A 115,343-nucleotide genomic window follows, 5' to 3' on the forward strand; every position below is an offset into this window, starting at 1 on the left:
GGTACGACAGCCCGTGGCCGATCGGGAACAGCACCTGTGACGGGTCGTCGGCCCGCTGCACCGGCACCGGGAGACGGCCCCGCGGGTCCGCGTGGCCCGCGATCACACGTACCGCGGCCCGCAGTTCGACATCGGTCCACGAGTAGGCCGCGAGGGCGGCCGCGACCCCGTCGAGCCTGGCGATGTCGTACGGATTGCGGATGGCGAGCGCGACCACCGGCACGCCGGTCGCCACCAGCCGGGCCACGAGGGTGCGCTGGGAGCTGGTCGCGGAGACGTTGTACGTGCCGACGACGACCACGTCCTTGCCCTGTGCCGCGGCGACCGCCTCCGTGATCTTCGCGCTGCCGGGGGCGGTGCCGGTCGACAGGGCGGTGGCCGTGAAGCCCAGCTCGCCGAAGGCGTTGGCGAGTACGGTCGTCGGCGGGCCCGTCGTGCCGCTGGGGGACGCCGGATCGGCGCCGACGACCAGGACCTCGCGGTGGCTGCGGCGGCTGAGCGGCAGCAGCCCGTCCGGGTTGGTGAGCAGCGTGGTGGTCCGCTCGGCGATCCGGTCGGCGGCGGCGAGATGCGCCGGGGTGCCCACCGTGCGCCCCACCTCCCGCTGCGGGACGAACGGGTCGCGGAACAGGCCGAGCTTCTCCTTGAGCAGGAAGATCCGCAGGATCGATTCGTCGAGCCGGGCCTCCGTGATCTCGCCGCTCCTGACGGCGTCCAGCACACCGTTCCAGGCGACCGCCAGGTCCGGCGGGTTGAGCAGCTGGTCCACGCCCGCGAGCAATGCGAGCACCGGCACCCGGTGGTCGCCGTACTTCTCCCGTACGCCCTCCATGTTGAGCGCGTCCGTGACCACCACGCCGTCGTAGCCCAGCTCCTCGCGGAGGATGCCGGTGAGGATGGGCCGGGACAGCGTCGCCGGGTCGTTGCTGGCGTCCAGCGCCGGGAACTGGATGTGCGCCGTCATGATCGAGTCGATGCCGGCGGCGATGGCGGCCCTGAACGGCGGTGCGTCGATCTCCTCCCACTCCTGGCGGGTGTGGGTGATCACCGGGATGCCGGTGTGGCTGTCGACGGTGGTGTCGCCGTGTCCGGGGAAGTGCTTGGACGTCGCCGCGATGCCCGCGCTCTGGTAGCCCTTGACCTGCGCGGCGACCATCCGGGCGACCGCGGCCGGATCCGCGCCGAAGGACCGCACGCCGATGACCGGGTTGGCCGGGTCGACGTTCACGTCGGCGACGGGGGCGTAGTTCTGGACGATGCCCATCGCGGCGAGCTCGCTGCCCGCGATCTGAGCCGCCTTGCGGGCGGCCGACGCGGACCCGCCGGCGCCGAGGGCCATCGCACCCGGCATCAGGGTCGCCGGCTTGCCGACGCGGGCGACGATGCCGTGCTCCTGGTCGGTGGAGATCAGCAGCGGTACGGGGTTCCGCTGGGCGAGCGCGGCCCGCTGGATGCCGTTGGACAGACCGGCGATCTGCTGCGGGTCGCGGGTGTTGTGCGCCCATGCGAAGTAGATGATGCCGCCGACGTGGTACTCGGCGACGAGCTCGGCGGCGTTGCGCACGCCCATCTCTTCGAGGTTGAGGTCGATGTCGGCCTGGTCGGGGTCGGTGGCGGAGTGCCCGTAGACCCGCATCACGAAGAGCTGGCCGACCTTCTCCTCGATGCTCATCCTCGAGATGAGCCGCGTGAGCCGGTCCTTGGTGCCGCGGGAAACGGCCGCGGGCGCCGCGAGGGCGGGTAGCGCGGTGGTGGCGACGGCGCCCGCGGCGACGGCGGTCGCGGTGAGAAGAGTGCGTCTGGAGAGGTTCCGGTCGTGCACTGGTGCTCCTTCCGGCCTTGCTCTACATGCTCGACATGGGTGTGGCACAAGGGGAGTTGAAGGAAACTGCCAAGGTGACACGGATATCCGGAAACTAACTGCCAGGTCAAGGCCCCGCGCACAACCGTCACCGGACCGGCGGCCGACGGCCCGTGCCGGATCGGCCCGCCCGGGCGGGGGCGGTCAGCGTGCGGAGACCTCCGGCCACAGCTTCTGCAGCGTCCGCACCGTCTCGGTGATGGCGGGCCGACGCGCCGCCCCCGTGCGCCACAGGGCGTGCAGCCGCCGCGTCGGCACCGGGGCCAGTCGTACGGCCACCACCTGGGGCGGCAGCGTCCCGCGGCCCAACCGCGGCACCAGCGCGATGCCGAGTCCGGCCGCCACCAGAGCGACCTGGGTGTGGTTCTCCTCCGCCTGATGGGCGATCAGCGGCTCACAACCGGCCGCCCGCAGGGTCCGCAGCAGCCAGTCGTGGCAGACCGTGCCGGGCGGCTGCGTGATCCACCGCTCGTCCTTGAGGTCCTCGCGCCGCACGGTGTCGGCAGCGGCAAGGGCGTGGCCGACCGGGACCAGCACGTCGCACATGTCGTCGCCGATGACGGCCTGCTCGACCCCCGCCGGGGTCGGCAGCGGGGCGATGTCCCAGTCGTGCGCCACGGCCAGGTCGATCGCGCCGCGGGCGACGAGATCGACGGACAGATGGGGGTCCACCTCGTGGAGCCGGGCGTCCAGGTCGGGATGGCGGCGGGCGAGGTCGGCGAGGACGTACGGCATCAGTCCACGGGAGGCGCTGGCGAAGCAGGCGATGGAGAGCCGCCCGGCCGGCTCGCCGCGCCGCTCCTCGAGGCGCACCTCGGCCTCCTCGACAATGGACAGCAACTGCTGTGCGGTCGCCGCGAGTTGCCTGGCCTCGTCGGTCAACCGGACACCCCGGCCCTCGCGCTCGAGGAGCGTCGTGCGGGTCTCCCGCTCCAGTTTGGCGATCTGCTGGGAGACCGCGGACGGCGTGTAGCCGAGCGCGGCCGCCGCGGCGCCCACCGTGCCGTGGACGGAGACGGCGTGCAGTGCGCGCAGCCGGCCGAGGTCGAGCATGGTCTCTCCCCACTCACGCTTTCGTCGTCGGGAATCATCAGCAGTGCTTCATCCAACCATGAAGAAATCCGCGCTGGTGCTACATGGTTCCGTGGCGGGATGCTCCATGCCATGCGCCCCGCCCACATCGCCCTCGCCGCATTGGTCGCCGCCGTCTGGGGAGTCAACTTCGTCGTCATCGAGATCGGCCTGGACCACTTCCCACCGTTGCTCTTCTCCGCCCTGCGGTTCCTGGCCGCGGCTCTGCCCGCGGTCTTCTTCGTCGGCCGGCCGACGGTCGCCTGGAAGTGGATCGTCGCGGTCGGCCTGGTCCTGGGCGTCGCCAAGTTCGGTCTGCTGTTCACGGGCATGGACCTGGGCGCGCCCGCCGGTCTCTCGTCCCTGGTCCTGCAGGTCCAGGCGGTGTTCACGGCCGTGTTCGCCTTCGCCGCGCTCGGCGAACGGCCGGGAGGGGTACGGGTCGCCGGGATGGCCGTGGCCCTGGCGGGCATCGCGGTCGCCGCCGTCGACGAGGGCGCCTCCGGCCCGCTGTCCGGGTTCCTCCTGGTCGTCGCCGCGGCCGCCTGCTGGGGCGTCTCCAACGTCCTGACTCGTAAGGCCGCGCCGCCCGACGCGCTGAACTTCATGGTGTGGGTCAGCACCGTTCCCGTCCTGCCCCTGCTCGGCCTCTCCCTCCTCCTGGAGGGCGCCGACCGCGACCTCGCCGCGCTGCGCTCACTGGACTGGACGGGCGCCGGAGTCGTCCTTTACGTCGCATGGGTCACCACGATCTTCGGCTTCGGCGCCTGGGGCCTGCTGCTGCGCCGCCATCCGGCGTCCTCGGTGGCCCCGTTCTCCCTGCTCGTCCCCGTCTTCGGGATGTCCTCGGCGTACCTCTTCCTCGGTGAGCCGGTCGGCCCCCTGCGCTGGTGCGCGGCGGCTCTGCTGGTCGGCGGCGTCGCGCTGACGTCCCTGCCGGGCCGCCGCCAGGCGCGGCCCGCACCGGAGCCCCGAGAACCGCTGACAGTCGCTCGCACCTGACGTTCTAGGGTGATCCTTCCGATCGACCGACGGGGGGATCACTCATGTCCACGCCGCCTTACGGCGGAGTACCGCACGGCGCGGCTCGCCGACTGCGAAGGCGACGAACTGCTGATGCGCCTCGAGGACGCGGCCGACGCGGAGGCCATGTGCCTCAAGCCGCTGGGGAGCGGGTGAGCGCGTGACCGCCGCCGCGATGCCGTACGGATGGCAGGCGCCGACAGAGGTGGAGCACCGACTCCACGAGGCGAAGACGCGGAGTGACTGGGCGTCGTTCTTCGACGTGCTGTCCGGAACGTACCTCTACTACCCGGTCGGACGGGCGGACGCGGAGGCGGGCACGGGAACGCACTACTCCTACCGGAGTCCGGTGACAGGCACCTGGTGCTACGCCTTCTACACCGAGGGCGCCCTGCCACTGCCGCAGCCCGACCCGGTCTTCAACCGCACGTCGTTCCAGAGTGTCGTACGGACCTGGGGCAACGACCCCTGCTGGCTGGCGGTCAACCCCGGGACGCCCGGCGAGGCGTACTTCCCGGCGAATCCGCGGACCCTCCACCTGTGGAGGCAGCACGCGGAACGGGTCACCCCGCGGAAGAAGGGCCTGCTGCGCACCCTGCGCGTGGGCGGGCCGACCCAGGGCCCGGTGGCCAAAGGCCTGGCGTGCGGTGCTCAACTCGCCGTGCACAGAGGCGATCTGTGGAACGCGCCGGCCTCGCACCTCGAAGGGTTCCGGCAGATGCGCGAGACGCTGGACGAGTCATGGGGCATCCGCAGCGCCGACGACTGGCACCGGGTCCAGGAGGACCTGCTGCACGGCCGGTACGTGAGCTCCGAGTGGGAGTTCGTCCTCTCCGTACGCCGTGCGATGGCGCGCGAGTACAAAGGCCCGGTCGATCCCGTCCACTGGCGGGAGACGGCGGGGCACGTCATGCGCCGCGGCGCGGAGCCGGAGACGGTCTCCGAGGCGGACATCGACGGCGTCCGGCAGCTGATCGGGCGCATCACCCGCTACGAGGCGCGCTTCCGCGCCGACGGAGTCCTGTCCGAGGGCCGCTGTGTGAGGTCCGTCCTCTCCTGGGACCACGGCCGGGCGGCCCACATGGCGCGCTGGGGCCTGGCCGCCCGGTACTGCGATCCGGCGACGGCCGAAAGCGCTGTGGTCCGTGCCGGTGAGGCGAGCGCGACGGTGTACCGGTCCTGGGAGGACTTCGGAGCCGGTTATGCGCTCGGCCGGTGTCTCCACTTCGACGAGGAGGAGTTCGGCACCTGGTACACGGAGGTCGTCGACATCCACAGGACGCTCACCACCGATCCGGAAAGCCCCTGGCTCACCGTTCCCTGGCAGTAGCGGGGTCACGCGGGAAGCGGGCGCGCATCGCGTCGATGCAGAGGTCGCGGGAGGTCGGACCGCCGAAACGGAGCCGGTCGTACGGGGTGAACGCCGGCTCCAGGGCGTCGAGTTCGTCGATGGCGGCGTGCAGCCTCGCCGACCACCGGGGCGTCCCGGCGTCCGGGTCGTACGGTGCCGCGGTGATCTCGGCGGTCAGCCGCTCCTTGCGCTGTATCGACGCCGGGGTGACGGAGTGCAGGCACACGTACCGGCCGCTCAGATACGCCTCCCACTCCTGGCGCCCGGCGGCCGGGTCGGCCCAGTGCGCGACGAACCAGGCTTCGAGCTTCTCCGGACCTCCGGCCGCCTCCGTCGGTGCGAAGAGGTCCTTCGGGACCATCTGGGCGCCGTCGGAGCGCAGATAGCCGGGCAGCGGCAGCAGCCCGGCCAGCATCATCAGCCGTACGGCTCCGGGGTCGCGGCCGGAGGCCAGGCACAGGTCGTCCAGTACGGCGAACTGCGCGGTCACGTAGGCGTCGTCCGCGGGTGACATCGGATGGTCGCCGTTGACCGCGCGGAAACGGGCCGCGATCTCGCGCTCGTACATGGGAGTCGCTCCTTCGTGAGTCGGTCCCGTGCACGCTAGAGGCGGGACGGTTCGGCGCCCGCCGAACCGTCCCGGCCGCTCAAGCAGACCGCTCAGGCAGACCGCTCCAGCAGGCCGCTCGGAAACGGGCTGCTCGCAGAAGCGGGCCGCTCGGAGCCGGCCGCTCAGAGCAGCGAGAGCAGATGCTCCCTGCCCGCGGTGAGCAGACCCGGCAGCTCCGCGGCGGTCGGATACCACCGCTTCTCGTACTCCCAGCACACCCAACCGTCCGGGTCGGCGAGCGCGAGGCACTCCGCGAGCGGCAGGACGCCCTGCCCCAGTGGCAGCGGCGTCAGGTCCTCGCGTGAGGCCACATCCTTGACCTGCACGTATCCGAGGAAGGGGCTCAGCGCCGCATGGGCCGCCTCCGGCGCCTCGCCGCCCAGCCAGGTGTGCATCACGTCCCACAGGGCCCCGGCGTGCTTGTGGCCGACCAGGCCCAGCACCCGCGTGACGTCGGCGCCCCTGCGGTGCGAGTCGTGCGTCTCCAGCAGGATCCGCACACCGAGGTCGGCGGCGGTCTCCGCGGCGGCGGCGAGCCGGCGGGCGGCGATCGCGTCGGCCTGGGCAGCGTCCTGGTCGCCGCCGCCGGGGAACACCCGGACGAACGGCGCCCCGAGGTCCTTGGCCAGCCGGCTGAGACCCTCCATCTCCTTGATCACGGGCTTGTCATCACCCGCCGCGGCGATCCGCGCGTACCCGGCGACGGTGAGGATCTCGACGCCCGCGCGCTCGAACTCCCTGACCACCTCCGCCCGTTCGGTCGTGCCGATGCCGGGGTGCACCGGCTCCTCCGGATGGGCGCGCAGCTCCACGCCCTGGTATCCGCTGTCGGCGGCGAGCCTGGCCACCTCCGTCAGCGGCCTGCCCGGCACGCCGAGGGTCGAGAAGGCGAACTTCATCGATCCGTTCCTTCCTGAAGTGACAGCCGCCAGTCCTGTCCGACCAGATCCGCCCCGTACGAGCGGTGCGGCTTCTCGGCGACGAGCGTGAACCCGGCGCGCTGGTAGATCCGGCGGGCCGCGGTCAGTACGTCGTTGGTCCACAACACCATGTCCCGGTACCCGGCATCGCGCGCGAAATCCACGGCGGTGCGCACCAGCCGGTCGCCGAGGCCGTGCCCGCGCGCCTCGGGCTCGACGAGCAGCAGCCGCAGCCGGGCCGTGTCAGGCGCGTCGTCCCGTACGCACATCACCGAGCCGACCGGACGGCCGTCCGTCTCGGCGATCCACACACGCTCGAGGCGGGGGTCGTGCTCCTGCGCGAAGTCGGCGACTATCCGGGCCACCAGGCCCTCGAAGCCGGCGTCCCACCCGTACTCGGCGGCGTAGAGCGCGCCGTGCCGCTGGACGATCCACCCCAGGTCACCGGGGCCGGGATCCCGCAGGACCGGCTCGGCGGCGGAGCCGGGCCTCGCCTGCGACAGCAGCTCCCGTACGGTGCCGAGCGCCTCCGCGAGCCGGTCCCGGTCCCGCTCCGGCACGTCGGCGACCAGCGCGCCGACGGCTTGCCGGGACCGCTCGTCGAGCAGCGCGGCGGCCTTCCTGCCGCGGTCGGTGAGCGTGATCCGCTGACGTCGTGGGTCCCGCTCGGAGGGGGCGCGGGCGACGAGCCCGTCGCGCTCGAATTTCGCGAGCAGCCGGCTCAGGTACCCGGCATCGATCGACAGCTCGCCGCGCAGGTCGGCGGCGTCGGTCCGGGGGCTGTGCGCCAGCTCGTACAGGACCCGGGACTCGGTGAGCGTGTACGGCGTGTACAGGTGCTTGCCGTAGTCGAGCGCGCCGATGAGGTTGGTGTAGAAGCGGTTGAACGCGCGGATCTCTTGTATCGGCATGATCGGCTCCGGGGGCAGCGTTGACTCAGTCAACGCTATGCCCGCCCGACCTGCCCCGGCAAGGCCTCTGCCGGCTCCTCCGGGCCGCGGATCCGCATCTCGGGACGCCCGGTGACGATCAGCCATGCGGGAAGGATCGCCACACACAGCAGCGGCAGCAGGCGTGGGTCGGCGACGAGGACGGCGGCCATGAACAGGCTCAGCCAGCCCTGCCGGGTGACGGCGACCAGCACACCGAGGACGGCGGTCCCCGTCGCCAGTGCCATCGGCACCGCGTCGACGAGGGCGTGGGCGAGCATCCCGAGCGCCACGCCCACGAACACCGCGGGAAAGATCCGTCCGCCCTGGAAGCCGCACGAGGCGGCGACGACGAGCGCGGCCAGCTTCACGAGGGCGAGCAGCGCCAGGTTCGCCGCGCCGTGGTCCTCCGGGTGAGCAGTGAGTTCCCGCATCTCCTCCAGACCCTTGAAGAGGGTCAGCTGCCCGCCGAGCGCGCCCAGTGCGCCGAGCACCAGACCGCCGGCGGTCAGCATCAGGACGGGGTGCCCCAGCCGGTGGAAGAGGCGATGGACATGAGGGAAGACGTACACGGCGGCCATCGCGACGACGGCCGCCGCGGCGGCGACGGTCATGGCGGACACCGCGTCGATCAGCCGGGGCCCGGGGTAGGGGGCGACATGGACGCTCAGCATCGGTTCCGCGACCAGCACGGTGGTCAGCGCTCCGGCTCCGGCGGCGACCAGCGGTGCGAAGAGCCGGTCCCACAAGGGCCGCGCATCGGGCCCCGCCTGGATCTCGGAGAGGATGAGGGCGGCCGCGACCGGTGTGCCGAACAGCGCGCCGACGGTACCGGCGGCCGCGAGCGACACCCAGACGGCGGCGGGGGCGCGGGGCATGACCTTCAGGCCAAGCGCGCAGGCGAGCGCGACGTTGATCGACGTGATCGGGTTCTCCGGACCGAGGCTCACCCCGCCGGCCAGGGTCACGACGACGGCGAGCAGCAGACCGGGCAGGATCCGCACCGGCAGCGGCGGGTCGACCAGACCGCGTGTGGCCGGGTCCGGGCCGGTACGGCCGGGGAACTTCCAGACGAGCAGGCCCGTGGCCAGACCGGCCGCGGTGAGCACGGCTAGGGTCCAGCCCGCGGAGGTGCCCGAGAAGCCCCACCACCCCGGCACGGTGTCCCACAACCAGTGCTGGAGCTCTTCGGCGAGGCTGCTCACCCCGATCAGCACGAGGCTGGACGCGATCCCGATGACCAGCGCAGGCACGACGAGGGGAAGCAGGACGCGGGCCTGTGGCCGGGGAACAGCGGCCCCGGGATCACCGGCTGCGGGGCGTCCCGGCGATGCGTCGCGCGTCATCTTTCCTCCGCCGTGACGGTGGACGAGAGGGCCCGGCCCGGTCCGCGGTCCAACACCTCCCCGGCGTCACCGGGGGGCGGTGGCTCAGCGCGTGGACGTGGGGTCCCGATCCGACCCGCGTCCGTGATCGGACGTCAGCGCCCAGATGACGAACACGGCGATCGCGATGGACACCACCGCCCAGATCGGCTGGTACGGCAGCCACATGAACTGAAGGACGGCGACCAGCGCGGCCAGCCCCACACCGAGGCCCCGTGCCCAGGCGGCGCCTTGAAGGATGCCCCAGCCGGTGACCGCCACCACGATGCCGACGATCAGATGGATCCAGCCCCACGTGGTGAGGTTGAACTCGAAGACGTAGTCGCCGACGCGCGCGTACACGTCGTCCTCCGCGATCGCGGCGATCCCGGAGAGGATGTTGAGGACGCCTTCCACCAGCATCAGGACACCGGCGAACACCGTGCCGCCGGTGACCCAGGCGGACCCGCCGCCTCCACCGTGCGAGGCGGTCCGGGTGCTTCGCGTGCTACTGGACATGCTCGTTCTCCGTCCTTGGGGCAGGACCCTCAGCGTGGGGGCGGGCCTGCGGGGCGGCGAGCGGTGTGGGCCGTTCAGGTGACATGGGAGCGGGTCATGGCGCCGGCCCGGCGGGACCGCCTACGGCCCCGCACCAAGGCGGCCGGGCGCACCCCGACGCGGCCGGTCCGCCCCGACCCCTGGCGCCGGGGCCGTGCCCGCGTGCGCCGTCACGCCCGCGGCGGCGCCGTCGAGTCCCGGGCCATCAGCTCCGCCGCGATCGAGGCGATGCCCCCGGGTGGCGGTGCCTCGTTGCCCATCGCCAGCCGACCCGCGCGGGCCCCGGCCTCGAAGAGCGGGAGCCGGACGGTCGTGAGCGCGGGCACCGCGTCCACGGAGAAGGGCAGGTCGTCGAAGCCCGCGACCGAGATGTCGTGGGGGATCCGCAGGCCCTGGTCCCGCAGTGCCGCGCACGCGCCCAGCGCGACGGTGTCGTTCGCGGCGACGATCGCCGTCAGTTCCGGGTCCCTGCGCAGCAGTTCGAGGGTGGCGTCGTAGCCGGACCTTCGGTCGTACGGGCCGTGCACCGTGAGCCGTTCCTGCTCCGCCGTGTCTCCGCCCAGCCCGGCAGCGGCCATCGCCGCGCGGTGGCCCTCCAGCCGGTGGCGGGTCGTGGTGCGTTCCACGGGTCCGGCGACGTACCCGATGCGGCGGTGGCCGAGCGAGAGCAGGTGCTCGGTGAGCCGCCGTCCCCCGCCTCGGTTGTCGAAGGCGAGCGAGGCGACGACGGCGTCGCTGCCGGGCAGCGGCGGGCGGCCGCACAGCACGACCGTGGTCCCGGCGTCCGCGAGCCGGCTGAGTTTCGCGGTCATGGCGGCGATGTGGTCGGGGTCCTCCAGGGCGCCGCCCGTGAGGATCACGGCCGCGGCGCGCTGGCGCTGGAGCAGGGTGAGATAGGTCAGTTCACGTTCGGGCGAGCCGCCGGTGTTGCAGACGACGGCGAGCTTCTCGCCGCCTGCCCGGCCCGTACCCTCCTGCCCGCCGATCTCCGTCTGCGCCGCTCCGGCCATGATCCCGAAGAAGGGGTCGGCGATGTCGTTGACGAGGATGCCGACGAGGTCGGACGTGGCGGCGGCGAGCGAGCTCGCCGGGCCGTTGAGGACGTAGTCGAGCTCGTCCACCGCTCGCAGCACGCGTTCCCGCGTCGACGCGGCGACCGGGTAGTTGCCGTTCAGTACGCGGGAGACGGTCGCCGGGGACACCCGGGCGCGGGCCGCCACATCCGCCAGGGTGACTGTCATCGCTTTCCTCCGCGGGAGATGGAGCGGCCCCCTTGTCCAGGCCGCTGTCGGCAGGCTAGCTTCATATCGCGTAGAAAGCGCTTGCTACGCTCATATCGAGGGAACTCGGAAGAACCGAGATGAAAGATGGAGGCACTTCGTGACACGCAGGACAGTGCGGATCGCCATGAACGGCGTCACAGGGCGGATGGGCTACCGCCAGCACCTGGTGCGCTCCATCCTGGCGATCCGTGAACAGGGCGGTCTCGACCTCGGCGACGGCGAGGTGCTCTGGCCGGAGCCGGTGCTCGTCGGCCGGCGCGAGCACGCGCTGCGCGAGATCGCGGAACGGCACGGCATCACCGAGGTCTCGACCGACCTCGACGCCGTCCTCGCCGACGAGAGCATCGACATCTACTTCGACGCCCAGGTCACCTCCGCCCGCGTCGGGGCGCTGAAGAAGGCGATCGCGGCCGGTAAGCACCTCTACACCGAGAAGCCGACCGCCACCGACCTGGCCGGCGCGCTGGAACTCGCCCGCCTCGCGCAGGACAAGGGCATCAAGCACGGCGTCGTCCAGGACAAGATCTTCCTGCCGGGCCTGCTGAAGCTGAAGCGCCTCATCGACGGCGGCTTCTTCGGGCAGATCCTGTCCGTGCGGGGCGAGTTCGGCTACTGGGTCTTCGAGGGCGACTGGCAGGAGGCGCAGCGCCCCAGCTGGAACTACCGCAGCGAGGACGGCGGCGGCATCACCGTCGACATGTTCCCGCACTGGGAGTACGTGCTGCACGAGCTGTTCGGCCGCGTCACCTCCGTCAGCGCGCAGGTCGCCACCCACGTCCCGCAGCGCTGGGACGAGCAGGGCAAGCCCTACGCGGCGACCGCCGACGACGCCGCGTACGGCACCTTCCAGCTCGAGGGCGGCGCGATCGCCCAGATCAACTCCTCCTGGACGGTACGGGTCAACCGCGACGAGCTCGTCGAGTTCCAGGTCGACGGCACGCACGGCTCCGCGGTCGCCGGACTGCGCAACTGCCGTGCCCAGCACCGCTCGGCCACTCCCAAGCCGGTGTGGAACCCGGACCTGCCGGTCACCGAGTCGTTCCGCGACCAGTGGCAGGAGATCCCGGACAACACCGACTTCGACAACGGCTTCAAGGCCCAGTGGGAGCTGTTCCTGCGCCACGTGGTCCTCGACGAGCCCTACCACTGGGATCTGATGGCCGGCGCGCGCGGCGTGCAGCTCGCCGAGCTGGGCCTGCGCTCGTCGGCGGAGGGCCGGCGGCTCGAGGTGCCGGAGCTGTCGCTGTGACGATCCGACTCCCGCGGGCCGACGGCTCCTTGATCGCGTACGAGCCCCGCACCGAGCCTCTGAGCTTCACGGCCTCGGCCCAGCTCACCTCCCGTACGGTCTTCTCCGCCGCCCATGTCGTGGCCGACCCGTACGCCGACGTCAGCCCCGATTCTCCCGCCGCCGTCGACTGGGACGCCACGCTCGCCTTCCGCCGCCACCTGTGGTCGCACGGGCTCGGTGTGGCGGAGGCCATGGACACCGCGCAGCGCGGGATGGGCCTCGACTGGGCGGGCGCGGCCGAGCTGATCCGGCGCTCGGCCGCCGAGGCGAAGGCCGTCGGCGGCAGGATCGCCTGCGGCGTCGGCACCGACCAGCTGACCGGGCCGGCGTCGCTCGCGTCGGTACGGTCCGCCTACGAGGAACAGCTCGCCCTCGTCGAGTCCACCGGTGCGCAGGCGATCCTGATGGCCTCCCGGGCGCTGGCCGCCGCGGCGACGTCCGCCGAGGACTACCTGGACGTCTACGGACACCTGCTGCGCCAGGCGTCGGAGCCGGTGATCCTGCACTGGCTCGGCCCGATGTTCGCCCCGGCGCTGGACGGCTACTGGGGCTCGCCCGACCTGGACGCGGCCACGGAGACCTTCCTCGAGGTCATCGCGGCCCACCCCGACAAGGTCGACGGGATCAAGGTCTCGCTGCTGGACGCGCGGCGGGAGGTGGAACTGCGGCGGCGCCTGCCGCAGGGCGTGCGCTGCTACACCGGCGACGACTTCAACTACCCCGAACTGATCGCGGGCGAGGAGCCGACCGCGGGAGGACGCTTCAGCCACGCCCTGCTCGGCATCTTCGACCCGCTGGGTCCGCTGGCGGCAGAGGCCGTGCGGGTCCTGGACACGGGCGACAAGGAGGGTTTCCGTAAGCTCCTCGACCCGACCGTGGAACTCTCCCGGCACCTCTTCCAGGCCCCGACGCGCTTCTACAAGACGGGCGTCGTGTTCCTCGCGTGGCTGGCCGGCCACCAGTCCCACTTCACGATGATCGGCGGACTCCAGTCGGCGCGCTCGCTGCCGCATCTGGCCCGCGCGTACGAACTCGCCGACGGGCTGGGCCTGTTCCCGGACCCGGCGGTGGCCGAGACCCGCATGAAGTCCTTGCTCGACGTGTACGGAGTCCCCCGGTGAGCCCTGACCTGAGCCGCTTCAGCATCAACCAGATGACGGTCAAGCAGCTGCCCCTGCCCGAACTGGCGGAGGCATGCGTCCGGCTCGGCGTCCCGGCTGTTGGCCTGTGGCGCGAACCCGTCGCCGAGTACGGGCCGGACGCCACGGCCAAGCTCGTACGGGACGCGGGCCTGACCGTCACGTCCCTGTGCCGGGGCGGCTTCCTCACCGCGACCGACGAGGCCGACCGGGCCCGCGCGCTGGACGACAACCGCGCCGCGATCGACGAGGCCGCGACGCTGGGCACGGACACGCTGGTCATGGTCTCGGGCGGCCTCCCGCCGGGCAGCCGCGACCTCGTCGCGGCCCGGGAACGCATCGCGGACGCGCTGTCCGAGCTGGCCCCCTACGCCGGTGAACGCGGCGTCCGCCTCGCGATCGAGCCGCTCCACCCGATGTTCGCGTCCGACCGCTGCGTGGTCTCGACGCTTGACCAGGCACTGGACCTGGCGGAACGCTTCCCGGCCGACCAGGTGGGCGTGGTCGTGGACACCTACCACATCTGGTGGGACGACCGGGCCCCGGCGGCGGTCGCCCGCGCGGGAGCAGCGGGCCGCATCCACTCCTTCCAACTGGCGGACTGGACGACCCCGTTGCCCGCCGGTGTCCTCAACGGCCGCGGCCAACTCGGCGACGGCGCGATCGACATGCGCGAGTGGCGCGAGCGGGTCGAGACTGCCGGCTGGACGGGCTTCATCGAGGTGGAGCTGTTCAACGACGGGCTGTGGGCGCGGGACGGGGTGGAGGTTCTGGAGGAGACGGCGGGGAGGTTCGCGTCGGAGGCATTCTGAGCACCGGCCGCGGGGGCGCCGCGGCCGGCACACTGAATCCGGTCGGCCCGGTCGCCTGCTACGGGAGTTTGGGGAGCAAGGGCAGCCACTCCGAAATGCCCTGCTGAATCGGATCGTCTTCATGCAACAGATCCTGAATCACTGCCAACGGCGTCAGCATGTTCTTGATGCGTCGCAGGTGAAGCATCTGTGGGCCCGGAGTGCGCCGGTACTCCGCTGCCAATCGGAGGGCGTCTTCGCGCGTGAGGTCGAGATGCGTCTCCACGTATGCGCAGAGGTCGCCGATCCGTCGGGCTTCGTCCTCTTCGCTCTCCCCGAACTGTCGGATCATGTAGGCGCGCACAAGAGCCGATTCGGCCACCGCCTTCTTCGGATCCTCCGGGGTCGACGCGTACTTCCAGGCGATGGCAGTCAACGCCAGGTGTCCCCACCGGAGCCGGATCTCCTGGGAGTACGCATCGGACTGCATCCTGCCGACGCCCAGTTCGCGCAACTGTTCCCAGTCCTCCGCTCCCTCAACAGCATCATCATCGCCCTGGACACGCCGCTCCAGTTCGTCCAGCGAGCAGCCTGAGAAGGCACTCACGAGCACTCCTTGACAACTCTCGGTCGACCAATATCAGAAGACTTGAATTCCGGCCCGCTCAAAGGCTTCCTTTCCTACCTCAAGGCTTTCGAGTGACGGTTTGTAGTGACCGCTCTTGTTGTTGACTTCCATTCCGAAGTATGACCCGTTGCCGCCTGCGATTTCCGCTTCACCGGCTGCACGCACGGGGTCTCCATTGGTCAGAACGGGATGCTTGAGCTCAACGCCGCCGACGTGCTTCGGTATGATCACCAAGTCTCCATCCATGGTCACAGCCCACTTCACCGTGCCCGAATTGATGACCTCGTCGAAGCCGTCGTCGCCTACCCTGAGAGGTTTCACTCCCAGGCGCTCTGCATCTGCGAGCTCACCCGCCAACTCGTCCGGCATTTGATTTTCGAATTTGCAAGGGTTCAAGCCCAGAGGATCTGCCCAGGTGAGGGGGTTCTTGACGTAGGTGGAAAGGAACCGTGACGTCTCAGGATCGTAGTGGCGAATGGCACCGGCCACGTGAAGCGGTGGCCGAGGGACGCCGTGAGGGGTAGGCGGTCCGGCGTGGGCGTGGTGACGTGTTCCGTGGCACCGGGCGCGCCTGTGGCGCTCCGCGGGCCCGTCCGGAAAGAAGTCCTCCGACGCTGACATAGATACGCGGCTCGTCCTCCGTCTGAGACGTGAAGGCAACACCGACCACGCACACGACCAGCGGAGGACCGATGAAGACGAAGAGGCTCGTCATGGCAGGGGTCATGGCGATGGCTCTCGCGGGCGGCGCCGGGACGGCGCTCGCCCTGGGGGACGGCGCGGCGCAGCCCGTCAGGGCCGCGGCCGACGGCAGCGACAGCGTGACGCCCGCCGTGGCCACGACCGTGGCCACGGCCGAGACGGGGCCGCGCGTCGTACAGCCGTACCAGCCCGTGGCTATAGGGCAGGGCGCGAAGATGGGGCTGCTCCCGCAGGGCCGGCAGAACTACGTCGTGGCCTGGGAGGACTTCGAGGGTTCCGTCGAGCGGGCCAAGGCGTACGTCGGGGACAGCATCCGTCCGAACAGCCTCAGCGGCGGCCTGCAGACCGACGGGGACGACGCCCTGTTCACGGGCGCGTTCCGTACCGACTCGGTGCCCGCGCGCATCACCGTCCGCGTCGGTACCGGCCCCGAGCAGGCCGCGGGGATGCTGATGCTTCCCGGTGAGCCGGGCTGGGGCACGTACTACCTCGACGCGGCGGGCGCCGGTGCGCCCGAGGAGACCACCAAGGTGACCGCGTACGGCGCGGACGGCACGGTGCTCGCCACCCTGTCGTTCGAGCCCTTCCAGGCCGGCCGCTGACGACAGTCCCGCCCGTACGGCGGCCATGTCACGCTGTTGCGCCGGCAACGAGGGAGCGGCACAACAGCGTGGCGTGCGCCGCGCGCGGACGGCGAACACGAGGACTCGCTTGAAGACGAGCGCGGAGGCGGAGTTCCGGGCGTTCGTGGTCAGCCGCTGGCCACGCATGCTCCGTACCGCCCATCTGCTGACCGGACACCACCACGACGCGGAGGACCTGGTGCAGGCGGCCCTGGCCAAGGCGTATGTGAAGTGGGAACGCGTGCAAGGGGCCGACGACCCCGATTCGTACGTGTGGCGCATCATGATCAACGCCAATGTGGACCGGCTGCGGCGTACCCGGCTCCGCGAGTGGCTCACCACCCGCTTCCCGGAGACCGCCGCCCCGGACCGGACCGACGCCGTGACACAGCGGGGGGCCGTGATGGACGCGCTCGGCCAACTGCCGCCGAAGCAGCGGGCGGTGGTCGTACTGCGCTACCTGGAGGACCGCAGCGAGAGCGACGTGGCCCGACTGCTCGGCACCGGGATCGGTACGGTGCGCAGTCATACGGCACGCGCCCTGAAGAAGCTGCGCGAGCATCCGGGCATCGTCCCGGCGCACATGACGGGGGAGCGGCAGCCGTGAACGAGGACGACATGCGACTCGGCGACACGCTGCGCCGCGAGGCGGACGCCGTGCCCGTGGGCCCGGCGCCGGTGGACGAGGTGCTGCGCCGGGGAAGGGCGGCGCGGCGGCGCCGTACCGCAGCGGGCGCGGGCGCGGTCACTGTGCTCGCCGTCGTGCTCGCTCTCGTGCCCCTGGCCGGTCGGTCACCGCACCCGGCCCCGCCCCCGCCGGCGACGGCCCCGCCGGTCACCGCCACGCCCTCGAGCATCCGTACGGTCCAGCCGTACGAACCGGTGGCCATCGGCCACGGCATCGGGATGGCACTGCTGCCGGACGGCCGGCAGAACTACGTCGTGGGCCCGGGTGACCTCACCGCCGCGATCGACGACGCCCGCTCCTATCCCGGGGACAACATCCGCGACGACGGCATCAGCTCCGGGAAGGACATCGACACCGGACATGTCCTGTACCGGGGCGCGTTCCGCACCGACACGGTCCCTTCCAGGGTCGAGGTCCGCCTCGACTCGGGCGAGCGGTTCGCGGCGTCCATCCTCCGTCTCCACAGCGACCCGGGCTGGGGCACGTACTACGCCTTCGGCGACCCGGCCCGGGGCACGGAAGGGTGGACGGTCACCGCGTACGGGACGGACGGCGGCGTGCTGGTGGAGCAGCACTTCGGGAACGCGGCTGCTCCCTGAAGGCCATCGCACGCGGGACGAGCCGGCGTGGCCGGAACCGATCCCGGGAACATGGCGGGAATTACTCCACGCGATCGTGCAACCATCTTTGCGTCACCGGAGTCGTATGTGCCGTCAGGGTTTCGGGGGTAGCGCATCCGGGGGGACAGCGCTGGGCCTTGGCAGGGGGGAGCGTAAGGGGCCCGGTCATCGACCGGGCCCCCTCTTCGTGGCGGTCTTCCTGGCCGGCGAGGCGTGGTGACCACCGGTGGCAGCCGTGGGACGGGGAGCCGGTCGACCCGCTCGGCCGGAAGCGGGGTTGTCCACAGGCCGCCCGCGCTGTCGGAGCGCGGCGATAACGTCGGGGCATGTCCAATCCGGTCGTGTTCCAACCCGCTGTGCTCGAAGGCGTGCTCGAGCGGATCACGTACGCCAACGAGGAGAACGGCTACACGGTCGCCCGAGTCGACACCGGCCGCGGCGGCGACCTGCTCACCGTCGTCGGCTCGCTGATCGGCGCGCAGGTCGGCGAGTCGCTGCGGATGGAGGGGCGTTGGGGCTCCCACCCGCAGTACGGCAAGCAGTTCACCGTGGAGAACTACACCACCGTCCTGCCCGCCACGATCCAGGGCATACGGCGCTATCTCGGCTCCGGTCTGATCAAGGGCATCGGGCCGAAGATCGCCGAGCGGATCGTCGACCACTTCGGTACGGACACCCTCGATGTCATCGAGCAGGAGCCGAAGCGGCTCATCGAGGTGCCGGGCCTCGGGCCGAAGCGGACGAAAATGATCGGCGTGGCCTGGGAGGAGCAGAAGGCCATCAAGGAGGTCATGGTCTTCCTCCAAGGGGTGGGCGTCTCGACGTCCATCGCGGTGCGGATCTACAAGAAGTACGAGGACGCCTCCATCTCGGTCGTGCGGAACCAGCCGTACCGCCTGGCCGCCGATGTGTGGGGCATCGGCTTCCTGACCGCCGACAAGATCGCGCAGGCGGTGGGCATACCCCATGACAGTCCCGAGCGGGTCAAGGCCGGACTGCAGTACGCCCTGTCCCAGTCGACGGACCAGGGGCACTGCTTCCTGCCGGAGGAGCAGCTGATCGCCGACGCGGTGAAGCTGCTCCAGGTCGACACCGGGCTGGTCATCGAGTGCCTCGCGGAGCTCGCGGCCGACGAGGAGGGGGTCGTACGGGAGCGGGTGCCCGGACCGGAAGGGGGAGAGCCTGTGACGGCGGTGTACCTGGTGCCGTTCCACCGCGCCGAGCTGTCGCTCGCCGGGCAGGTGCGGCGGCTGCTGACCGCGCAGGACGACCGGATGCCCGCCTTCCAGGACGTCGCTTGGGACAAGGCGCTGGCCTGGCTCGCGGACCGCACGGGAGCGAAGCTGGCGCCCGAGCAGGAGGCGGCCGTCAGGCTGGCCCTGACCGCCAAGGTCGCCGTGCTGACGGGCGGCCCCGGCTGCGGCAAGTCGTTCACGGTCCGCTCCATCGTCGAACTGGCCCGCGCCAAGAAGGCCAAGGTGGTGCTCGCGGCTCCCACCGGCCGCGCGGCGAAACGGCTCGCCGAGCTCACCGGTGCCGAGGCGTCGACCGTGCACCGGCTGCTGGAGCTCAAGCCCGGAGGGGACGCGGCGTACGACAGGGACCGGCCGCTGGACGCGGACCTGGTCGTCGTCGACGAGGCGTCGATGCTCGACCTGCTGCTCGCCAACAAGCTGGTCAAGGCCGTGGCGCCGGGCGCGCACCTGCTGCTGGTGGGGGACGTGGACCAGCTGCCGAGCGTCGGCGCGGGGGAGGTGCTGCGCGACCTGCTGGCGGACGGCGGACCCGTGCCGAGCGTGCGCCTGACCCGGATCTTCCGGCAGGCGCAGCAGTCAGGGGTCATCACCAACGCCCACCGGATCAACACCGGCCTGCCGCCCATCACTTCGGGCCTCCCGGACTTCTTCCTGTTCGTGGAGGAGGAGACCGAGGACGCGGGCAGAGTGACCGTCGACGTGGCGGCCCGCCGGATCCCGGCGAAGTTCGGGCTCGACCCGCGCCGCGATGTGCAGGTCCTCGCGCCGATGCACCGCGGTCCGGCCGGCGCGGGGACGCTCAACGGGCTGCTTCAGCAGGCGATCACCCCGGCCCGGCCGGACCTCCCGGAGAAGCGGTTCGGCGGCCGGGTGTTCCGTGTCGGCGACAAGGTCACCCAGATCCGTAACAATTATGAGAAAGGGCGCAACGGCGTCTTCAACGGCACGGTCGGTGTCGTCACGGCGCTGCACCTGGACGACCAGCGGCTGACCGTGCTGACGGACGAGGACGAGGAGGTCCCGTACGACTTCGACGAGCTGGACGAGCTGGCGCACGCGTACGCGGTGACCATCCACCGCTCCCAGGGCAGTGAGTATCCGGCGGTGGTGATCCCGGTCACCACGGGGGCGTGGATGATGCTCCAGCGGAATCTGCTGTACACGGCCGTCACCCGGGCGAAGAGGCTGGTGGTCCTGGTCGGGTCCCGTAAGGCGATAGGCCAGGCCGTCCGGACAGTTTCGGCAGGCAGGCGCTGCACCGGCCTCGCCCACCGTCTCGCCGCGTGAGCCGGCCTCGCCGGGCCGGGCAGCGCGGGCCGGGTGGTTCGAGCGGCCAGGGGCGTGGGAAACACCACCCCACCCCCACCCCGGCTTCCAGAAGCAGGGCGAAGGGGGCAAGATGAGCAGGTTGGCGGCACTGAGTGCCGCCGATAGGCCCAATGGTCGACCCCGAGTGCACTCTCCTGAGCCAAATGGGGGATGGTAGAGACAGTCAGGGCACCTCGAAGAAGAGGCACTACGTCGGTGAGGGATGACGTGAGCGACAACTCTGTAGTACTGCGGTACGCGGACGGTGAATACACCTACCCGGTGGTCGACAGCACCGTCGGTGACAAGGGCTTCGACATCGGGAAGCTCCGAGCCCAGACCGGTCTGGTCACCCTGGACAGCGGATACGGCAACACCGCCGCCTATAAATCCGCGATCACCTACCTCGACGGCGAGCAGGGCATTCTGCGCTACCGCGGTTACCCGATCGAGCAGCTGGCCGAGCGCTCCACCTTCCTCGAGGTGGCGTCCCTGCTGATCAATGGTGAGCTTCCGACCGTCGACGAGCTCGCCACCTTCAAGGGCGAGATCACGCAGCACACGCTTCTGCACGAGGACGTCAAGCGCTTCTTCCAGGGCTTCCCGCGCGACGCCCACCCGATGGCCATGCTGTCGTCCGTGGTCAGCGCGCTGTCGACGTTCTACCAGGACAGCCACAACCCGTTCGACGAGAAGCAGCGCCACCTCTCGACGATCCGGCTGCTCGCGAAGCTGCCGACGATCGCGGCGTACGCGTACAAGAAGTCGATCGGCCACCCCTTCGTCTACCCGCGCAACGACCTCGGTTACGTGGAGAACTTCCTGCGCATGACCTTCTCGGTCCCGGCGCAGGAGTACGAGCTCGACCCGGTTGTCGTCGCGGCGCTCGACAAGCTGCTGATCCTCCACGCGGACCACGAGCAGAACTGCTCCACGTCCACCGTGCGTCTGGTCGGCTCCTCGCAGGCGAACATGTTCGCCTCGATCTCCGCCGGCATCAGCGCGCTGTGGGGTCCGCTGCACGGTGGCGCCAACCAGTCGGTGCTGGAGATGCTCGAGGGCATCCAGGCCAACGGCGGCGATGTCGACTCCTTCATCCGCAAGGTGAAGAACAAGGAGGACGGCGTCCGTCTGATGGGCTTCGGCCACCGGGTCTACAAGAGCTTCGACCCGCGCGCGAAGATCATCAAGGCCGCGGCGCACGATGTCCTCTCGGCGCTCGGCAAGTCCGACGAGCTGCTCGACATCGCGCTGAAGCTCGAGGAGCACGCGCTCTCCGACGACTACTTCGTCTCGCGCAACCTCTACCCGAACGTGGACTTCTACACGGGTCTGATCTACCGAGCCATGGGCTTCCCGACCGAGATGTTCACCGTGCTGTTCGCGCTCGGCCGGCTTCCCGGCTGGATCGCCCAGTGGCACGAGATGATCAAGGAGCCCGGTTCCCGCATCGGCCGTCCGCGCCAGATCTACACCGGCGAGGTCCTGCGCGACTTCGTCCCGGTCGAGGCTCGCTGAGGCACTTGTGCCCGGGCGGGGGGCCAAGGCCCACCGCCCGAACAGCGGAAAGCGCCCCGCTGCCGATCCCCCCACGGGTCGGCGGGCGGGGCGCTTCCCATATCCCCGACAGCGGATTCCCCCCACGGGATCCGGCCGGGCGTCTGCCCGCGCGCAAAGCTCGCACGCGGTATGCCGGGGTACGTACGGGAGGGCCGCTCAAAGCTCCCCGGTGCACGTGCCCCGGCCAACGCTTGCCTCTGGGACGTCCCCCAAGACGTCCCATGAACGTCCCCCAAGACGTTCTCGGCATCGACCACTTAGACTCGCGACGAGCCTGAATGGTTACCCCCAAATATCTGTGATCTAGGTCTCGTTGTGAAGGTCTTGTGACCTGTTTGTAGTCACGAGAAGGAGCGCAGCCGCAGGCTGTTGAACACCACAAAAACGGACGAAAAGGCCATGGTAAAGCCTGCGATCATGGGGTTGAGCAGGCCGGATGCCGCCAGTGGCAGTGCCGCCACGTTGTAGCCAAAGGCCCAGTAAAGATTGCCTTTGATCGTGGCCAGAGTCCGCCGTGCGAGACGGATCGCGTCAGCCGCGACACGCAGGTCACCCCTCACAAGGGTGAGATCTCCCGCCTCGATGGCCACATCCGTTCCGGTGCCCATCGCCAGACCCAGATCCGCCGTGGCCAGCGCGGCCGCGTCGTTCACGCCGTCGCCGACCATCGCGACGGCGCGGCCCTGTGCCTGAAGCCGTTCGACCAGGGACACCTTCTCCTCGGGCATGACCTCCGCGTACACCTCCTCCACGCCCACCTCGGCCGCCACCTTCTCGGCCACGGCCGTGGTGTCGCCCGTCAGCAGTACGGGGGTGAGGCCGAGGGCCCGCAGTTCTCGTACGGCCTCAGCGCTGGTGTCCTTGACCGCGTCGGCGACGGTGAGGGCGCCGAGGGCCTTTCCGTCCCGCGCGGCGAACACGGCCGTACGGCCGCTGTCGCCGGCCGCCGCGCGCAGGAGCTCCTCGGGCAGCTCGACCCCGGCCTCCTCCAGCAGCCGTGCCCGGCCGACCAGCACCTCATGGCCCTCGACGACACCGCGCACGCCGAGGCCCGGCACGTTCACGAACTCCTCGGCCGCGGGCAGCCGGCCCTGTACGCGTTCCGCCGCGCCCTCGGCGACGGCGCGCGCGACGGGATGCTCGGAGGCCTGCTCCAGCGCGCCCGCCAGTCGCAGCAGTTCCGTGGTGTCGGCGGTTTCCGCCGGGTGCACGCCCTGAAGGGTCATCCGGCCCGTCGTGACGGTCCCGGTCTTGTCCAGGACGACGGTGTCGACCCTGCGCGTGGACTCCAGCACCTCGGGCCCCTTGATGAGGATCCCCAGCTGCGCGCCCCGCCCCGTGCCGACCATCAGCGCCGTCGGGGTGGCGAGCCCCAGTGCGCACGGACAGGCGATGATCAGCACGGCCACGGCGGCGGTGAAGGCGGCGGTCGTGTCACGGGTCGCCCCGAGCCACCCGCCGAGTGTGGCGGCGGCGATCAGCAGGACGACGGGAACGAAGACCGCCGAGATCCGGTCGGCGAGCCGCTGCACCTGAGCCTTGCCGTTCTGGGCGTCCTCCACGAGCTTCGCCATCCGGGCGAGCCGGGTGTCCGCGCCGACGGAGGTGGCCTCGACGACGAGGCGGCCGGCGGTGTTGAGGGTCGCACCGGTGACCGGCTCGCCCGGCCACACGTCGACCGGTACCGACTCACCGCTGAGCATCGAGGCGTCGACGGCGGAGGCGCCCTCCACGACGACGCCGTCCGTGGCGATCTTCTCCCCGGGCCTCACGACGAACCGGTCACCGACGGCGAGCCGGTCGACCGGCACGCGTACCTCCGTGCCGTCCCGCAGGAGGGCGACGTCCTTGGCGCCCATGTCCATCAGCGCCCGCAGCGCGGCGCCTGCCTGCCGCTTGGAACGGGCCTCGAGGTAGCGGCCGAGCAGGATGAAGACGGTCACGCCGGCGGCGACCTCGAGATAGATCACCGAGGCGCCGTCCGTACGGCCGACCGTGAGGTCGAAGCCGTGGCGCATGCCTGGCATGCCCGCGGTGCCGAAGAACAGCGCCCACAGCGACCAGCCGAAGGCGGCCAGCGTGCCGGTGGACACCAGGGTGTCCATGGTGGCCGCGCCATGGCGCAGATTGCTCCATGCGGCCCGGTGGAAGGGCAGGGCACCCCAGACCACCACGGGCGCGGCGAGGGTCAGCGAGAGCCACTGCCAGTTGTCGAACTGAAGGGGGCCGATCATCGACATCAGTACGACCGGCGCGGCGAGCAGCGCGGAGACGACGAGCCGTCGCCGCAGGGTGTCCTGCTCGGTGGCGGGGCCGGTGCCGGGCTCCGGGCCGGCGGGGTGCGCCGGGTCCGGGGCGGGAGCGGGCGGCGGCGGCTCCTCGGCGGTGTAGCCGGTCTTCACCACGGTCGCGATCAGGTCCGCGACCTCCGTGCCCGCCGGGTACGAGACGCGCGCCTTCTCCGTCGCGTAGTTGACCGTGGCGGTGACGCCGTCCATGCGGTTCAGCTTCTTCTCGACGCGAGCCGCGCAGGACGCGCAGGTCATGCCGCCGATGGTGAGCTCTACCTCGGATGTTTCCACGCTCAGGACTCCACGCACTCGGCCGGGCCGTACCCCACCAGTATCCGGCCCGGCCGGAGATCGAGGGCGTGCGGCCCGGCCCTGACGGCGCCGGGGAGGCGGTGGGCGCTCAGGCCCGGCCCACCAACTCGTAGCCGGCCTCGTCGACCGCGGCGCGTACGGCGGCCTCGTCCAGCGGGGCCTTGGAGACCACGGTGACCTGCCCGGTGGCGGCGACGGCCGTCACGGAGCTGACGCCGGGGAGCTCGGAGATCTCGCTGCTGACGGCGCCTTCGCAGTGGCCGCAGGTCATGCCGGTCACTTGGTAGACGGTGGTGATGCCGTCGGCCTGCGCGTCCGCGGCGGAGTCGTGGCAGGACCCGGTGGACGAGCAGCAGGAGCCGGTCGCCGCGGTGTCCTCGATCTCGATGCCGGCCTTCGTCTCGGCGGTCATGGCGTTCTCCGTTTCGGTGGTTCGGCGCGCGCGGGTGCGTGCGTACGGACATGGTGCGCCAGTGGGTGCGGCGGATGTCGCATCCCCCGGCGCCATGACACCCACTATACCCCTAGGGGGTATCGATCCGGTAGCGCCGCGCGGAGTAGGGCGGAGCGGGTCGCGCGGAAGCGTGTGTCCTTGCCACGCGGGAGCGGCCCCGCACCGTCACCGGTGCGGGGCCGTGGTTCTCGTGACGAGGCGCCCCTCACTCCCTGCGGCCCCTGTTCCCGGGCCGGTTGGCCACCCAGCGGCGGACCGTGTCCGCGTACCAGTACGGCTTTCCGGCCTCCACGTGGTCGGGCGGCGGCAGCAGGCCGTGCTTGCGGTACGAGCGGACGGTGTCCGGCTGCACCTTGATGTGTGCGGCGATGTCCTTGTAGGACCAGAGCCTTCTGTCCGTCATGTGGGGCACCTCCCTGCGTGCGCAGCAGAGGCGGTCGGTATGCCGTCGGGGGAGCTGCCGCGCGGACGCTGGCGATCGCTGAGCCTGTGTCCGTTGAACGACGCGGAGTGGCGGAGGGGATACGGCTGTTGACGGTCTGTGACGTAAGGCGCGTGTAATGGAGACAACTGTGATGCGCGGACGACAACAGTGACAGATGCGATGCGGAGCGTCAGACGCCGCAGGAGCGGAGGAAACCGCGCGTGCGTTCGGCGATCGGAAACGGTTTGTCCGGCGGACAGGGATACATGTCCTGCTCGACGATGGCGAACAGGTCGACGCCCAGCGACTGCGCGGCGGCCAGTACCGGTTCGAGGGCGGGCACCCCGGCCGGCGGCTCGCACATCACCCCACGGTCCACCGCGGGCCCGAAAGGCACCTCCTCGGCGACGACTTGGGCCAGGACGGCCGGATCCACCTGCTTGAGATGGAGATAGCCGATCCGCTCCCCGTAGGTCTCGATGAGCTTGACGCTGTCGCCGCCGCAGTAGGCGTAGTGGCCGGTGTCCAGGCAGAGCGAGACACGGTCGGGGTCGGTGGCGTCGAGGAAACGCGTGACGTTCTCCTCGGTGTCGATATGGGTGTCCGCGTGCGGATGGACGACGATCCGCAGGCCGTAGCGCTCACGCACCTCATGGCCCAGCCGCTCGGTCTGGGCCGTCAGGTCGCGCCACTGCTCCGGGGTGAGCGTGCGGTCCTCGAGCACCCGGCCCGTCTTGTCGTCACGCCAGAAGGACGGGATCACCACCAGATGCGAAGCTCCCATCGCCTGCGTGAGCGCCGCGATGTCGGACACATGGGCCCATGTCTCGTCCCACACGGCCGGACCGCGATGAAGACCCGTGAAGACGGTCCCCGCCGAAACCTTGAGGCCGCGCCGCCGGGTCTCGTCCGCCAGGCGGGCCGGGTCGGTCGGCAGGTAACCGTAGGGGCCGAGCTCGATCCACTCGTAACCCGCGTCGGCCACCTCGTCCAGGAAGCGCTGCCAGGGGACCTGACGGGGGTCGTCGGGGAACCACACCCCCCAGGAGTCGGGGGCCGAGCCGACCCGGATGCGGTTCAGGGCGGGGACGGATGAGGTCATGCCGGTCAGCTTTCCGGCCGCCGGAGAAAGGTGTCAAGGCTTGGTCCGAATGTCAGGACAAAATGTTGACAGGGTTCGCGGGAGAGGGCTAGACCTTAGTCACGCCGGCGGTTCGAACCGAAGGGACGCGCATGCCTCAGCCGTATGACGTGATCACGATGGGCCGGATCGGGGTCGACCTCTACCCGCTGCGCGTCGGGGTCCCGTTGGCGCAGGTCGACACGTTCGGCAAGTTCCTCGGCGGTTCGGCGGCGAACGTCGCCGTCGCCGCGGCCAGGCTGGGCCGGCGGACCGCGCTGATCACCCGGACCGGGCAGGACGCCTTCGGCGAGTATCTGCACCAGGCGCTGCGGGAATTCGGCGTGGACGACCGCTGGGTCACACCCGTGGACGCGTACCCGACGCCGGTCACCTTCTGCGAGATCTTCCCGCCGGACCACTTCCCCCTCTACTTCTACCGACAGCCGAAGGCGCCCGATCTGGAGATCCGGACACGTGAGTTGGACCTGGAGCAGATCCGTGACGCCCGGGTCTTCTGGGTGACCGGTACGGGGCTGTGCGCGGAACCCAGCCGGTCGGCCACACTTGCGGCGCTGGCACACCGGGCCCGCTCGGGGACGACCGTGTTCGACCTCGACTGGCGGCCCATGTTCTGGCCCGACCCGGACGAGGCGCGGCCCCACTACGGGCAGGCTTTGGCCCACGCCACCGTCGCCGTCGGCAATCTCGAGGAGTGCGAGGTCGCCACCGGCGAGCACGAGCCGCTCGCCGCCGCACGCGCGCTCCTCGCCGCCGGCGTCGAACTCGCGGTCGTCAAGCAGGGGCCCGAAGGCGTGCTCGCCCTGCACCGCGACGGCACCCTGGCCGAGGTCCCGCCCGTGCCGGTCGACGTCGTCAACGGCCTCGGCGCCGGTGACGCGTTCGGCGGGGCGCTGTGCCACGGGCTGCTCGCCGGACAGGAGTTGGAGCAGACGATGCGGTACGCCAACGCGGCTGGGGCGATCGTCGCGTCCCGGCTCGCCTGCTCGACGGCGATGCCGTACCCGCGGGAGGTGGAGACCGTCCTCGCGGGCGGTGCGCCACCGCCGGACCCCAGCCCGCCCCCGGCCCCGCCGGGCACCGCCCCGTCCCCGCCCGAGCCGGGCCGGCCCTCACCCCGTCCGGCCCCGCCGAAGGCCACCCGGGGCGAGGCGAGCGGGGAGCCGTCGTGAGCCGCGTCGACATCGCCGAGCTCGTCGGCATCCGCACCCGCCACCCGGAAGCGGTCGCCGAAGCGGCCGTCCGCAGACGGCGGCGGCCAGCGCTCCTCGGCGACAGCGGACGGCTGATGATCATCGCCGCCGACCATCCCGCCCGCGGAGCGCTCGCCGTCGGCGACCGCCCCCTCGCCATGGCCAACCGCCTCGACCTGCTGGAGCGGCTCTGCCTCGCGCTGTCCCGGCCCGGCGTCGACGGTGTCCTCGCCACCGCCGACATCCTCGACGACCTGCTGCTCCTCGGCGCCCTCGACGACAAGGTCGTCATGGGCTCCATGAACCGCGGAGGCCTGGCCGGCGCCGCCTTCGAACTCGACGACAGATTCACCGGGCACCGTGCGCGCGACCTCGAACGGTTCGGCTTCGACGCGGGCAAACTGCTGCTCCGCATCGACTACGACGACCCGGCCTCCCTCGACACGATGGACGCCGCCGCCCGCGCCGTCGACGAGATGGCCGAGCGTCAGCTTCCCGTCTTCATAGAGCCGTTCATCTGTCACCGCACCGACGGCCGGCTCCGCAACGATCTCAGCGCCGAGGCCGTCACCCTGTCCATCGCCATCGCCTCCGGGCTGGCCGGCACCTCCGCGTACAGCTGGCTGAAGGTGCCCGTCACCGACGACCCCCACGACATGCGGACGGTGCTGGAGACCTCCACCCTGCCGGCGGTGCTGCTCGGCGGTGAGATAGGCGACGACCAGGACGGCGCCTACGAGAAATGGCGCGGTGCGCTGCAACTGCCCACGGTGCAGGGACTGGTGGTGGGCCGCTCACTGCTCTATCCGGTCGACGGCGACGTGGCGGGCGCGGTCGATACGGCCGTCGGACTGCTCTGAGGGGTACGCACAAGGCATGGACGACAACACCAAGCAGCAGGGTCTCCACGTCCCGGCCGGCAGCGCCGCGAGCGCGCCCTACGCCCTGAGTATCGGACCCGACCGGGCGGGCTGGGAGTACTCCGCCCTTCGGGTGCTCGAGCTTCCGCCGGGCGGGTCGCATCTGCTGACCGCCGGCGACAGCGAGTGGATCGTGCTGCCGCTCACCGGCGGTTGCACCGTGCACACGCAAGGCGGGATCTTTGAACTGCAGGGGCGGGAAAGTGTGTTCGGCGGAGTGAGCGACTTCGCCTACGTGCCGCGTGACGCCCATGCCCAGATCGCCTCCGGCGCGGGAGGCCGCTTCGCCCTGGCAGGAGCGAGGTGCGAGCGCCGACTCCCCGCTCGCTACGGCCCCGCGCCGGAGGTACCCGTCGAGGCCCGCGGCAGCGGCAGCCAGGCCCGCGAGGTCCACAACTTCGCCGCGGCCGACGCCTTCGAATGCGACCGCCTGATCGCCGTCGAAGTGCTCACGCCCGGTGGCAACTGGTCCTCCTACCCGCCGCACAAGCACGACGAGCACCGGCCGGGTGAGGAGAGCGAGCTCGAGGAGATCTACTACTTCGAGATCGACCGTGGCGGCCTCGGCTACCAGCGCGTCTCCCCGTCCCGTCCCGGCGGTGCCGACCTCCTCGCAGAGGTCCGCACCGGTGACGCCGTCCTCGTGCCCGACGGCTGGCACGGCCCGTCCATCGCGGAGCCGGGCCACACCATGTACTACCTCAATGTGATGGCGGGACCCGGCGACGACCGCCAGTGGCTGATCCGCTTCCACCCCGACCGCACGGAGGGCTACCGGTGACCACCCGACGGCTGACCACCGCCCAGGCTCTCGTCGCGTTCCTCGCCCGCCAGTACACCGAGCGCGACGGCCGCCGCCACCGGCTCATCGGCGCCACCTGGGGCATCTTCGGCCATGGGAACGTGGCGGGTGTGGGCCAGGCGCTGCTCGAGGCCCACAAGGACATGCCCTTTCTCCAGGGCCGCAACGAACAGTCCATGGTCCACGCGGCCGTCGGCCACGCCCGCCAGTCGCGCCGGCTCTCCGCGCAGGCCGTCACCACGTCCATCGGCCCCGGTGCCACCAACCTGGTCACCGGCGCGGCGCTGGCCACGATCAACCACCTTCCTGTCCTGCTGCTCCCCGGTGACACCTTCGCCACCCGGCCCGCCGACCCGGTCCTCCAGCAGCTCGAAGTGCCCTACGCCGGCGATGTGTCGGTCAACGACTGCCTGCGTCCCGTCTCCCGCTGGTTCGACCGGATCGTCCGCCCGGAGGCGCTGGTGCCCGCCGCGCTCCAGGCCGTGCGGGTCCTGACCGACCCGGCGCAGACCGGCGCGGTCACGCTCGCGCTTCCGCAGGACGTGCAGGCGGAGGCGTACGACTGGCCCGAGGAGTTCTTCGCCGAGCGGACGTGGCGGATCCGCCGGCCGCGCCCCGACGCCGAGGCACTGGCACAGGCGGCGGCCGCCGTGCGCTCCGCCCGCCGGCCGCTGCTCGTCGCGGGCGGCGGCGTGCACCACTCGGAGGCGGAGGAGGCGCTGCGGGCGTTCGCCGACGCGACCGGCATCCCGGTCGCCTCCACCCAGGCGGGCAAGGGGTCGCTGCCGTACGACCATCCGTGCGACATCGGCGGCATCGGTCACACCGGTACCGCCACCGCCGACGACCTGGCCCGTACCGCGGACCTGGTGATCGGCGTCGGCACGCGCTGGTCCGACTTCACCACCGCCTCTTCGACGCTCTTCCGGCATGAGACGGTCCGCTTCGTCAACCTCAACATCACCGCCTTCGACGCCCACAAGATGGCCGGCCTCTCGGTCGTCGCCGACGCCCGCGCCGGCCTCGAGGAACTCACCGCGGCGCTCGGGGACCACCGCGTCGAGGGCGACTACCGGGCGCGGTACACCTCGGCGAAGGCGGCCTGGGAGGAGCGGGTCACCGCGGCCTTCGCCGCCCCCGACCCCGACGCCGCCCCCACCCAGGCGCAGGTCCTCGGCGCGCTCGACGCCCTGGTGACCGGCGACGACATCCTCATCAACGCGGCCGGCTCCCTCCCCGGCGACCTGCACAAGCTGTGGCGCAGCCGGTCCGCCGACCAGTACCACGTCGAGTACGGCTACTCCTGCATGGGTTACGAGATCCCCGCCGCCATCGGCGTCGCCATGGCGGCCCCCGGCCGGCCCGTGTGGGCGCTCGTCGGCGACGGCACGTACCTCATGAACCCGACCGAGATCGTGACCGCCGTCCAGGAGGGCGTGCCGATCCGGATGGTCATCCTGCAGAACCACGGATACGCCTCCATCGGCGGCCTCTCCGAGTCGGTGGGCGCGGAGCGCTACGGCACCGCCTACCGTCACAGGGCCGCCGACAGGTCCTTCACCGGCCCGCCGCTGCCCGTCGATCTCGCCGCCAACGCCGAGTCCCTCGGGATGCGGGTGATCCGCGCCCGCAGCGTGCGTGACCTGCGTGAAGCTTTGGCCGAGGCCCGCGCGGCCGACGTCCCCACATGTGTCTACGTGGAGACCGGAACGGCAGACACTGTGTCGGGCCCGCCCGGCGCACAGGCGTGGTGGGATGTTCCTGTGGCCGAGACCGCGACCCGCCCGTCGGCGGTGAAGGCCCGTGAGGAGTACGACCGGCAGGCCGCCGCCCGACGCCGCCATCTCTGAAGGAGCTTTTCGTCATGACGAAGACCGTCAACCACTGGATCGGTGGCAAGACCGTCGAAGGTGCGTCGGGGAACTGGGGCCCGGTCACGGACCCGGCGACGGGGGCCGTCACCACCCGGGTCGCCCTCGCCTCCGCCGACGAGGTCGGCGCGGCCGTGGCCGCGGCCCGGGAGGCGTACACGACGTGGGGCACCTCGTCGCTGGCCCAGCGCACCGCGGTCCTCTTCCGCTACCGCGCCTTGCTCGACGCGCACCGCGACGACATCGCGGCCCTGATCACGGCCGAGCACGGCAAGGTGCACTCCGACGCGCTCGGCGAGGTGGCGCGCGGCCTCGAGATCGTGGAGCTGGCCTGCGGCATCACCACCCAGCTCAAGGGCGAGCTGTCGACCCAGGTCTCCAACCGGGTCGACGTGTCCTCGATCCGCCAGCCCCTCGGCGTCGTCGCCGGCATCACCCCCTTCAACTTCCCGGCGATGGTGCCGATGTGGATGTTCCCGCTGGCCATCGCCTGCGGAAACACCTTCGTCCTCAAGCCGAGCGAGAAGGACCCCTCGGCCGCCAACCTGCTCGCCGAGCTGGCGGCGGAGGCCGGTCTGCCCGACGGCGTGCTGAACGTCGTGCACGGCGACAAGGTGGCCGTCGACGCGCTTCTCGCACACCCGGACGTGGCCGCGGTCTCGTTCGTCGGCTCCACCCCGATCGCCCGCTACATCCACACCACCGCCTCCGCCAACGGCAAGCGCGTCCAAGCGCTGGGCGGTGCCAAGAACCACATGCTGGTCCTGCCGGACGCCGACCTCGACGCCGCCGCGGACGCCGCGGTGTCCGCGGCGTACGGCTCGGCGGGCGAGCGCTGCATGGCGATCTCCGCGGTCGTCGCCGTCGGCGCGATCGGTGACGAGCTGGTGGACAAGATCCGCGAGCGCGCCGAGAAGATCAAGATCGGTCCGGGCGACGACCCGACCTCCGAGATGGGCCCGCTGATCACCGCCGCCCACCGCGACAAGGTCGCCTCCTATGTCACGGGCGCGGCCGCCCAGGGCGCGGAGGTCGTCCTCGACGGCACCGGCTACACGGTCGACGGCTTCGAGGACGGCCACTGGATCGGGCTGTCCCTGCTCGACAAGGTCTCCACGGACTCCGACGCCTACCGCGACGAGATCTTCGGCCCCGTGCTGTGCGTGCTGCGGGCGGAGACGTACGAGGACGGCGTGGCGCTGATCAACGCCTCACCGTTCGGCAACGGCACCGCGATCTTCACCCGCGACGGCGGCGCGGCCCGCCGCTTCCAGCTGGAGATCGAGGCAGGCATGGTCGGCGTGAACGTGCCGATCCCGGTGCCGGTGGGCTACCACTCCTTCGGTGGCTGGAAGGACTCGCTCTTCGGCGACCACCACATCTACGGCAACGACGGCGTGCACTTCTACACCCGCGGCAAGGTCGTCACCACCCGCTGGCCCGACCCGGCGGACGCCCCGGCGGGCGTGGACCTGGGCTTCCCGCGCAACCACTGAGACGCGTGTGACGCGGCCCGTGCGGATCCCGCACGGGCCGCGTTTCAGTACCGGTCGTCCAAGGCGAGGACGACGGCCCGCAGTTCGCGCGCGGCGCGACGGGGGAGGGCGAGCACGGCCCCCTCGAGCATGTCGCGGGCGCGGAAGGGGTCTCCGCAGCAGAGCCACTCGGTGCAGCCGCTCTCGTCGTCCTGCCACAGTCGCCGGTCGGGCCGGCCGATGAAGGTCCGCCACAGTGCGAGGGACTCGCCGACGGCGCCGATCCACAGGTAGTTGCGGGTCTCCTCGATGCGCACGATCTCGTACAGCGTGCGCATCGAGACGCCGTGAACGGGTGGCATCCGGTTCTTCCGGCACAGCTCCCGCACCCGCTGCTCGGCACGAACGTGCCCGGGCCGCCTACGCGGCATGACCTCCGAAGTTGTTCATGGGCGCGAGCCTAGGCCGAAATCCGTTGGCCCGACAACGGGGTTTGTGCGCACGCTGTGCGCCATGACCGACGAACCCCGCTACCGCGTACGCGCCCGGTACACCGACGACACCGTCACCGTCTACCAGGCATACCACCCCGCCATCGGCGTGCCCGCCGCCCGCGACGGGCGGTTCCCGGCGGCGTGGAAGCGGGAGCGGATGACGTGGATCAAGCCGTCGTTCCTGTGGATGATGTACCGCTGCGGCTGGGCGACCAAGGCCGATCAGGAGACCGTGCTCGCCGTCGAGATCCGGCGGGACGGCTTCGAGTGGGCGCTGCGCAACGCCTGCCTGTCGCACTATCAGGCCGGTGTGCACGAGAGCCAGGCGGCTTGGAAGCGCGAGCTGCGGCGGGCGCCCGCGCGGGTGCAGTGGGACCCGGAGCGGGACCTCGGGCTGAACCCGCTGCCCCACCGGTCGTTGCAGCTGGGACTCGGCGGCGAGGCGGCAGGCCGTTATGCGGACGAGTGGACGGTGGGCATCACCGACGTGACCCCGCTCGCGCGCGAGGCGCATCGGCTCGTGCGCGAGGGGGACCGGGAAGGGGCGGCACGGCTGCTGCCCGAGGAGCGGCCGTATCCGGCGGACACGGGGCTCCTCGGGCATCTGGTGCCCTCTGCGGGCTAGAACAGGGAGTGGAGCAGCTTGTTCGGGGAACCGGTCATCGGGCTCTGGACCTTGCCCGTCGTCGCGTTGTTCACCAGGGCGTCCCGGACCTGTGCCGGGGTGGCCGTCGGGTGTGCCGAGAGGTAGAGAGCGGCCACGCCCGCGGTGTGCGGCGTCGCCATCGACGTGCCCGAAATGGTGCTGGTGGCGGAGTCGCTGTCCTTCCAGGCCGAGGTGATGTCCACGCCGGGCGCGAACAGGTCGAGGCAGGTTCCGTAGTTGGAGAACGAAGCCCTGCGGTCGGAGCTGTCCGTCGCGCCGACCGTGATCGCCTCGGGGACGCGGGCGGGCGAGTAGTTGCACGCGTTCGCCGGGATGCCCAGGATCGGCAGGCCGTTGCCCGCCGCGACGGAGTAGCTGACGCCGGAGGCGATCGACTTCTTCACCGCGTCGTCCAGCGACGCGCTCGCGCTGCCGCCGAGGCTCATGTTGGCCACGGCGGGCTTCTTGGCGTTGGCGGTCACCCAGTCGATGCCGGCGATGACGCCGGCCGTGGTGCCGGAACCCTGGCAGTCGAGGACGCGTACGGCGATGAGGTTGACGCTCTTGGCGACCCCGTAGTTCCTGCCGCCGACCGTGCCGGCGACGTGGGTGCCGTGTCCCTGACAGTCCTGGCCGTTCTGGCCGCCGCCCACCGTGTCCGTGCCGACGCTCGCGCGCCCGCCGAACTCGCTGTGGGAGGTGCGGATGCCGGTGTCGATGATGTAGGCGTTCACGTTCGACGCCGAGGTGTTGTAGGTGTACGTCTTCGACAACGGCAGATTGCGCTGGTCGATGCGGTCGATGCCCCAGGTGGCGTTCGACTGGGTGTCGTTCAGCCGGACCGTGGAGTTCTGCTCGACGTACGCGACCCGGGGATCGGCCGCGAGCGCCTTGGCCTTCGAGGCCGGCATCGCGGCGGAGAAGCCCGAGAGGACGTTGTTGTAGGTGTGCTTCGGTGCGACGCCGAAGTCGGCGGCGCGGGTCGTGCCGTCCTTGAGGACGACGATCCAGCTGTTGTCGACGGCAGTTGCAGTGGGAGCGAGACGAAGATCGCCGATGGGCGCGCTGTGCGCGGTGGGGGACACGGCGAACTGGAGACCGGTCGCGGCGGCGGCGGCTGATATCAGCGCCCCGACGCGACGGGCAGTTGCTCTCATCTCGTGCACCTGACCTTTCGTTGACCGGTTGTTACGGGCAAGTACGGGCGTGCATGGTGCCAGGACGTGCGGTTGCGAGAGCCAGGGTCCCGTGGTGTGACCTACGACACAAGGGTGCGACTGATCAGTAACTGGCCGGAAAAGTACCCCTTCTGAGAGGGGTTCAGTAAGTGCGGATCTTGTGTGGCCACCATCACGAGTCCGGAATGTCCGGTGTTCACGTCGTCTCCGTGCCGGTGCTCCCGAGCACCTTCCGTACCGCGGCCGGTGTACGCGGGCGGCAGCGCGTACTACTTCAGGAGGCACACCGGTTCCACCCGGCGGCAGCCGACGGCGGGACGCCGTGCGCTTAGGGTTTCCACCATGGAGATCCGACTTCCCCGGCCGCGGGGCCGATGGTTCGCGGGCGTCGCCGCCTTCGCCGTACTCGCCGGCGCCGGCACGTGGACCGCCGTCGCCGACGACGCCGCGCCCGCCGTGCACCGCGAGGACCGGGTGCACAGCATGCCCGGGGCGAAGATCGACACCTCGTACTTCACCAGCGGCGGCGACGAGCGGCGGCCCGCCGTCCTGCTCGGGCACGGCTTCGGCGGCAGCAAGGAGGACGTCCGCGCGCAGGCCGAGCAGCTGGCCCGCGACGGGTACGCCGTACTGACCTGGTCGGCCCGCGGCTTCGGCCGCTCGACCGGTCGGATCGGGCTCAACGACCCGGACCGCGAGGTCAAGGACGTCTCCCGGCTGATCGACTGGCTGGCGAAGCGGCCGGAGGTGACGCTGGACGCCGACGGCGACCCGCGCGTCGGCATGAGCGGTTCTTCGTACGGCGGCGCGATCTCCCTGCTCGGCGCGGCGTACGACCGCCGGGTCGACGCGATCGCACCTCAGATCACGTACTGGAACCTCGCGGACGCCCTGTTCCCCGACGGTGTCTTCAAGAAGCTGTGGGCCGGGATCTTCTTCTCGACCGGCTCCGCCGCCTCCCTGGACACGGCCCCCGGAAGCGGCCAGGTCCGGCCCGACACCCCCGAGGAGCCGCCCGCGGGCGAGGCCCCGGCGGGCGGGGACCAGGCGGCCGCCGCATCCGGCGAGGCCGCAGCGCCCGCCCCCGCGAACCCGGCCGGATGCGGACCCTTCGAGCCCGCCCTGTGCGCGATGTACGAGCGGGTCGCCGTGGCCGGCAAGCCCGACGCCGAGGCTCGCGAGCTCCTCGAGAGCCGCAGCCCTTCCGCGGTCGGCGACCGCATCAAAACGCCCGCGCTGATCGTGCAGGGCCGGTCCGACTCGCTGTTCCCGCTCTCGCACGCCGACGCCATGGCGAAGACGATCCGCGCCAACGGCGCACCCGTCGCCGTCGACTGGATCGCCGGGGGCCACGACGGCGGCGACCGGGAGACCGGCCGTGTGCAAGGCCGCATCGGCGACTGGTTCGACCGGTACCTGAAGCAGGACAGGAGCGTGGACACCGGTCCCGCCTTCCGCGTCAGCCGCACCGGCGGCGTCGACTCCACCGACGGCCAGGCACTGCTGCGCGGAGCGACCGGCCCCGCCTACCCCGGCCTGACCGACGGCACCCGGCAGTTCGCGCTCGCCGGACGCGAGCAACGGTTCTCCAACCCGGCGGGCGGCACCCCGCCCGCCATCTCCGCCGTCCCCGGCCTCAGCGGCGGCGCCGGCGCGCTGTCGTCCCTGGGCGTCGGCCTGTCCCTGGACTTCCCTGGTCAGTTCGCGAGCTTCGCGTCGAAGCCGCTCGACAGCTCCGTCCGGATCACCGGCTCGCCCACCGTCAGGGTGAAGGTGGCCTCGGACAGCGGTGACGCCGTCCTGTTCGGCAAGGTCTACGACGTCGGGCCGGACGGCAGGCAGCAGGTGCTGCCCTCCCAGCTCGTCGCCCCTGTACGGGTCGAGGACGCGAAGGCCGGGAAGGAGGTCGAGCTGACCCTGCCGGCCGTCGACCACGAGGTCGACGCCGGGCACCGGCTGCGTCTCGTGCTGTCGGCGACCGACCTCGGCTACGCGTCCCCGGCCGCCCCCGCCAGATACACCGTCTCCCTCGCCGGGCAGCTCTCTGTGCCCACCGCGCCCGCCGTGAAGACACAGGCGGCCGGCCTGCCGTGGTGGGTCTGGGCGATGCCCGCCGCGGGCGCGGTCGTGGCAGCGGCGCTGCTGCTCACCGCCCGTCGCCGCACCCTCGCCCCGCCCCCGGACGCGGAACGCGCCGACGTGCCACTGGAGATCACCGGACTCTCCAAGAAGTACTCCCGCTCCGCCGACCGCTACGCGGTGCGGGACCTGTCCTTCCGCGTCGAGAAGGGCCAGGTGCTCGGCCTCCTCGGCCCCAACGGCGCCGGCAAGACCACCACCCTGCGGATGCTCATGGGTCTGATCCGGCCCGACGCGGGCGAGATCAGGGTCTTCGGCCACGCGATCAGGCCGGGCGCGCCCGTCCTCTCCCGGGTCGGCGCGTTCGTCGAGGGCGCCGGATTCCTGCCGCACCTGTCGGGGCGCGACAACCTGGAGCTGTACTGGCAGGCCACCGGCCGTCCCGCGGCCGACGCGCACATCGAGGAGGCCCTGGAGATCGCCGGCCTCGGCGACGCGCTGGCCCGCGCGGTGCGCACCTACTCCCAGGGCATGCGCCAGCGGCTCGCCATCGCCCAGGCCATGCTCGGCATGCCGGACCTGCTCATCCTCGACGAGCCGACCAACGGGCTCGACCCGCCGCAGATCCGTGAGATGCGGGACGTGATGATCCGCTACGCCGAGGGCGGCCGGACCGTCATCGTCTCCAGCCATCTCCTCTCCGAGGTGGAGCAGTCCTGCACCCACCTGGTGGTCATGGACCGTGGTCGGCTCGTACAGGCCGGACCGGTGGCGGAGATCACCGGCGAGAGCGACACCCTGCTCGTCACCACCGACGGCGAGGTGCCGGAGCAGCTCGTCGAGAAGATCGCCGCTCTGCCCGGGATCGGTTCCGCGGTCCGCACCGGCGACGGACTGCTCGTACGGCTCGACGGAGCGACCGCCACCGAGATGATCACCGAACTGGTGCGCATGGACGTGCCCCTGACGGGCGTAGGCCCGCACCGCCGCCTGGAGGACGCGTTCCTCACCCTGATCGGAGGCTCCGCATGAGCGCGCCCGTGGAGACCGGCACGACGAGGCCCGTGCTCGTCGGGTCCGCGCCCGGCTACCGTGCCCGCCGCACGCTGCCGCTGAGGGTGGAGGCGATGCGGCAGCTGAAGCGCCGCCGGACGCTGGTGATGGCCGGGGTACTGGGCGCGCTGCCGCTCGTCCTGATCGCGGCCTTCGCGATCGGCGGCACCCCGGACGGCCGGGACAACGGCCGGATCACGCTGATGGACACCGCCACGGCGTCGGGCGCGAACTTCGCGGCCACCTGCCTGTTCGTGTCGGCCGGCTTCCTTCTCGTGGTGCCGGTGGCGTTGTTCCACGGCGACACGGTCGCGTCGGAGGCCAACTGGTCGTCCCTGCGCTATCTGCTGGCCGCACCGGTACCGCGCACCAGACTGCTGTGGTCCAAGCTGGCCGTGGCGCTGGGCTTCAGCGCGGCGGCGATGCTGCTGCTGCCGCTGGTGGGCCTGGTCTCCGGGACGATCGCCTACGGCTGGGGGCCGCTGGAGCTGCCCACCGGCGGATCGCTGGCGGCCGCCGACACCCTGGCCCGGATCGGCCTGGTCGTGGCGTTCGTGTTCGTCTCCCAACTGGTGACCGCCGGGCTGGCGTTCTGGCTCTCCACGAAGACCGATGCTCCGCTGGGCGCGGTCGGCGGAGCCGTGGGCCTGACGATCGTCGGCAACGTGCTCGACGCCGTCACCGCGCTGGGCGGCTGGCGCGAAGTCCTCCCCGCCCACTGGCAGTTCGCCTGGATCGACGCCCTCCAGCCGCAGCTGGAGTGGAGCGGCATGCTCAAGGGATCCGCGGTCTCCGTCACGTACGCGCTGGTCCTTTTCGCGCTCGCGTTCCGCAACTTCGCCCGTAAGGACATCGTCTCGTAGGGGCAATGCGGGGCGTAGCGGGCAAAGCGCCGGGCCCGTTGCCGCATTGAGACTCTTCCGCAACTCTGCCGACTGCTCCCGCCGGCCCTCTCGGACGTCACATTCACAAGTGCCGACGACACGAGGGGGAGTCCGGATGACATTCCGAACAGCGACGCGTACGAGGTTGGGCAAGGCGGTCGTGGCGGCCGCCCTGGCCGGCGGTGTGCTCCTCACCGCGGGCTGCGGCGGCTCGGAGAACTTGGCGACCGACTCCTCCGAGGGGTACGCGCCGGCGCCGGACGGCGCGCCCGCGCCAGTCGTACCGGACGGGGGCAAGGGCGGGCCGGACCGGGACACGTCGGGGGAGGAGAAGCGGGACATCGCGCCGCCCGCCGACTACCTCTCGACGTTCGCGCTCGACGTGGACACCGCCTCGTACGACTACACGCGCCGCCTGCTCAAGGAGGGCGGAGCGCCCGGCCGGCACCAGGTCCGGCCGGAGGAGTTCATCAACAGCTTCCGGCAGGACTATCCCAGGCCCAAGGGTGACGGGTTCACCGTGACGGTCGACGGAGCCCGGGCGGGCGACGGCGCCGGTGGCGGTGAAGGCGAGATCAAGCCGCAGACCCAGGACGCCGAAGGGTACGAGGACGGCGACTGGTCCCTGGTCCGTGTGGGGCTCGCAACCCGGCCCGTCGGCCGGGAGGCCGACCGGCCCCCCGCCGCGCTCACCTTCGTGATCGACATCTCCGGCTCCATGGCGGAGCCCGGCCGGCTCGACCTCGTGAAGAAGTCGCTCGGCACCCTCACCGACCAGCTGCGTGACGACGACTCCATCGCCGTCGTCACCTTCAGCGACGAGGCGGAGACCCGGCTGCCCATGACCCGCCTCGACGGCAACCGCGACCGCATCCGCTCCGTCGTCGACGAGCTGGAGCCGACCGACTCCACCAACGTCGAGGCGGGCGTCACGACCGGCTACGACGAGGCAGTGGAAGGCCGCAGGAAGGGCGCCACCAACCGTGTGGTGCTGCTGTCCGACGCCCTCGCCAACACCGGCGAGACGGAGGCGGAGGCGATCCTCGAGCGGATCGACGACGCCCGCCGCGAGCACGGCATCACCCTGTTCGGCGTCGGCGTCGGCAGCGACTACGGCGACGACCTGATGGAACGCCTCGCCGACAAGGGCGACGGGCACACCACGTACGTCTCCACCGACGAGGAGGCGCGCAAGGTCTTCGTCGACCAGCTGCCCCGTCACGTCGAACTGCGGGCGCGGGACGCCAAGGCCCAGGTCGCGTTCGACCCGCAGACCGTCCAGCAGTTCCGGCTCATCGGCTACGAGAACCGGGAGGTCGCGGACGACGACTTCCGCAACGACCGGGTGGACGGCGGCGAAGTGGGCCCCGGCCACACGGTCACCGCGCTCTACGCGGTACGCCTGCGGGACGGCGCGCGCGGCCACGTCGCCACCGCGACCGTGCGCTGGCTCGACCCCAGGACCCGGGCGCCGCACGAGGAGAGCGGCACCGTGGAGACCGACGCGATCGACGGGGCCCTGTGGGACGCACCGTCGAAGCGGCTCCAGATCACGGCGGTCGCCGCGTACTTCGCCGAGTCGCTGCGCGGAGGCTCCGTGCCGGGCGCGCCGGGCCTCGGCACGCTGGAGGACCGGGCACGGGCGCTCGCGAGGTCCACGGAGGACAGCGCCGTGGAGGAACTGGCCGACGCGATCGAGCGGGCGCGGCGGTCGGGGCGGTTCTGACCTCCGGCGAGATGCGAGGGCGAGGGCGGTCCGGCGGCCGACAGGGCGGGGCGGCCGGGGCCGTACCGCCCTCCTCGGCCGGGCAGCGACTCAGGGCAGCTGACCGGCCGTCGGGCGGGCTCCGCTCGCGGCCGGTCGGAGCGCGGTTCGCAAGCGGTTGGAGGATGGTTCGAGACCGGTGGGAAACCGGCCTCGAACCGCCGCACGCCGTCCGAAAACACGGCGCGCCGCCCTCCGCGTCAGGCCATCATGAACGGCATGGCCACCCTTCTCCTCGCCCTCGCCGTCGTGTCCACCGGTCTGTACGCCGGCTTCTTCGTGATCTTCCAGACGGGCATCATGCCCGCGCTCGCGACCCTGTCCGACGAACAGTTCGTGCCGGCCATGCGCCGCATCAACGAGAAGGTGCCACGCGGCACGTTCATGCTGGCCTTCCTCGGCAGCCTGGGATTCCCCCTCGCGGCGCTCTTCGTCCCCGTCGACGGCCGCACCGCCACCGACCGCTGGCTGGTCATCGCCGCACTCGTCTGCGCGTTCGTCGGCCACGTCATCACCAGCGCCGGGAACGTGCCGCTCAACAACGCCCTCGCGGCGGCCGAGAACTCGCCTCGGCCCGCACGGGAGGTCCGGGCCGCGTTCGAGGGCAAGTGGAACGCCCTGCACCTGGTGCGCACCCTGTTCGCCTTCGCTGCGTTCGTGCTCATGGTGTGCGCCGCGACCTCTTGAGACGCGGTGACGGCTGTGGTGTGAGTCGCCGCGCCCGTCAATAACTGCCGGGTGCCGCCTCGAGCCGCAGGAACGGGATCGATTCGCCCACCCGGCGGTAGTCGGCCTCGCTGCCGTCGACCTCGTACCCCATGAACCGGCACAGCCACCGGGCGGCGAGCGGATGGCGGGGCGCGTAGCGGGCCATGAGCCGGCCGCCCTCCTCCGGTGTGACGGGCTGCGCCGTCACCGGGTAGTAGCGGCGGCCGACCTGGATGGTGGCCTGGGGGGTGTGGAGGAGGTTGCGGTACCACTGGGCCCGGGGTCCGAAGCCCGACGCCACCGTCCACGATCCGCCCGTCCGGTCGGATTCCACCACCTCGATGACCGTCTTGCGGGTCAGCCCCGACGTACGACCGGTGTGGATCAGCAGCAGACGCTGCCCGAACAGGGGTCCGAGGCCGATCCGGTAGAGGTGGACCGGCAGCCTGGCGACGAAGCGTTCGGCACCGACGGGGAGCGGGGGACGCTGCGGCGCGGGGTGCGGAGAAGTCACGTACCTGCCTCTCTGTGCGGTGCGGTACGGAGGGGGCGGGGGCCGTGTCGGCGGCCTGGGGCCGAGAGTTCTCTGAGAGCGGCTTCGATTCGGTAACGGGGGCGGAGCAGGACGATTCGACTGTGCAACCTTTGCATAGTCTAAGAGTGGTGAGGGGTCGACGGGGGCGGCCGCGCCGCTCTTCCGCGCGCACGGCTGCCGCGTGGCCGTGTCGCCGACGGAGACCGTTTCCCGCCAGCCGATCACCCGCGGAGTCCGACTTTGGCCGAGCAGATCCCGTCGCGCTCCCGACTGCTGTCCGCCCTCCCGTTCGTGGTGATGGGCATAGTCGCCCTGGTCGACGTGACAGCCGGGTCGAGCGTGGGATTTCTCGCCCTCGTCTCGCTCGGTCCCGCCTTCGCCGGACTCGTGGGCGGTTGGCGGCGTACGGCACTGATCGGCGTCCTGTCGCTGGGCTTCTGCTTCGGCCTCGGGATCTACGACGGGGTGCTCGGCGAACGCCGCTGGTACTCCGCCATGGCCTCGGTCGCCGGAGTGACCGGAGCGGCGGTGGCTGCCGCGGTGATGCGGCAGCGGCGGGAGGCCGAGCTCGCCAGCATGCGTTCCATCGCGGAGGTCGCGCAGCGTGTCCTGCTGCGGCCCGTGCCGCGCACGGCGGGCCATCTGCGGGTGGCCGTCTCCTACACCTCCGCGGTCGCGGAAGCCCGTATCGGCGGCGACCTGTACGAGGTGGTCATCTCACCGGGCGGCGTGCGGGTCATCGTCGGCGACGTCCAGGGCAAGGGGCTCGAGGCGGTCGAGACGGCAGCGGTCGTCCTCGGCGCCTTCCGGGAGGCGGCGCACGAGGAAGAGGGCCTGGCAGGCGTCGGCGAGCGGCTCGAGCGGGCCCTCGAACGGGAGCTTCAGGGCGGGGAGAAGTTCGTCACCGCGGTGCTCGCGGAACTGGAGCCGGGCAAGGGCGTGACCCTGCTCAACTACGGGCATCCCGCGCCGATGGTCGTGCGCAGCGACGGAACGGTCTCCTTCGCGGAGCCACCCAGGCGGGCCCTGCCGCTCGGGCTCGGCCTCCATGGGGCGTCCGCCCCGGAGCCGTTCACCGCCGACTTCGCGCCGGGGGACCAGATGTTCCTCTACACCGACGGGGTCACCGAGACCCGCGACCGGAGCGGCCGGTTCTACCCGCTCGGCGAGCGTGGCCATCTGCTGAGGACCCAGGACCCGGAGGCGGCGCTTGCGGAACTCCGCGCGGACCTGGAGCAGTACGCACAGGCGCCGCCGCACGACGACGCGGCGATGCTGCTGATCCGCCACCGCCGGGAATGACGGCGGTCTGGCGGCACGGCGGGACGTCGGCATGTCGGCGCCCGGTTCCTTTCCGTCCGCCGCCGCGGGCCGAACGACGGGCTGGGCGACCCCCGGCCAGGACACTTGGCGTGAGGCCGCCGCACGGCACCGGGGCGCCGCGCGGTACAAAGAAGAAATGACCGAACCAGCGCACTCCTCGTACTCCTCGCGGGGGATGGACGACGTCGACGCCGTGACCCGTGCGGTGCTGACCGCGTCCCGGCTGCTCGTCGCCCTCTCGGCCCGCTCGCTCGCCGCGGTCGAGGACCGGGTGACGTTGCCCCAGTTCCGGCTGTTGGTCGTGCTGTCGCTGGAGGGGCCGGCCAAGCTGGTCGTACTCGCCGACCGGCTCGGTGTGAACCCGTCGACGGCGATGCGCATGATGGACCGGCTGATCGCGGCGGGCCTGGCCGACCGGCAGGTCAACCCGGACAACCGGCGTGAGACGGTGCTGCGGCTGACGACGGAGGGCCGGCGCATCGTAGAGGACGTCACGGCCCAGCGCCGTAAGGAGATCGCGGCCATCGTCGAACGGCTCGACCCGTCGCAGCGGGCCGCGCTGATCGGCGCCCTGGCCGCCTTCACGGAGGCCGGCGGCGAACCGGCTGTGCCCGAAGAGGACGGCGAGTTGTACCCGCTGGGCTGGTCGGACATGGGGCCGCGACCGGGCAGCTGACACCGCCGAAGGCCTGGCGGGGAGGACCCGGTCGACATCGCCGGCGTGCGGTGGTCGAGCTGCGTCACCGTGCCAGTGCCGCTCCCGGGCAGAGGCCGGCGAGCAGCCGGGTCCTCCACCACGAGAAGCATTGCACAGTGCAAGGGATTTTGCTTCCCCTTGGCCGAATCGGGTCCGCCGAACTGCGCGGAGGCGGTGCGGCGGGTCACTTCGGCGCGACCGCCGCCTCGACCTCCGAGAAGGTCGCGGCGTCGACGAGCCCGGTGTCCTCGAGGACCTCCATGTGGTCCAGCACCGTCTGGTTCGCCTGACGGGCGTGACGGCGGATCAGGTCGTTCTGTGTGGCGGCCCTGACCTCGGCGATCGTGGCGAAGATCTTGCCGTGCGAGGAACGCAGCAGGTTCGCGAAGATCCGGTCGAACTCGGCGCCCTGGGCGTTCTCCAACTGCGTCACGAAGCCCTGCTGCTCCTCGGTGGCCTCGTTGGGCAGCTCCACACCCAGGATCTTGGCGTCCTCCCGCACGAGCTGGTCGAGCTTGCTGTGACCGTCGAGCAGATGCAGCCCGGCCCGCTTCACGGCCTCACTGGAGGCGTGGGTCTGGGCCAGCCGCCCTGCGGGGATCTCCCAGAGTCCCGCCTGCCGTACCTTCACCAGGAATGTCCGGTCGACCTCGGTCACCTTCTGCGGCCCCTGCGCCTCCGCGGCCGTCGCCCCCGAGAAGCCGGCGCCGGCGTGACCGGTGCCGTGCTGGGCGGCCCCGCCCGTCGCCGTGGTCCCCGCGGTCGCCTCCCCGCTGCCTGTCTGCAGCGACACGACCACCAGCGCGGCCGCGGCGACGGCGGCGGTGACCATGGCGACGACCCGCACGGAAACCTTGGAGCGTGCTGCACGTCGGTTCGAATGCATTGATGCCTCCCGGCTCGGCATTGAGAAAGTGACAGATGGCATTCGGGAGCTGTTGTGGCGGCTGGCACGGCACGCGGAGATGAGTACGGACGCGTGAGCCGGGATGTTCAACGCGCGCCGTACGTACGGGCCGTACGGGGTGTGACGGGGGGCGAGGTCCGAGGCGTTCGGCGGGGCGAGGTGCGGAGCGTGCGGATGCTCTACTCCGAAATCTCCGCCCCCGTGTGCGCCCCCTGGTCGATCAGCCAGGCGACGACGTCCCGGGCTCCCCGCGCCTGTTGTTCTTCCTGTGCGCGGGCGATGTCGAGGGGCGTCATGCCGCCGTGGCCCACCTGGTCGAGGTGCGCGCCGCGCGCCAGCAGGTACTGGACGGTGGCCAGTTGCCCACCGTGGCAGGCGCCCCAGAAGGCGCGGGTGATTTCGTCGGGCGTCGGTGCGGCCGAGCCCGTGACGTATCCCTCGACACGGTCGAGCAGCCCGAGGGCGGCTGCCTCGTCGAGCGTCGTACGAGCCCCCAGCTCGACGAGCCGGTACGCGGCCTCCCACTGCCCGAACCCGCAGGCGTCGGCGAGCGGCGTACCGCCCCCGATGACGGCCCCGTCCGCTTCGATGTCGGCCCCGGCCGCGACGAGCGCGTCCAGCACGGCGATGTCGTTGCTGGACGCCGCCCAGTGCAGCGGCGTCTCCGCGTGCGCGCCGCTGAACCGCGCCCCGGGATCGGAGCCGGCGCCGGCCAGTGCCGCGACGGTCCGCGGCCCTTCCGGGAAGTGCCCGGGCCAGTCCGCGACGACATGCAGCAGACTCCGCCCACCCGGCCCACATCCTTCGCGCCCCTCGACGATCCGCGCCCGAGCAAGCCCCGGATGCTCCTCGAGCAGCCGCCCGAGCAGCACGAGTTCACCGCCCCGGACGGCACCGGTGACGGCGAGAGCGAGCGGGTCCTGCGAATCGAGGGTCAGCATGGGAACAGGGTCGCTGACGCGGGGGCGGGGCCGGGACGAAGTGATGCAGACGGCATCGGTCGGACGCTTCTGTACGTACAGCGTGCACAACTTCGACGGGTGTTCGTCAGGGGGCCTGTCACCAACGCCGCCACTTGTCCGTGAGTTGATGCCGCCCCAGGCCGTGTCGTGCTGTCAGGGCGACGACATCGATGCCCTGCTCGTTGAGGGCTTGGTCGATGTAGTCGCACAACTGCTCACGCTCGTCGGTCTCGTAAGCGCTGCCTCCGCGCTCCTCGTTGATGGCGTTCAGGGCCGACACGACTCGTTCGACGGCAGCGAAGACGCGCTCGTCCGGGGCCTCACGAAGTTCTTGAAGGTCGGCCTCAAACGCATCCATGACTCCATCGGTCGCAATGAGCAGGGCGTCGGGGAAGAGAGCTGCCATGCACGCGCACTCCGGATCCAGCGTGCCGGCGGCCAGCTCGCGTCGCTCTTCCTCGATGCCCTCGCGCCAGCTCGATGTAGGTCTCTCGGCCATGGCGAGACCGTACAGAAGACCGCTGACATCGCCCCGTGAAGATCGCCTGCTGTGAAGCGAGTCGTCAAAAGGCGCAGGTAGCTCGGAACAATGTCCTCCGCACTACCTCACCCGTGAGTGCGCTGTTGCACTCCTACCCGCCCCCACGCCCAGGCGTCGGGCCCCTCATCAGCGGGAAGGTGAGCGACTAGCAGGGGGAAGCTCTCACGGGGGAAACATTGGCAGCGCTCATATTTGGCCTGATCGCCTCACTGGCCGCAGTGCTCTCCATTCTCTTTGCCGCGCGACAAACCCGAGAGCTGGCTAGGCAGACCAACATAAACAACGGAATATCTGCCGCGTCTGCTGTTCACAATAGCCTGGACAGGCTTCACGGCGTCAGCGGTATGCTATTCGAAAATCCGCAGTATATACCCTACTTCTACGCGCGAAGTCCGCTGCCCCAAGCGGAAGCCGAGAGGCTTCGGGTTCTCGTGCTGGCAGAATTGTTCGCCGACTCCCTCGACTATGGACTTCTCATTAAGTCGCTAGCGCCTGAAACCGACAACTACGAATGTTGGGACGAGTATGTCGAGGGAATGCTGGAGAGTGCTCCCGCGATTCGGTTTGTTGTGAGCCAGCACCCCACATGGTGGCCTACACTTACCCGGAATTTTCCCAACATAACTCCCTGAAATCATTCGGACACTCAGCTTGGGGCTCGGGTGCGTATCAAGCGCTTTGGGCCCCTGACCAGGCCGAACGGCCGAAGCGTTCTCTGCCGTCAGCCGGAACACGGGGTCGTGCGGCCTGCCGCTTGGTGCTTATTCGGACTGCCCGTTCGTTGCCGTCCGGCGGCGTTGATGCCGGATGGTGATATCAGGCTGGCGGGTGTTCTTCCGGCACAGGGTCACGCACGAACTGGGTGCACCGCTCGTCACAGGCCCGCATGGCAAGAAAGTTGCGCCGAGCCTCGGTGAGGCTCAGTCGGCCGTTTGGCCCGCCTCGAACCCGATCCGCGTCGTGGTCGTCCTGCCCGTCGTCCTCCCAGAAGCACACGGAGCAGATTTCGTAGGTGCCGCGCTCGCCGAGTGTGACAAAGCCGCAGCAGGGACAGCGGTATGGGCCGTCCTCGGCCGGACCTTGAATGTTGACGAAAGGAGTGACCACGGCTGCATCTTGCCTCGCCGTGGCAGTCCACGGCGACCCTGTAGATGCGAACCTGCAGCGGCACAGTCGCTAAAGCCTGGCGCCACGCGTGGATACGTCCCCGCAGTGTCGTCGGGCGGACCATGCCATCGAGTCTGCCGACGGGCGTTCGCCCCATACGGGCTCCGAGTGTCCGTGGTTGACCGCTCGATCCGGCACGGATCTGGCCCGAGCGCGCCGAGGCGAGAGGGTCAGTCGTGTCGCGAAACTGGTACGTGGATGCCTGGACCAAGGTCGGTGGAAGCTGCCAACAACTGGGCTGCGGCTTGTAGATCGTGTTCCCATGCCGGGAGATCGTCCGGTCCGATCCATTCGCTGTACTCCGCTGCGAGGGAGAGGAACCGCGTCTCCTCCTGGGTGTGAGCCGCGACCGTCATCGAGAGCCGGTCGGCCACTTCCTTGGGACTCAGCCCGCCTTGCACGAGACCGAACGCGAGGCTTACGAGGAGACGTCGGCCGGCCGTCTCCTCGTCAGGAAGATGCACGTCGAGTTCCCGCAGGGCCTGGACGTACAGCTCGCGGACCTCATCCGCATCGCTCCGGCGTGGCAGGCCGGCCAGCTCACGCAGGGCGGGCGAATCGTGGCCATCGACGAGCGCGTGCGCAGCGAGCATCGGAAGATCCTCGGAGTGGAGTACCTCTGCCACGTACTGCCAAGCACTGTCCTGCAACCGGTCCATGACGGCCATCGTGGAGGGCGCGAGGTGTTCCGGCCGGCAGATTGCTGTTCTGGGGTGCTGCCTCCCAGGACGTCGCCTCGCCCTTCGGCGGGCATCTCGCCGGCGCAGGTCGCCGAACGGGCGGGCAACAGCGTGCCGGGTCAGCTCAAGGACCACCAGCGGCGGATCGAGGCCGGGAGGTCTTCCCGACCTCTCCCAAGATCGCTGAGCCGCCCACGAAACTTCGACACGTTTTCGACAGGGCCACCCGCAGGAACCCGGGGGCAGCCGGACAGCCTCGGACCGCCCTCGCGATCACCCGAGGGCGGTCCGGCGCTTACGTGTCCGCTACGCGCCACCCGCTAATGTGCCGCTGACCAGCGAAAAGGCCCTCCGGGTCGGAGGGCCTCAAGGTGGTGCACGATGTGCGCCCCCGGCAGGACTCGAACCTGCGGCCAAGCGCTTAGAAGGCGCCTGCTCTATCCACTGAGCTACGGGGGCCGGTGATGGCCTCGGTGGCCTGGAGCCCCCCTCGGGTGTTCCGTGACCTTGCCGGGCACAAGGATAGGGCTCCGATCGCCTTGACCCGGTTGCTTCACCTGCGTGGCACGATGTGGAGGTTCGGTGAAGCGAACCGATAATCGCAGGCAGGTGCGATTCGTGCATCGCTTTTGACGTCTCACGTCCCGGGTGTTGTGCAGTCGTTATGCCTGCGTCCCACTCGTCCCGTGTGTCCCATCTGTCTGATCGGCGCGCAGAGATCGTCATACGCTTCAAAAAGTCACCAAAATTGGGCATTCTTCGCATGTGGTGACCTTGGATGCACGGCCTCAGCTGATCGACGCACTTTCCGCCCTGCGCGACCGTGTCGCCGCCGTGCGTCTTCCACTTCCCCTCGCGGGCGCGCCCCGGGCCCGGCAGACGCGGGCCGAGCTGCTCGCCCAGCTCGACGACTATCTGGTGCCCCGTCTCAAAGATCCCGAAGCACCCTTGCTCGCCGTCATCGGCGGGTCCACCGGCGCCGGCAAGTCCACGCTCGTCAACTCCCTTGTGGGGCGACGGGTCAGCGAGGCGGGGGTGCTGCGGCCGACGACCCGCACGCCCGTGCTGGTGTGCCACCCCGACGACCACCACTGGTTCGCCGGGATGCGGGTGCTGCCGCAGCTCACCCGGGTCTGGATGCCTCCCCAGGAGGACGCCGAGGAGGAGCACCTGCTGCCCGCCAGGGCCGGCGGCCGCAACGGCGGCGGGTGGGCCGGCGGACGGCGGGCCGCGGAGGAGAAGGCGCTGCGGATCGAGACGGCCTCCCTGCTCCCGCGCGGCCTGGCACTGCTCGACGCTCCCGACATCGACTCGCTGGTCGTCGAGAACCGGCTGCTGGCCGGGGAGTTGCTCTGCGCAGCCGATGTGTGGGTGATGGTGACGACGGCCTCGCGCTACGCCGACGCCGTCCCGTGGCACCTGCTGCGTACGGCGAAGGAGTACAACGCCACCCTGGTGACCGTTCTCGACCGGGTGCCCCACCAGGTTGTCGAGGAGGTGTCGCGCCAGTACGCGGCGCTGCTGACGAAGGCGGGCCTCGGCGACGTGCCCCGGTTCACGATCCCGGAGCTGCCCGAGTCGGCCGGCGGCGCGAACGGGCTGCTGCCCAACACGGCCGTCGCCGGACTGTTCTCCTGGCTCGCCCACCGGGCGCAGGACCCGGCGGCGCGCCAGCAGGCCATCAGCCGTACGGCAGGGGGCGTGATCGATTCGCTCAACAGGCGGATGCCGGAGCTGGCGAGCGCGGTCGCGGCACAGTACGCGGCGGCCGTACGGCTGACGAGCGCGGTCGAAGAGGCGTACGAGGCGGAGCGCGACCGGGTGCGCAGGCAACTGCGGGCGGGCGCCGTACTGGCCGGCGACGCCCGCACACGCTGGCGCGGCTATCCCCGTGACAGCTCGGCCGCCGAACTGCTGGACTCCCTCGTCGCCAGCCTGGCCGCGCTGCTGCAGTGCGCCGTCGCCGCCGCCGACGAACAGGTCGAGAACGCCTGGCGGCGGGAGCCCGCGGCCGCCGGGGTCGCCCGCACCGGCCGGCGCGACCTGGAAGCGGGGGAGCGGATCGGGATGGCCGTGCGGCGCTGGCGCCGGGTCCTGGAGGAGCTCGCCGAGGAGGAGGTGCGGGGGATGGAGCGCAACGCCGCGCCCGACCCCGAGACGGTGGCCGCGCTGCTCGCGACCTCGCTGCTGGGCGGGCGGCGGGCGCGCGGCGCGGGTGAGCGGCTCGCCGAGCGGATCGGCGCACAGAGCGCGCTGCGCCTGCGCGACAAGGGCGGCGAGCTGGCGACGACGTACATCGACGACGTACTGAACAGCGAGCGGGAGCGGCGGCTGGCGCCCCTCGACGCGCTCGAGGTGAGCCCGGAGCCCCAGGCCGAGCTGATCGCCGCGCTGTCCCTACTGCAGAAGGAGAGGTGACCGCGGGTGACCGCCATCACCGACGACGAGAACGAGACCGGCGGCCGCTGGGACGACGGGCTGATCGCCCGCCGGGTCGGTCAGCGGCACGAGGACGGCACGGGTCACGACGACGGCGCGGGCCCCGGGGACATGAGCCATGGGGACGGTGGAGGGGAAGTGGGAGGAGAGGGCGAGGGGGACCACATCGGCGACGAGCAGCTGCCCGTCGGAGGCACGTACGGCGGCCCTCTGCGTGACCGGCTCAGCGCCCTGCGCGAGCTGCTCGGGCTGTCCCAGACCCGGCTGGACGGGAAGACCCTCGCGGAGGCCGGCCGGGTCCTCGACGAGGCCGCCGCGCGCCAGCGGCTCTCCTCGCGTCACACCGTCGTGGCCATCGCCGGCGCGACGGGAAGCGGCAAGTCCACGCTGTTCAACGCGCTCGCCGGGGTGCGCATCGCGGAGACGGGGCTGCGCAGGCCCACCACGTCCGCGCCCATCGCGTGCACCTGGTCGGAAGGGGCGGCGGGGCTCCTCGACCGGCTCGCCATCCCCGGGAGGCTGCGGCGTAAGCCCCTCGCGGGCGGTGACGGCGACGAGACGCTGCAAGGGCTGGTGCTGGTGGACCTGCCCGACCACGACTCGGCCGTCGTACGGCACCGGGAGCAGGTGGACCGGATCCTGGCGCTGGTCGACGCGGTGATCTGGGTCGTCGATCCGGAGAAGTACGCCGACGCGGCGCTGCACGAGCGCTATCTGCGGCCACTGGCCGGTCATGCCGAGATCACGTTCGTCGTGCTCAACCAGATCGACCGGTTGCCCGGCGAGGCCGCCGACCAGGTACTGGACGATCTGCGCCGGCTGCTCGACGAGGACGGCATGGCCGTGGGGGAGCACGGCGAACCTGGCGCGACCGTCCTCGCGCTCTCCGCCCTGACGGGGGAGGGGGTGGGCGAACTGCGGGAGATGGTCGGCGCCTTCGTGCAGGAGCGCAGCGCGGCGGCGCGCAGACTGTCGGCCGATGTCGACGCGGCGGCGGCGAAGCTGCGGCCGGTCTACGTCGCCGACGGCCGGACCGGCCTGGACGAGCGGGCCCGTGAGGACTTCTCGGCACGGCTCGCGGAAGCGATCGGCGCGACGGCGGCGGGCGAGGCGGCGGAGCGCGAATGGCGCAGGAACGCCGGACGCGCGTGCGGGACGCCATGGCTGCGGCTGTGGCGCTGGTACGAGCGCAAGCGCATGCCCGGGGCGGCGACCGTCGAGCCGCAGGTTCCCATGGAGGAGGAGCCGACCGCGCGGCAGCGGGTCGAGCAGGCGGTCCGCACGGTCGCAGACGAGGCCGCGCACGGGCTGCCCGCCCCATGGGGCCAGGCGGTGCGCGAAGCGGCCCTGCGGGGCGCGCAGGGGCTTCCCGAGGCGCTGGACGCACTGGCGGCGCGTGAGGCGGCGGAGTCCAAGGGACGGCCGCTGCGCCCTGCGTGGTGGCCGGCCGCGGTGCTCGCGCAGGCGTCGATGACGCTGCTGCAGATCTACGGCGGGCTGTGGCTGGTGGGCCAGATCGTGGGCGTACTGGAGCCGGGGCTCGTCCCGCCGGTGCTGGTGATGCTCGCCGGCATCGTGGGCGGGCCGCTGGTCGAGTGGGCGTGTGCGGCCGCGACGAAGGGCCCCGCGCGGCGTTACGGGCAGGATGCGCGGCGCCGCCTCCAGGAGGCGGCGGCCGGCTGCGGGCGTGCGAAGGTGCTCGATCCGGTGGCGGCCGAGCTGATGCGGTACCGGGAGGTGCGGGAGAAGTACGCGAGGGTGTCGGGATCGACGAGGCCCGCCTCGGCCGGGCCCGGCGCGGTGCAGGGACGGGTGCGTTCCCGGATCGGGTGACGGAGTTGTCCACAGCGGGGCGTCCGTCCACAGGCGTCGGCGGGATCCTTCCGTCCGGTCCAGCATGGAGACCGGTCCACAGCGACCGGGCAAATGCAACCGGACGGGGAGGTGACCGTCATGAACGACACCATGGTGACGGTGGTGGGGAATGTCGCCACGAATGTGGAGTACCGGGAAACGGCCACGGGCGGGATGGCGCGATTCCGTTTCGCCGTTCCGTCGCGGCGCTGGGATCGCCGGGGCGGTAACTGGACGGACGGGCCGACAAGCTTCTACACCGTCTTCGCCTGGCGCTCGCTCGCACAGAATCTGGCCGGTTCCGTTTCGGTGGGGGAACCGCTTCTCGTGCACGGCCGCCTGAAGGTCCGTGAGGAGGAGGCGGACGGCAGGCGGCGGACGTTCGTGGACATCGACGCGCTGGCGGTGGGGCACGACCTGACCCGCGGGACCTCGGCCTTCCGGCGGGTGGTGAAGAGCCGCGACCCTGACGAGAGGTCCGCGGCGGCCGCGGGGGTCGTGAGAACGGCGCCGCAGGGGGCAGGCGCGGGGGAGGCAGTGGCGCAGGGAGCACCCCTTGTCGCCTCCCTTTGACGGGAGTTGAGGCAAAACGGTTCGACCGCTCCGGGAGTGAGGGCGGGCGGAAAAGGGAGATCAGGGGGTGAACTCACCGACGGGGGTAACGATTTCGAGTCGGAATGGTTATCTGACGGCATGACCGGGCATCGCGCTGCGCGCCGTCCATAGGATTCCCGGGTACTCACGGGGCACTTGAGTCTGCTGGCGAGACACTCCCCCCACGCGTCGCACGCCTTGCACGCATCGCACGCGAAAAGGTCTCGCCCGGAGGGGAATTCTGCTGTGTTTGCTGTGTTCTCTACGTCTGCCGTACGCAGGCGGCGCGCCGCTCGCCGTCTGGCCGCCGCGGCGGTGGTGTCGGGCCTGATGGCCGCCGGCTCCATCGCCGGCGCCGGTGCGGCAGCCGCCGACGATGCCGCCCAGCATCAGGGCGGTGCGGTCGCCACGCTCGACGGGCTGCAGACGTACGACCAGGCGGTGCTGCACACCAACGGCAAGGACCAGGAGATCCTCGCGGGTCTCTTCGAGATGACGGTCGACGGCGGCGGCCAGCTGCAGACGTACTGCATCGACATCCACAACCCGACCCAGGACCAGGCCAAGTATCTGGAGACCCCCTGGAACCAGACGTCGCTGGGCGCCAACGAGAACGCCGGCAAGATCCGCTGGATCCTGCAGCACTCGTTCCCCCAGGTCAACGATCTGGCGGCACTGGCCAGGAGCGCCGGCCTCGACGGGCAGCTGACGGACAAGACCGCCGCCGCCGGCACCCAGGTCGCCATTTGGCGGTTCTCGGACGGCGCGGACGTCACGGCGGCCGACCCGCAGGCGGAGAAGCTCGCCGACTGGCTCCAGGAGTCCGCGGCGGACGTCGAGGAGCCCAAGGCCTCGCTGAGCCTCGAGCCGAACGCGGTCTCCGGCAAGCCCGGCAGCCGGCTCGGCCCGGTGACGGTGCGCACCGACGCCGGCCAGGTCGCCGTGGCGCCTCCTGCCGACGCGGCCTCCAGCGGCATCAAGATCACCGACGAGGCCGGTAAGCCGGTGACCTCCGCGGTCGACGGCAGCAAGCTGTACTTCGACGTCCCCGAGGACGCAGCGGACGGAACGGCCACGCTGGGCGTCCAGGCGAGCATGTCGGTGCCGGTCGGGCGGGCCTTCGCCAGCGCCACCAAGAGCCAGACGCAGATCCTGGCCGGATCCAGCCGATCCACCGTCTCGGCGCAGGCCGCGGCGACCTGGGCGAAGGCGGGGGCGATCCCCTCCCTGTCGGCGAAGAAGAACTGCGCCAAGGGCGGCGTGGACATCACGGCCGGCAACAAGGGTGACGCCCCGTTCACCTTCTCGCTGGCCGGCTTCGAGCACACGATCAAGGCCGGGGAGTCCCGGACGGTGACGGTGCCGGTGGCCGAGGACCAGGCCTACGACTTCACGATCACCGGGCCCGGCGGGTTCGAGAAGAACTTCAAGGGCGTCCTCGACTGCAAGACCGCGAGCGCCCCTGCCCAGCCCGGCACCGAGACCCCGTCGTCCCAGCCCAGCCCCGCGTCGGCGGGCGGCACCTCCGCGGGACTCGAGGGCGACCTCGCCGCGACGGGCGGCTCCAGCGCCACGCCGATGATCGCGGGCATCGCGATCGTGCTGGTGCTGGTCGGCGGCGGCGCGGTCTTCTTCCTCCGCAGGAAGAAGACGGCCGGCGGAGAGTGACCAGGTCGCCGCGCACCGTGGCGTGGTAGTGAGGTGATCGAGGGAGGGGCCCGGCACGGGGACGTGCCGGGCCCCTCCTGTCGCTTCACGCTCCGGCCGCACCACGTGCCCCATCTTGTCCGGTTCGCGGCGTCGGCCGTCCGGTTCGGCGGCGAGCGGGCGGGGCCGGGTCGCCGGACCGCCCCGGGCACACGCAGGCGTATGGACGCGGTTTCCGTCAGGGGGGCGCCGTACGGCAAGATGGGTGTATCTGCCCACCCACTTCCTGCCGGACGGTTTCTCTTGGCTGAGTACATCTACACGATGCGCAAGACGCGCAAGGCGCACGGCGACAAGGTCATCCTCGATGACGTGACGCTGAGCTTCCTGCCCGGTGCGAAGATCGGTGTGGTCGGCCCCAACGGCGCCGGTAAGTCCACGGTGCTGAAGATCATGGCCGGTCTGGAGCAGCCCTCCAACGGCGATGCCTTCCTCTCCCCCGGCTACAGCGTCGGCATCCTCATGCAGGAGCCGAAGCTGGACGAGTCGAAGACGGTCCTGGAGAACGTCCAGGACGGCGCCGCGGAAATCATGGGCAAGCTGAAGCGCTTCAACGAGGTCGCCGAGCTCATGGCGACCGACTACACGGACGCGCTCATGGAGGAGATGGGCAAGCTCCAGGAGGACCTGGACCACGCGAACGCGTGGGACCTGGACGCCCAGCTGGAGCAGGCCATGGACGCCCTGGGCTGCCCGCCCGGCGACTGGCCCGTCGTCAACCTCTCCGGTGGTGAGAAGCGCCGTGTCGCGCTGTGCAAGCTGCTGATCGAGGCCCCGGACCTGCTGCTCCTCGACGAGCCCACCAACCACCTCGACGCCGAGTCGGTGAACTGGCTCGAGCAGCACCTGTCGAAGTACGCGGGCGCCGTCGTCGCCGTCACTCACGACCGGTACTTCCTGAACAACGTCGCCGAGTGGATCCTCGAGCTCGACCGCGGCCGTGCGCTGCCCTACGAGGGCAACTACTCCACCTACCTCGACAAGAAGGCCGCCCGCCTCAAGGTCGAGGGCCGCAAGGACGAGAAGCGCGCCAAGCGGCTGAAGGAAGAGCTCGAGTGGGTCCGGTCCAACGCCAAGGGCCGGCAGAGCAAGTCCAAGGCCCGTCTCGCCCGCTACGAGGAGATGGCCGCCGAGGCGGACAAGATGCGGAAGCTGGACTTCGAGGAGATCCAGATCCCGCCGGGCCCGCGTCTGGGCTCCGTCGTCGTCGAGGTCGAGAACCTCTCGAAGTCCTTCGGCGACAAGGTCCTCGTCGACGACCTGTCCTTCACGCTGCCGCGCAACGGCATCGTCGGCATCATCGGTCCGAACGGCGCCGGCAAGACCACGCTGTTCAAGATGATCCAGGGCCTGGAGCAGCCGGACTCCGGCACGATCAAGATCGGTGACACGGTCAAGATCTCCTACGTCGACCAGACCCGCGCCAACATCGACCCCAAGAAGACCCTCTGGGCGGTCGTGTCGGACGAGCTGGACTACATCAATGTCGGCCAGGTCGAGATGCCGTCCCGCGCGTACGTCAGCGCCTTCGGCTTCAAGGGCCCGGACCAGCAGAAGCCGGCCGGTGTCCTCTCCGGTGGTGAGCGCAACCGCCTCAACCTGGCGCTGACGCTCAAGGAGGGCGGCAACCTGCTGCTCCTCGACGAGCCCACCAACGACCTCGACGTCGAGACGCTCTCGTCCCTCGAGAACGCTCTGCTCGAGTTCCCCGGCGCGGCCGTGGTCATCTCCCACGACCGCTGGTTCCTCGACCGGGTCGCCACGCACATCCTGGCGTACGAGGGCAACTCCAAGTGGTACTGGTTCGAGGGCAACTTCGAGTCGTACGAGAAGAACAAGGTCGACCGTCTCGGCCCGGACGCGGCACGCCCGCACCGCGCCACGTACAAGAAGCTCACCCGGGGCTGATGCGGCGCATGGCCCGTCACATCTACCGCTGCCCCCTGCGCTGGTCGGACATGGACGCCTTCGGGCACGTCAACAACGTGGTCTTCCTTCGGTATCTGGAAGAGGCGCGGATCGACTTCATGTTCCGGCTGGCGCCGGGGGACGGTTCGCCCTCCTTCTCCGGCGGCTCGGTGGTCGCACGGCACGAGATCGACTACGTGCGGCCGCTGGTCCACCGGCACGAGCCGGTGATCATCGAGTCGTGGGTGACGAAGATCAGCGCCGCCTCCCTGACCATCGCGTACGAGGTCAAGGAGGAGGACGATCCGTCGACGGTCTATGTGCGGGCCTCGACGGTCGTCGTGCCGTACAACCTCGAGTCGCAGCGGCCGCGTCGGATCAGCGCGGAGGAGAAGTCCTTCCTCGAGAAGTACCTCGACAAGGCCGCCCTCGCCGCATGAGTGTTCCCATGTCCGTGCCCGTGCAGAGTCTGCGCCTCGCCGACGTGAGGGAGGCGGAGGACCTCTCCGCCTTCCTCGGCCGGCTGATCCACTACGACCGCGCAGCCGCGGTCAGGCTCCAGGCCGGGCGCGGGGCGCTCGCGGTGTTCGGGCGTCCGCCGTCCTTCGAGGTGCTCGCCATCCGTACGGCGCGGCTCGCGGAGTCCGTCGAGCTGGACGTCACCGTCTCCGCGGGGGAGCTGCTGGAGTCGATGGAGGGCGCGGAGTTCGCCGTGCCCGCGGCCGTCACCGGTCCTCCGTGGGCGGGTGTGCTTCCGCCGCGCGGCGGCTGGCGGGAACTGCCGGGGCTGCCGGACGTGTCCGCGATGCGGGCGGCCGTGGCTGCGGCCGTGGCCGAGTTCCGCGGGCGGGACGAGGCGCTCCCGGCGGAGCGGCGCACCCGCGCGGAGCGCGACCGCATCGGCCGGGAGATCTGGTCCCGCACGGTCGGCGCGACGGCCCTTCCCCTGCGCGCCGTGCACGCCGCGCAGTCGCTCGGTTTCCTGCGGCCCGGCATGCCCGTGGCGCTGCTGTCCGCGGGGACGTGGCTGAGGCTGCGGACGCCCTTCGGGTCGATCGCCCTGCGCACCAACGGCGTGGGCGGTCTGACGGTCACCCCGGCGTAGCCCGCCGCGCGGAAGGTCCCCCTCCCCGAGGGGGCCGTGCCCGCGAACCGCTGCCGCTCCCGCGTCAGCGTTCCGCCGCGTCGTCCGGCCAGATCCCGATGTGGTCCTGTTCGAGCTCCAGCATCACGCGGTGCTCCATGCCCAGCGCCGCCATGTAGTCGGCCGGCAGCTGAAGGCGCCCCGCCCGGTCCAGCATCGCGTACTCGCGTGCCACCACCGACTCCTGCCCCTCCGCGTCGATCTCGGTGCGCCGCAGCACCTCGGACGACGTGCGGCCGTCGCGGATGGCGACCGTGCGGCGGACCTCGCCCGCGACGGCCTGGTCGTGCGTGACGATCACGATCGTCGTGCCCAGCTCCTCGTTGGCCCGGCGGAACGCCGCGAAGACCTGCTCACCGGTCGCCGAGTCCAGCTCGCCGGTCGGCTCGTCGGCGAGCAGCACCGCGGGCGAATTGGCGAGGGCGACGGCGATCGCGGTGCGCTGCTGCTGCCCGCCGGACATCTGGTGGGGGCGCCGGTCGCGGCAGTCGTCGACGCCGAGCATCGACAGCAGTTCCTGTACGCGCTCCGCCTTGCGCCTCTTGCCGCGGCCGCCGCGCAACTGCATCGGCAGGGCCACGTTCTGGGCCGCGGTGAGGTACGGCAGCAGGTTACGGGCGGTCTGCTGCCACACGAAGCCGACGACCTCGCGGCGGTAGCTCAGCCGCGCCTTGGCGTCCATGGAGAGCAGGTCGCACCCGGCGACCCGGGCCGCGCCGGCGGACGGCACGTCCAGCCCGGCCAGGATGTTCATCAGGGTCGACTTCCCGCTGCCGGACGCGCCGACCAGGGCCATCAACTCGCCCTCCTTTACCAGCAGGTCGAGTCCTTGCAGCGCCTGGACCTCCACCCCGTCCGAGGCGAAGATCCGCACCAGCCGGTCGCAGGTGATCAGCGCGTCGTGCCCGTAGGAGGCCCGGTCGCGGTGGGCAGCGGCGCGTTCCTCCAGCTGCTCCAGGGTGGTGTCGGTCATCGCGTGTCTCCTGCCCTGAGTTCGGTGATCGATCCGCGGCGTCCCGCCCACCACGCCTGGACGGCGGCCACCGCCCCGGCCAGCAGCACCACGGCGGCCGCGGGCAGCGCCAGCGACCACGGGTCGGCCCGCAGGGACGCGCTGTCCAGGGGCGCGGAGCCGGGCGCGGCCGCCAGCGCGAGGCGCACCAGGTCCACTCCGGGCGCGAGGAGCTTGATCGTGGCCCAGCCGACGAGGATGCCGCCGACAGCTGCCAACAGCGCCTGGGGGAGCGCCTCGAGGCCGAGCAGCTGCCGCCCCTGACGGGTGGTGAGCCCCATGGTGCGCAGCCGGGCCAGCAGCGCGGCGCGTTCCGGCGCGGCCTGCATGAGCGAGAGCAGCAGGGCCAGCACGGCGTAGCCGGCCCCGGCGGCGATGGCGGCCGCGTAGATCCGTTCGGCGCCGGCCTGGAGCGGTGAGTCGGTGAAGGTCGCCCGAGCCTCGTCGCGCAGCCGCACGGTGAGGTCGTCGTCCATGCCGTGGACGGCCGCGCGCAGTGCCTTGCCGTCGATGCCGGTGCCCGTTGCCAGCAGCGCGGTCGGCGCGCGGTGGGTGAGCCGTGAGCCGTCGACGACGAGGAACTCCGCGGACGACACGGCGGGGGTCCGGGACCGTACGGCGGTGACCTTGACGGTGAAGGTGCCGGCTGCCGAGTTGATCCGGTGTGTTCCCTTGCCGAGCTGCTTCGCGACGCCGGGGGAGGCGACGGCGTGCAGAACGGGCTCCCCGGAAGCGTCACCCGTGGCCGGTGAGGTCCTGAGCGCGTCCGCCGGGAAGGTGCCGAGATCGGCATGCCGGGCGAGCTTCGCGTACGCGCCGGGGTCGGCGCCGACGAGGGAGACGGCCAGCGGCTCCGACCGTTCGGCCTGGTTCCGGGCGGGCAGTGTCAGCGCGTGCTCGACCTGCACGGCCGCCACCCCCCGTACGCCGGGTACGTCCCGCACGGCCCGCTCCGCCCCCTTCGGGAGCGCCAGCACGTCGCCGGGGCCCGAGACGCGCGCGTCCGCACCCGTCGCCAGCAGCGCCGCCCGGTCCCGCGCGTCCGCGACGCCCGCCAGGACCGACCCGCCGAACGCGGCCGTCGTGAGCGCGACCAGCAGGACCAGCAGCGGCAGGGAGCCGGCGGCCGAGGAGCGACCGGTACGGGCGAGCGAGAGGAACCCGACCGCGCCGCGCAGCCGGCCGGCGGGCCGCGCCGCCCAGCGCAGCGGCAGCGGATAGAGCCGTACGAGGACGAGCGCGGCGATCAGGCCGACCAGCACGGGTGCGGCGCTGACGAGATGGTCGGCGCCGTCGGAGGTGCCGCGCCGCCGCAGTGCGACGACCGCGCCCACGGCCAGGACCAGCAGGGTGAGTTCGGCGACGGTACGGCGCCTGGACGGCCGGGCGAGCACCACGTCGTCGCGTTCCCCCGGCACACGGGGCCTGCGGTGCTGCGTCATCGCGCGCACCGGAAGCGCGGCGCAGGCCATGACGGCCACGGCGGCCGCCCCGATCACGGCGGGCAGCAGTCTCGCGTCGTCGACGACGAGGACCGCGAGGAGCGGACCGGCGGCCGCGGTGGGCAGGGCGACGACGGCGGTCTCGGCGAGCAGCCTGCCGCCGATGCCGCACAACGAACCGCCGCGGGAGCGCATCAGGGCCAGTTCGGCCCGGCGCCGGGCCGCGAACAGCCCGCCCGTCATCGCCACCACGACGGCGGCGACGGTGCCGATCCCGAAGGCGGCCACGGCGACGACCGGAGCGATGGCGTCCCGCATCGTGGTGTAGGAGGCGAGGATGCCGTCCATGTCCGTGGTGAGCAGGGCGTTCTCGTCGACGGCGCCTTTGATCTCGAGCAGCCCGGGGCCGCCTTCGAGGGACGCGATCCGGTCGGTGAGGGCGGGCACGTCCTGTGCGGTGAGGTGGCCGGTGAGCGGGGCGAAGCGCCAGTACGGCTGGGGCTCGCCGAGGGTTCCGAGCAGCGCCGGGGCGGCGTCCGGGGCGATCAGCAGGGAGGCGTTCCAGTAGGCCACCGGCGGGCTGGTCCCCGGCGCGACGAGGAGCCCAGGGGCGCGCAGCCGCGGGTCGGCGGACCAGTAACTCCCGTGCGGGTCGCGCGGGTCCACGATGCCGGTGATCCGTACGGACAGCGCTCCTTCCCCGGGGTCGCCCAGGTGCAGCACGGCGCCGGTCCTGATGTTCAGGGTCTTCGCGGTCTCTGCGGTGACCGCTGCCTCCAGCTCCTTGGTGGCGGACGTGACCCGTCCGTCCGTCTTCGGCAGCCAGCCCTCACGCACGGTGGAGTGCGTCTCGAGCCCGCTCTGCGCCACGACGGAGAACTCCGGCGACGCGCCCTCCGGGCGCGGCAGCCAACGATCCGTGCCCTCCAAGGGCTTGGCGGTCTCCACACCGTACGCGGACTGCGCGGTGTCCACGCGCAGCGGTTCCGGCAGCAGCCCGGCCATGGCCCGGTGGGCATCGCCGAGGCGCTCGGGGAGCAACGACTTCTCCCGGGCCGGTTCCGGCATTTCGAGCGGCGGCTGCGGCGTGCTCACCTCCAGCACGCTGCGGGACGGCTGGGCGTCGCTCAGGTCGTGCCGCAGGCCGTGGTTCTCGTACGAGTCGACGGCGCGCGGGAACGCGGCGGCGAGGAACGCGGTGAGCAGCACGAGCACACCGAACGCGGCGGCCGCCCCGGGCGCCGTGCGCAGCCGGGTCCTGACCCACGGGGCCACCATGCGCCGGGCGTGGCCCTCGCTCTTGCTGGAACGCGCATTCATGTCAGTTGTCCCCCCTGTGGCGCAGAGTCACCGCGGGGTCCGCGCGACGCAGGGCGATGACGGCGACGATCAGAAGCGGCAGCGCGGCGACACCCGCGAGCAGCAGACCCACCTGGCCCACGGGCAGTTCGATCAGCACATCCGGAACGGGCTTGGTGGCCTGCCCGGTCAGGACGATCAGCGGCACGACGGCCCGGGTCAGTACGGCACCCAGACCGATGCCCACCAGCAGCGCGATGCCGATCAGCAGGGTCTGCTCGGCCGCGACCAGCCGGGCGAGCTGGCGGCGCGGTGCGCCGAGCGCACGCAGTACGGCGAGTTCGGCGGATCGCTCCCGCAGCGAACCGGCCGCGCTGACGGCGAAACCCACCGCGGCGAGTGCCGCTGCGGCCAGCGCCACCGCCATCAACGCGGAGCGCGGCCCGGCGCCGAGCGGGTCGCCGAGCAGTTCGTCCGCGGCCTCGTCGCGTACGAGCACCTGGCCGGGGTCGGCGGCGGGGCGGTCGCGCAGAGCCTGCGCGACCTCGCCGGCCTTGCCCGGCTCGGTGCTCAGCCACCATTCGGTGGGCGTGAGCGACGAACCTCCCCGGGCGGCGATCTCGGTGTTGATCGTGGGCAGGTCCACCAACAGGGCTCCGCCGTCGGCGTCCTGCTGGTCGGTGGCAGCGCCTTCGCCGTCCGCCGCGACGGTCGTGGCGTTGGCGCCCGCTCCGGTCGTCGGCAGGGCACGCACCGTCCTGGCGATCTTCACCCGCAGCGACTCGCCCGACAGCATCACATCGATGACGTCCCCGCGCTTCGCTCCGGCCGCGCGCAGGAACTCGTCCGTGGCGACGGCGGCGACCTGCCGGGGCCGTGCCGGCCGCGTGGCGGTGACGAGGATGCTGAACTCCGAGCGGACGGGCCTGCCCCACGAGTCCACGGCCCTCGGGTCCGGCCCGATGCCGTAGCCGAGGTCCAGCGGACGGGAACCGGAGGCGGCGGGGCGGAGCGGCCTGGGCGTCCCGGGCTCGCCGGCCTGGATCTCGGTGTAACTGCCCTCCCAGCGAGGGCCCCGATCCGCCGTGACGGGGCGCGAGGTCCCGTCGGCGCCGGTGGTGCTCAGCCGGTCGACGCTCAGGCGGTGCGCCGTGGCGGGGCCGTCCGGGATCGTGCCGTCGAGCCGCAGCCCGGTCAGGGCCAGCGGGCCGGCCGGGGCGGTGCGTCCTCCGGAGGAGGACTCGTCCAGGTCGAGGGTCACCGGATGGACGCGGCCGTCGGCGGCCACCTTGCCGGCCGACATGCGGTAAGCCAGGCCGTAGCGGTCCTCGACGATGACGGTGACCTGCGGCGTGAGCCGGGTGGGCGACGCACCTGCGGGGGCCTTCTCTTCGGTGATCCGCAGGTCGAGGGTGAGCCGGCGGGCGTCGTCGGGCAGCAGCACGCCGGGGCGGGCCCGATTCGCGGCGGTGGCCGCTGCGAGCAACGAGCCGGGCGGCTCGTCCGCGAGATCGTCCCGCAGCAGAAGCTGCTCGTCGGCGCGGGCGGTGTCGATCGCGAGCACGGTCGCGGTCCGGTTGCCGGAGAGCCCCAGGGGAGCGCGGTGGGCGGGAGCGGCTTCGCGCACGCCGGGCAGGGACGCGTACAGGCCGATGTCGCCCGGCCGGCCCGCCCCGCTGTCCGTCACCCGCACCGACGCTCCGGCCCTGAAGTCGGCCTGGTCGCTCTGCGACCGGTCCCAGGAGGCGCTCTGCCCGATCGCCAGCATGCCCATCGCCACGGCGAGGACCAGCAGCAGCACCGGTCCGGCGCCGCGCAGCGGCCGGCGGCTGAACTGCCAGCCCGCGAGGGCGGCGGGCAGGCCCCGGCCGCCGGCGGCGCGGCGTTCGGCGAGCCGGGCCGCGGGCGGCAGCAGACGCAGCGTCAGGACAGTGCCGGCCAGCAGGGCCAGGGCGGGTGCGGCGACGAGGAGGGGGTCGATGCCCAGATCCCCCTCGCGGTCACCGCTGATCGCCCCGCCGCCGGAGGAACCGGTCTGCCGGTCCAACTGCCAGTAGGCGACCGCTGCGACGGCCAGCAGTCCCACGTCCGCACCGGCCCGAACCGGAGCGGGCAGAGCGCCGCCGCGGCCACGCCGCAGCCGCAGCGCGCCGGACGTCGCGGCCAGCGCGGGTGCCACGACGGCCGCCGCGCAGCACACCGCCACCCCCGCGGCCACCAGCCACACCTGCGCCGTGGGCGCCTCGCCGAGCCGCAGTCCGCTCCTGGCGAGCGTGGAGTGCTCGGCCAGCAGACGTGTCAACGGCCCTGACAGCAGAGGCGCGCAGAGCGCCGCCGGGAGGGCGAGCAGCAGGGCCTCGACGGCGGCGAGCGAGATGATGCGCCGACGTGACGCGCCGCGGGCGCGCAGCAGGTCGGTCTCGCCGGTCCGCTCCGTACTGAGCAGCCGGGCCACCAGCAGCAGCGCGAACGCGGCGAGCAGCACCAGCTGCACGGCGACGATCATCAGGGTGGAGCGGGCGACCAGCAGGGCCCGCTCGCTCTGGGCCAGCACGGTCGGCAGGGAGGTGTGCACCGTCGCACCGGACGCGAACGCCGGGTCCTCGGCCAGCGATCGGGGGCCGCTCGTCGCCGTGGCGCGCAACGCACTGATGCGGTCGGTGGTGACGGTGCGGAAGTCGGCGGTGGCCAGCCACGCCGCGTCTCCGGCGGCGACACGGTCGGAGGCGAGGACCGAGGGGTGGGCGAGAAGCGGACCGTACGTGGTGAAGACCAGGGACCGCACGCCACGGCCGCCGAGGCTGTCGAGCTGCCAGTACGGATCGTTGCCGTCCGCCGGCCGGTAGAGGCCGGTCAGCCGGACGACGATCGGCTTGTCGGAGAGCCGGTCGGTGAGGGTGAGGCGCGCGCCGGGCTTCAGGCCCAACTGCTTCGCCGCGACTTCCGGCAGCGCGACCGGCACGACCCCGGCGTCGGCGGGGTCCGGGCGGGTACCGGACACCATCGTGACCCGGCTCTCCTCGAGAGCGGCGAAGTGGGTGAGGTCGGGCTCGCCCTTGCGTGCCTCCGGGTCCTGGAGGGACCGCGGGAGTGCGTACGTCCCCGAGCGTTCGAGCCTGTGCACCGTCACGGGCAGTCCGCCGAAGGACCGCTCGGCCCCTCGGACGACGGCGTCCTTTGCCGCCTCGCGGCGCTCCGGCGGGATCTTGGCGGTGACGGTCAGCGCTGCGGCGGCCGCGTCGCGCCCGCCCAGGGTCTGCCGCAGCGCGGCGTCCCCGACGGAGCCGGAGAAGGCGGCGAGCGAGGCGAGCACACAGGTCGTGAGCACAACCGCCAGGAGTGCCGCGGCCAGCAGCAGCCGGTGCGCCCTGACGCGCAGTAGTACGAACCCCGTCACCCGTCCCCCCACCCCACAGCGGTACCTGTCGGCGCCCCCGACGCCCACCGTCCATGGATGCTTTCAGAGCACACAGGTACGTGGAAACCGCTTGCACCACGACCTTCATCTGATCGTGACCGTTATCCGGCGACGGAGTCCCGTATTCCGTTCGGGCGCCGCGGCGTAGGAGGGTCCGCGGGACGGCGCGATGGGCGGTGACCGGTCCGGCGAGGGGAGCGCCGGCGAGGCGGATCAGTCCGGGGTGTTCACCATCGAGGCGGCGGCGTACGTCAGGTAGTCCCACAGCTGCCGCTCGTGCTCCTCGGCGAGGCCCAGCTCGTCCAGCGCCGTGCGCATGTGCTTGAGCCAGGCGTCGTGAGCCGCCCTGTCGACCGTGAACGGCACATGGCGCATCCGCAGGCGGGGGTGGCCGCGGTTGTCGCTGTAGGTGCGCGGCCCGCCCCAGTACTGGATCAGGAAGAGTGTCAGCCGCTCCTCTGCCGGCCCGAGGTCCTCCTCCGGGTACATCGGCCGCAGCAGCGGGTCCTCGGCAACGCCCTCGTAGAAGCGGTGCACGAGGCGCCGGAAGGTCTCCTCGCCGCCGACCTGCTCGTAGAAGGTCTGCTCCTGAAGCGTTCCGCGCCGAATCTCATTCACGCCCCCCATGCTCTCAGACCGACCCGCCCAGGGCCGAGGCCCTGGGGATCCCCTGAGACTCCGCGCAGCGTCCGGCATGGAGGCTCGCCTGATGCACATCTACGCAGCAAAGTGAACATATGGGTCACAACGGGGATCGATTCGCCGAGGCCGCCGCCGAAGCGAGGCGGGCGTTGGTGCGCGACATCGTTGCCGATGGCGGGCTGGCCGATCCGGCCTGGCGGGCGGCGTTCGAAGAGGTGCCGCGGCATCTGTTCGTGCCGTACTACTTCACACCCCGGGCCGGAGCATCGGAACGCCTGTGGCGCGAGGACCCCGACCCCGGCCGGCGCGCCCGCTGGCTGCGCGGTGCCTACACGGACGAGCCGCTGGCCACCCGCCTGCGCGACGGGGAGCTGCTGTCGTCGAGCAGCCAGCCCTCCCTCATGGCCCTGATGCTGGACGCGCTCCAGGTCACCGACGGGAACCGGGTCCTCGAGATCGGGGCGGGCACCGGCTACAACGCCGCGCTGCTGGCGCACCGGCTCGGCGACGCCGCCGTGACGACGATGGACCTCGATCCGGAGGTCAGCGAGTCCGCCCGCGCCCACCTGTCGGCCGCCGGGTACCGCCCCACGGTCGTCACCGGCGACGGCGCCCGCGGCTGCCCGGAGCGCGCCCCGTTCGACCGCGTCATCGCCACCTGCACCCTGGCGGCGGTGCCCTACGCCTGGCCCGCCCAGTGCCGCGACGGCGCACGGATCGTGGCGCCGCTGTCCACCGGGATCATCACCCTGCGGGTCCGTCACGACGCCGGCGGCCGCACGGCGGAGGGCCGCTTCCTGCGCACATCGGCGTACTTCGTGCCGCTGCGCGGTACGGCCGTGCCCGAGGAGCCCGGGACCGGCCGACTGTCCGGGAGCGCGGTCGAGAACGACCTGTTCCGCTTCATGCTGAGCCTGACCGCGGGAAGCCTCGACCCGGAAGAGGCGCTCGCCCTGTGGTACGGGGAGCACCGCCCGGAGCGCAGCCGTTTCGGGGTCACCGTCGGCGCCGGCCGGCAGTGGGCCTGGCTGGACGATCCCGAGGGGCCCTACGTCTGGCCCCTCGGGCCGTCCGGCGACTGAACTCGCGGTCGCAACCGCTCTCGTGCCGCGGTTGAACGCTCGCGCCGGGCGCCACGTATTCATGGCTGTCGGCAGGATCGCCGTCCGGCGCGGTGAGGCTCCCCTCGCGGGTCGCTCAGCCGCGGCGGACGGTGATCGTCGTCCAGGCGCCGACGTGCACCCGGTCGCCGTCGTTCAGCGGGATGGGAACGTACGGCTGGATCGGGTCCTCCGCGCCGTTGAGCGTGGTGCCGTTGGTCGAGTTCTGGTCGACGACCGCCCAGGACCCGTCCGGCTGCTGCACCAGCACCGCGTGCTGGTGCGAGACACCCGGGTCCTCGGGAGGCACCGACAGGTCGATGTCCGGCGACTCGCCCGTCGACTGCCGACGGCGGCCGATGGTGATCTGGCCCCCGGTGAGCGGCAGGTGCTGCTCGGGGGAGAAGGCCGGCAGATTGAGACCGGTGGCCTCCGGGCCGCTGCGCCGCATCATCGCCATGAAGTACTCGCGGTCCGGGCCGACCACCGCCGTCCATCCCGCCGGGGCGGCCTGCTGCTGCGGAGGCTGCTGCTGCTGACCCGGGTGCATGCCCTGCATACCTGGGCCCTGCTGGTGCTGCGGCGGCATCGACTGCTGCGGGAACGGCGGCGGACCCTGATGGCCCTGATGTCCCTGCGGCCCTTGCGGCCCCTGGTGCCCGGGCGGAGGCGGGGGCGACTGGGTCCGGGAGGGCGGCGGCAGCATCCAGTCGTCGCCGCCACCGGTCTGCTGGTGCTGCGGCGGCGCGGGCGGACCGGGCTGCTGCTGGAACGCGGGCGGCGCCGGGGGACCGGGCTGCTGCTGGAACGCGGGCGGCGCCGGGGGACCGGGCTGCTGCTGGAACGGCGACGGCGGGGGCGGCGGACCGCCCTGCTGCTGGAAGGCCCCCGGCTGCTGCTGGTGCTGCGGCGGTTGCTGCTGCTGGTGACCGGGCGGCTCCTGCCCCAGCGGCTCGGCCGGCCGGTTCATCTGCGAGGGCCGCGAGCCCTGGTACTCGAACGGGTCACGCTGCTGCTGCGGAGGCGGCGGCGGGGGCCCGTGCTGCGCCGGCGGCCCGGGCGGACCCGGCTGCGACTGGAAACCGGGCGGGAGGTTCAGGCCACCCTGCTGCTGCTGCGGCGGCGGTGCCACGGGCGTGTACGACGTCGCCGTGTGCGTGAGGAAGTTGTACCGGCACTCCTCACAGAACGGGGCCATGGCCTCGCGGGGGGTGCGGCACTGGGGGCAGAGCTCGGCCTGGGCCGTGGCGTTCGGATCGGCCGGGCCGGGATAGCCGTAGCCGGGAGGCGGCGGTGGAGGCGGCGGTACGGCACCCGCGGGAGCACCGGGAGGAGCCATGCGGTGGCCGCAGACCTCGCACCAGTCGTCGGAACCCGACTGGTGTCCGTTCGGGCAGGTCGGCATGTCGGCGCGTCCCCCTCTCCTCATCCGGCCCGAGGGCCGTTCACTCGTGTTCGTACGTGCTTATTTCTTGACGCGAACCGTCTTCGTGGAGCGCGTTTCGAGTGTCATCTCATCCGCGTCCGCGACCTTCGCCTTCAGTCGCACAGTACCCGTCGCCGCATCGACGACGTCCACCACCTTCGAAAGCAGCTTCGCGGTGTCCTCGTTCCCGGAACGCGCCGCGAGCTGTACCGCGCGGCCCAGTTTCGCGGTCGCCCCGCCGAAATCACCCGCCTTGCGGGCCTCGAGTCCCTGCTGGATGACCTGCGCCAGTTCCGCCTGGCCCGTGTAGTGCGCCACCTGCGGATTGATCGACGTGGACGCTGCCATGTCGTCCGTCCAGACCGCCCGTACGAGCCCGTGCGACAGCACCTCGGGGGCGCCGCCGTCGGCCGCCGGGACGATCAGCGAGACCCGCGTCGCCAGCATCTCCTGGCCGATCGCGGCCTCCGGCACCTGCACGCATATGTGGTAGTCACGGGACTCGTCGCCCCATGATCCGGTCGGATAGTCGCCCGCACGGGGGCCGGCCTCCGTGCGCCGCCCGGTGAGGTCCTCCACGGTGGGCGCGACCTGCTTCACGAACTTGATCTCCACGCCGACGGGGGTCCAGAGCCGCAGCGCCACGTCCGCGACCTCCTTGCCCATCGCGTTCTCCATCATGCTGGTGAAGTCCGCGGCGAGGCCGCCGGGGTCGGCGACGATGTCGGCCGTGCCGAGGAGCGCCGACGCGATGCCGGTGACCTCCTTGACCTCCCAGTCCGTGCCGACCCCCCGGGCGTCACAGGTGAAGCGGCCCGCGCAGGCGTCCAGGGCGGCCCGCAGGTCCTCCGGCGACTCGTGCTCGTTGCGTCCGTCGGTGAGCAGGATGCCGTGCCGTATCGCCGCGTCGGAGGAGGACAGCAGGCGGTCGGCCAGCCGCAGCCACGTGCCGATCGCGGTGCCGCCGCCGGCCGTGAGGGTCCGCAGCGCCTCCTTCGCCTGTGCGCGGGTGGCCGGATCGGCGACGGCCAGCCGGCCGCCTCCCGGATAGACCTCGAGCGCCTTGTGCGTGCCGGCGACCACCGCGAAGGCGACGCCGTCCCGCAGCGTGTCGACGGCCGCGGCCGTCGCCTCCCGTGCGTTGCGCAGCTTCGTCGCCGGGTACTCCATCGAGCCGGAGCAGTCGACCATGATCACGACACCGGCGGCGGGCACCTGGCCCGGCACGGCGTCGGCGGAGGCCGACGCTCCGCGCAGCGGGGCGCCGCCGGTGGTGCCGCCCCCGGTCGAGGTGACCGTGACGATCGCGTTGACCTCTCGGCCGCCCTCGGGAAGGTATTCGTTCTGGTACACGTCCACCGAGAACTGCGGCACCTGGGACTTGGAGAAAACAGCCATCTGATCGGCTCCTTGTGGGCTCCGCACGGCGCTCCGCCCGGCTGCGGCGGATCGACAGCACGGGCGGCGGGTCGTTCGAAGGCGGCAGGGACAGCGGACGGTTGCGGGTCGAGGCGGCCGCCGGGCGGCGGAGGCCGGCGGGAGCGGCGGAGCGAAGGGGTCGTATCAGGCCATGTCCTGAGCCGATCCTGCCCCTTGACGTGGAACGGCGAACGGCAGGACCGCCACTGTTACGTTGTCGTGGCCGCCGCCGTCGAGGGCGTGACCGACGAGCATCTGGGCGCTGTGCAGCGGACGTTCCGCAGCGTCCACGGGGACGGCCCGGGCCATCTCCTCCGCGCCCTCCGCGTAGTTCCACAGGCCGTCGGTGCAGACCACGACCACGCCGGAACGGTCCGGCTTGAACGCGGCGGTGTGCGGCTCGAGTTCGTAGGCGTCGGCGCCGAGCCAGCCGGTGATCGCGTGGGCGCGCTCGTCCGCGTAGGCCTCCGCCTCGTTCATCAGGCCGGCCGCCACCATCTGCGCCGCCCAGGAGTCGTCCTCGGTGAGCCGGGCAGGCGGTCCCGAACGGTCGTCGGGGACCCAGTAGGCGCGGCTGTCACCGACCCAGCCGACGACCAGCAGGCCGCCGGCGGCCACGGCCCCGACGATCGTGCAGGCGGGCGCGTTCTGGTGGCGGTGCTCCTCACCGGGGGCCTGTTCGGGCTGCCCGGCCAGGGAGTTGACCGCCTCGGAGGCCGCCACGATCGCCTCGTGCATGGCCTGCTGCGGGTGCGTACCCCGGGGCAGGGCGGCCAGCAGCCGTTCGTTGGCGGCGCTCGCGGCGGCGGCCGACGCCTCGTCGGGGCGGGTCGCGGACGAGACACCGTCGCAGACGACCGCGACGACGGCCGGTGAGCCGTCCGGCAGGGCGGTGGCGGAGACGGCGAACGAGTCCTCGTTGCGGTGGTGCCGCAGACCCCGGTCGCTGACCGCGGCGACCGGACCGAGCTCCTGCTCCATGTGGTCGCGTTCGCGGGGCTGGGCGTGGCCGCAGTTCTCGCAGTAGCCGTCGGTGTCGACCCGGCCGGCCCGGCAGGCCACGCAGAGCTTGGCGCCGGACGGCGCGACGGCTGCCGGCGGTGCGGCCGGCGCCCGGGGGTCCGGTGCGGCACCCGGCGCGGGTGCGGCGAGCTCGAAGTCGCCGGAGGGCGGGTCGTCGAACCGCACACCGGAGGCGGGCTGCCCCGCTCCGGTGACCGGGTCCGCGGCGCCCGCGCCCGGCGCGGCCGTCCCGTGGCCGTGGACGGCCTGGCCGGCGGTCCCGGTGCCGGGACTCTCATGGCCGTGATCCCCGGCGTCCGCACCGAGTTCGGCGGGGGCGGGCGCGGGCGAGCCGGGCAAACCGGCGGCCGTGCCGTGCGCGGGCTGCGCCGGTACGGGGGCTCCCGGCGCGGCGGCACCTGGCGCGGTGGCACCCGGCACACCGGTGCCCCCTGCGGCGGCCGCCTCGGCGGCGGGGGCACCGGGCCTGCCCGTCGGCGGCAGTTCGCCGCCGTCGGAGTCGGTGCCCGGCACGTCCGCGGCGCGCTGTGTCGGCGTCGGGGTGCCCATCGTGTCGGTGCCGGTGGCCGCGGGCCATTCGACCGGCGTGCCGATGGCCACGGTGGGGCGGTCCTGCGGCACGGCGGGCACGGCCGACAGGTCGTAGCCGCACGCCCCGCAGAACCGGTCACCCGGCTCCAGAGGTTCGTCGCAGCCGGGGCAGGTCGATCCGGCAGTCGGCCGGTGCTTCTGCGCCATCAATCACACCCACGTCCGGGGGCGGTAGCGGTTCGCCCGCTCCACCAGCTCTATCCGCTCCTCGCCGCGCTGGGCGAGCCGGGCGAGCACCCGGTAGGAGCGTTCCAGCCCGAAGCGCAGACCGCGTTCGTCCAGCGTGCTGCCGAGCAGTGCACTCGGTGCGTGCGGAACGGACGGCCCGCTTCCGGGACTTCCGGAGAGTACCCAGTCCAGCGCCGTGCCGAGTACCTCTGTGGACAACCGCTCGCGCCGTACGGCGTCCAGACCGAAGCCCGCGAGGGCGGCGACCTGCGAGGCAGCCGCCGACAGGTCGTCCAGCAGCGGTTCGTGCACGGCGCGCCGACGGAGTCTCGCCCGTACGGCGGCAACCCGTGCGGCCGTGTAGTGGATCGATGCCTCCGGCACCGACTCCAGCGTCCGTACGGCCCCGATGCGGTCGCCGGCCGCGAGTTGGACCCTGGCCAGCCCGAACGCCGCGCTCACATGGCTCGGGTCGGTCGTCCACACGAGACGGTAGTACTCCGCCGCGTTGTCCAGCTGGCCGAGCACCTCCGCGCACAGGCCGAGGGCCAGCTTGGGCGCCGGTTCGCCGGGGAACGCGTCGTAGACCGCGTCGAAGGACAGTGCCGCGGCCTGGTGGTCGCCGGTCACCAGGGAGGTGACACCCCGGTACCAGACCACCCGCCAGTCGTCGGGCTGCTGCTGCTCCATGGTGGCGAGCGCCGTCGTCGCGGCCGTCAGGTCGCCCATCTCCAGACGGGCACGCAGTTCACGAAGGCGCGTCTCCGGCGAACCGGCCGCCGCTGTGTGCAGTGCGGCGATCAGCTCGGCGGGGGCGGAGGCCATCAGGCCGGCCAGGAAACCCGCGTTCGGGTCGTTCGGGTCGACGCGGGGTACCGGCAGCGCCAGCGACGCCGCCCTGGTGTCGAGCACGGCGAGATGCGGGGCGAGGTCCGGGCCCGGCGGTGCCTGGCCCGCCGGAGCAGCGCCCGGCAGCGGTCGGCCGGGCGCGCGGGGTGCCGGAACCGCCGCGTACGGGGCAGGGGCGGCGGCATATCCGGCGGGGCCCGCGGCGGACGGCAGTTGCGCGGGTGCCTCGGCCGCACCCGCCGGCGCTCGCCCGCCCCGTTTCACGTCGCGCGCGCCCAGCCTGGACACGTCGTCGGTCTGCTCCGCGAACAACTCCGTGTCCGTCACCCGCAGTTCCGGGCCGAACAGTGTCGACACGGCCGGGCGGGGGCGGCCCGTCTGCATCGCGACGACCTCCCGGAGCACCCCCGTCAGCTGCTCGGCCATCTCCTGCGCGGAGGCGAACCGCCGCCCCGGGTCCGGGTCGGTGGCCCGCACCAGCAGCCGGTAGAAGGACTCGTACGTCCGGAAGACCTCGATGTTCTCGGGGTCCGGCAGGCAGTCCACGAACACGTTCGTGTAGCCCTGGAAGTCGAAGGTCAGCACGGCCAGCGTCCGTGCCACGGTGTACAGGTCCGAGGCCACCGACGGGCCGACCTCCGCGACCTCCGGCGCCTGGTAGCCGACGGTGCCGTAGATGGCGGACTCGGCGTCGTCCATCCTGCGGACCGCGCCCATGTCGATCAGCTTGAGCTGGTCCTGCTGCTGGATGGCGTTGTCGACCTTGAAGTCGCAGTACAGGAGGTTTCTGCTGTGCAGATGCCCGAGCGCCTCCAGCGCCTCGATGCCGTAGGCGCACGCCTGCTCCACCGGCAGCGGGTCGCGCCGGCCGTCAGGGCCGCGCCGCTCGTTGGCGATCTCCTTGAGGGACTTGCCGCCGACGTACTCCATGACGATGTAGCCGTCGAGGGAGCCGGTGCGCTGGTCGAGGTGCTCGACGAAGTTGTAGATCCGGACGATGTTGGAGTGCTCGATCTCGGCGAGGAAGCGCCGCTCCGAGATCGCGGCCGCCATGGCGTCCTGGTCACCGGTGTCGAGCAGGCCCTTGAGCACCACCCACCGGTCCGACACGGCCCGGTCCACGGCCAGATACACCCAGCCGAGGCCGCCGTGCGCGAGACAGCCCACGACCTCGTACTGGCCGTGCACGATGTCGCCGCCGGTCAGCTTCGGCACGAACGAGTACGGGTGGCCGCACTTGGTGCAGAAGCCCTCGGTGCGTCCCGGCCGGTCGCCACGGGCCCGCCCCACGGGCGCTCCGCAGTCGGAGCGCGAGCAGAACCGCTTGCGCTCCGGCACCTCCGGATTCGCCATGACGGCGCCGCGCGGGTCGGGCCGCGGGACGTCCGGCACGGACACCAGCCCCGCGCCCAGCCGGTTGCGCGCGGACGAGGCCGCCGACGCGCCGGAACTGCGGACGGAGACCGACCGGGCCGAGGACTGACCGGACAGGGAGAGCGACAGCCGTCCCGAGACCGACCGGCGCGACGACGACGAGCGCGAGGAGGCACGGGAGGAACGGGAACTGCTGCGCGCCGACGAGGAGTCCCGGCCGCCGCCGCCGGCGATGCCGGTGGCCGGCGAGGACACCATGCCGGTGGGCGACACGACCGGCGCCAGCCCGCAGGTGCCGCAGTACAGCTCACCGCCGCCCATGTCCTCGTACGAACCCGCGCAACCGGGGCGCTGGCAGTTGTCGTTCCCGCTCATGAATCCCCCCTGCGGTCGGTGGGCCCCGACTCCGGTCCGTCCTGTCGCTGCGCCAGGGCCTCCGCCGCCGCGTGCTGGTAGCGCAGAACCGCCTGCTCCGCGGCGCGCAGATCGCACGGTGCGCTCCACAGCATGCGGCGCGCCGCGTCGTACCGCTCGATGAGCATCGGGTCCTCGGCCGAGCCCTGGCGTGCGACCTTCGCCTTGTACGCGTCGAGACGGCCGCGCAGCTCCGCCCGCACCGCGAGCGGAGCCGTGACGGCGGTCAACGACTCGCGGGCACGCATCAGTTCATCCTCCGCCTCGCGCTCCAGCGAATCGAGCAGCGGCGAGAGACGGTGCCACCGGGCGTGCCTGCGGTGCTCGGCGGCCGTGGCGAGGCGTTCCTGGAGCGCGGTCGGCGGGCCGCTGACGGCCGGCACCTCGGACGCGGCGATCTTCGCCAGCACCTCGCCGCGCGCCGCCCGGGCCTCGGTCAGCGTCCGGTCGGCGCGGGAGAGCACGTCGCGCAGCCGCATCAGCCGTTCCTCCGAGTCCTGACGGACCTGGAGCACCGCCTCGATCTCACGGCGCACGTCCTCGAGGGCGCGTGCCGCCCGGTCGTAGCGGTCCGTGTCGGGCCGGCCGCCACCGGGTGCCGCGCTGCCCGGCCCGGGCCGCCAGAAGGCGAGCGGGTCGGACACCACCTGGGCGCGCAGTGTGGAGAGCTCCTCGGTGATGGACTCCAGCTCGTCGCCGGAGGGGTGCTCCCCGGGCCGCACGCCGACGGAGTGCGCGAGCGAACGGGTGCGCCGCAGCTCCGCGGAGAGCAGATCGATGCGGGCGGGCAGCGCCGACCAGACCGCGTCGGCCGTCACCACCACGTTCAGTGACGCCGCGTAGAGGTCGTTCATCCTGGCGACGAGTTCCTCGAGGGTGAACTGTTCGGACAGCCTGGCCGGTCCGGTGATCCCGGGGGCGGTGTGGGCGGCCTGGCTCGCCACGGTGACGCTGCGGCCGCGCAGCCGCTCTGTCAGTTCCGCGAGGTCCTCGCGGCTGGACCAGCGTCTGCGGGAGCGGAGCTCACGGATGCCGTTCAGCGCGGCGGTGTAGGCGTCGAAGTAGGCCCAGAGCAGGGTGATCTGCTGCTCGGCGGTCGCCCAGCGGTCCTTGGTCACACCTGTCAGCTCAGCGCCTTCGAGCAGCCTGCGGCCCGCGTGGTCCTGCAACGCCAGCAGCGAGGTCTCCACCGCCTCGTGCTCGGCGCCGAGCCGTGCCAGGGCACGGTCCACCTCGTCCCGGTCCATCACCGGCCCGTGCGGTCGCCCCGCAGGGCCGGGGAAGGGTTCCGCGACGCCCATCGATCACCTCTCCGTTCTTGCCCGTTGCCTGTGGTGCGTGTCGTTCCTGCGGTGCGCTCGCGCCGGCCGTGCCCGCGCGCTCCCGGGGGTCTACCCGGCCCGGTACTTGGGCTGCGGCGGCCCGGTGATGCCCGGCAGGTCGGCCGCGAGCCACTTGTCGTACGCCTTTTTCCAGGGGCCCTTGCGGTACTCGACCAGGACCTGGTTCACCCGGCGCACCAGGTCGTCGTTGCCGAGCTTGGTGGCCACTCCGTAGTACTCGGTGGTGAAGGGAGCGTCGCCCTTGAGCTCCACGGCCGGATCCTGGGCCGCCTGGCCGGCCGCCAGGGCGTTGTCCGTGACGATCGCGTCGACCAGGCCCTGCTGGAGTCTGACCAGGCAGTCCAGCTGGTTGGGCACCGTGTAGAGGTCCTCGTCCGCGGGCTGCCCGTCGTGCTCGTCCTTGAACGTCGCGCCGAAGCTGTCGCGCTCCAGTGCCTCGTACGCCGTCGAGCCCTCCGCGGAGCAGACCCGCTTGCCCGTCAGCGACTTGTCGTACCCGGTGATCGACGAGCTCTTGGACGCCAGCACCTGCTGGCCCGCCTGGAAGTAGGCGGTGGAGAAGGCGACCTGCTTGATACGGCTGCAGCTGATGGTCATCGTGCGCACCACGATGTCCACGGTGCCGTTCTCCAGGGCGGCGATGCGCTGGTTGGTGGGTATGGCGCGGAAGATGACGGCGTCCGGGCTGCCGACGATGTCGTCGGCGATGGCACGGGCGAGGTCGATGTCGAAGCCCTCGAGTCCGCCACCGACCGGATTGCGGTAGCCCCAGCGGTAGCTGTTCTGGTCGACGCCGACGATCAGCTTGCCCCGCTCCTTGATCGCGGAGATCGTGGGGCCGTCGGCACCGGACGGGGTGAGCGAGGCCTCGGGGTCCTCGCAGGTGTCGTCCTTCATGGGCAGGGTGGACGCCACGCCCTGGCCGGTGCCGTGCGTCGAGACGTCACCGCCGTGGGACAGCGGCAGCAGGGTGACGGCGGCGGTCAGCGCGCAGGCGGCCGCCATCCCCGCGACGCCGCCCCAGCCGCGCAGAGTGCGCCGGCGTCCCGGGCGTGCTTCCGAGTCCGTCATCGCTCCCCCTCTCACCGGTACTCCGAAAGCCTGCGGTTGATGCCGAGCACGGCGCCCGCCGCGCCGAGGACGCCGAGCACGGCCGCCCCGAGGGGCAGACCTGACAGCGCTCCGCGGGCGTCCTTCGCCGCTGCCGTGAACTCGCGCTGCTCGTGGGCCAGCGCCTTCTCCAGCGCCGCGTCCACCTTGTCGAAGGACTCACCCGTGGAGCCCTTGGCGCCGATGACCTTGCGGACCACGCCGTCGTAGTCGCCGGCCCGGTCGGTCCTGGTGACGTCTTTGTGGCGCTCCTGCCACTCGGACACGGCCGTGACCGCGGCGTCGACCGGGCCGCGGCCCTCGCTGTCGTCGGCCAGCCGCTGGGCCAGGTGCAGCTGTTCGCCGAGCCGGTTCATGCCGGCGGTGTAGTCCGTCTCGTACTTGTCGCTCTTGCCGTCGTCGGTGAGCACGGCGCCCCGCGCCACCACTGTCAGGTTCTCGTTTGCGCGGGCCTTCAGGGAGTTGATCCGCGCGTCGCCCAGCACCTTGAGGGACTGCTGGCCGTGCCGGTCGGCGTCGGTCAGCTGGGTGCGCGCCACGGTGTGCCCCACCGCGAGCCACAGCAGCAGCACCGTGGACGCCGCTGTCGCGACAAGCAGGCCGTGGTTGAAGACCCGGTTCGTACGGCGGTAGTTGCGGCGCTGCGCCCACAGGAGGGCTCCGATCGCCACCGCACCGGCGGCCGTGGACAGCACGGGCCAGAACCGGGCGTCGTCGTCGTCCTGCTGGAGCCGCGCCGTCTCCGCGTCGTACAGCTTCTGGGCGGCCGGCAGCAGGTCCCGCGACATCTGCTCGTTGGCGAAGCGGAGATACGCGCCGCCCAGCGGCCGGCCCAGCCGGTTGTTGGCCCGGGCGGTCTCGATCAGGGCCGTGTAGCGCGGCAGCGCCTCGTTCAGCTCGGCTATCTGCTGCCCGGACTCGCTGGAACTTCCGGCGTTCGTCGCGGCCTTGACGAGCAGACGGGAGGCGAGCGCGATGTCCCTGTCGTAACGCTCGGCCACCTCACGCGGCTCCTCGGCGCCGGCCAGGAAGCCGCTGGACGCCGCCGTGTCCGCGTCGGCGAGCGAGCGGTAGATCGAGGCGGCGTCGGCGGTGAGCGGCTGACTGCGGGTCACCACGTCGTCCGCGGCGGTGGCGCGCGAGGAGACTTCCAGCACCGTGACCGCGCCGAACGCCACGACCAGCGCTGCCAGTACGGCGCCGATGATCTGGAGCCGCCCCGGCTCCGTCGTCGCCGCGGCGCGCAGTCGCCGGCGGCCCTCGGCCCAGGCACTGCGCCCCGCCGGCCCGTCGGGCACGTGCACGGGCGGGAGTACGGGCGCGTGGGCCGGAGCCGACTGAGGCGCTGTGCGCACATTCGGCGGGTGTGTCACGTGACCTCCCCCTTGGTCGCTGACGTCGGCCCGCTCCCCGGCGGGTCCTGGGACTACTCCCGGCCAGCAGTATGGCCGCAGGGGACCGCCTCACACCACAATTGACCCGATCTTGGTACCGGCGCGGACGCCGGACCCCCCGTCAGCGTGACCTCCCCCGTGATGTCCCCACCATGAATACGCTTCCCGGCCTTGATCGGTTCCCTCCCACCGCCGCCAGAAGGGCACATGAGGCACCGCCCGCGCGCCCCGGCTCACAAGGCGCCGCCCGCACCCCGCGAGGGTGCGAGCGGCGCCTTGTGAGCCGGGCGACGCGCTACGCGTAGTGGGCGCGCAGTGACGCCCGCGCCCCGGCGGAGGCCCCGATGTGGTCCAGCCCCAGGAGCGCCGCCCCCAGTACCGGCGCTGCCGTCACCACCTCGACGACGGCCTTCGGCGCCCTGGCCGCGAGCAGTTCGCGGATGCGCCCGTCGAGTTCGGGGTGACGGGCGGCGAGCACGCTGCCGCCGAGGAGCACCGGCACTTCCTCGTCGAGCAGCCCGAGGCGGTCCAGGGCGACCGCCGCCATCGCCACCACCTCCTCCGCCTGCCGGTGCACCAGCGACCTGGCCACCGGGTCGCCGGCGGCGCTCGTCGCGAAGAGCACCGGTGCCATTTCGTGCTTGCGCACGGCGGCGATGTCGCCCAGGTGCAGCGCCTCGATCAGGGCGTACACCGAGTCCAGCCCGAAGTGCGCGGGCAGGGTGGCGGCGAGCGCCGTCGGCTCGCCGCGGCCGTCCTCCGCTCGCGCCGCCCACCACAGCGCCTCCTCCGCGAGGCCCGCGCCGCCGCCCCAGTCGCCGGAGATCCTCCCGAGCGCGGGGAAGCGCGCGGTGCGGCCGTCGGGCAGCATGCCCACGCAGTTGATGCCCGCCCCGCAGACGACGGCCACACCCCGCGGCTCGTCCACCCCCGCCCGCAGGATCGCGAAGGTGTCGTTGCGGACCTGGGTGCTGCGCCCCCAGCCGCGCCCGTCCAGTGCCGCGGTCAACTCCCTTTCCTCGACCGGCAGATCGGCGTTGGCCAGGCAGGCCGACACATGCTCGACCTGCCCGGTGACGCCGCCCGTGGCCCTGGCCTCCTCGATCGTGGCGGCCAGAGTGTCGATCGCGGCCCTGACGCCGACGTTCGGCGGCTGGAAGCCGGGACCGCGACCGGAGGCGAGCACCGTGCCGTCGGCGCCGACGAAGGCCACGTCGGTCTTGCTGTTCCCCGCGTCGATGGCGAGGACGGTCCCGGCGGGTCCGGCAGTGGGTCTCCGCCCGGAGAGATCGGTCACGCCCACGCGAGGTGCTCCCGGTTGTGCGCGATCAGCTGCTCGGTGAGCTGCTGCGCGTACTCGTACTGGCCGACCAGCGGGTGCGACAGCAGCGCCTTGAAGACGCGGTCGCGCCCGCCGCGCAGCGCGGCCTCCAGCGCCAGGTCCTCGTACGCGGTCACGTTGGCGGTCAACCCCGCGTACAGCGGGTCGAGTCCACCGACCGCCAGTGGTGTCGCCCCTTGGGGGCCGACCGCTGCCTGCACCTCGATCACGGCGTCGTCCGGCAGGAAGGGGAGCGTGCCGTTGTTGTAGGTGTTCACCACCTGGTAGCGGGAACCGGCGCCGCTGAGCAGCGAGGCGGCGAGGTCGACGGCAGCCTCCGAGTAGAAGGCGCCGCCGCGCTTGGCGAGCAGCTCCGGCTTCTCGTCCAGCTGCGGGTCGCCGTACATCTCGAGGAGCCGCTTCTCCATCTGCGCGACCTCCGCGGCCCGCGACGGCTTCGTCCGCAGTTCCCGTACGACCTCGTCGTGGCCGTAGTAGTAGCGCAGGTAGTACGAGGGCACGACGCCGAGGCGGTCGATCAGTTCGCGCGGCATGCGCAGATCGGCCGCCACCGCGTCACCGTGCTCGGCGAGGAGCCGCGGCAGCACGTTCTCGCCCTCCGGTCCGCCGAGCCGGACGGCGGTCTCCCAGGTGAGGTGGTTGAGCCCGACGTGGTCCAGGTGGACGTCGGCGGGCGCGACGCCCAGCAGCCCGGCGAACTTCCGCTGGAAGCCGATGGCCACGTTGCACAGCCCGACGGCCTTGTGCCCGGCCTGCAACAGCGCCCGGGTGACGATGCCGACCGGGTTGGTGAAGTCGATGATCCACGCGTCGGGGTTGGTGCGGCGCACCCGCTCTGCGATGTCGAGGACGACGGGGACGGTCCGGAGCGCCTTGGCGAGGCCGCCCGCGCCGGTGGTCTCCTGGCCGACGCAGCCGCATTCCAGCGGCCAGGCCTCGTCCTGCTCGCGGGCGGCCTGGCCGCCCACCCGCAGCTGGAGCAGCACGGCGTCGGCGCCGTCGACGCCCGCGTCGACGTCGGCGGTGGTGACGATCTTTCCGGGGTGGTCCTGCTTGGCGAAGATCCGCCGGGCGAGACCGCCGACCAGTTCGAGGCGGTCGGCCGCGGGGTCGATCAGTACGAGTTCCTCGATCGGCAGGGTGTCGCGCATCCGCGCGAAACCGTCGATGAGTTCGGGGGTGTAGGTGGAACCGCCCCCCACTACAGCGAGCTTCATGAACGGGCCCTTCTCGGTCCGGACAGGGCCTAGCCCTTCACTCCGGTCAGTGTGACGCCTTCGATGAAGGCCTTTTGTGCGAAGAAGAAGACGACGATCACCGGCGCCATGATCATGACCGTGGCGGCCATGGTGAGGTTCCAGTCGGTCTGGTGGGCGCCTTTGAAGGACTCCAGGCCGTAGCTCAGGGTCCAGGCGGCCGGGTTCTCCGACGCGTAGATCTGCGGGCCGAAGTAGTCGTTCCAGCAGTAGAAGAAGTGGAAGAGGGCCACGGCCGCGATGGCCGGCTTCGCCATCGGCAGCACGATCCGCACCATCGTGCGGAACTCGCCGCAGCCGTCGATCCTGGCCGCCTCCGTGTACTCCTTCGGGATGGTCAGCAGGAACTGCCGCAGCAGGAAGATGGTGAACGCGTTGCCGAAGGCGAACGGGATGATCAGCGGCCACAGGGTGCCCGCGAGGTCCAGCTGTTTCGCCCAGAAGAGGTACATCGGTACGACGACGACCTGCGGCGGCAGCATCATCATCGCGATCACCAGCATCATCGTCAGATTGCGGCCCCGGAAGCGGAACTTGGCGAGCGCGTAGGCCACCGGGATGCTCGACGCGACGGCGAGCACCGTACCGAGGCCCGCGTACAGCAGGGTGTTGCGCCACCAGGTCAGGAAACCGGGGGTGTTCCAGACGGTGGCGAAGTTGCCCCACTCCCAGGTGTGCGGCCACAGGTCGCGGGTGAGGGCCTGGTCGTCGCTCATCACGGCGGTCAGGAACACGAAGACGAACGGGAGCAGGAAGAACAACGCGGCGGCGATCGCCAGTGAGTGGACGGCGATCCATTCCAGCGTCGCGCGGCGCCGCGCGGACCGCCGGGCGGCGGTGCCTTTCCGGCCGGGGGCGGCCGGCTCGTACGCGGCCCGGGCGGGGGTCGGGGTCATGGTCGTCATCGTTCAGTCCTCCGCCGACATGAAGCCGGAGCGCCGCCGCATCAGGATCGCCGTGAAGGCCATGGCCAGGGCGAACAGCACCAGGGCGACCACGCAGGCCGCGCCGGTGTCGAAGCGCTGGAAGCCGAGGTTGTAGATCGTCTGCGGGACGGTCAGCGTGGTCCTGTCCGGATAGCCGGGCTCGAACTGCTGCCCGGAGCCGCCGATCACCCCGCTCGCCACCTTCGCCGCCACCAGCGGCTCCGTGTAGTACTGCATGGTCGCGATCACTCCGGTGACCACGGCGAACAGCACGATGGGCGAGATGTTGGGGAAGGTGACGTAGCGGAACCGCTGCCAGGCGCGGGCGCCGTCCAGCTCCGCCGCCTCGTACTGCTCCTTGGGGACGTCGAGCAGCGCCGCCATGAAGATCACCATCAGGTCGCCGATGCCCCACAGGGCCAGGACCGTCAGCGACGGTTTCGACCAGGCGGGGTCGGTGAACCAGCCGGGCGCGGGCAGCCCCACGGACTCCAGGATGGTGTTGACGGGCCCCGTACCAGGATTGAGCAGGAAGACGAACGACATGGTCGCGGCGACCGGCGGAGCCAGGTACGGCAGGTAGAAGAGCGTCCTGAAGACCCCGGCCCCCGTCTTGATCTTCGTGATCAGCAGCCCGATGCCGATCCCGAACAGCACCCGCAGCGACACCATCACGGCGACCAGCCACAGGGTGTTGCGCAGGGCCCGCCAGAAGAAGGCGTAGTCGTTGAAGACGTACGACCAGTTCTTGAGGCCCACCCACACCGGTGGGGCGAACCCGTCGTACTCCATGAAGGAGAAGTAGACGGTCGAGACCAGCGGATAGGCGAAGAAGACCGCGAACCCGATCAGCCAGGGGGACAGGAAGCCCAGCGTGCGCAGCGCCGACCTGCGGCGCTTGGCCCGCAGCGCACGGCTCGCCGGCGGATGGAGGGTGGTGGCTGCCATCAGCGTGCCTGCTCGTTGTCCTTGTCGACCTGGGCGTCGGTCTTCTTCAGGCCGGCGTCGAGATCCTTCTCCCGGCCGGCCTCGTAGCGCACGCCGAGGTCCTGGGCGGTCAGCAGGAACGCGCCTCCGTTGACGGACGACGGGGCGTGGGAGCTCTTCGGGTGCTGCGCGATGTCCACGAAGGTGCGGTACAGCGGGTCGTTGTTCAGCTTCGGGGACTTCAGCGCCGCGACGGTGGAGGGCACGTTGTGGATGGCGTTGGCGAAGGAGACGACCGCGTCGGTGTCGGTGGAGAGGTACTTCACCAGCTCCCAGGCCGCGTTCTGCTTCTTGCTCACGCCCGCGATGCCGAGGATCGTGCCGGACAGGTAGCCCTTGCCGTAGTCGGCGGCCTGGTCGTCCGGGACGGGGAAGGGGGCCGCGCCGATCTCGAAGTCCAGGTCGGCGTCCTGGGCCATCTTGCCGCGCCACTCGCCGTCGAGCTGCATGGCGACCTGCCCGGTGTGGAAGGGGTGCTTGGGTCCCCATTCGTCGCCGAGGCCGGTGCGGAACTTCTCCAGCTTCTTGTAGCCGCCGAGCTTGTCGGCCAGGTTCTTCTGCCAAATGAACAGCGCCTTGGCGGCCGGGTCCTCGGCCAGGGCGGACTTGCCTTCCGCGTCGAAGTACCGGACGCCGAACTGTGACGCGTAGTGCTCGAACGTCGTCTCGTAGCCCTGGAAGTTCGGCATGAAGCCGAGCTGCTCGTAGCTGTCGCCCTTGCTCTTGGTGAGCTTCTCCGCGACCTTGTCGAACTCGGAGAGCGTCTTGGGCGGCGCGGTGATCCCGGCCTCCGCGAAGGCCTTCTTGTTGTAGTAGAGGCCGTACGCGTCACCCAGCAGCGGCACGGCGCACCGTTTGCCCTCGTGCTCGGTGTACTTGGCCATCTGCGGCAGGAAGGTCCGCGCCGGATCGATCTTCGACTTGTCGAGGAACGGCTTCAGGTCGGCGAGCGCGTTGGTGGAGCAGAACCGGCCGACGTTGTCGGTGGTGAAAGAGGAGACCACGTCGGGCGCGTTCGAACCGCCCGCCCGCAGGGCCTGGTTGAGCTTGTCGTCGGTGATGCCCTTGACGACCTTGACCTTGATGTTGGGGTGCTTCTTCTCGAACGAGTCGATGTTGGCCTCGATCGCCGCGACCTCGCTGGGCGCGGACCAGCCGTGCCAGAAGGTGAGGGTCGTCTTCGCGTTCGGGTCGTCCGTGGCCCCGCTCTCGGCGGATCCCGTGCAGGCCGTGGCGAGAAGCGATATCGCGGCGGTCGCGGCGAGCGCGGCGCCCTTGGTCCGGCGGTTTCTGGGCATGACGGTGCCTCCCTGTGACAAGGACGGGGGAAGGAAAGGGAACAGCGAAGGGGCGGGCCCCCGGGACGTCAGGAGACGAAATGCCGGGGGAGGGGTCAGCGCGAGGTGTCGAACACTTCGTCGCGGGTGGTGGCCAGCGCGCTCTCCAGCGCACCGCGCAGCACCGGATGCCGGCGTACGGCCCCGAGCACCAGACGCGGCCGGGACGCGGCCAGCTCGGTCAGTTCCGCCTGCACCCGCGTCCGCAGCGGCTCGCCGCCGGCGGCGATGACCTCGCCGGAGAGGACGACCAGCTCCGGGTCGAGTACGGCCACCATGGAGGCCAGACCGGTGGCCAGTCCGGTCGCGAAGGCGTCGAGCAGCTCTCCGTACGGTCCGCTGTCGTTCTCCGCGGCCCTCGCCACGAGGGCGGTCGCGACCTCGGCGTGCGGGCCGCTGCCGATGTCCTTCAGACCGAGCTCCCTGGCCAGCCGGGGCAGCGCCTGGGCGCCGGCGAGTTCCTGGAAGCCGCCGCTGTTCGCCTTGGTCACCTGGCGGACCAGTGGGGTGCCGGGCACGGGCAGGAAGCCGACCTCGCCGGCGCCGCCGGTGAAGCCGCGGTGCAGCCGGCCGCCGATGACGACGGCCGCGCCGAGTCCCTCCTCGTTCCACAGCAGGACGAAGTCGTCGTGACCATGGGCGGCGCCGAGGCGCTGCTCGGCCACGGCGGCGAGGTTGACGTCGTTCTCGTACTCGACGGGCATCGGCAGCGCGGCGGCGAGCTCGTCCAGCAGGGTGGGGGAGTGCCAGCCGGGCAGGTGGGACGCGTACCGCAGCCGGCCGGTGGACGGGTCGAAGGCACCTGGGGTGCCGATGACGAGACGGTGGACGTCCGTGCGGGTCAGCCCGGCTTCCTTGACGGCTCCCTCGAGCGCGTCGGTCACCTGTCGCACGACCCTGTCGGCGCGCCGTCCCGGGGTGGGGAGCTCGAACTCGCCGACGGTCGCGCCGGTGATGTCGGCGACGGCGGCGCGGATCCGCTCGGGGGTGACGTCGAGTCCGGCGGCGTGGGCCACGGAGCCGTTGATGGCGTACAGCTGGGCGCTGGGGCCCGGCCGTCCCTCTGTGGTGCCGGTGACGACCACGAGCCCCGCGGCCTCCAGCCTGGCGAGCAGCTGGGAGGCGGTGGGCTTCGACAGCCCGGTGAGCTTGCCGATCCGGGTCCGGGAGAGGGGGCCGTGCTCGAGCAGCAGATCGAGCGCGGCACGGTCGTTCATGGCTCGCAGTACGCGGGGGGTACCGGGCGTGGTTCCGGCCACGACGCTTGCACCTGCCTCTCGGCCCGGCCTCTCGACCTGGACTGTTAGGAAAGTTTCCTATTCTGTGGGACGAAAGTAGGCCGCCCGTCGGGCGACGTCAATGGCAAACGCCCCCTGGGCAACCAAAGCGTTACCGAAGGGGGCGTTGTACGGGGGCTTCTTGCCCGAGTGATTACCGAAGCCATCACCGCGGGACCGCCGGGGACCGCCGAGGATCACCGGCGGACCGTGCCGGCGGGCCGCCGTGATCCGACGGCCCGCGGCCTGGACTCCTACTTGGAGAGGTTCGCCGGCGGCGGTATCGGCGACGCCGCCATCGACTGCGGCGAGACCGAGGACGAGAACGCCGACGGGGCCGCCATACCCGCCGTCGGGTCCGGCACGGACTCCTCCGCCGGCTGCGGCAGACCGCCGACGATGCGGATGCCCGCCTCGTCGAAGGCGCGCTTGATCCGCCAGCGCACCTCGCGCTCGACGCCCAGTGCCTTGCCCGGCATCGTCTTCGCGGAGACCCGGAACGTCATCGAGTCGAGCAGCACCTCGGTGAGACCCAGCGTCTCGAGCGGCCCCCACAGCTGCTCGTTCCACGGCTCGGCCTTCGCCAGATCGTCCGCGACCTCGCCGATGACGGACTTGACGTGGTCCAGGTCCTCGGAGGAGCGGACGGTGACGTCGACGGCGGCCGTCGCCCAGCCCTGGCTCAGGTTGCCGATCCGCTTGATCTCACCGTTGCGCACGTACCAGATCTCGCCGTTGTCGCCGCGCAGCTTGGTGACCCGCAGCCCCACCTCGATCACCTCGCCCGACGCGACACCCGCGTCGATCGAGTCCCCGACCCCGTACTGGTCCTCCATGATCATGAAGACGCCGGAGAGGAAGTCGGTGACGAGATTGCGCGCGCCGAAGCCGATCGCGACACCGGCCACACCCGCGGAGGCGAGCAGCGGCGCCAGGTCGATCTGGAACGCGCCGAGGATCATCAGGCCGGCGGTGCCGAGGATCAAGAACGACGCGATCGAACGCAGGACCGAACCAATGGCCTCGGAGCGCTGACGGCGCCGCTCGGCGTTGACCAGCAGACCGCCCAGCGCCGTACCCTCCACGGCCTGAGCCGAGCGGTTCATCCGCGCGATCAGCTTCGTCAGAGCCCGGCGCACCAGCATCCGCAGCACCAGCGCGACGATCAGGATCAGCGTGATGCGCAATCCGGTGTTCAGCCAGGTGGACCAGTTCTCCTCGACCCAGCCGGCCGCGCTCTCGGCGCGCCTGGCCGCCTCGTCGAGCGTGACAGGACCGGGGGAGGGCTCAGCGGCCATCAGTGCGGACGACCAGAAGGCGGTCACAGGAGGAACCTCCAGCTTGCGGTGGGAGACCAATAACCCTAACGGGGCAACCGGCGTGATCCGGCGCCATTCACGGCCGAGAGACGAGGCTCACCGGACCGCCTGAAGGGGGTCCTCGCGAGGCTCCCAGGCGGCGTGGGGGACCCGACGTCGCCCTTGTGGCGGAAAACACCTCGAGCCCGTTACGCATACGTGGTGGCGCAGGAAGCGGCCATGAGGACAAACTGATGGCAGATCGTCCCGGCGCGAGCCACGCGCCGCCGGCGTACAAGGAGGCATCCACCGTGCCGCACGTCCTGGTCCTCAACGCGTCGTACGAGCCCCTCGGCGTCGTACCGCTCCGCCGCGCGCTCGTCCTCGTCCTGGAGAACAAGGCTCTCTGCCTCGAGGAGTCCGGCGCCTTCATGCATAGTGAGAGCCGCGTCATCGCCGCGCCCAGCGTCGTGCGTCTCAAACGGTTCGTGCGGGTCCCCTACCGGGGGCCCGTTCCTCTTACCCGCAAAGCCCTCTTCGCCCGCGACGGCGGGCGCTGTATGTACTGCGGTGGCGTCGCAACCAGCGTCGACCATGTCGTGCCGCGCAGTCGCGGGGGGCAGCACGCCTGGGACAACGTGGTCGCCGCGTGCCGCCGCTGCAACCACGTCAAGGCCGACCGCCACCTGCGGGAACTGGGCTGGCGCCTGCGCCACCAGCCGGCCCCGCCGAGCGGTCTCGCCTGGCGCATCATCGGAACCGGCCACCGCGATCCCCGCTGGCTGCCCTACCTCCAGCCGTACGGCGCGGACGACGCGATCACCCGCATCGACGGCATCTCGGCGTAGCGCGCCTCTTCCACCGGGCTCACGCCCGGTGGCCTCACCCGCCGGACGGGACGGCTCTGCCGGCCCCGCCGGCGTCGAGGCGCGGGCGCGGCGTCCTAGGGCATGTCCGATGGGTCAGGTGACCTGCCAGCCGGTCGGTCGTTCCGCTCGGTACGGGGCGGGGCGATCTATCTGATGACGAATGGACTCGGCTGGAACCTCACCTGCCGAAGAGCACAGGCCGAGGAGGACGGTGGCAGTGCCACCGCCAGGTCATCAACGGGATTCTGTTCAGGCAGAGGACCGGGCTTCCGTGGCGGGAGCTGCCGTCCCGCTTCGGGAAGTGGAAGACGGTGCAGACCGTCATCGCCGGTGGTCAGCGGACGGCACGTGGGAGAGGGTTTTGCGTGCCGCCCAGGCCGATGCCGACGCTGAGGGCCGGATCGACTGGAGCATGGTCAGCGTCGATTCCACGAGCTGTCGCGCTCATCAAGAAATCCGAGTGTCCTGGCCGGACGGTGGACGCCCACGCACCCGGCCCGACCATCTCGGGGGTGACAAAGCGTACTCGTCCCGCCGCAACCGGCTTCATCTGCGAAGGCGGCAGTGAGGGCGGCCGACCCACAGGCTTCGACAGAACGGTCTACCGGCGCCGCAATGAAGTCGAGCGGACCATCAACCGGCTCAAGACTTCCCGAGCCATCGCCACGCGCTATGACAAGAGGGCGTACGTCTTCCACGGGACGGTCACCGTCGAGGCGATCAGGCTATGGCTCGGACCGTGAACCGCAGACATCGGACACCCTTAGGCATTCTGACAGCCGTAGCGCGCCCTGTACCAGGCCACCTGCTCGGCACTCATCGAAGCGCGACGACGGCCGAGGGGTCGCCGCCGATACGGCACGCGGAGGTCCTGCGCTCGGCCTGACGGCTGCCTGGCATGCCTAGGGGTCCGGTGGGACGATGGCCTTGGATCTAGCCAAAGGGGACGAAATGACCGCGATCAAGGAAAGCGTCGATATCGCCCGGCGCCCCGAAGACGTCTTCGCGTACGTGACCGATCCCTCGCATCTGCACGAGTGGCAGGCGAGCGCCGTATCGGCCCACACGATGGGCGACGCCCCTCTGGCCGTGGGCTCGAAGATCCAAACGGTCCGGCGGGTCGGCCGTCGAGAGATCCCGATGACCATGGAGGTGACCGAGCTGGATCCTCCGAGGCGGTGGCACTTCCACGGTATCGACGGCCCCATCCGAGGGGATGTGACGGGCACGATCGAGCCGCTGGGCAACGGTGAGCGGTCGCGCATGACGTTCTCCGTCGACTTCGAGACGCACGGGATCGGCAAGGTGATTGCGCCGCTCGTACTCCGTCCGCAGCTGCGGAAGGAGTTGCCGAGGAATGAGGAGAAGCTGAAGGCGTTGCTTGAGGCGTGAGCCCTGCCGGGGTGCGGGGAGATTATGGGGGCCCGGAACCGGGGTTGCGGGGAGCGACGGGGAACCGGCCCCCGTGGGTTCTGCTGTGCCGACCCTCCCCCAGAGCTACGCCTGGGAGGTACCCCCAGCCCCAGCGGAACGATCGCCCACAGCGTCGCGGAGGTTGCCCCGCGAATCTCGCAGGAGCCGTTCGGCCGTTGGCGCGTCGGTGGTCGTCCCCGGCAGGACGTCGAGTCAACACCGCCCATGCTCCAGTCGATCCGGCCCTCCGTATCCGCGTCGGCATGGACGCCCCGCAGGAGCCTCTCCCAGGTGCCGTCCGCCGACCAGCGGCGATGCCTTTCGTAGACCGTTTTCCACTTCCCGAACCTTGGCGGCCGGTCTCGCCACGGGATGCCGGTGCGCTGGCGGAAGAGAATGCCGTTGATCACCCTGCGGTGACTCTTCCACCGCCCGCCCCGCCCGACGTTCCGCGGCAGGTGCGGCTTCAGCCGAGCCCACTCTGCGTTGGATGGATCACCCCGCCCCATGCGGATCGGAACGACGTGGGCAGTGGGCCCAGATTCGTCACATGACTCGTCGGACACTGCCTAGCGCGCGCCCTCCGCCACCGCATACGCCTCGACCGAGAACAGCGAGTAGCCGAACTCCGTCGCCCGCTCGTCGCCCCGCACCCGCACGAACCGCGTCCCCTGCGCGTCCATCCGGACCGACTCCCGGCCGCCCCTGCCGTCCGTGACCGTCGCGGCCGTGCGCCAGACCCTGCCGTCCGCGGAGACCTGAATGCGATACCTCGTCGCATACGCGTCCTGCCAGTGCAGCGTCACCTGTCCCACCCGGACCGGCCGGGCCAGCTCCACCTGCCACCACGCGCTCGGGCCGATCGGGGACGACCACCGGGTGCCGGGGTCTGTGTCGATCGCGGCGGCGGCCGGGAAGTCGGCGGTCTCGTCGCCGGACGAGGACGCCGTCGCGCCCGCCTCGCGTGTCAGGTCGCCGCCGCCGGTGGGCGGGAAGGCGCGCACGGTGAGCGTGCGCTCCTGTCCGGCGAACGACAGCGGCACCCGGTACTCGCCCGCAGGGGTGTCCTTGGGGACGGTCACCTCGACCGGCACCGTGGTGCGCACGCCGCGCGGCACGGTGGTCTGCTTCGGGACGGTCACCTTGATGCCCGCCGGCGCCTCCGCGGTGAGCGAGCCGCGCACCTCGCCGGGGCGCTGCGCGGTCAGCCGGACGTCGGCGCGCTGCGGCCTGCCGCCGATCTCGGCGCTGGTCGTCTCGCGCACGAGGTCGAGACCCGCCGCCGGTTCGTCCGCGAACCAGGGGACCAGGGAGCGTACGGTCGGGCTGTCGCCGCCGCCGGTCGTGACGCGTACGGCGTCCACCCGCAGCCCCGCCGCGTCGGCCTGGGTCCAGCCACCCGCGGACAGCGGGCCCAGCTGACGCCAGCCCTCGCCGGGGACGTGCACCTCGAGCCGGCCGGCGGACTCGGCGGAGCGCGGGGAGCCGTTCGCGGGCGCCGTCATCGCGGTCACGGCCGTGAGGGGCCGGGGCCGTGCCAGCCGCACGACGTCCTGGCCGGGTCGCCCGGCCGCGGCCTGGTCGGCTCCCGTCCAGGCGCGTGACTCCTTCACGGCCCGGTCCAGGAAGGGAGTGAGGACACCCTTGCCGACCGTGGCCCGGCTCGCGGCCACGTCCGTGCGCAGCGGCTCGAGCGCCAGCGAGGCGCGCCACGCGGCCTCACCGTCGCCGCGGCCCTGCGCCTGGAGCATGTCGACCGCCAGCTCGCCGGCCTTCCCGTACCGGGCCAACTGGTCGAGCCAGGGCCGGACCTCGGCCACGAGCCGGCCGTCGGCGGTGCCCGCGAGCCGTTCCGGCGCCCGGCGCATCACCGTGAAGGCCGCGCGCAGGGCGGCCGCGGCCCGGTCCCTGGCCCGGGTGTCCGCCGTGGTGCGGGAACGCCAGAACTCGTCCAGCAGCGGCCGCAGATAGGCCGACTCGTCGTCGGGGTCCAGGATCGAGGAAGCGTCGTTCCCCGCGAGCGCGCGCAGCGCCTCACGAGCACCGGCGTCGCCGCCGGCCAGGTCGTCGAGCGCGGCCTGCCAGGACTGCTCGGGCCGGTAACCCTTCGGGTTCCAGGCGTAGTCGGCGGCGGTGAACAGCGGGACGCGGGAGGCGGTGGCCTGTTCCATCGCGTTGGCGAGCAGTGCGGCGGACCCGGTCGCCACGGCCGGCTCACGGCCGGTGTAGGGGCCGAGGAACAGCCGGTCCTGCGCGTAGTCGTTGACCGGGTAGTTGTCCATGGTGACCAGGGGGTGGCCGAAGGCGTCCCGGGCGCCCGCCAGTTCGCGGCCGGTGATGGTGCGCGGCACCACGCCGACCCCGGTCCACGCCACCCGGACCGTGCCGTCCAGCTGCTCCGCGAGCGCCCGCCGGTAGTCGGTCGTGCCCTCCTGGTAGAACTCGGTGGGCATCACGGACAGCTCCGCCCCGGGGTGACGCTCCGTCAGGTGGCGTGCCACCTCGCCCGCGACCCGGGCGTGCGCCTTCGCCGCCGCGCCGGGCCCGGAGCCGAAGGTCTCCGCGTCCTTCGAGCAGTGCCATTCGCTGTAGCTGACGTCCTGGAACTGCAGCTGGAACGCCCGGAACCCCAGTGCCCACATCGCGTCGACCTTGCGGGTCAGGGCCTTCACGTCGGCCTCGTCGGCCAGGCACATGGACTGGGCGGGCGCGACGGCCCAGGCCAGGGTGACGTGGTTGCGCCGCGCCCGCTCCGCCAGTTCACGCAGCTCCGCACGCTGGGCGGCCGGATACGGGTCGCGCCAGCGGGTCTGCCGGAAGGGGTCGTCGCCGGGGGCGTAGAGATAGCGGTTCTGCTTCGTGCGCCCCATGAAGTCGAGCTGTTCCAGGCGCTGCTCACGGTCCCAGGGGCGTCCGTAGAAGCCTTCCGTCGTGCCGCGCACGGCGGTTCCCGGCCAGTCGCGTACGACGACTCCGGCGACCGTTCCCGCCTTGACCAGTTGGCGCAGGGTCTGCACGCCGTGGAAGAGGCCGTCCTCGCCGACGCCGTCGAGGGCGACCGTGTCACGGTCCGCGACGCGGCCGACGGCGAGCCGGTAGCCGCCGGACGGCAGATCGGTGCGCTCCGGCGCGCGCAGGGCGCGCAGCGCCGACAGGGCGTCGCCGCCCCCGAGGTGGACCACGGGCCCACGGCCGGGCAGCCGCGTGTGCAGGGTGCGGACGCCGGACTCGCGGAGCAACTCCTCGAGGAGTTCGACCGCGTACGGGTCGGCGGACGGGTCCGCGACGAGTGTCACCTCGTCGCCCAGCCGTACGGCCTCTCCCCGGGTGCGCAGGGACTGGGGGCGCGGCCACACGGAAGGGGGCGCGGCGGTGTCCTTGGGGTCCTGCGCGGCGCCGGCGGGGGAGCCGGGCTCCTGCGGTTGCGCGGTCGTGCCGTGCGCGGTTCCCGCGCCGCCGAGCAGACCACCGATGACCGCGACCGCGACGGCTGCCGCGGTACGTCTCCTGGCCCCGAGCCGCACGGCTGTCTCCCCTCGTCCGACCCCTGCCATTCCGGTCGGTTTCGAGCCCACCACCACCACCGTCGGAGTGTCAATGTGCGTGGCCGTTGTGCGCCTTTTGCCCGGCGTGGTGAATGATCGGGGCAAGTGACGAACGAGGAACGGGATGTGACACGGAACACGTTGACCGGACGGACACGTCTGCCGTTCCGCGCGTTGGGTAGGGCTGCTGTGACCCCTCACGTCCCATTGGAGTGATTACCGTGGCCGCATCCGCGCACCTGCTGCTCTCCGCCTTGTCCAAACAGGTCCCGGGGCAGGTTCCGGGACCGTCGAAACCGGCCCCGACCGCGTGCCCGCTCGCCCACGAGGCCCCGCTGACCGGCGAGCCGCCGCTCGCCTACGACGTCCCTCTCACGAGCGAGCCGCCGCTCGCTCACGCCGCCCCGCTCACCAGCGAGCCACCGCTCGCCGACATCGCGCCCCTGACGAGCGAGCCGACCGCCCACGGCACGGCGGGCGGTACGGAGTCGCCGGGGGTCTGAAGGAGTCCGCATGGGCCTTGCCCGGCTCGCCGAGCTGCACGGAGTCGCCACCACGTTCTCGCCCGCCAAGGGCGTCACCGTCGCAGTCCCGGACGCCACCGTCGTGGCCGTTCTCGCCGCGCTGGACATCGACGCGTCCACGCCGGAGGCGGTACGCGCCGCGCTGGACCGTGCCGAGCGGGCCGCGGCGAGCCGGCTGCTGCCCCGCACGGTGGTCGTATGGCAAGGCCCCGACGGCGAGAGGGCCGGCGTCCCACCGGTTCTGACCGCCCTCCCCGCCGGCACGACCCTCCGCGTTACCACGGAGCAGGGCCGCGAGCTCAACTGGACCACCCCACGGCGCACGGACGCGCGGAACGCGGCCGCGGCGACCGCGGACGGCACTCCGCAAGGCACCGGCCCGGCCCCCGCGCACGGCGCCAAAGGCCAGGACGGTGCCCGGGTCTGGCTGCAACTGCCGCCCGGTGTGCACCGGCTGCACGTCGTCGCGCCGGACGGCCGCGGCACCGACGCCGGTCTGGTCGTCGCTCCCGCGCGGGTACCCGGCCCGGACGGGCGCTCCCACGGCTTCCTCGTCCAGCTCTACTCCCTGCTCTCCGCGCGTTCCTGGGGCATGGGCGACCTCGGTGACCTTGCCGAGTTGGCCACTTGGTCGGGACGGTCGCTCGGCGCGTCCTTCGTCCAGGTGAATCCGTTGCACGCCGCCGTACCGGGCGCCCCCACCGACCCCTCCCCGTACCGCCCTTCCTCCCGTCGCTTCCCCGACCCGGTCCATCTGCGCATCGAGGACGTGCCCGAGTACGCGTACGCGGACCCGGCGGACCGGCGGCGGCTGGAGGAACTGCGCGACCGGGCGGCAAAGCTGCGTGAATCGGTGCTCGACAAAGGCGCGTTGATCGACCGGGACGCCGTCTGGGAGCTCAAGGCCCAGGCGCTGGAGATCATCCACCGCGTCCCCCTCGGCCCCGGACGCCGCGCCGCCTACCGCGACTTCGTCGCGGAAGCGGGCCAGGCGCTGGAGGACCACGCCACCTGGTGCGCGCTCGCCGAGGTGTACGGCTCCGAGTGGCACGACTGGCCCGCCGCGCTGCGCGACCCCCGCTCGCCGCAGACGGCGGAGGCCAGGGCAGGGTTGGCCGACCGGGTCGACTTCCACAGCCGGCTGGTCTGGCTGACCGACGAGCAGCTGGCCGCCGCGGGACGTGCGGCCCACGAGGCCGGCATGGAGGTGGGGATCGTCCACGACCTCGCGGTCGGTGTGCACCCGGGCGGCGCCGACGCCTGGGCGCAGCAGGACTCCTTCGCCGCCGGGATGTCGATCGGCGCCCCGCCGGACGCGTTCAACGCGCACGGCCAGGACTGGGGGCTGCCGCCGTGGCGGCCGGACGCGCTGGCCGCGTCCGGCTACGCCCCGTACCGCGGGCTGCTGCGTGGCATCCTGCGCAACGCGGGCGCGCTCCGCATCGACCATGTGATGGGCCTGTTCCGGCTGTGGTGGGTGCCGGTCGGCAGCCCGCCCACCGAAGGCGCGTACGTCCGTTACGACGCGGAGGCCATGCTCGCCGTCCTCGTGCTCGAGGCGCACCGTGCGGGCGCCGTCGTCATAGGAGAGGACCTCGGGACGGTCGAGCCCGGAGTGCGGGAGGCTCTCTCCCGCCGCGGCGTGCTCGGCACCTCCGTGCTCTGGTTCGAACGGGACTGGACCGGCGACGGACGCCCGCTGCCGCCCGTGAAGTGGCGCGAAGGCTGTGTCGCCACCGCCACCACCCACGACCTGCCGTCCACGGCGGCCCGTCTCACCGGCGGCCATGTGGAGCTGCGCCACCGGCTCGGTCTGCTGGCCCGCCCCTTGGAGGAGGAGCGCACGGAGGAGACGGCCGATGTCACCGAGTGGCTGGGCCTGCTCGGCGACCTCGGCCTGCTGCCGGAGGGCGTCGGCGACGAGGAGGGTGCGATCCGGGCCGTCTACCGCTATCTGCTGCGCACCCCGGCGCGGATGGTGGGGATCTGGCTCCCGGACGCCGTGGGCGACCGACGCCCGCAGAACCTGCCGGGGACCTGGGACCAGTACCCGAACTGGCGGCTGCCCGTCTCGGACGCCGAGGGGCGCCCCATGAGCCTGGAGGAGCTGGCCGCCTCACCCAGGCTGCACCGTCTGCTGGAGGTCTTCGCTGCCCGTACGGCACCCCCGGACGCGCGGCCGTCATAGCCGTTCGCTACGTTGGGCACCGTGGACAAGAAGAACGCCTTGCGCGCCGGCGCCGTAGCGGCCGGTACGACGCTGATGATGCTGCTCATGTCGTCCCCCGCGCTTGCGCTCACCCCGGACGACGGCGACGACCCGGGTCCGGGCCTGAGCGTGGCCGAGACCCTCGGCCTGTACGTGGTGGCGCCGCTCGTCCTTTTCGCGGTGATCGCCGGTCTGGTGATGGTGCTCGACAAGTCCAAGAAGCAGAGCTGACGCAGGACTGATCCGGCCCGAAGGCGCCCGGTGTGCGACGCACCCGGGCGCCTTCGCCGTGCCCGGGCATCGGCCCACCGTTCAGATCTGCTTCAAGGAACCATCGAAAACTTTCGATGGACCTGATGTTTCCTCGCGTGTGACGGTTGGCTCCACATGCCGGCGAGGCCCGCTGAGGGCGGAGGAGACACAGGATGAGCGTGACGCCAGAGGTTCGGACAGGAGCGGACACACAGGCCCCGAAGAGGCCCTCGGGCGAAGGCGCCCGTCGCGAGAGGGCGGCCCGGTGGGCACGCGGCGCCATGGGGCCCGGCCTGCTGCTCGCCGCGGTCGCGACCGTCGTCTGGTCGGGGAGCTTCGTCACGTCCCGCGCTCTGCACGACTCCGTGCCTCCGGTCCAGGCGGCGCTGTGGCGCTGGGTCGTCGCGATCGCCGCCGTCGCCCCGTTCGCACTGCGGCAGACCTGGCGGCAGCGGGCGCTCGTGCGCCGTCACCTCGGATTCCTGACCGTCGCCGCGCTCCTCGGCGTCACCGTCTACAACACCCTCGTCAACCAGGCCGGGCTCACCACCTCCGCGGCCAACATGGGCATGATCATGGCCGCCTCGCCCGTCCTGATGGCGCTGTACGAGCGGCTGTCGGGCGCCCGGCTCGGAGCCCGTCGCGTCCTCGGGACGGCCGTCGCCGTCTGCGGTGTCCTGCTGCTCGTCGGCGACGGGTCGCTGTCGCTCCGCTTCGCCCCGGGCGACCTGTGGATGTTCGCCGCGGCGCTCAGCTTCGCCTCGTACAGCGCCCTGCTGCGCCGCCGTCCGGACGCTCTCGCGGGACCGGTGCTGCTGTTCTCCACGTTCGTGCTCGGTGCGCTGATGCTGCTGCCGGCGCATCTGGTCAGCCTCACCGTGCAGGGCGGCTTCGAGCCGTCGGCCGGCACCGTCGGTCCGCTCGTCTACGTCGGCGTCTTCTCCTCGGCCCTCGCCTTCTTCGCCTGGAACAGGGCGATCGCACTCATCGGGGCGGCCAGGGCCGGCGTCGTCTACTACCTGCAACCGGTGTGTGTGGCGCTGCTCTCCTATGCGCTGCTGGGCGAGACGATGGGGAGCGCGCAGGTCGTGTGCATGGCGCTGATCCTCGGCGGGGTGGCCCTCGCCGCCGCCGGAAGGCCCGCCCGATAACGTGCGGTGCGTGATCGACTGGGACATCAAGAAGCTCCGGATCCTGCGTGCTCTCGGCGAGCACGGGACCGTGACGGCCACCGCCGAGGCTCTGTTGATGACCCCCTCGGCCGTGTCGCAGCAGCTGTCGAACCTGGCCAGGCAGGTCGGTGTGCCGCTGCTGGAGGCGCAAGGGCGGCGCGTGCGGCTCACCGACGCGGCGCATCTGGTGCTGCGGCACGCGGAGGCGGTGTTCGCGCAGCTGGAGCGGGCGGAGGCGGAGCTGGCCGACTACGTGCGGGGCGAGGTCGGGGTGGTGCGGGTCGGGGCGTTCTCGACGGCCGTGCCGGCCCTCGTCGTACCGGCGGTGCGGCGGCTTCGGACCGGCCACCCGGGCATCGACGTCCGGATCAGGGAGGCCGAGGCGTCGGAGGCGTACGAACTCCTCTCCGCGGGCCGGGTCGACCTGGCCCTGTCCCTCGCGGCGCACGCGCCCACGGCCCGCGACCCGCGGTTCGCCCTGGTGCCGCTGCTCGCCGACCCGATGGACGTGGCACTGCCGGCCGGTCATCCGCTGGCCCTGGCCGAGGATCTGCGGCTGGCGGACCTGTCCGGCGAGCCATGGATCTTCGGCGGCAGCGGCCCCTGGTCCGAGATCACGCTCGCGGCGTGCGAGGCGGCGGGCTTCGTGCCGGAACAGGCGCACTCCGCGGCCGGCTGGCCGGCGATCCTGGCGATGGTCGAGGCAGGGATGGGCGTGGCGCTGGTGCCCAGGATGGCGGCCGAACGGCGGGACGGCGTGCTGATGCGCCCCCTCGGGACGGACCGGCCACGCCGCCATGTGCTGGCGGCGGTCCGGCGCGGCTCCGAATCGGCACCGGGAGTGGCCCGGGTGCTGGACGCCCTGCGGGAGGTGGCGTCGGAGCGGACGGCGTGACGCCGGACCGCTCCCCGATCAGGCCTGATCCGCGGATCCGGCCTGATCCGAACGGAAGACCCTAGGCGGAACGCTGGGCCGGCACCTGCGTGCGGACGGGCCGCGCGTCCTCGGCGAGGAGCCCCCACCACCAGGAGACCGCGGGGATGTCCAGCGGCTCGGTACTGTCGTCGGTCGGAACGTCGGTGAACACCGACGGCATGTTCGCCGGGTCGTCCGGCGTGGTGTAGCGGACCGAGCTGATGCCCCAGTCCTGAGCGCCGCGTATGAAGCAGCGCAGGCTGTGCAGGTACTGCCGCAGCTGAGGGCTTCCCTGCTCGGCGAGCCGCTCACTCACGGTCGTGAACAGGCACATCACCCGGTCCCGCTGCGAGATCGCCGCGTCCAGGGCCTGAGCGGGGGTCAGGCCGCGTTCCTGCTCGAGCACACGCAGCGCGTTGAGGTAGTAGCCGGAACCCCTGCGCTCCTTGTGGTACGAGAAGATGTCGTTGTCCCAGGTGATGATGAACGACGCCATCTCGGCCACGGCCCGTACCGCGGTCCGGTCCCGTTCGTACGGCTGGAGTTCGTAGCCGTGGCCCATCTCCAGCATCGGGAGCACCACCGACGTCGCGCCGTCGTAGAGGCGCATCAGGGTGTAGTCGTTGAGATCCGGGACCGTGCCCGCGCGCCGGTGTGCGGCCTCCCACACGACGGAGAAGAAGTACTCACGCAGCGCGTCGACCCACCGGGCCGTCTGGCCGGCCGTGCCGAAGCGGTCCACGCGCATGCGCAGGTCCCGCAGGCCCGCCGCCAGTGGATCGTCCTGCATCATCGGGGCCTCTGGGTTCTGCGCAACACGTATCAGGCGGTGCAGGAGGCCGGCCAGGTCGCCCGGCCGGTGGCCGAGCTCCCCCTCCTCGCAGTGGCCGTCGTCGACGCCGAAGAGCCAGAGGATGAAGTCCGCGAGCAGCGACACGACCTCTTCGCGGCCCTCGGGGAGGATGCGGGCGGAGAACGTACCGATGTCCTGGGTGACGAGTTTGCCGCGCAGTTCCTCCGACCCGATGCGGAACGTCTCCGCCCAGGCCGCTGTCTGGACGTCGATGTCTGCGTGCTTCGGATGGATCGCTTGTCGGATCGGAGAGAAGAGCGGCGGAACGGTCAGCTCGGGCTCCACTGCGGCCTGCCTCTCGATGCGGGGAGTGCAGTGCGTCAACTTCGATGAAAAACGCGCAACTTGCACCCCTCAGTGATCAACTAAGACGCATCGTACTCAGCCAGAGTGGCCGATCCAACAGGACGATGTCCATACAAACCGGCCACTCGAGAACTATTGGTGGCCGGAACGGAACAGTTACTTCCGTGCTCCACGCGGCGCGGCTGCCGTCAGGACGCCTCCTGCGTCATGGCAAGGGTCTGGAGATAGCGCATCAGCGTCATCAGGACGTCCCGGCTGGAACTGCGCATGCGTGCGTCGCAGAGCACTATCGGCACGGCGTCCGGCAGGTCCAGCGCGGCACGCAGTTCATCGAGGGAGTGATCGGGCGCGTCCGGGAAGGAGTTGACGGCGACCACGAACGGCACGCCGCGTTCCTCGAGGCGTCCGATGACGTCGAAGCTGACCTCGAGCCGACGGGTGTCGACGAGCACGACGGCGCCGAGCGCGCCCTCGAACAGGCCGCGCCACAGGAACCAGAAGCGCTCCTGGCCCGGGGTGCCGAACAGATACAGCACCAGTTCCTCGTTGATGCTGATGCGGCCGAAGTCCATCGCGACGGTCGTGGAGGTCTTGCGCTCCACGCCCTGGGTGTCGTCGACGCCGACCCCGGCCTGCGTCATCGTCTCCTCGGTCGTCAGCGGCCTGATCTCGCTCACCGAGCCGACCAGGGTCGTCTTGCCGACGCCGAAACCACCCACGATGACCACCTTGACGGCGGCCGTGGCCGTCTCCGGCAGCACGTCCTCGCTCCGCGGCCCGAGGGCCTGCTCAGAGCTTTTGAAGTCCATCGATCACTGCCTCAATCAAAGCGCGGTCGGGGAGACGGGCGGCCCGGACGGGTGCGCGTGCCAGCACCTTGTCCTCGGCCAGAAGATCGCTGAGCAGCACGGTCACGACGCTCACCGGGAGGCTCAGATAGGCGGAGATCTCCGCCACCGAGAGCGGTGCGTGACAGAGCCGGATGATCGCTGCGTGCTCCGGCTGCATGCCGGGCTTGGGACCCGACCTGGCCACGATCAGGGTGACCAGGTCGAGCGCGGTGGGCGCGGACGAGCCGCTGCGGCCGCCCGTGATGACGTAGAGCCGCTCGGGACTGGCCTCTTCCCAGTCCCCGCCCGCGTCGCTCACGCGGTCTGTCCTTCATGCCGCGGCGGCGTGCTCAGGTGCTCTCCGATCCGCAGCACGAGGTCCCGCATCCGCTGTCCCATCAGTCCGGCGTCGACGCCTTCGTCGGCCAGTACCGCGAGATACGCGCCCGCGCCGGCCGCCATCAGATAGAAGAACCCGCCGTCCATCTCGATGACGACCAGACGCATCTGCCCGTCGCCGTGCGGTAGTTCGGACGCGACGGCGGCCGCCAGACTCTGCAGTCCCGCGCAGGCGGCCGCCAGCCGGTCGGCGGTGTCGGTGTCCGCGCCGTACTGGGCCATGCGCAGACCGTCGGCGGACAGGACGACGACGTTGCGCGTCTGCGGGACGCCCTCCGCCAGGTCCTTGAGCATCCAGTCCATGTTGGTCTGGTTGGACTGCCGCTGAATCATGGCTGCTTGTTCCCCTTGCTTGGCTGGGTGGTGTCACCGGACAGGCCGCTCTGGAACGCGGCCAGCCACATGCCGGGCTGCACCGCCGGTGCGGACTCCGTCTCCGAGGCGGCCGAGGGCGCATCGCCGGCGGGCCCCGTCGGGCCGGCGGACTCGCGGGGCGCGGCCGGCGCGGGCACGGTCGCGCGTGCCTTGCGGCGGCGCTGGGGCAGACCGGTGGGGGTCCGCTCTGTCACCACCGGCAGGTCGTCCTCGGGCGGGGCGGCCGACAGCGCGGCCGTCGGCCCGCCGGCCGCCCTGGGCAGCCGTTCCTGGGTCTGTGACCCGGCCGGGCGCGGGCCGGAGGAGGCGCCGATACCGTGCGCGAGGCCGGTCGCGGACGAGGCGGTGGTGATGAGGTCCTGCGGTACGACGAGGACGGCGCGGACGCCGCCGTACGCGGACGAGCGCAGCGAGACCTGGAAGCCGTACGCCTGGGAGAGCCGGCCGACGACCGCCAGGCCGAGGCGGGGCGTCTCACCGAGGTCGTTGACGTCGATGCCCTGCTGGGCCTGGCGCAGCATGCGCTCGGCCCGCAGCCGGGCCTCCTCGCTCATGCTGACGCCGCCGTCCTCGATCTCGACGGCGATGCCCGACTGCACGTCCACCGCGGTCAGATGGACCTTGGTGTGCGGCGGCGAGTAGCGGGTGGCGTTGTCGAGGAGTTCGGACAGCGCGTGGATCAGCGGCTCGACGGCGGTGCCGACGACGGCGACCTCGGAGACCGAGTGCAGCTCGACCCGCTGGTAGTCGATGATCCGCGACATCGCGCCACGCATGACGCTGTACAGCGGTACGGCCCTGCTCCACTGGCGGCCGGGGCGGGCACCGCCGAGCACGGCGATGGAGTCGGCGAGGCGGCCGATCAGGGCCGTGCCGTGGTCGATACGCAGGAGGTCGCCGAAGACGCTGGGGGTCTGACCGTGCCGGTCCTCCATCTCCCGCAGTTCCTGCGCCTGCTGGTGGACGATCGCCTGCACGCGGCGGGCGATGTTCACGAAGGCTCGCTGGGCGGACTCGCGCAGGTCCTCCTCCGCGCTGACCGCGCCGACGACCGAGCGGAGCACCGCCTGGTGCTCGGCCGACGCGTCGAGCGAGGCCAGCACGTCCTCGGGGAACTCGCCCTTGCGGAGCCGTTCCACCACCTCGGGCAGCAGCTCGCCGGCGAGCCGGGTGGTCTCGGCGGCCTGTCGCGCGAGGGCTGCGTCCTGCGCCGCGACCGTGTGCCGCAGCTGGGCAACGAGTCTGCCGCGCCGCATCACCTCCGCGCAGGCGGCGGCGACCGCGACGACCGCGACGACGCAGATCACGACCACGGGGGTGCGGGCCGAAGCGGAGACCAGGGACACGGCCGCGATCGCGGCCGCTACGGTCGCGGCTACGGGCAGCTGCCAGACAAGGCTGGCCGGGGGCCGCGGACTTCCGGTCGACGTTCCCTGTCGAACCATCAGCATCCTCAGAATCGAACGTGGAAGATCATATGACGACGGGCGGGAGCATATCCCGCTCGCGCTAGATCGTTTGACGGTGGGTCATTCCACTGTCGTGATGTATACGGCCGAAATGGCAAACGGGCGCGCCGAGTTCACTCGAAAATGTTTGAACGGCGTGTCTTGCCGCTGATGTTGGTATGGCAAGTTCACCCGGCAAGGTCGCCGGCCGGTTGCGCGGCGGCGTCCGCGCGCAGCTCCCGCGCTTCGAGCTCCGGCGCGGGACCGGACGCGCGCGGGGTGGCCCGCGCTGCCCCGCCGACGGACGGACCGGCCCGCGCCCGGATACGCCAAGGGCGCCCCGGGACGACCGTGCGCGGTCCCGGGGCGCCCTCGGGCGGGTCAGTCGGTGGTCGCCGCCGCGTCCGCCGCCTGGGCCTTCAGCGCGCGCTCGACGCCCGCGCGGGACTCGGAGACCAGCCGGCGCAGTGCCGCGTTCGGCTCGGCGGAGGAGAGCCACTGGTCCGTCGCGTCCAGCGTCTCCTGGGAGACGAGAAGCGACGGGTAGAGGCCGATCGCGACCTGCTGTGCCATCTCGTGGCTGCGCGACTCCCACACGTCCTTGACCGCCGCGAAGTACTTCTCCGCGTACGGCGCGAGCAGCTCACGCTGATCCGTCTGGACGAAGCCGGAGATCACCGCCTCCTGCACGGCGTTCGGCAGCTTGTCGGACTCGACGACCGAGGCCCAGGCCTCCGCCTTCGCCTCCGGGGTCGGCCGCGCCGCCCGCGAGGTCGCCGCGTGGCGCTCGCCCGCCGCCGTCTTGTCCCGCTCGTACTCGCCGGCGATGTCGTCCTCGTCGAAGACGCCGGTCGCGGCGAGCCGCTCCACGAAGGCCCAGCGCAGCTCGGTGTCGACGGCCAGGCCCTCGATCGTCTCCGTGCCGTCGAGCAGCGCCTGGAGCAGGTCCAGCTGCTGCGGGGTGCGCGCGGTCGCGGCGAACGCCCGCGCCCACGCCAGCTGGTGGTCGCTGCCCGGCTCCGCCGCCCGCAGGTGCGCGAGCGTGGCGTCCGTCCACCGGGTCAGGCCGGTCTCACGCCAGGCGGGCGCCGCGTACAGGTCGATGGCGAGCTTGACCTGGCGGTGCAGGGACTGGACCACGCCGATGTCGGACTCCTTGCCGATCCCGGACAGGACCAGTGCGAGGTAGTCGCGGGCGGCCAGTTCGCCGTCGCGGGTCATGTCCCAGGCGGAGGCCCAGCACAGTGCGCGCGGCAGGGACTCGGTGAAGTCGCCCAGGTGCTCCGTGACGTTCCGCAGGGACTCCTCGTCGAGGCGGACCTTCGCGTACGACAGGTCGTCGTCGTTGAGCAGGACGACGGCCGGGCGCGCCTTCCCCACCAGCGCCGGGACCTCGGTCAGCCCGCCGTCGACATCGAGCTCGACCCGCTCGCGGCGCACCAGCTTGCCCGCGTCGTCCAGGTCGTACAGGCCGATCGCGATGCGGTGCGGGCGCAGCGTCGGCTCGCCCTTCGCGCCCGCCGGCAGCGCGGGGGCCTCCTGCCTCACGGCGAAGGAGGTGATGACACCGGAGTCGTCCGTGCCGATCTCGGGGCGCAGGACGTTGATCCCTGCCGTCTCCAGCCACGCCTTCGACCACGTCTTCAGGTCGCGGCCGCTGGTCTCCTCCAGCGCACCGAGCAGATCGGACAGACGGGTGTTGCCGAACGCGTGCGCCTTGAAGTACGCCTGCACGCCCCGGAAGAACTCGTCCATGCCGACATAGGCGACCAGTTGCTTGAGAACCGACGCGCCCTTGGCGTACGTGATGCCGTCGAAGTTCACGAGAACGTCATCGAGGTCGCGGATCTCGGCCATGATCGGATGGGTCGACGGCAGCTGGTCCTGCCGGTAGGCCCACGTCTTCATGGAGTTCGCGAACGTGGTCCACGAGTGCGGCCACTTCGAACCCGGCGCGGAGGCCTGGCAGGCGATCGACGTGTAGGTGGCGAACGACTCGTTCAGCCACAGGTCGTTCCACCACTCCATGGTGACGAGGTCGCCGAACCACATGTGGGCGAGCTCGTGCAGGATCGTCTCCGCCCGCACCTCGTACGCCGCGTCCGTCACTTTCGAACGGAAGACGTACTGGTCGCGGATGGTGACGGCGCCCGCGTTCTCCATCGCGCCCGCGTTGAACTCCGGCACGAACAGCTGGTCGTACTTGGCGAACGGGTAGGCGTAGTCGAACTTCTCCTGGAACCAGTCGAAGCCCTGCCGGGTGACGTCGAAGATCGCGTCCGCGTCCAGGTACTCGGCCAGCGACGGACGGCAGTAGATGCCGAGCGGCACCGACTGCCCGTCCTTCTCGTACGAGCTGTGCACACTGTGGTACGGGCCGGCGATCAGCGCCGTGATGTACGTGGAGATGCGCGGCGTCGGTTCGAAGCGCCATACGTTGTCCTCGGACGCGGCCCCCTCCGGCTGCTGCCGAGGCGAGTTCGAGATCACCGTCCAGCCCTCGGGCGCCTTCACGGTGAACCGGAACGTCGCCTTGAGGTCCGGCTGCTCGAAGTTCGCGAAGACGCGCCGCGCGTCCGGCACCTCGAACTGCGTGTAGAGGTACGCCTGCTCGTCCACCGGGTCGACGAACCGGTGGAGGCCCTCGCCGGTGTTGGTGTACGAGCAGTCGGCGACGACCTTCAGCTCGTTGTCGCCTTCATGAAGATGCTTCAGCGCGATCCGCGAGTCACGGAAGACGGCGGCCACGTCGAGCGACTTGCCGTTCAGCACCACGTCGTGCACGGCCGGTGCGACCAGGTCGATGAACGTCTGCGCGTTCGCCTCGGCGGACGCGAAACGCACGGTGGTCTCGGACCGGTAGGTCCCGCCGTCCTGTGCCCCGGAGAGATCGAGGTCGATCTCGTACGAGTCAACGGTGAGCAGACGCGCACGCTGCTGCGCCTCTTCACGGGTCAGGTTTGTGCCAGGCACCCGGTCATCTCCTCGGTATGCGATGTTTGCGCTCATCCTTCCACGCGCCGGCCGCCCTTCGCCCAGGAGAATCGGCCCGGTGACGGGTGCCGCCGCGCGCGGTGTCAGCCGCCGGCGGTGATCCGCCAGCGGCCGCCGCCCCGCACCTGGATCGGGCCCGGCTGGATCTCGTGCCGGCCGGGGCCGGTGGCGATCCTCCGGTCCGGCGCGAAGTGCTTGTCCAGCAGCCACAGTTCGACCGGGCGGTCCTCGCCGCAATCGACGCGGACCTCGCCGGGGCGGCCCGTGTAGTGGACGACGTCGTACCCGTGGCCCTCGATCGACTCGGCGAAACGCCGTGGCCCGTCCGCCCCTGTCAGTCCCAGCGTCCAGCCCATGTCCTCGCAGCGGACGGTGACGTACGCGGGCACGCCCGGCTCGCCCGGGACCGGGCCGCGCGCGGGACGGCTGCCGGACGCCTCCAGCACCGGCGCCGGGGCGATGGCGTCGGCGGCCCCCGCCTCGACCCGGTAGTAGGGGGCGCGGCCCGTGCTGCCCGTCAGGGAGACGACGGACGCGCCACCCCGGTGCACCAGCACATCCGTGCCCTTGCCGCGGACGCCTTCCACCAGTGGCCGGGCAGACTCCAGCGGCAGCAGCCGCAGGGCCCAGCGCGCCACGGACCGGATACGCACCCGGGTGGCGGCCCGGCCGTCGGTGAACAGCAGCACCCGTCCGCGCATGCCGTCCCGGCGCGCGAACAGCAGCGCGCGCTCCTCCCCGTACTCGTCGGTCTCGGTCGCCTGGTAGAAGCGCGATGTCAGGCCCGCGACCAGGTGGTACTCGAGGATCACCGGCGAGCCCGGAAGCGGGTTAACGATCTCCACGGGGGCGCCGGCGCGCCGGCCGCTGCCGTACTCGGCGAGCGCGGGCGGACCGGACGCGGCGTTCAGCGACCAGAAGGCGCGGCCGCGGACCTGGAGCAGTGCGGGGCCGGGCAGGCGTACGACTCCCGTCGCAGTGTTGCCGGTGGCCTCGGGCGCGGGGGCGGGCCGGGGCGTCATCGGGTCCTCGCCGGGGAAGACGGCACCGAGCGAGAACGCCGCGTCGGCTCCGTCGGTGGCGTCGACGCGGTAGTGCAGGTCGTCGGCGGGGCCGTCGTAGCGCAGCACGTCGAGGTCGTGGCCGTGGGCGTGGCCGGTGAACGGCTCGGCGTGCGAGACGGGCATCAGCTTCACCGCCCACCGGCGGCTCGCCCGTATGCCGAGGCGCAGCGGCCGGTCCTCCGGCACCTGTACGAGGAACCGGGCCCTGCTCCAGTTCCGGTCACCGCGCCACAGCTCCTCGCCCCGGTCACCGGTCTCCCCGAGCAGCTTGACCTGCACCCGCCCTCCGTCGTCCTCGAGCTCCACCTGCAACAGCGCGGGCCCCGCCGGCACGGTCCGGGGTACGGCGAAGGTCTTGTGCGCATGGCCTTTGAGGACGAAGGGCACGAAGTCGGTGCCGAAGCAGGCGCCGGCCTCGCCGTCCGCCCCGTGCGGGCCGTCGGCCGCGACGGGGGCGCTGCCGCCGGGCGGCGGCGCCGTCCGCTGTGTCCCCGCCGGCCCGGGGTGGGGTGAGGGCAGGGCGGGACCGGGGACGGCGGCGGGGGCGCCCCTCGGGGGTGGGTCCGTGTCCGCGACCTCGATGCCGAAGTCCGTCGCGAGGCCGTGCAGGCCCGTCGTCCAGCCCTGGCCCACCGCCCGGAACTTCCACCCGCCCCGGTGCCGGTAGAACTCGCCCAGCACGAACGCCGTCTCCGTCGTCGCGTCGTCGATGCCGAAGTACGCGACCGGCGCGCCCGTCATCGTCGTCACCCGGATGTCCAGGCCCGGCACCCGGCCGAACGGGCCGCCGTCCGCCGATGCCGCGACGACCACCCGATCGAGGCCCGGCTCGATTCCCGCCAGGTCCAGCCACACCCGGTCCGCCAAGAGCGGTCCGCCGTCGTCCGGGGCCGTGCCCAGGTGGCGTACCGCGCCGCTCGGGTGGTGCGGCCGGCCGGCGAGGACGAGGTCGGCGTCACCCCGCACTCTGCCGTCCGCGGCGACGAGCAGCGCGGAGACGTCCACGGCGGGAGCGCCGGGGGCCTTGCTCCGGCACACGGCGATCTGGAGCGGCTCGACCGGCGCGGGCACGTTGGCGCCCTTGACCATGCGTGTCATGCCCGGCAGCTTGCCATGTCACGCACAAGGGGGCGATCACCTTCCGGTGATCGCCCCCAGGCACGGATCGGGTGTGTCAGCCGCGCAGCTCGTCCGCGACCAGCTCCGCGATCTGCACCGCGTTCAGCGCGGCGCCCTTGCGCAGGTTGTCGCCCGAGACGAACAGCGACAGGCCGTTTTCGACGGTCTCGTCCACCCGGATCCGGCCGACGTACGAGGCGTCCTTGCCCGCCGCCTGGAGCGGCGTGGGGATCTCGGAGAGCTCCACGCCCGGGGCGTCCTTCAGCAGCTCATAGGCGCGCTCGACACCGAGCTCGTTGGCGAATCGGGCGTTGACCTGGAGCGAGTGGCCGGAGAAGACCGGGACGCGCACGCAGGTGCCGGAGACCTTGAGCTCGGGGATCTCGAGGATCTTGCGGGACTCGTTGCGGAGCTTCTGCTCCTCGTCGGTCTCGTGGGAGCCGTCGTCGACGAGGTTGCCCGCCAGCGGGATCACGTTGAAGGCGATGGTGCGCTTGTAGACGCCGGGCTCGGGGAAGGCGACCGCCTCACCGTCGTGGGTGAGCTCCTTGGCACGGTCCGCGGCCGCTCTGACCTGGTCGTCCAGCTCGGCGACGCCCGCGAGGCCGGAGCCGGAGACCGCCTGGTAGGTGGTGGCGACCAGCGATACCAGCCCCGCCTCCTGGTGCAGCGGCTTGAGGACCGGCATGGCGGCCATCGTGGTGCAGTTCGGGTTGGCGATGATCCCCTTGGGGCGGTCCTTGACCGCGTGCGGGTTGACCTCGGAGACCACGAGCGGAACCTCGGGGTCACGGCGCCAGGCGGAGGAGTTGTCGATCACGACGACGCCCTGCGCGGCGACCTTCTCGGCGAGCGCCCGCGAGGTCGCGCCGCCGGCGGAGAACAGGGCGATGTCCAGGCCAGTGAAGTCGGCGGTGGAGGCGTCCTCGACCGTGATCTCCCGGCCTTCCCACTCGATCGTGGAGCCCGCGGACCGGGCCGAGGCGAACAGCCGCAGCTCGTCGACCGGGAACTTCCGCTCGGCGAGGATCTTGCGCATGACCGTGCCGACCTGCCCGGTGGCTCCGACGATTCCGACCTTCACGGGGACTCCTCCGTACGTACTTGCGGCCCTGATGCCGTTCCATGATGCGTATGTCCGGGTCCGCCTTGTCCAATCGATTGTCCGAGTGGCGGGACGTGTGACAAGGAACATGCAGGCGGGGCGGGTGCTCGATGAGCGCCCGCCCCGCCGTCCTACTCCCTTCTACGGCTACTCGGTGACCTTGGCGATCACCACGCTGCCGGCGCCCGCGACCGTGCCGCGGTTGTTCAGCAGCTGCACCTCACCGAAGAACTGACGTCCCTCCGGAGCCGCGGCGCCGACCACGACCTCGGCGCTGACCTGCGCCGACACGCCGTTCGCGAGCTGGACCGACGATCCGGCGTCGACCTTCAGCGAGCCGAGCGACGGGGAGAAGAACACATCGCGGTAGTCGTACTCGGTGGTCCCGGCGGGGACCGAGTAACCGTCGACCACGATCGTGTAGGTGCCGGCGGCCGGCTTCAGCAGGCTCACCGCCTCCTCGGAGTCGCCGTCCGCGGCCTGGCCGACCACGACGCCGTCCTTGAGGACCAGCAGGTCCAGGTCCGCGCCGTTGTCGGCGGGCGAGCCGATCGCCACGTCGAGGCGCTCCACGCCCTCGCCGATGGTGACCGTGGACTCCTGGGACTCACCGTGCGCGATGGACGGACGGGCGACCTTCGCCGAGCCCAGGGAGCCGCCGGCCAGCTTGCCCTCGAGAGAGGCGAAGCGGTTGGTGACGTTCCACTCGACGGGGGTCGGCGTGCCGACCTTCGCCTCGGGGAGCGTCTTGACGGCCGGGTCGAAGTCGGCGCCGAGCACCGTCACGTCCAGCTTGAACGGGTTGTCCAGCAGCGGGGACGTGCGCCGCGACTCGACCTCGATCTCCCAGACGCCCGGCATCGGCTCCGGGTAGGAGCGCACGTCGGGACGGCAGGTGTTGGCCGGGTTCGCGTAGTTCGGGTAGCAGTTGACCGTCGAGGTCGGGTCGACCGGCAGCCCGTACGGGTGGAGGCCGATGAACCGGGTCTGGCTGCCCTCGGCGAGCCCGCCGATGGCGACCTCGAGGTTCTTGGCGCCCTCGGGGACGGTGATGAAGTACGACTTGTGGCTGTTGCGCTGCACCGTGTCCGCCTTGGAGACGGTGTACCCGGGCTTCGCGAGGTCGTCGGAAGCGACCACGGTGGCCAGGATCTGCTTGTCCACGCCCACGGTCGAGCGGTCGTCGGCCTGGAGGACGGCGCTGTGCACGCCGGCCGTCTTGGGCCGTGCCTGGACGGTGACGGTGACCGGCTGGTTCAGCGGGAGCCTGACCTCGGACCCGCTGAGCAGACGGAAGGTGCCGTCGTTGTTCTTCCAGCGCAGGGTGTGCGCGACGGCCTTCTTCGGGCCGGTCGTGCGGGTGACGGTGATGTCGTAGGTCCGGCTCTTGCCGGCCTTCAGGCCGCCCTCGCGGTCGTAGAGACCGGTACCGAAGCCCGGGGTCTTCAGCGCGAAGTCGATCGCGGTGTCGACCGGGGCCTTGACCGTGTACTCGTGGGCGCCCACGCCGTCCTTGATCTGCTCCCAGGCGTCGACGACGTCGATCAGGCCCGCACCCTGCTCGTGCGCCTGCTCACCGCTGATGCGGTGGGCGGTGCTGGTGAGCGCGGTGCGCAGCTTCGCCGGGGTGAGCTCGATGCCGCGCTGCTTGGCGGCCGAGAGCAGCAGTGCCGCCGCGCCCGCCGCCTGCGGAGAGGACATCGAGGTGCCCTGCATCATCGAGTAGCCGGGCGGCAGTCGGTAGCCGGCCTCGGCGACCGGGCCGCCGGGCGACCACGTCTGGGTGGTGTTGACCGCTGCGCCGGGCGCGGTCAGCGTCGGCGTGAAACCGCCGTCCTCACGCGGTCCGCGCGAGGAGAAGGGCAGCATCGCGTACGCCTTCTCGACGCCGGAACCGTAGTTGGACGCCCAGGTCTCCTTGGAGATGGACGCACCCACGGAGATCACCTTGTCGGCGACGGCGGGGTCGCCGAGCGTGTTGGTGCCCGGGCCCGAGTTGCCGGCGGAGATCACCAGCTGGACGCCGTAGGTGTCTATGAGCCGGTTGTAGAGCTCGGAGCGCGCGTTGTTGCCGTCGTTCAGCGGGGGCAGACCGCCGATGGACATGTTGACGATGTCCACGCCGCGGTTGATGACCAGGTCGGCCATGCCCTCGGTGAGCGCGATGTTGGTGCAGCCGCCGCTCCAGGTGCAGGCGCGCGAGGAGACGATCTTCGCGCCGGGCGCGGCACCGTTCATCTTGCCGCCGAAGAGGCTGTTGGCGGCGGTGATACCGGCGACGTGCGTGCCGTGCGAACCCTCGATGACGCCGATGTTGACGTAGTCGGCGGTCGCGCCCGCGGCGTTGTAGACGACGTCGGTGCGGACCTCGATGACGAACGGGATGCGCTCGGCGATCTCGGTCTTCGGGTCGTCCTTGCCGAAGTAGCCGACCTGGAAGCCGTTCTTGTACGGCTTCATCAGGGTGTCGTTGGTGAAGTCGGCGTCGTTGTTCAGGTCGACGCGCGCGGTCCGGGTGCCCTCGTCGTAGAGGACCGCCCAGACGTCGGTCGTGTCGCCGTCACGGTTGAGGTCGCCGGCCATGTCGCCGCCCTTGGTGGCGGCCTCGGCGAACAGGTTGAAGCGGTACGCGCCTGAGGGGGCGGAGTAGGTGCGCCCGCCGGCCGTGAAGGTCGGGCCGGTGACGGCCGTGTTCATCCGCAGCCAGGTGCGGTCGCCGTCGGCCACCGGGTCCGTCGCCGTGACCCAGTCGACGATCTTGCGCTCGCCGGTGGTGGTCTTCTGGAGCGCGGGGTGGGCGAGGTCGACACCGGAGTCAAGGATTCCGATGGTCACGCCGCGGCCGTCGGCCTTGGGGTGAGCCTTGACGAAGTCGACCGCACCGGTCTCGAAGGACGGGTTGTACGGGTTCTTCGCCGGGGTCGACGCGTCGGGCGCCGGGTAGGCCTGTACCTGAGCGTCGGCGGTGCCCGCGGCCTTCACGGTGTCCGCCGCCGGGGTCGGGTCGTCCAGCTCGATCTCGTGCTTGAGGTCGATGCCGTGCACGCTGGACAGCTTGGCCGCCGACTTGAGGGCGGCCTCGGCCTTGTCCGTGGGCAGCGTGGCACGTACGTAGCCGAGCTTGTCGAACGTCCTGCCGACGGTGGCGCCCTTGACGGCGTCCAGCTGGCCGGCGACCTGCTCGGTCGCGCCGGGGGCGGTGGCCACCATGACGGTGACGGTCTTCTCACCCTTGGCCTCGGCCTCCGCGAGCAGCTCGGCGTCGGCCGAGCCGATCTTGTCGGAGGACGACTTGGCGGCCTTGACTGCCGTGGCGCCGGCCGGGTCGTCGGCGGGCGCTGTGGCGACGGCCGGAGCGACGCCGGCAGCGACGAGCGCGGCCACCATCGAGGCGGCGGCCGCGACGCGGGCCACGCGTCTGTGACCTGGCGTCGAGCGTCCCGTTGTGGAGCTCTCGGGTTCGGGGGTCATCAGCATCCCTGTTTGTGAAAGAGAGGGTCCGGAATACGGTGCCGGATGACCGCTCAGCCTTGCGTAAATGACAGGGGTTTGTGGAGAGTTGATCGAGACGGGTTGTGTGCATGGCGTAAACCCGCCACCGCGGATCATGCGCCATACGGAACGAACAGGTGCTTATCGACCTCGGTGAGCGGACGCGCCGGTAATCTCACCGGATGAACAAGGAGTTGAGGGTCGCGGCGTACGCCGTCTGCATACGGGACGGACAGGTCCTGCTGGCCCGCTGGGTCGCGCGCGACGGCGCGAAGAAGTGGACCCTGCCCGGCGGCGGCATGGACCACGGCGAGGACCCCCTCGACACGGTCGTCCGCGAGGTCGGGGAAGAGACCGGCTACATCGCCGAGATGACCACGCTGCTCGGCCTGGACTCGGTACGCCGCCGCTACCCGCGCAAGCTGGGCGCCTTCGCGGACTTCCAGGGACTGCGGATCGTGTACGAGGGCCGGATCACCGGCGGCGAGCTGCGCAACGAGACCGGCGGGTCCACGGACCTCGCCGCCTGGCACCCGCTGGAGGCGGTGCCGGCGCTCCACCGCGTCGAACTCGTCGACGTGGGCCTGGAGCTGTGGCGCTCCAGGCCGGTTCTCGGCAGGGTCGCTCAGCGCGGCAGCACCACCACATAGGCGGCGGGCTCGCGGTCCGCGGCGGCCATCAGCGCCGTGCGCAGCACGGTCGCCTGCTGCTCGGGCGACTCACGGAGCTTGCGCGGCGTCAGGTGCACGACGGTGATGCCGAGCCTCTCCAGATGCTCCCGCTTGCGCGCGTACCGGGACCACTGGGCGTCCTCGTCGCGGCGGGGCGCCCGCGTGTCCAGCTCCACGGCCACGGCCTGCTCCGGCCAGTACGCGTCGACCCGGCCGAGAACAGGGCCGCCGGGGAGACGGAGGTCCACGTTCCACAGGGGGTCAGGCAGACCGCCGTCGCGGACGAGTCCGTACAGCCTGCCCTCCGCCAGCGCACGGCCCTCCGCGAGCAGTTCGTCCACCGCGCTCACGACGTGCGGGCGGTCCAGCAGCCGCGCGTCGTTCAACTCCCGCACCAGCGCGGCCGGCTCGCAGTGCCCGCCCCGCACGGCCTCCGTCAGCAGCCGGCCGATCAGCGCCGCGTCGTCGAGCTCCGCCACCGCGTCGGCGAGGGCGCGGGAAGCGGGAGCGACGGGCACGCCGCCGACCTCCTCCGCCGGGGGCATCGACTGCCCCCGCACCAGCCGGGCGAAGCCGGCCGACCGCAGCCGCCGCGTCCGCGGCACGAGCACGTCGATCAGCTCGATCGACATCAGCGGCGGAGCCGCCGTGAATCCGTGCAGCGCGAGCGCGGCGAGCCCGGTGACCACCGCTGCGCCGTACGGCGCCGAGTCGTGCCGCTGGGCCGGCAGCACGGGCCGGCCGGCGTACAGCAGCGCGGCGTGCAGCCGCTCTTCGCCGGTGGTCGGTCCAGGATGCAGCAGATACACCCCCGGCAGCAGCAACTGCCAGTCCCCGCCGGGCCGGCACCGCTCGGCGACCCGCGAGGGCGTGAAGCCGTGGGTACGCAACTGAGCCCCGGACACGACCCGCCGGCGCACGTCGCCGTCGGGTCGGCTGAGGGGGAGGGGGAGGGGAGAGAGGGGAGCGTTGGGCTGGTTCATGCCGATGAGATGCCCGCGTCGCCGGACCGGGCTAACCGCTGTTACAAGTTCGTCGACAATTCAGGACAACCGTGTCCTAAAGTACGCACGTTCGAGTGCCGATGTGGGGGGCGTTTCACGGGTCCGGGGCTTGCCCCGGTTCGAGAAGGGGTGGGGACAGGCCCCTGCAGGCCCGTCCCCACCCCCCACCGTCACACGCCGTCGCACTCCTGCGCCCGCAACGCCCTCGCCAGATCGTCGCGGGACTCCGCGACCAGCCGCCGCAGCGCCGGCGCCGCCGACTCGTGGGCGGCCAGCCACTCGTCCGTCGCGTCGAGCGTGGCCCGGGAGTCCTGGAGGGACGGGTACAGGTCCCGCACCACGTCCATCCCGATCTGGATCGACCGCTCGGACCACACCCGCTCGATCGCCTCGAAGTACTTCTCGGTGTACGGGGCGATCAGTTCACGCTGCGACGGCTGGACGAAGCCCGAGATCGTCGCTTCGACGAGCGCGTTGGACAGCTTGTCCGACTCGACCACCGTCGCCCACGCCTGGTCCTTGACCGCGGCCGACGGCCGGGACGCCAGGCAGCGCACCTCGTGCCGCTTGCCCGAGGCCGTGTCGTCGCGCGCCAGTTCCGCCGCGATCGCCGACTCGTCGGCGACCCCGTGCGCCGCCAGCGGCTCCAGGAACGACCAGCGCAGTTCCTGATCGACGTCCAGGCCGTCGATCTCCTCGGTGCCCGCCAGCAGCCCGGAGAGCAGCCGGAAGTCGCTCTCGGACTCGGCGACCGACGCGAAGAACCGCGCCCAGGTCAGCTGGTGCTGGCTGCCCGGCTCGGCGGCCCGCAGTTCCCGCAGCGCGCCTTCCGCGGCCAGCCGGCCGCCCTCGGCGCGCCAGCCGGGTGCCACGTAGTGGACCAGGGCGGACCGCGTCCACGCGTGCAGCATCTGGAGGACGCCGATGTCGGACTCGCGCCCGGCGAACGTCAGCACCAGGCGGACGAAGTCCCGCGCCGGCATCAGCGCGTCGCGGGTCAGGTTCCACAGCGCGGACCAGCACAGCGCCCGTGCCAGCGGATCCTTGATGTCGCCGAGCGAGGACCGCAGCGTCTCGAGGGACCGCTCGTCGAAGCGGATCTTGCAGTAGGTCAGGTCCTCGTCGTTGACCAGGACGAGTCCGGGCCGCTCCTCGCCCGCGAGTTCGGGCACGACCGTGCGCGCACCGGTGACGTCCACCCCGGCCTGCGCGTACCGCACGAGCTCCGAGTTCTCGATCCGGTAGAGGCCGACGGACACCCGGTGCGGCCGGAGCGTGTCACCGTCCTGGAAGATCGCCAGCTCGGTGATGCGCCCGTCCGCGTCGTACGCCACCTCGGGCGTCAGCGCGTTGACGCCCGAGGTCTCGAGCCAGGACCTGGACCAGTCCTTCATGTCACGCCCGGACGTCTCCTCCAGCACGGACAGCAGGTCGCCGAGCCGGGTGTTGCCGTACGCGTGGCGCTTGAAGTAGCGCCGGGCGCCCTCCATGAACGCGTCCCGGCCCACGTACGCGACGAGCTGCTTGAGCACGGACGCGCCCTTGGCGTACGTGATGCCGTCGAAGTTGAGCTTGGCGTCCTCGAGGTCGCGGATGTCGGCCGTGATCGGATGCGTCGACGGCAGCTGGTCGGCGCGGTAGGCCCAGGCCTTGCGGTTGTTGGCGAAGGTGACCCATCCGTCGGTGAAGCGCGTCGCCTCGACCATGGAGAAGGAGCCCATGAAGTCCGCGAAGGACTCCTTGAGCCACAGGTCGTCCCACCACTGCATGGTGACGAGGTCGCCGAACCACATGTGCGCCATCTCGTGCAGGATGACGTTGGCCCGGCGCTCGTACGACGCCTGTGTCACCTTGCCGCGGAAGACGAACTCCTCGCGGAAGGTCACACAGCCCGGGTTCTCCATGGCCCCGATGTTGTACTCGGGCACGAACGCCTGGTCGTACTTCCCGAAGGGGTACGGGTAGTCGAAGTGCTCGTGGAAGAAGTCCAGGCCCTGCTTGGTGACGAGGAAGATGTCGTCCGCGTCGAAGTGCTTGGCGAGCCCCTTGCGGCACATCGCGCCCAACGGGATCCGCAGGACCGTGCCGTCGGCCAGTTCACGCTCGTACAGGTCGGTCTCGTAGTGGTACGGCCCGGCGACGACCGCCGTGATGTACGTCGAGATCGGCGCCGTCTCGGCGAACCGCCAGGTCCCGTCCTCCGCGCGGGCGCCCTCGCGGTTGCTCCACACCGTCCAGCCCTCGGGGGCGGTCACCTCGAACCGGAACGGCGCCTTGAGGTCGGGCTGTTCGAAGTTGGCGAAGACCCGGCGCGCGTCGGCCGGCTCGTACTGGGTGTAGAGGTAGACCTCGCCGTCCTCGGGGTCGACGAAGCGGTGCAGTCCCTCGCCGGTGCGGCTGTACGCGCACTGGGCGTCGACGACGAGCACGTTCTTTGCCGCCAGGCCGTCCAGCGTGATCCGGGAGCCGTCGAAGACGGTGGCGGGGTCCAGCTGACGTCCGTTGAGAGTGACGGCCGTCACGGACGGGGCGAGCAGGTCGACGAAGGTCGAAGCTCCCGGCTCGTTCACCCGGAACCGGATCGTGGTCACCGACCTGAAGGTGCGCGGCCC

The 115,343-nt window shown here is 71.7% G+C and carries 92 protein-coding genes, 1 tRNA gene and 2 pseudogenes (2 of these 95 cut by a window edge); 41 read left to right on the forward strand and 54 right to left on the reverse strand.

From position 1 onward, the window contains the following. Together ACIPJI_RS01290 and ACIPJI_RS01295 are read right to left on the reverse strand one after the other, a co-directional pair. On the reverse strand, window positions 1-1,822 hold the 5' portion of the coding sequence (locus tag ACIPJI_RS01290) for a glycoside hydrolase family 3 protein (protein ID WP_307706516.1). It extends 5 nt beyond the left edge of the window; the window shows 1,822 of its 1,827 coding nt (coding positions 1-1,822); the start codon lies at window positions 1,820-1,822; the stop codon falls past the left edge of the window. A 183-nt stretch (window positions 1,823-2,005) separates the two neighbouring features. Further along, window positions 2,006-2,914, reverse strand: coding sequence for a LysR family transcriptional regulator (locus ACIPJI_RS01295; RefSeq protein ID WP_402243806.1), 909 nt, complete (start codon window positions 2,912-2,914; stop codon window positions 2,006-2,008). Between the two features lie 111 nt (window positions 2,915-3,025). Between ACIPJI_RS01295 and ACIPJI_RS01300 the strand changes: the two genes are divergently transcribed. Genes ACIPJI_RS01300 through ACIPJI_RS01310 form a run of 3 tightly spaced genes read left to right on the forward strand, consistent with a single transcriptional unit; the run spans window position 3,026 to window position 5,285 of the window. Then, the gene (locus tag ACIPJI_RS01300) at window positions 3,026-3,934 is read left to right on the forward strand and encodes an EamA family transporter (protein ID WP_402243808.1); all 909 of its coding nucleotides are present in this window, start codon (window positions 3,026-3,028) and stop codon (window positions 3,932-3,934) included. 9 nt (window positions 3,935-3,943) lie between these two features. After that, window positions 3,944-4,111 carry a hypothetical protein gene (locus tag ACIPJI_RS01305; RefSeq protein ID WP_402243809.1) on the forward strand — a complete coding sequence of 56 codons (168 nt, stop codon included), beginning with the start codon at window positions 3,944-3,946 and terminating at the stop codon, window positions 4,109-4,111. A 4-nt stretch (window positions 4,112-4,115) separates the two neighbouring features. Further along, on the forward strand, window positions 4,116-5,285 hold the full coding sequence (locus ACIPJI_RS01310; RefSeq protein WP_402243810.1) for a DUF1266 domain-containing protein: 1,170 nt from the start codon (window positions 4,116-4,118) through the stop codon (window positions 5,283-5,285). On the opposite strand, the gene ACIPJI_RS01315 is transcribed toward ACIPJI_RS01310, so the two are convergent. The 6 genes from ACIPJI_RS01315 to ACIPJI_RS01340 form a co-directional block, all read right to left on the reverse strand. Continuing rightward, window positions 5,266-5,874 carry a DUF6058 family natural product biosynthesis protein gene (locus tag ACIPJI_RS01315; RefSeq protein ID WP_402243812.1) on the reverse strand — a complete coding sequence of 203 codons (609 nt, stop codon included), beginning with the start codon at window positions 5,872-5,874 and terminating at the stop codon, window positions 5,266-5,268. The genes ACIPJI_RS01310 and ACIPJI_RS01315 overlap by 20 nt on opposite strands. 164 nt (window positions 5,875-6,038) lie before the next feature. After that, window positions 6,039-6,815, reverse strand: coding sequence for a sugar phosphate isomerase/epimerase family protein (locus tag ACIPJI_RS01320; protein WP_402243813.1), 777 nt, complete (start codon window positions 6,813-6,815; stop codon window positions 6,039-6,041). Then, on the reverse strand, window positions 6,812-7,747 hold the full coding sequence (locus ACIPJI_RS01325; protein ID WP_356623007.1) for a helix-turn-helix domain-containing GNAT family N-acetyltransferase: 936 nt from the start codon (window positions 7,745-7,747) through the stop codon (window positions 6,812-6,814). The genes ACIPJI_RS01320 and ACIPJI_RS01325 overlap by 4 nt, the downstream gene beginning before the upstream one ends. A gap of 35 nt (window positions 7,748-7,782) precedes the next feature. Continuing rightward, a complete protein-coding gene (locus ACIPJI_RS01330) occupies window positions 7,783-9,111 on the reverse strand; it encodes an ion channel protein (RefSeq protein ID WP_402243814.1) in 1,329 nt (442 codons plus the stop codon). Between the two features lie 84 nt (window positions 9,112-9,195). Beyond that, a complete protein-coding gene (locus ACIPJI_RS01335) occupies window positions 9,196-9,648 on the reverse strand; it encodes a hypothetical protein (RefSeq protein WP_307706506.1) in 453 nt (150 codons plus the stop codon). 209 nt (window positions 9,649-9,857) lie between these two features. Continuing rightward, on the reverse strand, window positions 9,858-10,928 hold the full coding sequence (locus tag ACIPJI_RS01340; protein ID WP_307706505.1) for a LacI family DNA-binding transcriptional regulator: 1,071 nt from the start codon (window positions 10,926-10,928) through the stop codon (window positions 9,858-9,860). Window positions 10,929-11,067: 139 nt separating this feature from the next. On the opposite strand from ACIPJI_RS01340, the gene ACIPJI_RS01345 reads away from it, so the two are divergent. Genes ACIPJI_RS01345 through ACIPJI_RS01355 form a run of 3 tightly spaced genes read left to right on the forward strand, consistent with a single transcriptional unit; the run spans window position 11,068 to window position 14,212 of the window. Then, window positions 11,068-12,219 carry a Gfo/Idh/MocA family protein gene (locus ACIPJI_RS01345; protein ID WP_402243816.1) on the forward strand — a complete coding sequence of 384 codons (1,152 nt, stop codon included), beginning with the start codon at window positions 11,068-11,070 and terminating at the stop codon, window positions 12,217-12,219. Then, window positions 12,216-13,382 (forward strand): dihydrodipicolinate synthase family protein, encoded by a 1,167-nt coding sequence (locus tag ACIPJI_RS01350; protein WP_402243817.1) that lies wholly within the window; start codon window positions 12,216-12,218, stop codon window positions 13,380-13,382. The genes ACIPJI_RS01345 and ACIPJI_RS01350 overlap by 4 nt, the downstream gene beginning before the upstream one ends. Window positions 13,383-13,414: 32 nt before the next feature. Further along, a complete protein-coding gene (locus tag ACIPJI_RS01355; protein ID WP_402244709.1) occupies window positions 13,415-14,212 on the forward strand; it encodes a sugar phosphate isomerase/epimerase family protein in 798 nt (265 codons plus the stop codon). 58 nt (window positions 14,213-14,270) lie between these two features. Here the strand turns inward: ACIPJI_RS01355 and ACIPJI_RS01360 are convergent, their stop codons facing one another. Both ACIPJI_RS01360 and ACIPJI_RS01365 read right to left on the reverse strand, forming a co-directional pair. Beyond that, entirely contained in the window at window positions 14,271-14,798 is a 528-nt protein-coding gene (locus ACIPJI_RS01360; RefSeq protein ID WP_356622999.1) for a hypothetical protein, read from the reverse strand. Between the two features lie 33 nt (window positions 14,799-14,831). Continuing rightward, window positions 14,832-15,188 (reverse strand): hypothetical protein, encoded by a 357-nt coding sequence (locus tag ACIPJI_RS01365; RefSeq protein ID WP_402243819.1) that lies wholly within the window; start codon window positions 15,186-15,188, stop codon window positions 14,832-14,834. Between the two features lie 323 nt (window positions 15,189-15,511). Here ACIPJI_RS01365 and ACIPJI_RS01370 point away from each other — a divergent pair, with 323 nt between their 5' ends. The 5 genes from ACIPJI_RS01370 to ACIPJI_RS01390 all read left to right on the forward strand — a co-directional run bounded on the left by ACIPJI_RS01370 (window position 15,512) and on the right by ACIPJI_RS01390 (window position 21,534). After that, on the forward strand, window positions 15,512-16,123 hold the full coding sequence (locus ACIPJI_RS01370) for a hypothetical protein (RefSeq protein WP_402243820.1): 612 nt from the start codon (window positions 15,512-15,514) through the stop codon (window positions 16,121-16,123). Between the two features lie 109 nt (window positions 16,124-16,232). Beyond that, window positions 16,233-16,751, forward strand: a complete 519-nt coding sequence (locus tag ACIPJI_RS01375) for a SigE family RNA polymerase sigma factor (protein WP_402243822.1) — start codon at window positions 16,233-16,235, stop codon at window positions 16,749-16,751. After that, window positions 16,748-17,431 (forward strand): hypothetical protein, encoded by a 684-nt coding sequence (locus tag ACIPJI_RS01380; RefSeq protein ID WP_356624486.1) that lies wholly within the window; start codon window positions 16,748-16,750, stop codon window positions 17,429-17,431. The genes ACIPJI_RS01375 and ACIPJI_RS01380 overlap by 4 nt, the downstream gene beginning before the upstream one ends. A gap of 347 nt (window positions 17,432-17,778) precedes the next feature. After that, a complete protein-coding gene (locus ACIPJI_RS01385) occupies window positions 17,779-19,995 on the forward strand; it encodes an ATP-dependent RecD-like DNA helicase (RefSeq protein WP_402243823.1) in 2,217 nt (738 codons plus the stop codon). 249 nt (window positions 19,996-20,244) lie between these two features. Beyond that, complete coding sequence (locus tag ACIPJI_RS01390) at window positions 20,245-21,534, forward strand: citrate synthase (protein WP_307706497.1); 1,290 nt, start codon at window positions 20,245-20,247, stop codon at window positions 21,532-21,534. Window positions 21,535-21,917: 383 nt separating this feature from the next. Here the strand turns inward: ACIPJI_RS01390 and ACIPJI_RS01395 are convergent, their stop codons facing one another. The 4 genes from ACIPJI_RS01395 to ACIPJI_RS01410 all read right to left on the reverse strand — a co-directional run bounded on the left by ACIPJI_RS01395 (window position 21,918) and on the right by ACIPJI_RS01410 (window position 26,159). After that, complete coding sequence (locus ACIPJI_RS01395) at window positions 21,918-24,122, reverse strand: heavy metal translocating P-type ATPase (protein WP_402244711.1); 2,205 nt, start codon at window positions 24,120-24,122, stop codon at window positions 21,918-21,920. Window positions 24,123-24,267: 145 nt separating this feature from the next. Then, window positions 24,268-24,591, reverse strand: coding sequence for a heavy-metal-associated domain-containing protein (locus ACIPJI_RS01400; protein WP_356624482.1), 324 nt, complete (start codon window positions 24,589-24,591; stop codon window positions 24,268-24,270). Between the two features lie 247 nt (window positions 24,592-24,838). Next, a complete protein-coding gene (locus ACIPJI_RS01405; protein WP_037774626.1) occupies window positions 24,839-25,036 on the reverse strand; it encodes an AlpA family transcriptional regulator in 198 nt (65 codons plus the stop codon). Between the two features lie 211 nt (window positions 25,037-25,247). Beyond that, window positions 25,248-26,159, reverse strand: a complete 912-nt coding sequence (locus ACIPJI_RS01410; protein WP_402243824.1) for a sugar phosphate isomerase/epimerase family protein — start codon at window positions 26,157-26,159, stop codon at window positions 25,248-25,250. A gap of 131 nt (window positions 26,160-26,290) precedes the next feature. On the opposite strand from ACIPJI_RS01410, the gene iolC reads away from it, so the two are divergent. The 5 genes from iolC to mmsA are packed head-to-tail and all read left to right on the forward strand — an operon-like array spanning window position 26,291 to window position 32,480. Then, complete coding sequence (iolC, locus tag ACIPJI_RS01415; protein ID WP_402243825.1) at window positions 26,291-27,370, forward strand: 5-dehydro-2-deoxygluconokinase; 1,080 nt, start codon at window positions 26,291-26,293, stop codon at window positions 27,368-27,370. After that, on the forward strand, window positions 27,367-28,251 hold the full coding sequence (locus ACIPJI_RS01420; RefSeq protein ID WP_402243826.1) for a deoxyribose-phosphate aldolase: 885 nt from the start codon (window positions 27,367-27,369) through the stop codon (window positions 28,249-28,251). The genes iolC and ACIPJI_RS01420 overlap by 4 nt, the downstream gene beginning before the upstream one ends. Before the next feature lie 16 nt (window positions 28,252-28,267). Further along, on the forward strand, window positions 28,268-29,092 hold the full coding sequence (gene iolB, locus ACIPJI_RS01425; protein ID WP_307706491.1) for a 5-deoxy-glucuronate isomerase: 825 nt from the start codon (window positions 28,268-28,270) through the stop codon (window positions 29,090-29,092). Next, window positions 29,089-30,963: a 3D-(3,5/4)-trihydroxycyclohexane-1,2-dione acylhydrolase (decyclizing) gene (iolD, locus tag ACIPJI_RS01430; protein ID WP_402243828.1), complete on the forward strand. Its 1,875-nt coding sequence runs from the start codon at window positions 29,089-29,091 to the stop codon at window positions 30,961-30,963. Before iolB ends, iolD begins: the two co-directional genes overlap by 4 nt. Before the next feature lie 14 nt (window positions 30,964-30,977). After that, window positions 30,978-32,480: a CoA-acylating methylmalonate-semialdehyde dehydrogenase gene (mmsA, locus tag ACIPJI_RS01435; protein WP_356624474.1), complete on the forward strand. Its 1,503-nt coding sequence runs from the start codon at window positions 30,978-30,980 to the stop codon at window positions 32,478-32,480. Window positions 32,481-32,524: 44 nt separating this feature from the next. On the opposite strand, the gene ACIPJI_RS01440 is transcribed toward mmsA, so the two are convergent. Further along, a complete protein-coding gene (locus ACIPJI_RS01440) occupies window positions 32,525-32,821 on the reverse strand; it encodes a hypothetical protein (RefSeq protein ID WP_402243830.1) in 297 nt (98 codons plus the stop codon). A 151-nt stretch (window positions 32,822-32,972) separates the two neighbouring features. Here ACIPJI_RS01440 and ACIPJI_RS01445 point away from each other — a divergent pair, with 151 nt between their 5' ends. Then, on the forward strand, window positions 32,973-33,578 hold the full coding sequence (locus ACIPJI_RS01445) for a DUF4291 domain-containing protein (RefSeq protein WP_402243831.1): 606 nt from the start codon (window positions 32,973-32,975) through the stop codon (window positions 33,576-33,578). Here ACIPJI_RS01445 and ACIPJI_RS01450 read toward each other — a convergent pair. Further along, on the reverse strand, window positions 33,575-34,765 hold the full coding sequence (locus ACIPJI_RS01450) for a S8 family peptidase (protein WP_356624470.1): 1,191 nt from the start codon (window positions 34,763-34,765) through the stop codon (window positions 33,575-33,577). The genes ACIPJI_RS01445 and ACIPJI_RS01450 overlap by 4 nt on opposite strands. 354 nt (window positions 34,766-35,119) lie before the next feature. Here ACIPJI_RS01450 and ACIPJI_RS01455 point away from each other — a divergent pair, with 354 nt between their 5' ends. The 4 genes from ACIPJI_RS01455 (at window position 35,120) to ACIPJI_RS01470 (ending at window position 41,245) form a co-directional block, all read left to right on the forward strand. Further along, window positions 35,120-37,888 (forward strand): alpha/beta fold hydrolase, encoded by a 2,769-nt coding sequence (locus tag ACIPJI_RS01455; RefSeq protein WP_356624469.1) that lies wholly within the window; start codon window positions 35,120-35,122, stop codon window positions 37,886-37,888. Then, window positions 37,885-38,772 (forward strand): ABC transporter permease, encoded by an 888-nt coding sequence (locus ACIPJI_RS01460; protein ID WP_356624467.1) that lies wholly within the window; start codon window positions 37,885-37,887, stop codon window positions 38,770-38,772. Before ACIPJI_RS01455 ends, ACIPJI_RS01460 begins: the two co-directional genes overlap by 4 nt. 136 nt (window positions 38,773-38,908) lie before the next feature. After that, window positions 38,909-40,519 carry a von Willebrand factor type A domain-containing protein gene (locus tag ACIPJI_RS01465; RefSeq protein ID WP_402243832.1) on the forward strand — a complete coding sequence of 537 codons (1,611 nt, stop codon included), beginning with the start codon at window positions 38,909-38,911 and terminating at the stop codon, window positions 40,517-40,519. Between the two features lie 258 nt (window positions 40,520-40,777). Continuing rightward, window positions 40,778-41,245: a DUF1772 domain-containing protein gene (locus ACIPJI_RS01470; protein ID WP_307706482.1), complete on the forward strand. Its 468-nt coding sequence runs from the start codon at window positions 40,778-40,780 to the stop codon at window positions 41,243-41,245. A 37-nt stretch (window positions 41,246-41,282) separates the two neighbouring features. On the opposite strand, the gene ACIPJI_RS01475 is transcribed toward ACIPJI_RS01470, so the two are convergent. Continuing rightward, window positions 41,283-41,780, reverse strand: coding sequence for a nitroreductase family deazaflavin-dependent oxidoreductase (locus tag ACIPJI_RS01475; protein ID WP_402243833.1), 498 nt, complete (start codon window positions 41,778-41,780; stop codon window positions 41,283-41,285). A gap of 318 nt (window positions 41,781-42,098) precedes the next feature. Between ACIPJI_RS01475 and ACIPJI_RS01480 the strand changes: the two genes are divergently transcribed. Beyond that, window positions 42,099-43,103: a PP2C family protein-serine/threonine phosphatase gene (locus ACIPJI_RS01480; RefSeq protein WP_402244713.1), complete on the forward strand. Its 1,005-nt coding sequence runs from the start codon at window positions 42,099-42,101 to the stop codon at window positions 43,101-43,103. A 196-nt stretch (window positions 43,104-43,299) separates the two neighbouring features. Further along, window positions 43,300-43,800, forward strand: coding sequence for a MarR family winged helix-turn-helix transcriptional regulator (locus tag ACIPJI_RS01485; RefSeq protein ID WP_307710363.1), 501 nt, complete (start codon window positions 43,300-43,302; stop codon window positions 43,798-43,800). Window positions 43,801-44,005: 205 nt separating this feature from the next. On the opposite strand, the gene ACIPJI_RS01490 is transcribed toward ACIPJI_RS01485, so the two are convergent. From ACIPJI_RS01490 to ACIPJI_RS01500, 3 genes are all read right to left on the reverse strand, one after another. Next, window positions 44,006-44,707 carry a DUF4142 domain-containing protein gene (locus ACIPJI_RS01490; protein WP_402243834.1) on the reverse strand — a complete coding sequence of 234 codons (702 nt, stop codon included), beginning with the start codon at window positions 44,705-44,707 and terminating at the stop codon, window positions 44,006-44,008. 200 nt (window positions 44,708-44,907) lie between these two features. Continuing rightward, on the reverse strand, window positions 44,908-45,669 hold the full coding sequence (locus tag ACIPJI_RS01495) for an ankyrin repeat domain-containing protein (protein WP_402243836.1): 762 nt from the start codon (window positions 45,667-45,669) through the stop codon (window positions 44,908-44,910). A gap of 118 nt (window positions 45,670-45,787) precedes the next feature. Beyond that, window positions 45,788-46,189 carry a hypothetical protein gene (locus ACIPJI_RS01500; protein ID WP_402243837.1) on the reverse strand — a complete coding sequence of 134 codons (402 nt, stop codon included), beginning with the start codon at window positions 46,187-46,189 and terminating at the stop codon, window positions 45,788-45,790. Window positions 46,190-46,407: 218 nt separating this feature from the next. On the opposite strand from ACIPJI_RS01500, the gene ACIPJI_RS01505 reads away from it, so the two are divergent. Further along, complete coding sequence (locus tag ACIPJI_RS01505; protein ID WP_307706475.1) at window positions 46,408-46,863, forward strand: hypothetical protein; 456 nt, start codon at window positions 46,408-46,410, stop codon at window positions 46,861-46,863. Window positions 46,864-47,047: 184 nt separating this feature from the next. Here the strand turns inward: ACIPJI_RS01505 and ACIPJI_RS01510 are convergent, their stop codons facing one another. The 3 genes from ACIPJI_RS01510 to ACIPJI_RS01520 form a co-directional block, all read right to left on the reverse strand. Next, complete coding sequence (locus ACIPJI_RS01510) at window positions 47,048-47,338, reverse strand: CPCC family cysteine-rich protein (protein ID WP_356624455.1); 291 nt, start codon at window positions 47,336-47,338, stop codon at window positions 47,048-47,050. A 230-nt stretch (window positions 47,339-47,568) separates the two neighbouring features. Further along, window positions 47,569-48,057 carry a hypothetical protein gene (locus ACIPJI_RS01515; RefSeq protein WP_402243839.1) on the reverse strand — a complete coding sequence of 163 codons (489 nt, stop codon included), beginning with the start codon at window positions 48,055-48,057 and terminating at the stop codon, window positions 47,569-47,571. 407 nt (window positions 48,058-48,464) lie between these two features. Continuing rightward, window positions 48,465-48,537 (reverse strand) — tRNA-Arg (locus ACIPJI_RS01520). A gap of 315 nt (window positions 48,538-48,852) precedes the next feature. On the opposite strand from ACIPJI_RS01520, the gene ACIPJI_RS01525 reads away from it, so the two are divergent. From ACIPJI_RS01525 to ACIPJI_RS01555, 7 genes are all read left to right on the forward strand, one after another. After that, the gene (locus tag ACIPJI_RS01525; protein ID WP_402243840.1) at window positions 48,853-50,496 is read left to right on the forward strand and encodes a dynamin family protein; all 1,644 of its coding nucleotides are present in this window, start codon (window positions 48,853-48,855) and stop codon (window positions 50,494-50,496) included. Between the two features lie 6 nt (window positions 50,497-50,502). After that, the gene (locus ACIPJI_RS01530) at window positions 50,503-52,350 is read left to right on the forward strand and encodes a GTPase (RefSeq protein WP_402243841.1); all 1,848 of its coding nucleotides are present in this window, start codon (window positions 50,503-50,505) and stop codon (window positions 52,348-52,350) included. 120 nt (window positions 52,351-52,470) lie between these two features. Further along, window positions 52,471-52,944, forward strand: coding sequence for a single-stranded DNA-binding protein (locus tag ACIPJI_RS01535; RefSeq protein WP_402243843.1), 474 nt, complete (start codon window positions 52,471-52,473; stop codon window positions 52,942-52,944). 276 nt (window positions 52,945-53,220) lie between these two features. Then, window positions 53,221-54,633, forward strand: coding sequence for a Cys-Gln thioester bond-forming surface protein (locus tag ACIPJI_RS01540; protein ID WP_402243845.1), 1,413 nt, complete (start codon window positions 53,221-53,223; stop codon window positions 54,631-54,633). Between the two features lie 282 nt (window positions 54,634-54,915). Further along, window positions 54,916-56,580 carry an energy-dependent translational throttle protein EttA gene (gene ettA / locus ACIPJI_RS01545; RefSeq protein ID WP_053557287.1) on the forward strand — a complete coding sequence of 555 codons (1,665 nt, stop codon included), beginning with the start codon at window positions 54,916-54,918 and terminating at the stop codon, window positions 56,578-56,580. A gap of 8 nt (window positions 56,581-56,588) precedes the next feature. Then, a complete protein-coding gene (locus tag ACIPJI_RS01550; RefSeq protein ID WP_307706469.1) occupies window positions 56,589-57,020 on the forward strand; it encodes a thioesterase family protein in 432 nt (143 codons plus the stop codon). 8 nt (window positions 57,021-57,028) lie between these two features. Next, the gene (locus tag ACIPJI_RS01555) at window positions 57,029-57,685 is read left to right on the forward strand and encodes a hypothetical protein (protein WP_402244715.1); all 657 of its coding nucleotides are present in this window, start codon (window positions 57,029-57,031) and stop codon (window positions 57,683-57,685) included. Window positions 57,686-57,749: 64 nt separating this feature from the next. Here ACIPJI_RS01555 and ACIPJI_RS01560 read toward each other — a convergent pair whose 3' ends face one another. The 4 genes from ACIPJI_RS01560 to ACIPJI_RS01575 form a co-directional block, all read right to left on the reverse strand. Continuing rightward, a complete protein-coding gene (locus tag ACIPJI_RS01560; RefSeq protein WP_402243847.1) occupies window positions 57,750-58,697 on the reverse strand; it encodes an ATP-binding cassette domain-containing protein in 948 nt (315 codons plus the stop codon). Beyond that, window positions 58,694-61,498 (reverse strand): FtsX-like permease family protein, encoded by a 2,805-nt coding sequence (locus tag ACIPJI_RS01565; RefSeq protein ID WP_402243848.1) that lies wholly within the window; start codon window positions 61,496-61,498, stop codon window positions 58,694-58,696. The genes ACIPJI_RS01560 and ACIPJI_RS01565 overlap by 4 nt, the downstream gene beginning before the upstream one ends. 1 nt (window position 61,499) lies before the next feature. Then, window positions 61,500-64,874, reverse strand: a complete 3,375-nt coding sequence (locus tag ACIPJI_RS01570) for an FtsX-like permease family protein (protein ID WP_402243850.1) — start codon at window positions 64,872-64,874, stop codon at window positions 61,500-61,502. 234 nt (window positions 64,875-65,108) lie between these two features. Continuing rightward, window positions 65,109-65,522, reverse strand: a complete 414-nt coding sequence (locus tag ACIPJI_RS01575) for a globin (RefSeq protein ID WP_307706465.1) — start codon at window positions 65,520-65,522, stop codon at window positions 65,109-65,111. 110 nt (window positions 65,523-65,632) lie between these two features. Between ACIPJI_RS01575 and ACIPJI_RS01580 the strand changes: the two genes are divergently transcribed. Beyond that, window positions 65,633-66,619 carry a methyltransferase domain-containing protein gene (locus ACIPJI_RS01580; RefSeq protein ID WP_402243852.1) on the forward strand — a complete coding sequence of 329 codons (987 nt, stop codon included), beginning with the start codon at window positions 65,633-65,635 and terminating at the stop codon, window positions 66,617-66,619. A 115-nt stretch (window positions 66,620-66,734) separates the two neighbouring features. Here the strand turns inward: ACIPJI_RS01580 and ACIPJI_RS01585 are convergent, their stop codons facing one another. The 14 genes from ACIPJI_RS01585 to ACIPJI_RS01650 all read right to left on the reverse strand — a co-directional run bounded on the left by ACIPJI_RS01585 (window position 66,735) and on the right by ACIPJI_RS01650 (window position 86,171). After that, window positions 66,735-68,042 (reverse strand): FHA domain-containing protein, encoded by a 1,308-nt coding sequence (locus tag ACIPJI_RS01585; protein WP_402243854.1) that lies wholly within the window; start codon window positions 68,040-68,042, stop codon window positions 66,735-66,737. A 60-nt stretch (window positions 68,043-68,102) separates the two neighbouring features. Next, a complete protein-coding gene (locus ACIPJI_RS01590) occupies window positions 68,103-69,461 on the reverse strand; it encodes a VWA domain-containing protein (RefSeq protein ID WP_402243855.1) in 1,359 nt (452 codons plus the stop codon). 165 nt (window positions 69,462-69,626) lie between these two features. Further along, window positions 69,627-71,243: a PP2C family serine/threonine-protein phosphatase gene (locus ACIPJI_RS01595; protein WP_402243857.1), complete on the reverse strand. Its 1,617-nt coding sequence runs from the start codon at window positions 71,241-71,243 to the stop codon at window positions 69,627-69,629. 3 nt (window positions 71,244-71,246) lie between these two features. After that, the gene (locus tag ACIPJI_RS01600) at window positions 71,247-73,862 is read right to left on the reverse strand and encodes a tetratricopeptide repeat protein (RefSeq protein ID WP_402243859.1); all 2,616 of its coding nucleotides are present in this window, start codon (window positions 73,860-73,862) and stop codon (window positions 71,247-71,249) included. After that, the gene (locus tag ACIPJI_RS01605) at window positions 73,859-75,202 is read right to left on the reverse strand and encodes a hypothetical protein (RefSeq protein ID WP_402243860.1); all 1,344 of its coding nucleotides are present in this window, start codon (window positions 75,200-75,202) and stop codon (window positions 73,859-73,861) included. Before ACIPJI_RS01605 ends, ACIPJI_RS01600 begins: the two co-directional genes overlap by 4 nt. A gap of 90 nt (window positions 75,203-75,292) precedes the next feature. After that, window positions 75,293-76,315, reverse strand: coding sequence for a glutamate ABC transporter substrate-binding protein (locus ACIPJI_RS01610; RefSeq protein WP_402243861.1), 1,023 nt, complete (start codon window positions 76,313-76,315; stop codon window positions 75,293-75,295). An 11-nt stretch (window positions 76,316-76,326) separates the two neighbouring features. Beyond that, a complete protein-coding gene (locus ACIPJI_RS01615) occupies window positions 76,327-77,727 on the reverse strand; it encodes a hypothetical protein (protein ID WP_402243863.1) in 1,401 nt (466 codons plus the stop codon). A 316-nt stretch (window positions 77,728-78,043) separates the two neighbouring features. Next, complete coding sequence (locus tag ACIPJI_RS01620; protein WP_402243865.1) at window positions 78,044-79,051, reverse strand: N-acetylglucosamine kinase; 1,008 nt, start codon at window positions 79,049-79,051, stop codon at window positions 78,044-78,046. After that, entirely contained in the window at window positions 79,042-80,307 is a 1,266-nt protein-coding gene (locus ACIPJI_RS01625) for a 6-phospho-beta-glucosidase (protein WP_402243867.1), read from the reverse strand. Before ACIPJI_RS01625 ends, ACIPJI_RS01620 begins: the two co-directional genes overlap by 10 nt. A gap of 29 nt (window positions 80,308-80,336) precedes the next feature. Then, entirely contained in the window at window positions 80,337-81,242 is a 906-nt protein-coding gene (locus ACIPJI_RS01630) for a carbohydrate ABC transporter permease (RefSeq protein WP_402244716.1), read from the reverse strand. A gap of 12 nt (window positions 81,243-81,254) precedes the next feature. Continuing rightward, on the reverse strand, window positions 81,255-82,220 hold the full coding sequence (locus ACIPJI_RS01635; protein ID WP_402243868.1) for a carbohydrate ABC transporter permease: 966 nt from the start codon (window positions 82,218-82,220) through the stop codon (window positions 81,255-81,257). Further along, window positions 82,220-83,557 carry an ABC transporter substrate-binding protein gene (locus tag ACIPJI_RS01640; protein WP_402243870.1) on the reverse strand — a complete coding sequence of 446 codons (1,338 nt, stop codon included), beginning with the start codon at window positions 83,555-83,557 and terminating at the stop codon, window positions 82,220-82,222. Before ACIPJI_RS01640 ends, ACIPJI_RS01635 begins: the two co-directional genes overlap by 1 nt. Window positions 83,558-83,652: 95 nt before the next feature. Next, complete coding sequence (locus ACIPJI_RS01645; protein ID WP_307706451.1) at window positions 83,653-84,855, reverse strand: ROK family transcriptional regulator; 1,203 nt, start codon at window positions 84,853-84,855, stop codon at window positions 83,653-83,655. Between the two features lie 272 nt (window positions 84,856-85,127). After that, complete coding sequence (locus ACIPJI_RS01650) at window positions 85,128-86,171, reverse strand: mechanosensitive ion channel family protein (RefSeq protein WP_356624489.1); 1,044 nt, start codon at window positions 86,169-86,171, stop codon at window positions 85,128-85,130. 311 nt (window positions 86,172-86,482) lie between these two features. On the opposite strand from ACIPJI_RS01650, the gene ACIPJI_RS01655 reads away from it, so the two are divergent. From ACIPJI_RS01655 to ACIPJI_RS01665, 3 genes and pseudogenes are all read left to right on the forward strand, one after another. Continuing rightward, a complete protein-coding gene (locus tag ACIPJI_RS01655; protein WP_159695201.1) occupies window positions 86,483-87,019 on the forward strand; it encodes an HNH endonuclease in 537 nt (178 codons plus the stop codon). A 155-nt stretch (window positions 87,020-87,174) separates the two neighbouring features. Further along, a pseudogene (locus ACIPJI_RS01660) lies at window positions 87,175-87,783 on the forward strand (IS5 family transposase); the annotation flags it as partial. A 208-nt stretch (window positions 87,784-87,991) separates the two neighbouring features. Beyond that, complete coding sequence (locus tag ACIPJI_RS01665) at window positions 87,992-88,432, forward strand: SRPBCC family protein (protein ID WP_402243872.1); 441 nt, start codon at window positions 87,992-87,994, stop codon at window positions 88,430-88,432. 218 nt (window positions 88,433-88,650) lie between these two features. Here ACIPJI_RS01665 and ACIPJI_RS01670 read toward each other — a convergent pair. Both ACIPJI_RS01670 and ACIPJI_RS01675 read right to left on the reverse strand, forming a co-directional pair. Beyond that, window positions 88,651-88,962 (reverse strand): annotated as a pseudogene (locus tag ACIPJI_RS01670) (transposase); the annotation flags it as partial. A 60-nt stretch (window positions 88,963-89,022) separates the two neighbouring features. Beyond that, window positions 89,023-91,977: a beta-N-acetylglucosaminidase domain-containing protein gene (locus tag ACIPJI_RS01675; RefSeq protein ID WP_402243874.1), complete on the reverse strand. Its 2,955-nt coding sequence runs from the start codon at window positions 91,975-91,977 to the stop codon at window positions 89,023-89,025. A 242-nt stretch (window positions 91,978-92,219) separates the two neighbouring features. On the opposite strand from ACIPJI_RS01675, the gene ACIPJI_RS01680 reads away from it, so the two are divergent. From ACIPJI_RS01680 to ACIPJI_RS01700, 5 genes are all read left to right on the forward strand, one after another. Further along, window positions 92,220-92,501 (forward strand): hypothetical protein, encoded by a 282-nt coding sequence (locus ACIPJI_RS01680; protein WP_402243876.1) that lies wholly within the window; start codon window positions 92,220-92,222, stop codon window positions 92,499-92,501. A gap of 10 nt (window positions 92,502-92,511) precedes the next feature. Continuing rightward, window positions 92,512-94,710: a 4-alpha-glucanotransferase gene (gene malQ / locus ACIPJI_RS01685; RefSeq protein ID WP_402243878.1), complete on the forward strand. Its 2,199-nt coding sequence runs from the start codon at window positions 92,512-92,514 to the stop codon at window positions 94,708-94,710. A gap of 21 nt (window positions 94,711-94,731) precedes the next feature. Then, on the forward strand, window positions 94,732-94,962 hold the full coding sequence (locus ACIPJI_RS01690; protein WP_307706447.1) for a hypothetical protein: 231 nt from the start codon (window positions 94,732-94,734) through the stop codon (window positions 94,960-94,962). Window positions 94,963-95,156: 194 nt separating this feature from the next. Beyond that, window positions 95,157-96,134, forward strand: coding sequence for a DMT family transporter (locus tag ACIPJI_RS01695; protein WP_402243879.1), 978 nt, complete (start codon window positions 95,157-95,159; stop codon window positions 96,132-96,134). Window positions 96,135-96,144: 10 nt separating this feature from the next. Next, window positions 96,145-97,050: a LysR family transcriptional regulator gene (locus ACIPJI_RS01700; protein WP_402243880.1), complete on the forward strand. Its 906-nt coding sequence runs from the start codon at window positions 96,145-96,147 to the stop codon at window positions 97,048-97,050. Window positions 97,051-97,111: 61 nt separating this feature from the next. On the opposite strand, the gene ACIPJI_RS01705 is transcribed toward ACIPJI_RS01700, so the two are convergent. The 9 genes from ACIPJI_RS01705 to ACIPJI_RS01745 all read right to left on the reverse strand — a co-directional run bounded on the left by ACIPJI_RS01705 (window position 97,112) and on the right by ACIPJI_RS01745 (window position 111,041). Next, window positions 97,112-98,209: a selina-4(15),7(11)-diene synthase gene (locus tag ACIPJI_RS01705; RefSeq protein ID WP_307706445.1), complete on the reverse strand. Its 1,098-nt coding sequence runs from the start codon at window positions 98,207-98,209 to the stop codon at window positions 97,112-97,114. A gap of 209 nt (window positions 98,210-98,418) precedes the next feature. Continuing rightward, on the reverse strand, window positions 98,419-99,039 hold the full coding sequence (locus tag ACIPJI_RS01710; RefSeq protein WP_307706444.1) for an ATP/GTP-binding protein: 621 nt from the start codon (window positions 99,037-99,039) through the stop codon (window positions 98,419-98,421). Further along, window positions 99,020-99,379: a DUF742 domain-containing protein gene (locus ACIPJI_RS01715; RefSeq protein ID WP_307706443.1), complete on the reverse strand. Its 360-nt coding sequence runs from the start codon at window positions 99,377-99,379 to the stop codon at window positions 99,020-99,022. Before ACIPJI_RS01715 ends, ACIPJI_RS01710 begins: the two co-directional genes overlap by 20 nt. After that, complete coding sequence (locus ACIPJI_RS01720) at window positions 99,376-99,792, reverse strand: roadblock/LC7 domain-containing protein (RefSeq protein ID WP_189467833.1); 417 nt, start codon at window positions 99,790-99,792, stop codon at window positions 99,376-99,378. The genes ACIPJI_RS01715 and ACIPJI_RS01720 overlap by 4 nt, the downstream gene beginning before the upstream one ends. Then, on the reverse strand, window positions 99,789-101,279 hold the full coding sequence (locus ACIPJI_RS01725) for an ATP-binding protein (protein ID WP_402244718.1): 1,491 nt from the start codon (window positions 101,277-101,279) through the stop codon (window positions 99,789-99,791). Before ACIPJI_RS01725 ends, ACIPJI_RS01720 begins: the two co-directional genes overlap by 4 nt. A gap of 384 nt (window positions 101,280-101,663) precedes the next feature. Beyond that, window positions 101,664-104,255: an aminopeptidase N gene (gene pepN / locus ACIPJI_RS01730; RefSeq protein ID WP_402243881.1), complete on the reverse strand. Its 2,592-nt coding sequence runs from the start codon at window positions 104,253-104,255 to the stop codon at window positions 101,664-101,666. Window positions 104,256-104,359: 104 nt separating this feature from the next. Further along, on the reverse strand, window positions 104,360-106,438 hold the full coding sequence (locus tag ACIPJI_RS01735) for a TerD family protein (RefSeq protein ID WP_402243882.1): 2,079 nt from the start codon (window positions 106,436-106,438) through the stop codon (window positions 104,360-104,362). A gap of 76 nt (window positions 106,439-106,514) precedes the next feature. Beyond that, a complete protein-coding gene (locus ACIPJI_RS01740; RefSeq protein ID WP_307706441.1) occupies window positions 106,515-107,543 on the reverse strand; it encodes an aspartate-semialdehyde dehydrogenase in 1,029 nt (342 codons plus the stop codon). A gap of 168 nt (window positions 107,544-107,711) precedes the next feature. Next, window positions 107,712-111,041 (reverse strand): S8 family serine peptidase, encoded by a 3,330-nt coding sequence (locus tag ACIPJI_RS01745; RefSeq protein WP_402243883.1) that lies wholly within the window; start codon window positions 111,039-111,041, stop codon window positions 107,712-107,714. Window positions 111,042-111,238: 197 nt separating this feature from the next. On the opposite strand from ACIPJI_RS01745, the gene ACIPJI_RS01750 reads away from it, so the two are divergent. Next, window positions 111,239-111,706 carry an NUDIX hydrolase gene (locus tag ACIPJI_RS01750; protein ID WP_402243884.1) on the forward strand — a complete coding sequence of 156 codons (468 nt, stop codon included), beginning with the start codon at window positions 111,239-111,241 and terminating at the stop codon, window positions 111,704-111,706. Here ACIPJI_RS01750 and ACIPJI_RS01755 read toward each other — a convergent pair. Together ACIPJI_RS01755 and pepN (ACIPJI_RS01760) are read right to left on the reverse strand one after the other, a co-directional pair. Next, window positions 111,682-112,710 carry a hypothetical protein gene (locus ACIPJI_RS01755; RefSeq protein WP_402243886.1) on the reverse strand — a complete coding sequence of 343 codons (1,029 nt, stop codon included), beginning with the start codon at window positions 112,708-112,710 and terminating at the stop codon, window positions 111,682-111,684. The two genes, ACIPJI_RS01750 and ACIPJI_RS01755, sit on opposite strands and share 25 nt — an antisense overlap. A gap of 191 nt (window positions 112,711-112,901) precedes the next feature. Then, on the reverse strand, window positions 112,902-115,343 hold the 3' portion of the coding sequence (pepN, locus tag ACIPJI_RS01760; protein ID WP_402243888.1) for an aminopeptidase N. It continues 120 nt past the right edge of the window; 2,442 of the gene's 2,562 nt are visible here — the last part of the coding sequence; its start codon lies off the right edge, out of view — the gene reads right to left on this strand; it ends in the stop codon at window positions 112,902-112,904.

This window comes from Streptomyces sp. NPDC086835 (assembly GCF_044745705.1).
Lineage (GTDB): Bacteria > Actinomycetota > Actinomycetes > Streptomycetales > Streptomycetaceae > Streptomyces.

Excerpts from the sequence above, each read along its gene's own strand:
- ACIPJI_RS01295 (WP_402243806.1), bottom strand. The coding sequence starts at position 2,914 with ATGCTCGACCTCGGCCGGCTGCGCGCACTGCACGCCGTCTCCGTCCAC.
- ACIPJI_RS01300 (WP_402243808.1), top strand. The coding sequence starts at position 3,026 with ATGCGCCCCGCCCACATCGCCCTCGCCGCATTGGTCGCCGCCGTCTGG.
- ACIPJI_RS01315 (WP_402243812.1), bottom strand. The coding sequence starts at position 5,874 with ATGTACGAGCGCGAGATCGCGGCCCGTTTCCGCGCGGTCAACGGCGAC.
- ACIPJI_RS01320 (WP_402243813.1), bottom strand. The coding sequence starts at position 6,815 with ATGAAGTTCGCCTTCTCGACCCTCGGCGTGCCGGGCAGGCCGCTGACG.
- ACIPJI_RS01325 (WP_356623007.1), bottom strand. The coding sequence starts at position 7,747 with ATGCCGATACAAGAGATCCGCGCGTTCAACCGCTTCTACACCAACCTC.
- ACIPJI_RS01330 (WP_402243814.1), bottom strand. The coding sequence starts at position 9,111 with ATGACGCGCGACGCATCGCCGGGACGCCCCGCAGCCGGTGATCCCGGG.
- ACIPJI_RS01335 (WP_307706506.1), bottom strand. The coding sequence starts at position 9,648 with ATGTCCAGTAGCACGCGAAGCACCCGGACCGCCTCGCACGGTGGAGGC.
- ACIPJI_RS01340 (WP_307706505.1), bottom strand. The coding sequence starts at position 10,928 with ATGACAGTCACCCTGGCGGATGTGGCGGCCCGCGCCCGGGTGTCCCCG.
- ACIPJI_RS01355 (WP_402244709.1), top strand. The coding sequence starts at position 13,415 with ATGACGGTCAAGCAGCTGCCCCTGCCCGAACTGGCGGAGGCATGCGTC.
- ACIPJI_RS01365 (WP_402243819.1), bottom strand. The coding sequence starts at position 15,188 with ATGCCGGACGAGTTGGCGGGTGAGCTCGCAGATGCAGAGCGCCTGGGA.
- ACIPJI_RS01370 (WP_402243820.1), top strand. The coding sequence starts at position 15,512 with ATGAAGACGAAGAGGCTCGTCATGGCAGGGGTCATGGCGATGGCTCTC.
- ACIPJI_RS01385 (WP_402243823.1), top strand. The coding sequence starts at position 17,779 with ATGTCCAATCCGGTCGTGTTCCAACCCGCTGTGCTCGAAGGCGTGCTC.
- ACIPJI_RS01395 (WP_402244711.1), bottom strand. The coding sequence starts at position 24,122 with ATGACCTGCGCGTCCTGCGCGGCTCGCGTCGAGAAGAAGCTGAACCGC.
- ACIPJI_RS01400 (WP_356624482.1), bottom strand. The coding sequence starts at position 24,591 with ATGACCGCCGAGACGAAGGCCGGCATCGAGATCGAGGACACCGCGGCG.
- ACIPJI_RS01405 (WP_037774626.1), bottom strand. The coding sequence starts at position 25,036 with ATGACGGACAGAAGGCTCTGGTCCTACAAGGACATCGCCGCACACATC.
- ACIPJI_RS01410 (WP_402243824.1), bottom strand. The coding sequence starts at position 26,159 with ATGACCTCATCCGTCCCCGCCCTGAACCGCATCCGGGTCGGCTCGGCC.
- iolC (WP_402243825.1), top strand. The coding sequence starts at position 26,291 with ATGCCTCAGCCGTATGACGTGATCACGATGGGCCGGATCGGGGTCGAC.
- iolB (WP_307706491.1), top strand. The coding sequence starts at position 28,268 with ATGGACGACAACACCAAGCAGCAGGGTCTCCACGTCCCGGCCGGCAGC.
- mmsA (WP_356624474.1), top strand. The coding sequence starts at position 30,978 with ATGACGAAGACCGTCAACCACTGGATCGGTGGCAAGACCGTCGAAGGT.
- ACIPJI_RS01440 (WP_402243830.1), bottom strand. The coding sequence starts at position 32,821 with ATGCCACCCGTTCACGGCGTCTCGATGCGCACGCTGTACGAGATCGTG.
- ACIPJI_RS01445 (WP_402243831.1), top strand. The coding sequence starts at position 32,973 with ATGACCGACGAACCCCGCTACCGCGTACGCGCCCGGTACACCGACGAC.
- ACIPJI_RS01455 (WP_356624469.1), top strand. The coding sequence starts at position 35,120 with ATGGAGATCCGACTTCCCCGGCCGCGGGGCCGATGGTTCGCGGGCGTC.
- ACIPJI_RS01460 (WP_356624467.1), top strand. The coding sequence starts at position 37,885 with ATGAGCGCGCCCGTGGAGACCGGCACGACGAGGCCCGTGCTCGTCGGG.
- ACIPJI_RS01465 (WP_402243832.1), top strand. The coding sequence starts at position 38,909 with ATGACATTCCGAACAGCGACGCGTACGAGGTTGGGCAAGGCGGTCGTG.
- ACIPJI_RS01470 (WP_307706482.1), top strand. The coding sequence starts at position 40,778 with ATGGCCACCCTTCTCCTCGCCCTCGCCGTCGTGTCCACCGGTCTGTAC.
- ACIPJI_RS01480 (WP_402244713.1), top strand. The coding sequence starts at position 42,099 with ATGGGCATAGTCGCCCTGGTCGACGTGACAGCCGGGTCGAGCGTGGGA.
- ACIPJI_RS01485 (WP_307710363.1), top strand. The coding sequence starts at position 43,300 with ATGGACGACGTCGACGCCGTGACCCGTGCGGTGCTGACCGCGTCCCGG.
- ACIPJI_RS01490 (WP_402243834.1), bottom strand. The coding sequence starts at position 44,707 with ATGCATTCGAACCGACGTGCAGCACGCTCCAAGGTTTCCGTGCGGGTC.
- ACIPJI_RS01495 (WP_402243836.1), bottom strand. The coding sequence starts at position 45,669 with ATGCTGACCCTCGATTCGCAGGACCCGCTCGCTCTCGCCGTCACCGGT.
- ACIPJI_RS01500 (WP_402243837.1), bottom strand. The coding sequence starts at position 46,189 with ATGGCCGAGAGACCTACATCGAGCTGGCGCGAGGGCATCGAGGAAGAG.
- ACIPJI_RS01515 (WP_402243839.1), bottom strand. The coding sequence starts at position 48,057 with ATGGACCGGTTGCAGGACAGTGCTTGGCAGTACGTGGCAGAGGTACTC.
- ACIPJI_RS01535 (WP_402243843.1), top strand. The coding sequence starts at position 52,471 with ATGAACGACACCATGGTGACGGTGGTGGGGAATGTCGCCACGAATGTG.
- ACIPJI_RS01550 (WP_307706469.1), top strand. The coding sequence starts at position 56,589 with ATGGCCCGTCACATCTACCGCTGCCCCCTGCGCTGGTCGGACATGGAC.
- ACIPJI_RS01555 (WP_402244715.1), top strand. The coding sequence starts at position 57,029 with ATGTCCGTGCCCGTGCAGAGTCTGCGCCTCGCCGACGTGAGGGAGGCG.
- ACIPJI_RS01560 (WP_402243847.1), bottom strand. The coding sequence starts at position 58,697 with ATGACCGACACCACCCTGGAGCAGCTGGAGGAACGCGCCGCTGCCCAC.
- ACIPJI_RS01565 (WP_402243848.1), bottom strand. The coding sequence starts at position 61,498 with ATGAATGCGCGTTCCAGCAAGAGCGAGGGCCACGCCCGGCGCATGGTG.
- ACIPJI_RS01575 (WP_307706465.1), bottom strand. The coding sequence starts at position 65,522 with ATGGGGGGCGTGAATGAGATTCGGCGCGGAACGCTTCAGGAGCAGACC.
- ACIPJI_RS01580 (WP_402243852.1), top strand. The coding sequence starts at position 65,633 with ATGGGTCACAACGGGGATCGATTCGCCGAGGCCGCCGCCGAAGCGAGG.
- ACIPJI_RS01585 (WP_402243854.1), bottom strand. The coding sequence starts at position 68,042 with ATGCCGACCTGCCCGAACGGACACCAGTCGGGTTCCGACGACTGGTGC.
- ACIPJI_RS01590 (WP_402243855.1), bottom strand. The coding sequence starts at position 69,461 with ATGGCTGTTTTCTCCAAGTCCCAGGTGCCGCAGTTCTCGGTGGACGTG.
- ACIPJI_RS01595 (WP_402243857.1), bottom strand. The coding sequence starts at position 71,243 with ATGGCGCAGAAGCACCGGCCGACTGCCGGATCGACCTGCCCCGGCTGC.
- ACIPJI_RS01600 (WP_402243859.1), bottom strand. The coding sequence starts at position 73,862 with ATGAGCGGGAACGACAACTGCCAGCGCCCCGGTTGCGCGGGTTCGTAC.
- ACIPJI_RS01605 (WP_402243860.1), bottom strand. The coding sequence starts at position 75,202 with ATGGGCGTCGCGGAACCCTTCCCCGGCCCTGCGGGGCGACCGCACGGG.
- ACIPJI_RS01610 (WP_402243861.1), bottom strand. The coding sequence starts at position 76,315 with ATGACGGACTCGGAAGCACGCCCGGGACGCCGGCGCACTCTGCGCGGC.
- ACIPJI_RS01625 (WP_402243867.1), bottom strand. The coding sequence starts at position 80,307 with ATGAAGCTCGCTGTAGTGGGGGGCGGTTCCACCTACACCCCCGAACTC.
- ACIPJI_RS01630 (WP_402244716.1), bottom strand. The coding sequence starts at position 81,242 with ATGACCCCGACCCCCGCCCGGGCCGCGTACGAGCCGGCCGCCCCCGGC.
- ACIPJI_RS01635 (WP_402243868.1), bottom strand. The coding sequence starts at position 82,220 with ATGGCAGCCACCACCCTCCATCCGCCGGCGAGCCGTGCGCTGCGGGCC.
- ACIPJI_RS01640 (WP_402243870.1), bottom strand. The coding sequence starts at position 83,557 with ATGCCCAGAAACCGCCGGACCAAGGGCGCCGCGCTCGCCGCGACCGCC.
- ACIPJI_RS01650 (WP_356624489.1), bottom strand. The coding sequence starts at position 86,171 with ATGGCCGCTGAGCCCTCCCCCGGTCCTGTCACGCTCGACGAGGCGGCC.
- ACIPJI_RS01665 (WP_402243872.1), top strand. The coding sequence starts at position 87,992 with ATGACCGCGATCAAGGAAAGCGTCGATATCGCCCGGCGCCCCGAAGAC.
- malQ (WP_402243878.1), top strand. The coding sequence starts at position 92,512 with ATGGGCCTTGCCCGGCTCGCCGAGCTGCACGGAGTCGCCACCACGTTC.
- ACIPJI_RS01695 (WP_402243879.1), top strand. The coding sequence starts at position 95,157 with ATGAGCGTGACGCCAGAGGTTCGGACAGGAGCGGACACACAGGCCCCG.
- ACIPJI_RS01710 (WP_307706444.1), bottom strand. The coding sequence starts at position 99,039 with ATGGACTTCAAAAGCTCTGAGCAGGCCCTCGGGCCGCGGAGCGAGGAC.
- ACIPJI_RS01720 (WP_189467833.1), bottom strand. The coding sequence starts at position 99,792 with ATGATTCAGCGGCAGTCCAACCAGACCAACATGGACTGGATGCTCAAG.
- ACIPJI_RS01725 (WP_402244718.1), bottom strand. The coding sequence starts at position 101,279 with ATGGTTCGACAGGGAACGTCGACCGGAAGTCCGCGGCCCCCGGCCAGC.
- ACIPJI_RS01735 (WP_402243882.1), bottom strand. The coding sequence starts at position 106,438 with ATGACACGCATGGTCAAGGGCGCCAACGTGCCCGCGCCGGTCGAGCCG.
- ACIPJI_RS01745 (WP_402243883.1), bottom strand. The coding sequence starts at position 111,041 with ATGCTGATGACCCCCGAACCCGAGAGCTCCACAACGGGACGCTCGACG.
- ACIPJI_RS01750 (WP_402243884.1), top strand. The coding sequence starts at position 111,239 with ATGAACAAGGAGTTGAGGGTCGCGGCGTACGCCGTCTGCATACGGGAC.
- ACIPJI_RS01755 (WP_402243886.1), bottom strand. The coding sequence starts at position 112,710 with ATGAACCAGCCCAACGCTCCCCTCTCTCCCCTCCCCCTCCCCCTCAGC.